Source organism: Paenibacillus sp. MABNR03, from assembly GCF_050455445.1.
In the GTDB taxonomy this organism is placed as follows: domain Bacteria; phylum Bacillota; class Bacilli; order Paenibacillales; family Paenibacillaceae; genus Paenibacillus; species Paenibacillus xylanilyticus.
Genome location: NZ_JBCIYR010000001.1, coordinates 115,343 through 230,685, shown reverse-complemented (window position 1 = coordinate 230,685; position 115,343 = coordinate 115,343). Strand labels below are relative to the sequence as shown.

Sequence of the window (115,343 nt, the reverse complement as noted above, 5' to 3'; positions counted from 1 at the left end):
ACCGATCTGTAGTATTGTCTTCTTCCAGGAGCTTTTCCATCTTTTCTTTTCGGTTAGGCATCTGCCGAAGTTTCGACTCGAACAGTTCGTGAAAAGAGGCTGTGTCCTCAATTTCCATTTCCCGTGGCGGTTCTTTCTTACGCAAGCGGGCTGCCAACTTGTTAATTATCGGTGAAAGGCTTCCCTGTTGTGAAGAAGCTTCTCTCTCAAATGAATCAACAATTCTTTGCGCCTCTTCCAGATCCGAGATTTTGTCCAGCAATTGTATATTCTCGCCTACGCCAACCAAATAGACATTGCCACCAATTTCTATGATCTGCAGAGACTTGTTGGGCCCCAGCCCCACACCACCCAAAATACGGACTGTGCCGCTTCGAAACCATTGTTGATTTCGTTTGTTCAAAAAACGGAGCAGGTAAACGATAAGGACCAGGATGACGGCCAGGACGACAATCACCCATACAAGCTGAAAATAATAGTTGGTCCCAACGTCAGCTTCTCCAGGAATTCCACCCTGCGCCATCATCATGTGTCTTAAACTCCCAGCGTTTTGCTGATTGCTTCGATGACCCGGTCAGACTGGAATGGCTTAACGATGAAATCTTTGGCACCAGCCTGAATTGCATCAATTACCATTGCTTGTTGTCCCATAGCTGAACACATAATGACTTTAGCGTTCGCATCGATTTTCTTGATTTCTTTCAGTGCTGCGATCCCATCCATCTCAGGCATGGTGATATCCATCGTGATCAGATCAGGACGAAGTTCCTTAAATTTCTCAATTGCTTGTGCTCCATCCTGAGCCTCGCCAACGACCTCGTATCCGTTTTTGGACAAAATGTCCCGGATCATCATTCTCATAAATGCAGCGTCGTCCACGACTAAAATTCGGTTTGCCATCTTGATTCAAGTCCTCCCTAAATTGTGCTTATTGTAATTTCTGAATTCGGTCCCATTGGCTTACGATATCTATAACACGAACACCAAAGTTTTCATCGATGACGACAACTTCTCCCTTGGCGATCAGTTTGTTATTGACCAAAATATCGACAGGTTCGCCGGCCAGTTTATCCAGTTCGACAATTGAACCTTGTGAGAGTTCCAATATATCCTTAATTTGCTTCTGGGTCCTTCCTAATTCTACGGTGACTTTAAGGGGAATGTCCATCAATAAATTCAAATTATTTTCGTCCACTTGACCGTAAGCCCCATTTTGTAAATTAGCAAACTGGACTGGTTGTACATTTACATTCCTGTTCGGCATTCCGCCGTAATGCTGTGGTGCACCGTATGGTTGCTGCGGAGGCATGCCATAAGGCTGTTGTGGCGGCATTCCTTGTGGCATGCCCATTGGTGCCTGTCCATATCCGTTATAGTCTGGAGCAGGCGGCTGAGTAGCCTGTGGAGGCACTTGTTGCTGAACTGGTGGCTCAGGTGCCACTGGTGGAGCTGCTGCTGCCGGTGTCGCCTGTGATGGTGTTGTTACTGGTGCATTAGCCGTTGATTCCTGTGCACCACCAATCAACATGTCCACCATATGTTTGGCGAAATCAACAGGCAAAAGCTGCATCAGATTGGAGTCAATCAGATCACCAATCAGGAGACGGAACGAAACTTGAATCAACGTCTCGTCATGCGGAAGACTGCTGACACCCTCGCCACTTTCCATGTTAAGAATATCAATGCCTGGTGGAGAGATATTTACAAATCGATTGAAGATCGTAGACATGGAGGTTGCAGATGAACCCATCATTTGATTCATGGCTTCCTGAACTGCACTAATATGGATTTCGTTCAGTTCTTCATCTGCAGGATTGCCTTCACCCCCGAGCATCAGATCAGCAATGACTTGGGCATCACGCTTTTTAATCACAAGTGAATTAATTCCTTCAAATCCATCCACATAATTCACATGTACCGCAACATGCGGCTTGGGAAAAGCTTCCTCAAATTGCGAACGGCTGATGATGGATACTTTCGGTGTAGTAATATCTACTTTCAATCCCAATAGCGTGGACAAAGCTGTCGCAGCGCTACCGAATGTAATATTACCAATCTCCCCCAATGCATCTTGTTCAAGCTCAGTCAAAAAGTCGTCAACCGTTTTTTCAACCGGTTCCGTGCTGCTCATCGATTCGGATTGCCTGAGCAAAGCATCGATTTCTTCTTGGGACAAATAATCCTTACTCGTCAAATTCTTCAACTCCTTCGGTGACAATCTTGTCTATTTGCACAGCCACACGGTCTTTAATCGTTCCCGGACTGCCCATATACTTCAACCTGTCGCCAACTTTGATGGATAATCCCTCTTCAACCGGTTTGTTTAACGTAATAACATCGCCAACCGATAGGCCTAGGAATTCCGAGATCGAAATCCTGGATTCTCCCAACTCAGCTACAATCGGCAATTTGGCTTTATTCACACGTTCTCTAAGAGCATCGTACTCTTCAGGAGCCCTCGTTTTTTTCTCTGAAACAAACCATTGATGTGTCGACAACCTTGACATAATGGGTTCAAGAACGACATGCGGGATACACAAATTGATCATGCCTGTGGTGTCACCGATTTTGGTGCTAAGCGAGATCAGTGCGATCGTTTCGTTAGGTGATACAATCTGCATAAACTGCGGATTGGTCTCCAGCGCTTCCATTCTAGGTGATATGTCCAGCACCGTCTTCCAGGCTTCCTGCAAACTTTCGAACGCGCGGCTGAAGATCCGCTCCATAATCGTCGTCTCAATTTCAGTCATTGAAGCTATTTTAGTCGGTGCACTTCCTGTACCTCCCAGCAATCGATCCAACATCGCATAACCAACATTGGGGTGGACTTCCAGTACCATTCGACCTTGTAATGGTTCTGCTTCAAATATGTTTAATATCGTCATTTTAGGAATTGAACGTATAAATTCATCATAGGGCAACTGTTCGACCTGAACGACGTTAATTTGAACGAAAGTCCGCAATTGGGCTGAAAAATAAGTGGTGAGAAAGCGTGCAAAGTTTTCGTGAATTCGAGTCAAACTTCGAATATGATCTTTGGAAAAGCGTACCGCCCGTTTAAAATCATACGATCTAATTTTTTTCTGAGTTTCTTCCTTTTTCAGTTCCTCGGCATCCATCTCACCTGAGGAAAGTGCTGCTAATAGGGCATCAATCTCATTTTGTGATAATACATCCACCATGTTCTCACCCCCTTACCGTTTTACAGCGTGCTCTGTTCATTACATTGATGCCATCAAAAAATAAGTAAAGTTCGTGCTGCTCAGCTTCGGTTCAGGCAGTGCCTCATTGATCAGTTTTGTAAGTTTTTCATTAAACTGAGAACGCCCCTTGGCTGTTTTTAATTCTTCTGGCTGTGCATCCGCAAAAGTTTGAACAATAATTGGTTTTACAGTGATTTCTTTGATTTTCTCAAAATCTTCTTTTGCTGCGGCATCGGCCATTTTAAAAGCCAGGTTAACTTGTACGATGTGATTGGTATCTGCCAAATTTGTTTTGATGTCTGTAATTTCAGAAGTCACCTCAACAATTTCATCAGCAGTCATCTTTTTAACCTCTGCAGCCGAAGCTACATCTTTCTCCGCTTTGTTTCCTACCTGTCCCTGCATAAATACAAACACAACCACCACAATGAGTGTTATGGCCAGCAATATCGTTGCGAGCCAGGGCATCATCTTTTTCATCAGGATTCCTCCGTTTGCTGCACTTTGATAGTGGCTGCCTGAACCCCGATTTCACGGTTGTAATCTTTGATTTTGGAAATGACTTCATCGGCCTTTTCAAGGACAATCAGTCTCTTCCCAGTCACCAGAGTAATATACGTATCCGGCGTTTCTTCCACAATCTCTACCATCAGCGCATTTAACCACATGGGAGAACCGTTTAACCGCGTAACCGAAATCATGCTAAGCCCCCTCGATCAATGTGGAGGAGCAAGCCCCCCCACGCATTAAAATTTGCTAATTAGTTATTAACGTTTCAGGTTAACAACTTCCTGAAGCACTTCATCCGATGTTGTAATGATCCGCGAGTTCGCCTGGAAGCCACGTTGGGCCACGATCATCTCTGTGAATTCGCCTGTAAGGTCTACATTGGACATTTCCAGTTGACCTGCAATGATTGAACCAGTTCCGTTTTCAGCATCATTCGCTGTTAATGTATCAAGAGTGCCATCAGGATTAGCATTAGCCGTCATTCGGTAAAGGTTGCCGCCTATTTTTTCTAACCCTTCAGGGTTGACAACTTTTCCAATTCCCAGCTGAGTTTCACTTTCGATGGTTCCATCAGCCATAGTCTGGTTAATCATACCGTTTTGACCGATCGTAAAAGAAACAACATCATCTGCAATCGTGATCGGTGCACCTTCACTGTCTAATACGAAGAGGCCGTCTGATGTAACGAGATTACGAGCCGCATCTACATGAAAATCTCCAGCACGAGTTAAAAATGGAATTTCCTGATCCTCTCCCATGGAAACAAGGAAAAAGCCATCTCCGTTAATTCGCAAATCTGTGGGATTGTTTGTTGTCATTGGACTTCCTGCAAGATGTAATGTATCAATAGAACCTACAGACACACCTAAACCGATTTGTTTCGCATTCACACCACCGGTTGGAGTATCTGTCGGGGCTGTTACTCCCGCTGTGGTTTGACTCATAATATCCTTAAACATAACACGACTGCCTTTGAAGCCAACGGTGTTTACGTTTGCGATATTATTACCAATGACATCAAGTTTTGTTTGAAAACCCCGCATCCCGGAAACACCAGAGTACATCGATTTTAACATTTTAAAAAATCCTCCCAGCCATAATTTGGTTACCGCATCAGTCGGTCAGCGGTATTCCGGCTCCCGAGAAGGGCCAGCCGGTTAAGAAATGATTACAGCACTATCTATTTGTGTAAACACGTTATCCTTCATGCTTTCACTATCCATGGCGGTAACGACAGTGCGATTCTTGACATTGACGATAAAGGCCATGTCCTGCATCAGGATGAGAGACTCTTTTGCGCCTTTTGCAGCAGCCTTGTCCAGTGCAGTTCCAATCTGCCGCATCTGCTCACTTTTTAGCTCAATTCCACGCTGTTCCAATCTTTTGGCTGCATGATTGCTAAGCTTAAGAAGATTATCCTCAAGCACCTGGGCAAAAGGTCTTTCTGGAGTGAGAGTTGTCTCGCTCTGTTTGACACGATTAAGCAGGTTAGGCGTTACTGGCCCTGTATATAGTTGTCCTACCGTTATTCGATCACTCATAATGTGTTCCCACTATCTTGAACCGACTTTTCAGCTTCCTCACTTTCACTCACTGGTGCTGAAACATCTGCAATACTTTGACTCTGGGATTCTTCTTCACTTTGAGTGGGATTTGCAACCTGAATAATTTCATTCAGTTCAATCTCGTCTTCGCCCACTTTAGCGTACTGTACACCATCCCGTACGATGATTGAATCCACAATCCCCTGACGAAGCGTTCCGTTGTCCTCTTTATTAGAAGAAAGCCAGCTGATTTCTCGCCCGATCATGCTTGAAACTGCACCAAGAGACTGATTCAGCGCTTTAAGTTGGGATGAGATATTAACTAGTTGTTCAACCGAACTGAACTGAGCCATCTGAGCAATAAATTCCTTATCCTCCATAGGCTGCATCGGATCCTGATTCTGAAGTTGGGTGATTAGAATTTTAAGGAACTGATCCTTCCCTAGCTCCTTTGTAGCTGCACTAGTTGTTGCCTTGTTTGCGGCCGAATAGTTAGGCCAAGTATTATTGGTAGAAACAATTTCAGTAGCCATATTTTCACCTCATTTCCGATTAAGCTTTAGCAGTAAACGATCCTCCCTGGAAGTCGTTCCCTTCCTCACTTTCACTGCGCCAATTGCGCAGTTCCTCCTGAAGATTTGCCGTAGTTATTGCATCATCCGATTGCTCTTCCCGTTCTCGTGACCGGCGCTGATCCTGCGAGTTATTTCCTTGTTGACGTCCCCCATCATGATACATTTCAGATCCTAGGGAGCTGCTCTGAGTGACCTCAATTCGTTCCACTTGGATCCCTTGGGATTGAAGCGAGGCACGAAGCTGTGTCATTTGCTGTTCAAGCATATCCTTCGCCATCGTATGTTCTGTCATGAAGCGTGCAACCAACTGTCCGTTTTGCAAAGTAATCTGTACATCCAGCTTACCCAGATGTTCTGGGCGAAGTGAGATTGTAGCTTCGGAAAACCCCTTTTGCTGAACGATATCCAGCTTATTCACCACAAATTGCGTCATTTCTTTTGCAAACTGCGATGCTTGCATTACGGGTTCAGCTGGCTTAGCTACCGTTGTGCCTGACGTTCGCATGGATAACTCCCCGGCTGTAATGACTTTTGAATGATCTACTTCTCCACCATCATTGACAGTAACCGAGGTGTTCGTATCTTCTTCACCTGCCACTTTAATTCTGGTATTCGGAGCAGACATAGCAGTCAAGTCTTTTTCCGAGGACGGGGTAACTTTTGTTGGAACAACCTGATCTTTTAATGTGTCTATTGAGTCAATGACAGTTTTAAGATCTGTCCACCCTTTGTTGTTGCTCAGATCAACTCCAGCCTCCTGTAACTGATTCTGGAGAGTTTGAAGCAATTGTTTGAACTCAGTTGTATTTTTGGCAATCGGACTATTCGGTTCAGACATGCTTGCAACCATCTGAGTCAGGACATCCTGCAACACAAAGCGAACGGCTGATGGATGCTCGGTAAGATCCATTACTGGTGCAGCTTTAACGGCTTCCAGTACATTTACAGTCTCATCAGAATTCTCTGTTTCTGCCGAACCACCATTTAGTTGTACATACATCTGTTGAATCAGATTCTGTAAATCCGCCAGTAATATTGGATCATTTTCCAAAGCTTCATCGAGCGAATCCAAGCCAGCAAACAGTGAATCTAAAATATCTGCAAGAGAAGTTTGTTCCCCTTCTTCACCGGATGCAAATGCTATAGCTAGCGGATTTACAGATAACCCCCCAGCAGCTGCCGAGTTATTTTCTTCAGAAGTACTTGCATTCAGTGTCTGTGCCAGTGTTTGCAAGAATTCACCGTTGCTCCCTGTAACTGTACCTTTGGATTGCGTTCCAGACGAGGTTTGCACTGCACTTGCTGCCTTGGATGAAGATGCAGAAGTCATTTGATATACGATCGACATTTGTTTCACCTCCTTCCGGTAATAACCGCATCCCACCTTACTTATTGCCCATCAAGCGGTTTAAGATCTTGGCCGTTTCAGCAGAATTCTCTGTGGACATGTTCTCCAGCAACTGTGAGCGTGTAGCATCGTCTACCGAGTTCAAAATGGTTAGCGTTTTATCCGGGCTGAGTTTGTATGTCTCTAAAAGCAACTTGGCACCGCTGGAAGCTGACATTGACGAGAATGTTTGACTAAGCTGTGTTTTGTCCAGGTTTTTCGAGTTACTCGTTGACGTCGTTGTGGTTGCGGCCGTTTCTTTCTTCAATCTGGATTGCAATGCATCCAATGCCAAATCACCGGATGGTTTGGCGTCCTTCATCATCATGGTGACATCTGCAGCCGTTTTCGGATCCATTTTCTCTAAAACTTTTGTACGCGCAGTTGACTGCATTGAACTCAGAAGCAAAACCATCTCTTCATTGGTCATGTTCTGTAATATAGGAGCTGCTTTGCTCGGACTCATGTCCGCGTACATCTTGGCCAAATCCTTAATCTGTTTCTGATAATCCGACTCCGTCTCAGAGTTACTCGCTGCCGCAGCTTCTGCTGCTTTTTCCGCTTCATCCAATTTTGCTTGCAGATCGCTTGCTTTTTTTGCTTCTGTCGTCGTAGCCTCTTTCGCTGCCTGAAGTTCTGTTTCTTTTGCCGCTACCTGAGACTTCAGTTTTTCGATTGTTGCTTCAGCACTTTCAACTTGTTTCTCGCTTTCGTCCAGCTTTTCTTTTTCCGGATCCAATACAGGATCAGGTACCCAATCCTTAACGACCGGAATTTTGTTAGCTACCTCAAGCATGTTGTTGCGAATATCCACATTAAATAAGGTGAGCAGCACACCGAGCAGCACTACGGTGAAGACAATTGGAATCGAGATCATTAGAAATTTTTCCCAACCGCCGCCTGACTCTTTTTCGATATCTGTATCTTTAACAGCCATTGTTCATTCCTCCTTCACGAGACAACTTCGCTTCCGAAGCACATCAAATTGCGCGTCCGGCCTTGGCAGCGAAGCGTACAGTAGCCATCTCGTCCAGATCGTTCTGTTCCCGGAGGAGCATCTCCTGCTGAAATTTGATTTTGGCCTTGTCCCTCGCTTCAAGCCACACTTTTTCATCAACCATTTTACCGTTCAAGAACGTCTGATTCTGCTGTACATTGACCTGTGCGTGTTTAACATCCGAATTCTTTTTGGAAATGCACTCATCCAGGTGATAAACGTATCGCTGCATTTCTTGCAGACTGGATACTGAAGCTCTGCTCTCCGTTGCGGATTGAATGACGCTAATCAGATTATTTTTATCATTCATCAGTTGTAAAAGGTGTTCTTCTTCCGTTTGAAGTTTGCCGATCGCTGTGGATAACATCCACTCCGCTTGTGTTTTTTCATTGCTTTTCAGGTCAACAACCTTTTGGAAATGATATCGAAATTTCATCGTTTAACCTTTCATCTCCTTGCAAATTCAAGAATCAAACGTTCCTGCACTTCACTCAGTGTTACTTTTTCATCCACTTTTTGCTTGGTAAAGTTCCATATACTTTCGATCTGATCCATTGCTTCATCAATCGCTGCGTTCGAGCCTCTCTGATACGCACCAATGTTGATCAAATCCTCGGATTCTTTGTATACAGCCATTAATCGCTTCATATTATTAACAGCTTCGAGCTGTTCTTCAGGTGCTATGTCTTTCATGACACGACTAATGCTGGCAAGCACATCAATCGCTGGAAAATGACCTTTGTTAGCAATGGAGCGATTCAGTACAATATGGCCATCCAGAATACCCCTGACAGCATCCGCAATCGGTTCATTCATATCGTCACCATCCACGAGCACCGTATAAAATGCTGTAATGGAGCCGGTTGGTCCTGTCCCCGCACGCTCGAGCAATTTAGGCAAACTTGCAAATACAGAAGGTGTATAACCTCTCATCGCTGGAGGCTCACCCACAGCAAGTCCGACTTCCCTTTGAGCCATGGCATAACGAGTAACGGAATCCATCATTAACATGACATTCATGCCTCTGTCCCTGAAGTATTCCGCAATCGTGGTTGCAATGACTGCTCCCTTAATTCGAATTAACGCGGGTTGGTCTGAAGTTGCAACAATGACGACTGAACGTTCCAATCCTTCTGGTCCCAGATCACGTTCGATAAAGTCACGCACCTCACGTCCCCGTTCACCTACGAGTGCAATGACATTCACATCAGCTGCTGTATTGCGAGCAATCATGCCCATCAAGGTACTTTTACCAACACCGGAGCCGGCAAAAATACCAACCCGCTGACCCTTACCAACAGTCAACAGACCGTCAATGGCTCTAACACCTACACCCATCGTCTCCAGTACCCGCGGCCGTTCCATCGGATTTACAGGTTTGTTTGATGTCGAAAACATCGGCATTCTTGAAGGAAGCAAGGAACCATCCAGCGGCTGCCCAAGTCCATCAAGCACTTTGCCCAGCAGTTCTGAACCAACCTGGACTCCAAGTGGCTTCCCGGTACCTACGACATCGCATCCGGGACCAATCGACTGTAATTCACCCAAAGGCATCAGTAGTACTTTGTTATCCCGAAAACCAACGACTTCGGCCTGAATCGGTTTTTCCGATTTCCCCGGGTAGATGTAGCATACATCACCGATGCTCGCATCTGGCCCTTCCGATTCCACCATGAGACCGATAACCTGGGTGACCTTACCATTAATCCGGACAGGATCAAATTGGCGTAAATGCTCCATATAACGCTGTGAACTAAGAACCTTCATGTTGATTTTTTCGCCCCTCATCCTCAAGTGCTATGCGGACCAGTTCTTTTTTAATTTCGGACAGTTGTGTATCGATACGGGCGTCCACGCTTCCGAAAGACGAACGAATCACGCAGCCTTTGTCTTTCACCGTTGCATCCGGCAAAATCTGGAGTTCGGCCTGTGAGTCGATCGACAAGGACAACTCTTCACGCGCAGCTTGTACAAAAGCAAATTGCTCTGGAGCAACACATAGGGCAATCATTCCTTGTTCACGTTTGCGTGCCAAATTCTGACGAATCAATTCAAGGGTATGATCCGGTTCAACTGTGAGTTGTTTATCAATGACCTTTTCAGCAATACCACATGCCAGTTCAACAAGAAATGGCTCAGCTTCCTGAATAATTTGATCTTTTGCTACGTAAGCCTCTTGGAGTACTTCCTGAGCTTCTTTCATCATCTGTTCGATCTGCACCTGGAGATCCAGTTCAGCTTGTACTTTGCCTTCATCAAAACCCTGCTGAAAACCTTGTGAGCGCAGCGCCTCAGTCAAATGCTCATCCTGCTCACGCTGCTCCTGCCACCAGATATCGATCTGCTCACGGGCTTCTTTAAGCATGCGCTCCGCTTCCTCGGAGGCTTCACGTACCTGCTTTTCTGCAAACTCCTTCGCATCTTCCAGCATCTCCGCAGTCAGACGTTTCGTCTCTTCGTCTACACGTGCCTGCAACGCCGCAGCCTCTGATCCTTCTGATTCACTATCAAATTCCGCTGTTTCAGATCCACCATAGTTATGATGGTTTTCAAGGCGTTTGCGGTCATCAACGGGTACATACTGGAAAGATTTAATCAAATTAGACAATGATATCATCTCCTCCGCCGCGAGCAATAATGATCTCACCAGCTTCTTCCAGTCTGCGGATCGTTCCTACGATACGAGTCTGGGCTTCTTCCACATCACGCAACCGAACAGGTCCCATGAATTCCATTTCTTCCTTGAATGTTTCGGACATCCGTTTTGACATATTGCGGAACACCGCATCCCGTACTTCTTCGCTGGCCACTTTGAGTGCAAGCTGCAAGTCTGCGTTGTCGATATCGCGGATAATGCGTTGAATCGAACGGTCGTCCACATTGACAATATCTTCGAATACAAACATGCGTTTTTTGATTTCCTCGGCGAGTTCCGGATCCTGAATCTCCAGAGAGTCCAGAATGGTACGCTCCGTACCCCGGTCGACTCCGTTCAGAATCTGTACGATCGACTCGATACCGCCTGCATTTGTGTAATCCTGAGTAACCGTTGAAGATAACTTTTGTTCCAATACACGCTCCACCTGAGAGATAACTTCAGGGGATGTACTGTCCATGACAGCGACTCTTCGAGCTACATCGGCCTGCTTTTCCTGAGGCAACGATGATAGAATTGCTGCTGCCTGCTCAAATTGCAGATAGGATAGCACCAAAGCGATCGTCTGCGGACTTTCATTCTGGATAAAGTTTAAAATTTGGTTTGGATCAGCTTTGCGTGCAAAGTCGAATGGTCTAACCTGCAGCGTAGCTGTCAAACGATTAATAACTTCAAGCGCTTTTTGCGATCCGAGCGCTTTCTCCAGAATTTCTCTCGCGTAAGTAATACCACCTTGAGAAATGTATTCCTGAGCAAGACAGATCTGGTGAAACTCAGCCATAATCATATCTTTTTCTGAAGCATCGACTTTGCGAACATTGGCAATTTCCAATGTTAATTGTTCAATCTCCTCATCACGCAGATGTTTGAAGATTTGCGCTGACACTTCCGGACCTAATGTAATCAACAAAATTGCTGCTTTTTGTCTTCCAGTCAAACCCTGACTGCTTGCCTTTGCCAATGCGTTCACCTCTATTCGTCAGCCAGCCACGTACGCAGCAGATTGACGAATTCGTCCGGCTTTTTCTTCGCCAAACTCTCCAATTGTTTGCGCACTTGACTTTCGTTCGTTACACTGTCCAACGTAATGGACGGGAACTCTGTTGCTACTGGGAGAGGAATCTCTTCTTCTTCCTCTTCGTTTTGTTTGCGTCGACGACGTACGAGCAGGATAACGACTGCTGCGATTAACGCTGCCACCAGCGCTCCTATACCCCACATCATGCCTGTCGAAAGCTGGAATCCTGTCTCTGCAGCTGCTGCAGTTTGGAAGCCTTGGGAGATAACCGAGACTTTCTTGGTCAGATCTGCGTCTGTTATTGCATCACCTGAATCTGCAAGTGAAGCTCGAACGATATTCACCAAAATGTTTTCAATGGCATCCTGAACAGGTTGTTGTAATTCTGTTTGTCCTTCAGGTGGTTCAACCGCCACGTTAATGGTTAAATCTTTTACAGTGTAAGGACTGGAAATGATATCTTTGGCAATTCGATTCACTTCATAGTTGACAGTGCTTGATGATTCCTCAGAGGTAGAATTCCCCGTTGCATCCGTTGAAGGATACCCCGGAACTTCTTCTTGCCCAGTTCCTGCGACACCGCCTGTTGGCGTGCTAGCACCTGTATAACTCTTTTGAATCTCCTGCACACTGATCTCGATGCCCTTCATGTTTTCTTCATCGACAGGTGTAACCAGATTTTCTTTGCTTGTCACTTTATCGAAGTTAAGCTTGGAAGCTACCAGTACATTTACTTTGTCTTCGCCTACGATTTGTGAAAGAAATTGTTTTACATTATTACGAACGTCATTTTCGAACTTCTTCTGCAAAGCCATGTTTTCTTGGACTTCAGAAGATAATCCGCCGCTGCCACCACGAGCCGTTGGAATTAACTCGGCTTCATCCGTGTTAGTGATCGTAATATTTTCGATCGGCAGGTTGGGAATAGCCGTCTTTACCAAATTAAAGTATCCGTCAACTGCTGCCTGATTCGGGTGATATCCCGGTTTAAACTGCAATGCTACGGAAGCTGATGCTTTGTCCTGCTCTTCAAGGCCGGCAAAGATGTTATCCTTGGGCATGTTGACCAAAACTTTGGCGTCTTGTATGCCTTGCATGCGCTGAAGTAATTGTTCCACTTCTCCGTTTATCGCATTGTTATACTTTACATCGAATTCTTTGTCCGTCATCCCGATTGGTGATGAGGATTCCTCGAATGATTTGTAACCCAATGAACCATTTTGAATAATCCCCTGTGATCCGATGTTCACTTTTGCAAGTGCAACATCCGTGCTCGGTACCGATATGGTTTTCCCGTCTGCACTTAACTTGTAGGGGATACTTGATGAATCCAGGTAATTAATAACTCCTGCGGAGTCACTAGCATTCAAATCGGTAAATGCAACTTCATATTCTGTTTTGGACAATTGCATCGTTAATACAACAGCCGCCAGAATTAAGAATAAAAAGGTGGAAACCAGTAATACTTTCTGTTTTTTGCTGAAGCTATTCCAATACTGGGTTGCTTTATCCCTGTACTGGGCAATTCTCTCATTCACTCTGTCACCCCATCCGAAACTTTGCTTAGTCTGTCCTGAGTAATTTACAGTACTCCTATTAGTAAGCACTTAATTAAGATTCAGGAGCAGCATCGCAGCTGCTTGTTGTAATGATCAGCGCTGTTATCGAAGCGCAAGCATGCTCTTTTTACATTTGCGTACGCATAATCTCCTGATACGCTTCGACTACTTTGTTTCGGACTTGAGTCGTGAGTTGCAGACTCAACAGGGCCTGTTCTGAAGAAATCATTACTTGATCCACGTTCACATTCCCCAATAAAAATTGATTAGACATTTCATGCGCTTGGGACTCCTGTGCAGCCACAGACCCTAATGCCTCTTGTAAGTATGTACCGAAGCTTTGGATGGTTTCGGCTGGTGTCGATGGTTTGCTAACCGAAGCATTTTGCATCTGTAATGGTTGAACCACCTGTGTGTTAAACATGTTGTTCTGAATCATTAATGTCCCTCCCCTTATCCTCTTATTAAATGAAAAAACGCTCATTGCCCTTGTTGCAATCTATCTTCCTATCTCCAAAGCTTTTGTTATCATCGCTTTAGTTGAGTTCAATGCTGTTACGTTTGCCTCATAAGAACGAGATGCCGAGATCATGTCAACCATCTCTTTTGCAATATCCACATTCGGCATGTACACATAACCTTCAGCGTTGGCATCCGGGTGGGAAGGATCATATACAGGTTTCAGAGGAGACTGATCTTCACGAATCTCTGATACTCTAACTCCTTCACCAGAAGCCTTATTGCCCATCTGATTCTGTAAGATGCTGCTAAACGAAGTTTTGTTTGGTTCAAGCACAACCATTTTCCTTTTGTAAGGAACTGCTTCACCATTGGCTACACTGGCGCGAGTCGTCTCTGCATTAGCGATGTTTGAAGATATTACGTCCATCCTCAAGCGTTGGGCTGTCAAGGCTGAGGAACTAATGCTAAAACTGTTGCTGATATTCACCTAATCTATCTCCCTTCCACTCCAACACGCATCATTTTAATCTGTTCATTCACTTGTTGAATATAAGCGTTGTAACGCAACTGGTTCTCGGCCAGAAGACTCATTTCTTTGTCGATATCGACATTATTCTGGTTGTTATTCATGGATGTCGACTGATCCATTGTAACTACGGGTGTAGGAACGGAAGAGGAAGGTCCTATGACAAAATGCCTTGAGTCCGTCACTTTTCCTTTAAGAACTGGCATATCTCCGTTCGTTTGTTGCTGTAAAATTTCTTCGAAAGAAACGTCAGAACGCTTGTAATACGGGGTGTCAGCATTCGCAATGTTGTCTGCAATCGTTTGTTGTCTGGTGTTGGACGCATCGAGTGCACCTTGCAATCTTTTAAAGCTAATATCATTCAAAAGATTCATGTTTTCCCTCCTCTCCTTAGAAATTATGGAAAAAGATTGAATCCTTTCCCCGTAAAATCGCTTATGTTTTTCGACAAAAACATTCGCCATTTCGCATTTTTCTAGGACTTAAGTAGAATTAACTCTGATGTTGTCGTATAACATAAGTTTCTTCGAGATTGGCATTTATTACAATAAGAAAAAAGCCCTATCTTTTCTGAAAGACAGGGCTTTTTGTGTATTTTCTGTAAATTATGAATTTTTTCGCAAATGTTGAGGCCCAAAACAAAATCAAGTTCACATCTACAAAACACACGCTTAAACATTTTTAAAATTTATAAAGGATTCTTCCATCTTCTCCATATGGCTATATCACCTGTCGTACATACATTTGGGAAAATCTCTCTGAATTGTGTTAGCAATTTTTGCCGTTATAATAAGCTTTTTATTCACTTGAATTCTATAATGATTCATTCTATGTACTAAATAATTGACAACTTGAACAATGTGTTCCACTTGTTTACCTTGTTATTACACAACACTTTTTTAACAATTAAAGATTCCTGTAAACCTGGAAGTCAACGAAAATATTTCACTACATCTGAATATCGTCGTTCTCGACTTTTTGCGTATTTGCGCAAATTTTCTCGTCATTGTAATTAAACCGATGACCAGACTTGGATAAAACAAACAACCTTTAATTGGAAATAGATCCATTCAAACACATGGACAGTTTTGTATTTATTCATTTTCCACCACTAACAACTGCGGCACAAGTCCTACTTTTTCCCGGCTTCAATTGCAACTCCACTCTATTATCGGCATATTTGTAGAAATCCATTAGACTAGAATAAAAATAGGCGATATCCACCTGGTGTAAAGATAAGACACCCACCAACAGATCAGGAAATCCATCCTTGAATCCGAATAGTCGTCTCATTCTTACGAACACAGTGAATACCACCATTACACTAATCTTTTGTTTAAATTATGCTTATTTCAGAGATAAATCTGTTACAGAATATACTGACTCAGATCACGATCCAGTGCAATATCATTCAATTTCTCACGCACATACTCCGGAGTGATGACCATTCGCTCCAGAGTAAGTTCAGGAGCCTCATAGGACAAATCCTCAAGAAGTTTCTCCAGAATCGTATGCAGTCGACGTGCACCTATGTTCTCCGTATTTTGGTTCACCGACTCGGCCAGCTTGGCAATCTCACGGATTGCCTCATCCGAAAACTCAATTTCGATATTTTCAGTACGCAGCAAATCGACATACTGTTTGGTTAATGCATTTTGAGGTTCAGTCAGGATAGACACAAATTCTTCCAAGGATAGACTGTTCAACTCCACACGAATTGGGAATCGTCCCTGAAGCTCCGGAATAAGGTCCGAGGGTTTAGCTACATGAAATGCGCCAGCCGCCATAAACAGAATATAATCCGTTTTGACAGGTCCGTACTTGGTCATGACCGTGGAACCTTCCACGATAGGCAAAATGTCCCGCTGTACCCCTTCACGGGATACATCTGGACCGCTTCCACGTCCCTGGCTGGCTACCTTATCAATCTCATCAATGAATATAATACCCGTTTGTTCTGCTCGGCGAATGGACTCTTGTGTGACATCATCCATATCGATCAGTTTCCCTGCTTCTTCCTGAGTCAGAACTTTACGAGCTTCCTTAATGGGCAGCTTGCGTTTTTTCGTACGACGTGGCAAAAGGCTGCCAAACATCTCCTGCATATTCATGCCCATCTGGTCATTCCCCTGACCTGCAAACATATCCATCATATTCGGCGCAGTGTCTTCAACATCGATTTCAATGATGTCTTCCTCCAGCTTGCCGGATAACAGATCAAATTTGATCTTGCGACGTCGCTCAGCGACATTGGTGTCCGGCTCGGGCTCTTCCTGTTCAGGTGAATTGTTTCCGTTATTCCCAAATATCATTTCAAACGGATTACGTTGATTTTTGGACTTGGATTGGGAAGGAGCCAGAATATGTACGATCCGCTCATTGGCAGCTTCTTCGGCCTTATCTTTCACCTTTTCAGTCCGTTCCTGTTTGACCATCCGCATGGACGTTTCGATCAGGTCACGAATCATGGATTCAACATCCCGACCAACATAACCCACTTCCGTGAATTTCGTCGCTTCCACCTTTACAAACGGGGCTCCCACCAGTTTAGCCAACCGGCGGGCAATTTCGGTTTTACCTACACCTGTGGGTCCAATCATCAGTATATTCTTAGGTACAATATCATCCTGGGTATGCTCTGGCAAAAGGCTTCGGCGATATCGATTACGAAGGGCAACAGCCACCGATTTTTTGGCCTGTTTCTGACCTACAATATATTTATCAAGCTCTGCAACGATTTGTCTGGGTGTTAATGCCTGTGTTAGCATTTTCGCTTCCCTCCTACCAGTCTACTTAAATTCCTGCTTGAAAATATGTTATCAAAATTAGGGATAACCCCGCAAATTGATAGGAATAGCCCTGAAGGCCATAGTCCATGTTACATTTTGCGGGGTTATTTTACAGCTCTTCTACAATAATATTATTGTTGGTATACACACATAACTCAGCTGCGATCTGCAGTGACTCACGGGCAATGTCTTTTGCCTCCAGGTCCGTCGCATGACGTTTTAAAGCACGCGCAGCGGACAGGGCGAAGTTGCCTCCTGAACCAATCGCGATCACGTCGTCATCTGGCTCAATAATTTCGCCTCCACCAGAGATCAGCAGCATTCCTGTCTTATCCATCACGATAAGCAACGCTTCGAGTTTGCGCAAAATCCGATCTTGGCGCCAGTCCTTGGCAAGTTCTACCGCAGCACGCTGCAAATTACCGTGATGCTCCTCCAGCTTGCCCTCAAACTTCTCGAACAGGGTAATAGCATCCGCTACGGAACCAGCAAAACCGGCCACTACCTGTCCGCGATACAAACGTCTTACCTTCTTGGCCGTATTTTTCATGACAACACTTTGCCCCATGGTCACTTGACCATCTCCGGCAATCGCTGCCTTGCCATTATGACGAACTGCGCAGATCGTTGTAGCGTGAAATGACATATCCACGATTTCAGCCTCCTCCCACGAATATAATTTATACGCGTTCCGGAACAGTTAGACCTTCTGCAGCAGCAAAACGGGCAATACCATCCAGCGCGCGCTGTGCAAGAGCTTCATTTTTTTCTTTTTTGTTACGAATCTTCGTCTCCAATTTTGGCAGCAATCCAAAGTTGGCATTCATCGGTTGGAAGTGTTTGAAATCAGCCGTTGTAATATACTGGGCCATACTTCCCAGAGTCGTCTCTACAGGCAACACAACAAGTTCCTGCCCGAGTGCCGCTTTGGCCGCATTCATACCTGCAATCAGTCCCGATGCAGCAGATTCAACATATCCTTCCACACCTGTCATCTGGCCTGCAAAGAACAGGTTTGGACGGTCTTTGAATTGATACGTTGGACGAAGCAGTTTGGGAGAATTGATAAACGTATTGCGGTGCATCACACCATAACGCACAAACTCAGCATTCTCCAGACCGGGAATCAGAGAAAATACCCGTTTCTGTTCTCCCCATTTCAGATGCGTCTGGAATCCGACCAGGTTGTACAGCGTACCTGCCGCATTGTCCTGTCTGAGCTGAACAACCGCATGAGGTAATTCTCCTGTATGCGGGTTTACCAAACCTACTGGTTTCATCGGTCCAAACAGAGCAGTTTGTTTCCCGCGTTTCATCATGACTTCGATTGGCATGCAGCCTTCAAAGTAGATTTCCTTTTCAAATTCCTTCAATTGGGCAACCTCTGCCGTAATCAGAGCATCATAAAATACATCAAACTCTTCTTCTGTCATCGGGCAGTTTAAGTAAGCCGCCTCACCTTTGTCATAACGGGAAGCGAGGTAAACTTTGTTCATATCAATGGAATCTTTTTCAATAATCGGTGCAGCCGCATCGTAGAAATAGAAGTACTCCTCACCCATCAGCGACTTGATTTGTTCAGATAATGCAGGTGAAGTCAATGGACCTGTGGCAACGACAACAATGCCATCCTCCGGCAATGAGGTCAGTTCTTCATTTACTACTTCAATGAGTGGATGTTGATGAAGCGTTGAAGTAATCTCTCCCGAGAATCCATCGCGGTCCACAGCAAGTGCTCCTCCGGCAGGAACCGCATTGCGATCCGCTGCACCCAGCACCAGGGAATTCAGCATTCTCATTTCTTCTTTCAGTACGCCGACTGCATTCGTTAAACCATTGGCACGCAGCGAATTACTGCACACCAGTTCTGCAAATTTATCTGTATGATGAGCCGGCGTTTTTACAACCGGTCTCATCTCGTATAGCTTCACACGTACGCCGCGACTTGCAATTTGCCAAGCTGCTTCAGTACCGGCCAGCCCGGCCCCAATTACAGTTACTACTTGTTCATTCGTCAAAATCATTTACCCCCATATATGCTAATCCGCTGTTTCTTCTTCCGGTTCTTCAACCGGCTCCTGATGGTCACAGGAAGTACATTGCAAACGCGTTCCCTGTTTGTTACGTTTCTCAATCATGAGAGAACCGCAACTTGGGCAAGGTTTGGCTGACGGTTTATCCCAAGATACAAAATCACACTCAGGATACTTGTCACAACCATAGAAAATGCGTCCTTTTTTACTGCGACGCTCCACAACATGCCCTTCCTTACATTTCGGACAAGTTACGCCGATATCCTTGATAATCGGTTTGGTATTCCGGCAATCCGGGAATCCGGAGCACGCAAGAAACTTGCCGAATCGGCCCAGTTTGTACACAAGCGGCTTGCCGCATTTTTCACAGATTTCATCCGAGACTTCATCTTCAATCTCAATTTCTTTCATTTCTTCTTCTGCGAACTCGAGCCGTTTTTCGAATGATTCGTAAAATTCAGCAAGTACTTTGACCCAGTCTTCCGAACCTTCTTCCACGTGGTCAAGATCACCTTCCATATTGGCTGTGAACTCTACATTCAGAATTTCGGGAAAAAACTCTTCCATCTGTTCGATGACCAGCTCTCCCAGCTCGGTCGGCATGAATTTTTTCTCTTCGATTGCAACATATCCACGCTTTTGAATGGTTTCCAGGGTTGGCGCATATGTACTTGGACGCCCTATGCCCAGCTCTTCCAGCGTACGAACGAGTCTCGCTTCCGTATAACGTGGCGGTGGTTGTGTGAAGTGCTGCTTCGGCTCTATCTCCTGTTTCTCCAGCAGATCCCCACTTTTCAATGGAGGCAGCAAACGATCTTCTTCAGTAGTACCATCGTCGTTTCCTTCCACATAAACCTTCATGAAGCCCTGAAAGCGGACTTTGGAGCCTGCTGCACGGAAAATAGTATCTCCGGCTGCGATATCCACAGAGAGTGTGTCCAGAATAGCGGAAGACATCTGGCTGGCCACGAAGCGCTCCCATACCAGTTTATATAGTCTGAATTGATCACGGCTCATAAAGGACTTGATGGAGTCAGGATCACGCAGAATGGATGTTGGACGAATAGCTTCGTGAGCATCCTGTGCATTTGCTGCTTTTTTGGAATAATTTCTTGGCGTCTCAGGCGCAAAAGCTTCCCCATACTTGCCGATAATGTATTCCTTGGCTTCTTCCTGGGCTGATGCCGCAATCCGGGTGGAGTCTGTACGCATATACGTAATGAGACCCACTGTGCCTTCTTTTCCGAGGTCTACACCTTCATAGAGCTGTTGAGCCACGGACATCGTTTTGGAAGCCCTGAAATTCAATTTCCGTGCAGCTTCCTGCTGCAAGGAACTTGTGGTAAACGGAGCGGAAGGGTTCCGGCTGCGTTCTTTCTCTTTCACTTCCTTGACGGTAAAATCCGCATTCTCAATCTGTTTTAAAATGGCTTGGACTTCAGCTTCGCTTCCCAGTTCGGTTTTTGCACCGTTCAACTGATGAAACTTGGCTTCAAACGGATTGCCATCTGCGGTGAGTTTCGCCGTAATGCTCCAGTACTCTTCTGGAACAAAGTCGTCTATTTCATTTTCACGATCCAAAATGATTTTGACAGCCACCGACTGAACGCGTCCTGCAGATAATCCTTTTTTGACTTTCTTCCATAATAGTGGACTAATTTTATATCCAACAAGCCGATCCAAAATACGTCTCGCCTGCTGCGCATTCACCAGATCCATATTGATCTTGCGCGGTGTTTTGAACGCATCTTTGACCGCCTGTTTCGTAATTTCATTAAAGACAACCCGGCAATCTTCCGTGTCATCCAGTTCAAGTGCATGAGCCAAATGCCATGCAATAGCCTCGCCTTCGCGATCCGGGTCAGCTGCGAGATACACTTTTTTCACTTTCTTTCGTGCATCCTTCAGTTCTTTCAAAATCGAACCTTTGCCGCGGATCGTAATATATTTCGGATTAAAATCATTTTCCACCTCAACGCCGATCTGACTTTTCGGCAAATCGCGCACATGTCCCATCGAAGCTTTCACGATGAACTTGCTGCCTAAATACTTGCCGATTGTCTTCGCCTTTGAGGGCGACTCCACGATTACGAGTGAATCCGCCATAGGTTCATCCTCCTCTCAGTCATGAAACTGCTTAAATCTTGTCATGCTTATCAGCAATTCAATAACTTCCGTTAATAATCTATTTTCACATGCCGCTTGGTCACAGCATTGTCATACCCTTGCATATTTTGTTCCAGGTAATTGGCTAATCTGCTTTTTTATGATTAAAGATAACAGAACTGAATGCAAATGTCCAAAATCCCAACCGAGCTGCTCTACGAGTTGATCCAAAGATCTTTCGTCCTGCTCTAGGATTGAGATGATCCGCTTCTCATCCGATGAGAGACTTACCTCAGGGAACAAACCCGGTTTGTGATCATCTCCGTTTTCAGGGGAACGTCCTCTATTGTAAGGAAGTTGTTCGGGATTTGGCAAGTCCATTCGATACTCTTCAAGCAGATCGTCTGCACAAGTGACCAATTTTGCCCCCTGACGAATGAGGTTATGAGCGCCACGACTCTTAGGAGATGTGATTGGACCAGGAACTGCAAAAACATCCCTGCCCGCCTCCAACGCTGCATCTGCAGTAATCAATGAACCACTGCGTATATCTGCTTCTACGACCAGTGTGCCAAGTGTCAAGCCCGCAATAATTCGATTACGTTCCGGAAATAATCCCTGATGAGCACGTGTCCCTGGTGGATATTCCGACAATAGCAGACCTGTTTCGGCAATCCGCTCAGCTAACACCTTATTCTCGGGTGGATAGATTCTATCAATACCTGTGCCAAAGACTGCAATCGTTCTACCACCTGCTCGGAGAGCTGCCTCATGACACACGCTATCAATTCCTCTGGCCAGTCCACTTACAATGGTTAACCCTGCACCGCAAAATTCTGCCGTCAGCTTTTCCCCTACTTTGCGCCCATAGACTGTAGGCATTCGGGTGCCTACCATCGCAATAGCCTTTGTATGCAGCAAATCCATGTCACCACGACCGTATATAACCCAGGGTGGCTGAACGGTTTCCTTCATTAATATGGGGTAATCTTCATCCAGATAGGTAATAACCTGAATTCCTTGTTTATAAACCAATTCCCGTCTTTGCTCAATCCAATCCATATGAAAACTTTTGGCGAGTCTGCTGGCTTGGTCTTTGCGCAAACCTGCTTGCAGCCAGTCTCCTTCTTCATAATTTAGGAGATCCGTAAGGATATGCTGCCCTGACATTAATTTCGAGATTGTTCTCTTCCCAACACCATCCATCTCATGCAAACCGAACAAAATCCAACTTTCTTCCATAATATAGACCTCCCGGTCGGGAAGAACACTTCCCTCATATTGTGTAGGTTGTGACCACAGAATGCAAGCGTTTACTTTGACAGGAGCTGTTCACCACCCTCATTTGGCAAGCAACACAACGCAAAAAAGCAACCCTTCGCCCTGATTAGGGACAAAAGGTTGCTTACCTTTTCCGTATCACAATAGTCGGTTATCAGAGTAAACAGCATCTCTGAACCGTTTCTACTATTATAACGGAAAAGAATTAATGTGTCGTGCACAAATTCAGAATACCGCGTTCTTCAAGCACGCTTACCAGTGTGGAACCCATCTCAGCTGGTGTAGGCGCAACTTTAATACCACAGGATTCAAGCTTTGCAATTTTTTCCTTGGCTGTGCCTTTACCTCCTGAGATAATGGCACCTGCATGACCCATCCGTTTGCCTGGAGGCGCTGTAACGCCCCCGATAAAGCCAACCACCGGTTTCGTCATATTGTCTCGTACCCACTCTGCAGCATCTTCCTCAGCTGTACCACCGATCTCACCAATCATAATGACCGCATGGGTCTGTGGATCTTCATTGAAACGTTTCAGGATATCAATGAATTCGGAGCCTTTTACAGGGTCTCCCCCGATTCCCACAGCTGAAGACTGCCCAATACCGCGCGTAGTCAATTGATGAACGGCTTCATACGTGAGCGTTCCACTACGGGAAACGACACCAACATGTCCCGCCATATGGATGTATCCAGGCATAATTCCGATTTTACATTCACCCGGTGTAATCACGCCAGGACAGTTTGGTCCAATCAGAACTGTTTTTTTGCCATCCATGAAACGGTCTACCTTGACCATGTCAAGGACAGGAATACCTTCTGTAATACAGATTACGAGATCAAGCTCGGCATCAACAGCTTCCATGATGGAATCTGCAGCAAACGCCGGTGGAACATAAATAACGCTCGCTGTTGCACCTGTTGCTTCCTTCGCTTCTTGTACCGTATTAAATACCGGAAGACTAACCACTTGGCCATTTTCCAGTGTGATATCAACATTGGTTCCGCCTTTACCTGGCGTCACACCGCCTACCATCTGGGTTCCGTAATCCAATGCGCCCTTCGTGTGGAACATTCCCGTTGAACCCGTAATGCCTTGCGTAATGACTTTTGTATTTTTATCAATCAAAATACTCACGTTGCTTCACATCCTTACGGTTATTTTTCAAGTTCCGGATCGTTCCGGAACTAAGGAAGCAATTTATATCATTCGATTCCATCGCTAGCGGGGACATGAATTAGACGGACTGAAGCATTCCGATCCAATTCATGAAGATTGCGAACCGCTCTTTGGATTGATATAAATGGCCCAGGAATGAACTTATTTTACGAGGGCAACAATTTTTTGTGCACCGTCAGCCATGGAATCAGCAGGAACAATATTCAGGCCGGATTCACCCAAAATCTGTTTGCCAAGCTCCACATTCGTTCCTTCAAGACGAACAACCAGCGGTTTCGTGAGACCAAGCTGCTTCGCCGCTTCAACGACACCGTTCGCAATGACATCACAGCGCATAATGCCGCCGAAAATGTTAACGAAGATACCCGCCACTTTGGCATCAGACAGAATGATTTTAAATGCCTCTGTCACTTTCTCCGTTGTTGCACCGCCCCCAACATCAAGGAAGTTGGCCGGGTCACCACCGTAGTATTTGATGATATCCATCGTAGCCATCGCAAGTCCCGCACCGTTAACCATACAGCCGATGTTGCCATCAAGTGCTATGTAGCTGAGGTCGTATTTGGAAGCCTCGATTTCTTTTTCGTCTTCTTCATCCAGGTCGCGCAGCTCCAGAATGTCCTTGTGACGGAACAAGGCGTTGGAATCAAAGTTCAATTTAGCATCCAGCGCGATAACGTTTCCATCTCCAGTTACAACAAGAGGATTAATCTCGGCGATGGAGCAATCTTTTTCAACAAAGGCAGTGTACAATGCAAGCATAAATTTAACTGCTTTGTTCACCAGCTCGTTCGGAATGCGAATGCTGTAAGCCAATTTACGCGCTTGGAATACTTGCAATCCAATTGCAGGGTCGATAACTTCTTTGAAAATTTTCTCAGGAGTAGCTTCAGCCACTTCCTCGATCTCGGTACCGCCTTCTTCGGAAGCCATCATAACAACTCGGCCCGTTGCACGGTCAACCACAACACCCACGTAATACTCTTTGCGGATATCGCAGCCTTCTTCGATCAAAAGACGCTTCACTTCTTTGCCTTCCGGTCCAGTTTGGTGTGTTACCAATACTTTCCCCAGAATTTCGGAAGCATAAGCACGAACTTCCTCTGCGCTCTTCGCTACTTTTACGCCACCGGCTTTTCCCCGGCCACCTGCGTGAATTTGCGCTTTGACTACAGTCACCGGACTGCCCAGTGCCTCTGCGGCCGCAACCGCTTCATCGACTGTATAAGCAACCTTCCCATTAGGAACGGCAACTCCATACTGTTTCAGTACTTCTTTTCCTTGATATTCATGGATATTCATTCTCGAATCCTCCTATCAACATGACTGCAACAAGGCGGGTTGGTTGACTACCAAAAGACAATTGTTGACTATTTTCACTTAAACCCAATTCATTGTAACACGTTTTTAAAACGCTTTCCTTAAAAAAGTAATGATTAATAGACAGCTTTTTGATATGGATATCATCCCATATTGTGAATGCTTGGATATAACTGGAAAAACCCCGGACTAATATGTCCGAGGTTACTTCCTTTCACTGTGCCTTAGTTTATTTTTTAGCTGCTTTGGTATTCGTTTCATGAACCTTCTGAAGAAGCCCCTTAAACTGACCAAGCAAAGATTCAAACTCAGAACTGCTCAGACAAGCATCTCCCTGAATGGAATTCGGAATGGATAGCGCCTTGTTGCGCAGCTCCTTGCCCGAATCGGTAAGCGTGATAAGCACTTTACGCTCATCCTGTGCTGAACGTTCACGATGAATGAGTCCGGCTGACTGCAGACGTTTCAACAGAGGAGTCAATGTACCCGAATCCAAATACAGTGCCTCTCCGATTTCTTTTACCGTGCATTCCTCTCGCTCCCACAAGACCATTAAGACCAAATACTGCGAGTAGGTTACGCCCAGTACTTCAAGATACGGCTGGTACATCTTCGTGATTTCACGTGAACAAGCATATATGGCAAAGCATAATTGGTTATCCAACTTCAAAGCATCCGTTTGCATAATATTGATCTCACCTGCCTAATGTGCATTGAATTCCTAATGACAGCAATGATTATAGCGCATATTAGAAACTCTCTATATATCTTATCACAAATTAGAAAAAAAACAGAATAATTGAGCACAAGGAATTTTACTTTTCTATTTTATTGTGTTAAATTAAATTGTGTAAAATATTATGCAATTAATTGAAATTTCAATAATACATCCAATCCAAACTATGAATTTCTAATCCTTTTACGAAGGGAATGCCAAAAATTCAGGAGTCAGGGTTCGAAATGCAGCAATGATGAAGACAGGTTGACGCCCTGATTTCTTTTATATACAATGCTTAATAGAAGCTGAGGAAGCACCTTAATTCGTAGACTGGCCCGTATTATTCGAGCCAAAAACGGAGTGAGGTGTTTCTTTAATTATGTACGGAAAATTGTATAGTGCCTGTTTATATGGGATTGACGGGGTATTAATTGAAGTGGAAACCGATTTGTCCAACGGACTGCCCCAGACTTCCATTATTGGCTTGCCGGATTCGGCTATTCGTGAAGCGGTAGAGCGTGTTCGTGCAGCCGTCAAAAATTGTGGTTATCAGTACCCTTTGCAGCGGATTACGATTAATTTGGCCCCTGCTGATCTGCGTAAAGAAGGATCTTCTTTCGATCTAGCCATTGCCGTGGCATTGCTAATGACAAGCGGGCAGCTCGTACTGCCACCTCAGGAGCGAACACTCATGTTAGGTGAACTCGCGTTGGACGGCTCGGTCAGATCAGTACCGGGTGTACTCGCCATGGTGGATTTGGCCAAACGTCAGGGCTTTACCTCTGTCCTTCTCCCGGCTGACAATCTGGCAGAAGCTTCTTTGATCAGCGGTATAAACGTATACGGAGTTCGTCATCTGCAAGACATCACACCAGACACGACTGATTTCAAAACCAAAGAAGGCGGCCTGTCTACAGCGGGGCCCGTTGTTTTGGGTAGCTTTGCTCATCTCATCAAACCTGGATATGAACAAAGTTCTTCCACCAACAGTCATGCGAGGACTCAGAAACCTGTGTCATTCACGGAAGACTATAGCGACGTTCTCGGCCAACACCATGTGAAGCGTGCACTGATGATTGCCGCAGCCGGGATGCATAATATTCTGCTTGTGGGCCCACCCGGGACAGGGAAAACAATGCTGATCAAACGTCTGCCCACCATTCTTCCTCCGCTGTCGGAGGAAGAAGCGCTGGAAGTAACCAAAGTGTTAAGTGCTGCAGGAAAACTGAAAGAAACCTCAAGCGGTTTGGTCACAGAACGTCCCTTTCGTTCCCCCCATCACACGATATCCACTTCCGGCCTGATCGGCGGCAGTGGTATTCCCAAACCCGGTGAAGTCAGCCTGGCACATCGCGGCATTCTTTTCCTTGATGAACTTCCCGAGTTCCATCGTCAAGTGCTTGAAGTATTGCGGCAACCGCTGGAGGATCATACTGTCACGATAAGCCGGGCAAGGGCTGCTTTCACGTTTCCGGCCCAGTTTATGCTCGCATGCTCCATGAATCCCTGCCCCTGCGGGTACTTGTCCGCTCAATCAGAGGATCAGCGCTGTATATGCAGCCCTTCACGCGTTGCTGCTTATCGGGCAAAAATCTCGGGACCTTTGCTGGATCGGATAGATCTTCAGGTCGAGGTTCCTCCACCTGGCGAATGGCGTAACGCGGCACCTTCCCCTACTTCAGCCGAGATGCAAGCCAAGGTTGTTCATGCTCACCACATTCAGGCCAAACGATACGCTAACAGCTCAGTCCGTTGGAATAGTCAGTTATCCGGAAGATTGCTGCGTCGTACCGCCCGCCTTCCCGCGGAAGCCGATCATTTGCTCCAGCACACCCTACAGGCACTTAACTTGAGCATGCGTGCTCATGATCGGATTATCAAAATGGCACAAACGATTGCAGATTTGGACCATGATGGTGAAATTTTGACTTCCCATGTAGCTGAGGCGATTCAGTATCGGCAGCTGGATCTGAATCTGTTTTGAATGAACATTTAATACATGAGCATTTTGCATAAATCCAATAATCGACTTCCAACCTTCAATATATAGATCAAAATGGTCCTATTGGTCTATATATTTTACCCCGGAGCGAGTGGAATCGAATGATGCAAAATGCTGACATACATGACAATGAACAATTACGTCGAAGATACAAGATACTCATTTGAAAAAAACCGTCCAAGTATGCTCCTTCATTGGAAAGAGTCTTGAACGGTTTTTTCATAAAATTATGGACAGGAATCCGTCTTAATTAGTCAAAAAGGGTCAATTTGTCTTTGGCTGGCGTGCGTTCTTTTGCAGAAGGAATGACGTCCGGATAGCCCATGTACACCATGCCGATGATCTTTTCACCCGCTTGAATACCCAGTGGTTTGCGGAATTTCGGGGCGTACAGGAACGGTTTGGTTACCCAGAAGGTACCAATGTCTTCGCTCCATGCAGCCAGCATAAAATTCTGTACGAGCGCGCTGACTGCCGCAAAATCTTCGTCCCATATATTTTGTCTTGGATCTTCTTCCAAAACCACAAGCATGATCGATGGAACTTGCATGATATTGGCTGAGAATTTGTTGTCTTCGCCCATTTCTGCTTCAATCGCATCAGCAAGCTTCTTCCGTCCATCTCCGGTAAACAATAAAAATCTCCATGGCTCACGCAATTTATGGTTAGGTGCCCAGACTGCGGTATCCAACAACTCAATAATTTGTTCTGTTGGAACAGCATCTTTTTTGAATTTCTTGACGGTGCGCCGGTTTTGAATGGCACTTCTGACTTCATTGATCGTATTGGTTTTTGTCGATTTGGTCACGAACTTACCTCCCTATTGATATTTCTCCATGTAGCAAATCGAATTGCTAACTTAACGGATTTTTATGATAAACAAAAATGCAATAAGCTTGGTTACATCCTTGATTATACAACGAACTGTTCGTCAGATTCAAAGAAGGCCAATTCAATCAGGTTTGGCTGCTTGGGATAATAATAAAAGGTGTCTCTAAAATATATTTGAATCCACTAGGGATACATCTATTTCAGAAACACCATGGTCAAACTATTTAATTTCAATAAATTAAAACGCATTTACAATATGATCCATCGTTACGATCCGACCTGTTGTATCCAGCATCACTGCAATCATATCAAACCGAATTTGAAGTTCCTTCTCTCTGGATTGTTGAAGGTATATAGCTGCCGTTGAACGAACCTGCTGCATTTTACGGACATCCACTGATTCCTGTGGTGTGCCATAATGTCCCGCTCCACTGCGGCTGCGCACTTCTACAAAGACAAGCAATTCGCCATATGAAGCAATAATATCAATCTCTCCACGGCGACAACGCCAGTTTTGTTCGATAATTCGATAATCATGCTCACGCAGCCATCTGCAGGCTGCTTCTTCACCCAGCTTACCTTTTTGCTGACGCGTAAGTTTTGGGGATAGATGTCCCCCAGGTCCAGGTCCTGGCAAGTGGCTCACCATGTATCCTCTCCCTCTCGTCCGGAAGCCAGCCGATCCGCGCGATAAATATAGGTCAATACTTCAGCTACCAGCTGATACAGTTCGGCCGGAATCTGCTCGTCCAGATCCAGTTTGGACAAGACTTCCACTAATGCAGCATCTTCCTGAACAGGGACCCCGTTTTCCTTTGCTTTATCCAGGATCGCTTCCGCAACTTTGCCGCGACCTTTGGCCACGACGACTGGAGCTTCGCTTTCTCCCGGTACGTATTTTAAGGCAACAGCCTTTTTGGAAAGAAGATCTGGCTGCGGCTCATCTTTCATACTCGCATATCCACCCCTTTGTACCGATCAGGGCTGAAATCAGACGCACTGATTTTCCGCTCAGCGCCCGGCTCCTGGCCAACAGGCCAAGGCTCCGTTTTGAAGGTCAATAATTGGTATCCCAGCTTATCCAGCGCCTCCTGGATAACTTCCCGTCCACTATCCAAAAGCGGACCCATGCCTTCCCGATCGTTGAGCACCCGCAGGCTAACAATATTGTTGACGACATGCACATCTACCAGTGTAGGACCCAGACTCCTCATGTCCAGATCGAACCACAAACGGCAGTTGGATGCATCCAGTTCCCCGCGCTGACCCCGACGAGATTGTATCTGAACAGAAGCCGTTTCTTCCCCATTGGGTCCAGTAATCGGAATGAACCAGTGCATTTGGGCAAAAGTTGAGCCCCGGTCCGTTGTCAGCAACAACTGCTGACCCGTCAGATACTGCACAGCCTGCCCGGCGGCTTCCTTGAGGGCCGCCGGGGCGCTGTCGCTGCTGGCAAGCTGCAGCAGCAAGCCCTTCAGCGAGTCCGCGGTGCCTGGACTCGCCGCCTCACCCACGCGCGCCTGCGCAGCCGCGCCGTGCACGGCCTGCTGCTCGTGCTCCGCACCGAGCAGCTTCAGCACGCGCCCCACCCACGGGTCCCCTTCGTGGGTGACAGGTGCGTGCAATGCGGCAGCGCCCGCAGGTGCTGCCGCACTTCCCCCAGCCGGCGGCGCATCAGCGCCGGCTGGCAAGGGCTGCGGCACGCCTCCGGCAGCCGCAGCCGCCTGGCCGCCCTGCGATGCAGGGGCGGCCTGTGCTGCCGCACCAGGCTGTACCGGTGCGGCAGTGGACGCGCTGCGCAGCGCGTCCAGCAGGGCCAGCAGCTTCGGCGCCAGCTGTGCTGCCGTTGGTGCTGCTGGCCCTGTTTGCGCCGCTGCGGGCGAGGCACCCGCAGCAGCAGGCGCTTCAGCGCGGCCATCAGTTCGCCCGGCCGCGCCACCTTCTTGCTGGCCCACAAGCCCTCGGCCAGCTCCAGGATCAACCGTTGCCCCTAGTGTACCGGGGCGACCCGCTTCAGCAGCGCGCGGGCTCTCTCCAGGAATCCCGGTCCCGGCCTGAATGCCTGACCCTGACTTTCCAGCCGTTTCCGCTTGGCTGGACCCCGGCTTTATTCCCGCTTCGGCATTCTCTGTCCCCGGGCTGGTCGGTACCGCGCTTCGCATACCTGCGCCTGCCTCCGCTGTACCGCTGTTCGACAATGGAACAGCTCCTGCGGGTACTGCTGGTGAACCTTGGGTCAATGGCGCAGACAGGCCGGGGGTTCCCGCTTGACGTCCCCCAGTTGGCAACATTGCCGCATCATCCATCTGCTGCCCTCCAGCTGACATAACAGGCAGACCACCCGACACAGGTAACTTCGGTGCACCTGCCTGCTCTCCCGCCAGAGCTGTTTTGCCCGCATTTTGAGTAAGGTACGTTTCCAACTGCTCAGTTAACCCATTCAACAGCTGATGGAGAGGGGGACCAAAGACGGTCTGATGCAGACCTTTTACCGTCTCCGCCGTGATTGGAAGACCACGCTGAAAAGCAATACCTGTCGCCTGCACCCATTCCTCCACAGGCACCTGCATTGGTTTGGCGGACATCATATTTTGAACCATGGCCACATTGTCCTTCGTTAGCGGCAATCCACTCCGCTGCATGGCGAGCAGTAGTTCGCGATTCCCCTTGGTATCCGGCAGGCCTACCTCTTGAAGCAGATTGTTCAACGAGGCTTGCGGCAATTCAGACAGCGTACCTGCCAGCGGCTTCATGACTGTCACGCCATTCTCTCCAGGTGGCTGTACCTGCAGCAGCGTGGTTTCCCCTGGACGAAGTGGTGTTTCAAGCTTGGCACGTACCTGTACCCCCTGAATTTGCAGGACTGCGTCTCCACCATCCTCCGAAACACTAACGACAGATCCCCGTACAACCTGTCCTTCCTTTAATTCCAGCGGCTTGGCATTTCCAGGTTTGCTGTCACCCAAAAGACCACGAATCATTGAGCCGATATTCACCATTCTCTCCCTCCTTTCTTTCCGTCTTGGTTAAAATAATGTGTGCTGCTCACCGAGCAGATTACCCAAAAAACTCCGCCGGTGCATAGGCGTAGCTCCCAGAGCCATAATCTGTTCGCGATGAAACTTAGTAGCATATCCCTTATGTATCGACAGACCATATTCCGGATATAACGTCTCCCATTCCTCCTTACACAGCCGATCGCGGGTTACCTTGGCAATTATGGATGCTGCCGCAATGGACTGGCTGTTGGCATCCCCTTTGATAATGGAGACCTGCGGTACGTTCACGTCCACTTTTTCGGCATCGACCAACAGATAGTCCGGCACACCGTCCAACGCCTCCACTGCACGTTTCATTGCCAGTCGGGTGGCCTGTTTGATATTGAGACGATCAATCGTTTCTGCATCCGCAAAGCCAATACCTACTGACACAGCTTTTTCCATAATGATGTCATATAACACATCACGCTTCTTCTCTGTCAGCTTTTTGGAATCATTCACACCTTCCAGAATCAGATCGCGAGGCAATATAACAGCAGCAGCCACTACATCACCGAATAAACAGCCCCTGCCCACTTCATCAATGCCTGCAATTCGCTCAAACCCACTCTCCCAATACTCACGCTCATGAATTAGCAGATCACGAGGTTCACTCTCTGCTTTTTTCTTCTTCGATTCGGCAGGAGTATCCTGTTGTATCAGTTCGTTCATTACATTCATTTCATTATGTTCAGTCAATGCTTTCATCTCCTCTGCCCACACTCATTCAAGACGTTTCTCTATTTAGCCATCTATAGTACTTCAATTCAGCATGAAGCCACTTTCACCAAAGAGCATTCTTAACAAACGACTGTTACTGTTGTACATTGGAGCATCTAGGAAACAAGGCAAACCCTTTTATGGCAAACTCATAAATTTTGTTCACTTTGCACCCTACAAAACTCAGCCCTCTAGTTTATAGACGCAGTTCTTGCCCTTTTGTTTTAGGAATCTGCTTAAATCAAAGTAAATAGATTAGTAGCTTCATATGCATATAATAATAAGATACTGGTATCTTAATTTATCGGTATTTGAAGATTTAAATTGTAGATATTCTGCTATAGACCGGACAAATGGCTTAACTATCATCATAGCATGATTTTCTTTCCTCAGATATACAGACAGGACAATCCCATACATTCCTATCTGTTGAACCTTTCTTTGCCCGCTGCTACGACTACGAGTCTTAAAAAAGCTTACTATCTTTGCTGTGAACAAAACAAAAGCGGCCGTTCCCGGTTATCCGGTAACGGCCGCTTCTTGCAGCTCTTATTCATCATATGAAATCAGCTCTAATATGGAGCTTCCATGGAGAAACGCCCCATCTTGCCAGCACGCAATTCACGCAGAAAAGCTCGTGATGCCTTTTCCAAATCCACACGTCCGCCGCTTACAATACAACCCCGTTTACGACCAACCTGTTCCATGATGGCAATAACGCTGTCCGAATCGTCTGCATCCTTGGAGAATTCCTGAAGTTCGTAACGTTCCTCAAGAGCATCCCAGTAGTAGCGCATCAGGTAACTGATGGCAAAGAAGGCGATATCCTCGGCATTGAGAATCTCTTCCTTGATGGCTCCTGTAACCGCAAGCCGATAACCTACGTTCTGATCCTCAAATTTAGGCCACAAAATACCCGGAGTATCAAGCAGTTCCATTTCTTTGCCGACTTTAATCCATTGTTGACCCTTCGTTACGCCAGGGCGGTCTCCTGTTGCGGCGATGTTGCGTCCAGCAAGCCGGTTAATCAATGTCGATTTCCCTACGTTGGGAATACCTACAATGAGTGCACGAACCGCACGCGGGTTAATCCCCTTCGCCAGTTGACGGTCGATCTTCTCTTTGAGCAGCAACCGGGCCTGCGCTGGAATGTCTTTTACATTGGTACCTGTGGATGCATCCACAGGAAATGCAGTAATACCCTCATTTTTAAAATGGGCAATCCATTCCTGAGTCACCTTGGCATCAGCCAAGTCAGATTTGTTTAACAGAATCATCCGGGGTTTCCCCTGTAAAATCTCGTCAATCATCGGATTTCGGCTGGAGACAGGCAGACGGGCATCCAGCAGTTCGATGACCACGTCAATCAGCTTTAACTTATCCTGAATCTGGCGTCTGGCCCGGGTCATGTGACCTGGAAACCATTGTATCGTCACCTTGTCTTCACCTCATTATTTAATGATATATAAGCTAAACCTACGATTCCACTCCTCACGTTCATTGGCAAAACATTTTCCGGTCAGTGATATCCCCATCCTTATTTTGCCCTCTCTGTTATCGAGTAAACAATATATTTAGCTTATACATCCTGAACTTGATTAGTGGTTAATCCACTTGATATCACCGATCGGCCAGAAAATAACATCTGCACGTCCTACGATATCTTCCAGAGACACATACCCAATCATTCGGCTATCCGTACTGTTTGGACGATTATCGCCCATTACAAACACATGGCCTTCTGGTACCTTGCCATCCGGGAATTGCTCATTAGGGAAGTCCTTCACATTATAGGTTCCACCATTCGCTTCGGCTGCATCAATTGCTCCCTGAATGTAAGTCTCATTCACTTTCTCTCCGTTTACCATAACCGTATCGCCACTCACCTGAACGGTATCACCCGCTACGGCAATGACACGTTTAATGAAATCACGTCCTTCCGAAGGGACATGGAATACGATAACCTCTCCACGCTGGGGTTCTCGGATATCGTACAGGATTTCATTCACAATGACACGTTCACCTGTATGAAAATTCGGCTGCATGGAAGGCCCGTCCACGACAAACGGTTTGAATAATAACCATCGAATTAAAATAACGAGCACTAATGCGATCACGATCGCTTTGAGCCATTCGACAATCTCATTTTTGGCCTTTTTGGATCGACTGCCTTTCTCTTCGGCAGATTTGTCCTGGTGTTGAACTTCCTGTTCCATTATTGATCTTCCTCTCTTCACGGTACATGTTATAGCAGTTTACACATCCAGCATTTCACATCATTCAATTCATTAAATCATGCAAAATTCTCAAATCAGTTATGTACTCCTACACGAGCAATTCGTTTCATTACAAATCATCCATAATTCGTATGCCCTTCTATAACTGATTACACAAGCCTCCCGGACTCTCACGCGTGTGCCGCCATACCATTTTACTCGGAAGTGTACCTCCGGTTCAACTTTTCCCGGACAAAAACGAAAAGGGCTTGTCTCCAAGCCCTCTCCGGTATCCGTTATATTAACGAATTTCTTTAATTCTCGCTGCTTTACCGCGCAGTTCACGAAGATAATAAAGCTTCGCACGACGCACTTTACCACGGCGAGCCACTTCGATTCTATCGATTTTAGGGGAATGAAGCGGGAAAGCTCTTTCCACACCTACACCGTAAGAAATTTTACGAACTGTAAAAGTCTCACTGATTCCACCACCACGGCGTTTAATCACAACACCTTCGAACAATTGGATACGCTCACGAGTTCCCTCGATTACCTTAACGTGCACTTTCAAAGTGTCACCAGGACGAAAACTCGGAATATCTTTACGAAGTTGTTCTTGTGTAATCGCTTGAACGATATTCATCTATGACTCCCTCCTTCCGTACAGGCGTTCATACTTCTTCCAGAGATCACCTTGTCTCCTTCATTATCCATAGAGGACCGCCGTATTCCACATAACAGAATTATTGTACCATGCCATATATCAAAACACAAGGAGAAATAAACTTATTGTCATAGTGTCATCTTCAATCTGAAGTCAACCACATTACGGAAAAAATAATGTAACTTTCTGTCAGGTCTGTTCGTCTATGATATAACTTGTTGGCATACTGAAGAATGCCTTCCTAGTATTTCCCTAAGAAACGAATTTGTATAAGGAGAAACAAACGAACGATGAAATATTGGAAAAGATTCACCCTTGCGGCCCTCGCCGTGATCACTTGCATCATTACGCTGTACGCATACGCTGTTAATCATCCGACAAATGCACTCTCACACAAAGCATGCACATCCTGGGACATGGTCAAACGCAAAGCGTTCCAGATGTCGCACGCGGATTACTCGAGCAAAACCGGACTGAATATGGCTAGTTTTCAGATTACTCCTGGTACGGCTACAGAAGTTCCTGTACTCATGTATCATTACATACAGCCCAAAGTGAATAATCATGAAACAGGGAACAAATCCATTATTAATCTTGAGGACTTCGAAGACAATATGAAGTATTTGCATGATGAAGGATACAAGACGATTACATTGGAGCAGCTTGAAAACTATCTGAATGGCCTAATCTCGCTGCCGAAAAAGTCTATCGTCATTACATTTGATGACGGTTACCAGAACAATTATACACTTGCCTATCCTGTGCTCAAAAAGTATAACTTCCACGCTTCCCTTTTTGTCATTGGCAGCAAAATTCAGGATCAGCCCGCTGATTTTGATCCCGCCAAAAAAACGTTTATCTCCGAACCGGAGATGCAGGCTGCAGCAGACGTATTTGAGTTTAACAGTCACACCTACAACTTGCATCACAAAGGGTTTATGCGCTGCGGTGAGAGCGTGCCTGTAGGACTTGACACAAGCCTGCTGAACGACGATATCAAGCTGATGAGAGAAAAGGGAATCGACACACCGTATCTGGCATATCCTTTCGGTTATACCAGTACACAGATGATTTATCAACTTCAGCAGAATGGATATCGCATGGCCTTTTCGGTACGTCCCGGGTTTGTTCGTCCGGGCGATAATCCGATGAAGCTCCCAAGACTAACGGTTACGACAGGAACCGATTTGGCAAAACTGCTTAATCCCGAAGCGGATCACTCGGATGCTCTCCCTGTAGTCGATATCAGTCAATAGAAATGTAGATTTACACTTCCCCGCCAGGATAAAGAGTCGAGCTGTACAGTCGTTTGGACTGTGGCTTGGCTCTTTGTTGTATCACTGTTTTTAGCTCTGTGAAAGAGCTCGAATAAATGACAGCTTCATTCGCGTCGTAAATGATGATCTGCTCCTTACCGGTTTGACACAAATCCGCATGTACGGCATATCCTTCTTTTTCGAATTCAGCAACCGTTTGCATCTGACCATTTATCAAAGAAGGCAGCACACCTCCGCCCCTGCGGTAAGCCAATATATAATCCAGACCGCTGTCATCCCAGCCACGCACAGGTTCGATGATGGTTAACCATCCAAGTGTGGTACGATTTTCCTTCCACAGTTCCTTTCCCTCGCAATCAAGCAAAAACATGCCGTCTTTTCCATGCTCATCACCGCGGATAATGCGGTCAAGTCCAGCAATCTGCAAACCGGTTAATCCGTCGCAAAACTTTCCTAAAGCGATATGTTGTGATTCGATCGAATCGGCGTAACGCCATCTCTCATTGCCATAACGATCCATCATTACCGTTACACTGCCGCCAATAACAATCTCATTCTCTCCGTCACCGTCCACATCCCCAAACCAGATGCAATCGGCATGATCCTCCAGATTCGTACAAGACCACAGCAAGGTTCCATCGTGGTCCAGCATGTCGTACCCTGCCATAACCTCATCCTTGCCATCTGCGTCGATGTCGTATACCCATGGAAAATGTCCAACATTGCCTTCATGCTTCCATAAAAGATTGAATTCGTGATCTAGTGCCCATAAGGTTTTATAACGATCTTTAAGAATGACATCCATCTTCTGTTTATTTCCGGTCAAGTTCGCAAGAATAATACAGTCATGTGCCTCATCGCTCGGCAAATCGTGTGTACATTTAACTTCTCCGGTTCTCCCATCCAAAACTAGAAATTGTTTATTCATGATACAGACGACTTCATTGTGCCCGTCTTCATCCCAATCTGCGATTTGAGCAGGATAATCTGACCCAGGACCACCAGCATCCGGATCAGGTGTTCCCACTTGCCAGATCAACTCTCCATCCAGGTCAAATGCGGTCAGGCAGCATACCTGATGCGGAACATAACGGTCATCAATACCACCATCGGCTTGTACCAGCAGCATTTCTAAACGACCATCTCCATTCAAATCTCCCAAAAGCATTTTGCAGCGTTCCCCTGATTTGCGAATATCCACTCTACCGATCTCGTAAGGCTGATGATGCATAATCTTCCTCCTCCGTTTTATCGTGATACATATCTCTATCTTAATGTAACATAAAGATATCATTCATTTTTTACGACTCTTGTTCAGTAGTTATGAAAAAATAAACATCCGGACTATTTATGCAGCACACTCTTTAGAGATCATGATTTAAACCATTCCATAAATTCAAGTCGATTACCAAAAGGATCATTTACATAAAAACGGTATACCCCTTCATCGTCCCTCACATGGTCATCAATGACTCGAATTTGATTGTCTTTTAGGCGTTGTTTTAATGCTTCTAGGTCTTGAACGTGAAATGCCGGATGGGCCTTTGTAGCGGGCACAAAATCATGTTGAACCCCGATATGTACTTGGTGAGTGCCGCACTGGAACCAAACTCCACCGCGCTTTTTTAGAATTTCAGGTTTTGGGATTTCCGTCCACCCTAAAATGTTTTGGAAGAAATTACGTGCTTCAACTTCGCAATTCTCCGGTGCTGCTAGTTGAATATGATCAATTCCATAAAAGGTGTAAGACATTTAATACCGCCTCCCTGTTTCATTTAGTAAAACTTAGTTTCACAAAATGATTGTACACTGGTTTGGTTTTCCGATCCACCTTTTTACATTTATTATTATAGAACTCCATTTAAAATAGACACTTACGTTGTGACAATCTCTACATCCCAGTATTCATAAAAAAAAAAAGACCAACCTTTGTCTACTTAAGGATGGTCTTTCTCACTTGTGATCCAGCTATATGATTGCGCACAATATCCTAAATACTCACGCTTACTCGGAATTACGTTTGGTCTCAAAACGAAGCTTGTCTAGCCATATCCGCTCTTTATCCGTCAATTCCGCGGCCTCCAGCATATCCGGTCTGCGCTCCAGCGTACGAATGAGGGATTGCTCTCTGCGCCACGCATCGATATTCAGATGATGTCCTGATAACAGCACATCGGGTACTTTCATGCCTCTGAATTCAGGTGGCCTTGTATAATGCGGATATTCAAGCAGCCCGGTGCTGAACGAATCCGTCACTGCACTCGTTTCGTTTCCGAGGACACCTGGGATCAGACGAACTACACTGTCAATGGCAACCATGGCAGGCAGTTCACCGCCAGTTAACACGTAATCCCCAATGGATAACTCGTCGGTTACCAGAAACTCGCGAATACGCTCATCATAGCCTTCATAATGTCCACAGATAAAGATCAGATGATCTTCCTGTACCAGTTCTTCCGCTTTTTTCTGCGTAAACGTCTCACCCTGCGGACACATTAGAATGATGCGTGGAGCTTTGGTCGGTACCGTTGTCGTCTCTTCGTTTCGCTTTTCAAGTACGTCTTCCACAGCAGCAAAAATCGGATCAGGCTTTAATACCATGCCCCCGCCGCCGCCATACGGAGTATCATCAACGGTATTGTGTTTATTCGTGGCAAAGTTCCGGAAGTTCACTGCATTCAGTGACACAAGGCCCTTCGTCTGAGCTTTACCAAGAATACTTGTCCCGAATACACCATCGAACATCTCTGGAAATAACGTTAATACGTCCACTCTCATGTTAGAGCAATCCTTCCATCAGATGAACCTTGACCAGTTTCTGATTAACATCGACATCTAGCACAACATCATCAATAACCGGAAGCAGAATTTCTTTGCCAGCAGGTGTTTTAACCACCCAAACGTCGTTTGCGCCAGGCGTCAAGATTTCGGAGATCGTCCCCAGGTCTTCGCCTTCTTCTGTAATGACAGAACAGCCAACGATTTGGTGGAAGTAATACTCGTTCTCTTCCAGCTCAGCCAAATTCTCTTTGGATACTTTGGCTATGCCGCCCTTAAACTTTTCCACTTCATTGATATTTCCGTACTCTTTCAACCTAACGATGTACATATTTTTATGCAATCGTGCCGATTCCACATGAACCAGCACAGGATGGTTATCTGCTGTAAACAGATACAACTCCGCATTTTTCGCAAAACGTACTTCCGGGAAATCGGTTAAAGGCATAATTCTCAACTCGCCACGGATCCCGTGCGTATTGACGATTTTACCTACATTCATAAACTCTGCCATACGTTCCTCCTGCATTTGATTCTATAGAATTCAATCCTTTATTACACTGCACACCTACGCAGTCAGAACAATCTTCCGATCACTGTTACCCCCAGATTTCTTTGATCCCTTATCAAAGGACAGAAATCCGCAGGTAAAGGTGAGTTAATGCTTACGAAGTAGCTTACTTCCAGAAAGCTTTTAGCTACGTTTCTTCAGATTTGTTCTGCTCTCTCCGTTATCGTGTAATACTAAAATCAATTTATATAATGGGTTTATTGATAAGTTCAGCATGCACGAAAAGGGGCTAGGACATGCATCCTAACCCCCTTTCGTATATCTTTAAGATATGATATCGACGGTAACCCGTTTATCCATCTTAACTGCTGCTGATGTGACGACCGTACGAAGAGATTTTGCGATTCGCCCTTGTTTACCAATAACCTTCCCGACATCGTCAGGATGAACAGTTAACTCGTAAACGACAAGCCGGTCTTTCTCAACCGTCCGAACCGCCACATCTTCCGGATGATCGACCAAAGCCTTAGCAATTATGCTTACTAATTCTTCCATAGATGACCCTCCGAATCAGCACCTTATTTTGCTTGTTTGGACTCGTGGAACTTCTTCATCACGCCCGCTTTGCTCAGCAAGTTGCGGACAGTGTCAGATGCTTGCGCACCGTTTTGAAGCCATTGCAATGCTTTATCTTCATCGATCTTAACAACAGCCGGTTGTTCAACCGGGTTGTAGTAACCGATCTCCTCGATAAAACGACCGTCACGTGGGGAACGGGAATCCGATACCACTACGCGGTAGAAAGGAGCTTTGTGAGCACCCATACGTTTCAGACGAATACGAACTGCCATTTGAAAATTCACCTCCTTCAATGAAATCTGTATATTCATTAGCAAGCCTTGAAATCAACGGAAAGGAAACTTCATTCCTTTGCCCAGACCTTTCAGCTGCTTCATTGCCTTGTTCTTGCCGCCTTTAGGTCCCATCATATCCGAGAACTGCTTCATCATGCGGCGCATTTCATCAAACTGTTTGATTAGGCGGTTAACCTCAGCAAGGGACGTACCGCTACCTGTAGCAATCCGTTTCCGGCGGCTATGGTTGATCATGTCCGGGTTGCGTTTCTCCTCTGTAGTCATGGAGTACACAATTGCTTCGATCCGCCCCATTTGCTTGTCATCCACTTTCAGGTCCTTGGCTTGCTTCATCTTGCCCATGCCGGGAATCATATCCATAATTTGATCAATGGGTCCCAGCTTCTTCACCTGATCCATTTGCTCCAGGAAATCCTCGAACGTAAACTCTGCGTTCCGCATTTTACGTTCCATTTCCTTGGCCTTTTCGGTATCAATGTTGGATTGGGCTTTCTCAATCAGGGAAAGCATATCCCCCATGCCAAGAATCCGTGAAGCCATCCGTTCCGGATGGAAAGGCTCAAGAGCATCCAATTTCTCACCGAGTGACGCAAACTTGATTGGGCAACCGGTAACTGCTTTTACTGAAAGTGCAGCACCACCACGTGTATCCCCATCGAGTTTAGTCAAAACGACCCCGGTCAAGTCAAGCTGCTGGTTAAAGTGTTCCGCCACATTAACGGCATCCTGACCGGTCATGCTGTCGACTACAAGCAGGACTTCATCCGGATTCACTACGCTGTGAATCTGGCGTAATTCTTCCATCAGTTCCTCATCTACATGCAAACGTCCCGCGGTATCGATAATGACATAGTCATTGCCGTTATCCTTGGCGTGCTGCAGACCCTGACGTGCGATCTCCACAGGGCTTGTCTGATCTCCCAATGTAAATACTGGTGCCTTGATCTGCTCACCCAGCACTTGCAATTGCTTGATCGCTGCCGGACGATAAATATCTCCCGCGACCAGCAATGGTCGGCTGTTTTGCTTCTGCAGCATTTTGGCCAATTTACCGGATGTCGTCGTTTTACCAGCACCCTGCAAACCAACCATCATCAACACCGTAGGCGGTTTGTTCGCTTTGGCCAGTTTCGACTGGCTTCCGCCCATCAAATCCGTCAGTTCCTTGTTTACGATGTCGATAATAACCATGCCTGGCGTGAAGCTTTCCATTACCTCTTTGCCGACAGCTTTCTCTTTCACCTTGGCGATGAATTCCTTGACCACTTTGAAGTTTACATCCGCTTCGAGCAATGCCAGACGTACCTCGCGCATAGCTTCGGCAACATCTTCATCCGATACCTTGCCTTTGCCGCGCAGCTTGCTGAACACATTCTGCAATCGGGTCGTTAATCCTTCAAATGCCATGATCCCACCTCCTTAAGCTGTAATACTGTTTTTAGAACCGATACGTTCCGTTCAATTCCTATTCCCGGAGCTGATGAACGATATCGTTTATTTGTTTGTTGTTATCAATGGAGACACCTGCGCGCTCCAGTGCATTTTGCAAATCTTCAAGATTGCGGCTGCGTCGTTCATGCTTCTCCAGCAAGCCAAGCTTGCTTTCGTAATTTTCCAGCACTTGTTCAGCACGCTTGATATGCTCGTATACCGCCTGGCGGCTGATCTCAAACTCGGCTGCAATCTCACCAAGGGAGAAATCATCATGAAAGTAATATTTCAGAAATGTTTGCTGTTTCTCGGTAAGCAAACGTTCGTAGAAAGCAAACAGCAAGTTAATCCGGTTTGTCTTCTCAAGCCGGTTTTCTTGACTCATATCGGGGCACTCCCTTCGTCAAGGAAAAACACTTTACACTCTTGCAACGTTCCTAATAATACCGAAAACAATTCAGGTTGTCAAGCAAAAATACTTGTCACAATAAAAACCTTCATTTTGCACTCATTTTTCGTACCTATATGATTAATCTTAGCCATTCCTATACAGCAGAATACGACCTGCTGCATCCTTTATATAGAACAAAAAAACGAATGGGTCTCCACAGATGGAGCCGATTCGTTTTACACTATCTATCGTGTTCTAGCGAAGTGGTGTCAGGTACAGCAGTACCATAAAGAAATGAAGAATACTGCCTGCCAACACAAAGAGATGCCAAATCGCATGGTGATACGGAAATCCACGCCACACATAAAAAAGCGTACCCAGTGTATACATCAGACCTCCAGCAACCAGCAGCACGATTCCGCCTGTAGGAATGGCAGCCATAAGCGGTTGCCAGGCAATAACGATGAGCCAGCCCATCGCAATATAGAAAATCGTTGACATGAATAGAAACCTTTTCGTAAAAAACGCCTTAAAGATCACGCCGAATAATGCGATTCCCCAGATTACCCCGAACAGGGTCCAACCAAGTGTGCCGCGAACAGCAATAAACAGAAGCGGAGTGTACGATCCCGCAATAAACAAATAAATGGAAGAATGGTCGAAAATCTCAAATAAATCTTTCATTTTCCCATCTTTCCATGCATGCACGAGTGTAGAGCTCGTATAGAGCAGCAACATGGTGATCCCGTAGATCGTGAAACTGACCACATGCCAAGCCGTGCCTTTCATACTCGAGAATACAATCAACAGCACCAGTGCAGCTACACTGAGCGCGGCGCCGATTCCATGAGTCACCGCATTGGCGACTTCCTCACGACGGGAATAGGTATAGGTATTGGCCATATCAACCGTCCTTTCTAGCCCTTTAGCCTTGCCTTCTTTATTCCCATTATACACGTATTGCCAGTGACATTACACGTGACACTTATCACGTATATCACTGGCAATACCGTTAACGCTATTAAATCATCCTATTTATTAATGGTTCTAAGAACTTGCTTCCTCATCTTCTGCGTCCTGATCCGGTTGCTCTTGGATCAGTCCAGCAAACAACGCATGCACGAATTGCTCTGAGTCGAATGGCTGCAGATCATCAATTTTCTCACCAAGACCTACCATCTTCACTGGCAGATCCAGTTCCTGACGAATGGCAACGACAATACCGCCTTTCGCCGTACCATCCAGCTTCGTCAGTACGAGGCCAGTCACGCCGCTTTTCTCCCCAAACAGTTTGGCCTGATTCAATGCATTCTGTCCAGTTGTCGCGTCGAGAACCATCAACACTTCATGCGGAGCTTCCGGGATTTCACGCTGAATGACACGATAGATCTTGTTAAGCTCCTCCATGAGATTGGATTTGTTCTGCAGACGGCCTGCCGTATCACAGAGCAAGACATCTGCACCCCGCTGTTTGGCTGCCTGCACGGCATCGTACATGACCGCAGCCGGATCTGAACCCGCCTGCTGCTTGATGACTTCAACACCGGCACGTTGACCCCATACCTCAAGCTGTTCAATCGCACCGGCACGGAACGTATCGCCAGCAGCCATAATGACTTTTTTGCCCTGCTGTTTGAAGCGATGTGCCAGCTTACCAATCGTTGTCGTTTTACCTACGCCGTTAACACCAACAAACAAAATGACGGTAATGCCATCCGGGTTCATCTTCAGTTCGTTATTCTGTTCGCCGCGCAGCAGGTCGGTCAATTTTTCGGACAATACAGGCTGCAACTCAGCCGCATCTTCGATCTTGCGCTTTTTGACCTCAACGCGAAGGTCTTCGATCAGATTCATAACCGTATTTACCCCAACATCCGCTCCGATCAGGATTTCTTCCAGTTCCTCATAGAACTCCTCATCGATTTTTTTGCGGCGGATGACAAGATCGGACACTTTCTCCACAAGCCCTTTACGCGTCTTTTCGAGTCCATCCTTGAACTGTTTTGTCACGGACTCCGTTTTGCTTGCAATGCTGTCTCTTAGCTTTTTAAAGAAACTCATAAAGCCCCTCCATCGTGTACGTAATCTTAGTGCGGTTTATTTTTTTATTAACAAGTTCCTCGTTCATATCCATTCTATTTAAGCACTAGCAATTTCGGCTTCCTCATCTTCCAGTCTAACCGAAACCAGCTTCGATACTCCGCCCTCTTCCATCGTGACACCATATAGAACATCGGCTTCTTCCATCGTGCCTTTCCGGTGAGTAACGACAATAAACTGTGTTTGTTCAGAGAATTCGCGCAAATACTGGGCGAAACGCACCACATTGGCTTCATCCAGCGCTGCCTCAACTTCATCCAGCACACAGAATGGTACCGGCTTAACGTGCAGGATAGCGAACAACAGTGCCATCGCCGTCAATGCCCGTTCTCCACCCGACAGCAGCTGCAGGTTTTGCAGCTTTTTGCCTGGTGGCTGGGCCACGATATCAATTCCGGTTTCCAGCAGCCGTTCCGGGTCCATGAGAACCAGGTCCGCACGTCCGCCGCCAAAGAGCTTGGTAAATACGGTACCGAATTCACGGCGGATTGCATCGAACGTTGTCTTGAAACGTTTGGCCATCTCATCTTCCATTTCGCGGATGACTTGATATAACGTCGTTTTGGCTTCCACCAGATCATTTTTCTGTTCACTAAGGAACTCATAGCGTTCATTGACCCGCTCGAATTCCTCAATAGCGCCAAGATTGACATCACCCAGAGCCGAGATGCTGCGCTTCAGCTTCTGTACCTCTGCCTGAGTGCTCTCCACATCTTCCGGTACGGGGTATCGTTCTTTTGCAAGTTCATAACCGAGTTCATAATCATCCATCAGCTTGCGCAGTATATTTTCGAGTTCAACGTCAAGCCTGTTGACGGAAATTTCCGTCTGGCGCAGCTGCTCCTCTACTGCTTTTAACTGTGTACGCTGTTCCTTTGTTTCACTCTCCGCGAGTTCCAGCTTCTTCGACAGTTCGCTTCGTGCGGCACGTTTGAAGTCCAGCTGCTCGGAAGCTTCCGCTTTCTTCAGCTTGAACTGGTTGAGATCTTCAATCTGTTTGACGCTCTCCACCTGTGTTTTCTTCAGGTCTGCTTCCATGGATGCCAGCAGCGTCCGGTTCTGACGCAAATCTTTGACCAGAGATTCGACTTCCCGCTCCAGCCGGCGCAGCTGCTCCTCATTCGAGAAACGCTCCTGATCCAGCTTACCTTCTCTGACTTTCAGTTCAGTCAACTGGCTTTGCAGCTCTTCCTTCGCAGACTCATTTGCTTTGCGGGCGAACTCTGCAGCATGAATGGCACGGTGAGTCGCCTTCTCTTCCTCTTCAAGCTGCTCCAGCTTCTGCACAGCTGCTGCGCGTGCGGTATCCATCTCTTTGATCTCTTCGGTGAAGCCGCTCTTCTCCTGACCGGCAACAGCCACCTGTTCCAGCACGTGACGGAGCTCGTGCTCGACCTGTTTCATTTCCATGGATGCCTGCTGTTCAGCATTTCGTGTATCGTCACCCGACTGACGCAGCTCGTCCAGCTTGTCCTGACATTGCTCCAATTGGGTTTTCACATCATCCACACTGCGATGCAGCTTCACAATTTGGTTTTCGGTATCCAGAATATCCTGATCCAGTTGATCCAGCTGCCGTTTCCGGCTGAGCAGACTCACATTCTTTTTATGCTGGCTCCCCCCTGTCATGGAACCACCGGCATTAACCACATCCCCTTCAAGGGTCACGACGCGGAATCGGTACTGACAGCGGGCAGCAATTTTATTGGCGTATTCCAGTGTTTCGGCAATAATAACATTTCCGAGCAGGCTTCCAATGATATTGGCATAACGGGAATCATATTGTACGAGATCAGCACCAATGCCTACAAAACCATCCATGCCTTCAATCATCGAACGCTCACCGGAACCTACCGTACGTGGACGAATAACATCCAACGGCAGGAATGTGGCTCTACCCAGCTGACGCTGCTTGAGAAAAGCAATGGCTTGTCTTGAAACCGACTCGTTTTCCATAACAACGTGCTGCAAAGCAGCACCCATTGCGGTTTCTACAGCCAGTTCAATTTTTTCCGGTACTTTGACCAGTTCAGCCACAGCTCCATGTACACCACTAAGAGTGCCTTTACGCGAAGCTTTGAGGACTTCTTTGACCCCCAACATAAAGCCGTCAAAATCATCCTGCATCTCTTTCATCGTATCCCGGCGAGACACCTGGGCTTCCCGTTTCTGTTCCCACTTGCGAACCGTGCTGCGACTCTCTTCCAGCAGCTTCTGCAAGGATTGCAGACGTTCACTTTCGGTAATATATCCGCCGCGCAAATCGCTGATTTCCTTACCTAAACGGACAACTTTTTTCTCGATATCCGCTTTTCGGGCTTCCAGCGTTCCCTTCTGCTCTTCCCACTTGCCGGATTCCTCGGTTGCCCGGTTCATTCGACGCTCGAGCGATTCTTTCTGCTGATCTGCATATCGAATCTCATTGCGCGTTTGAGCCATCTGGTTCATCAGTTCCAGCAAATTACCCTTGAGGCTTTCCTCCTGCTGCTGACTGATTCCTCCAGTAACCCCTATGAGTTTCGCTTCCTCTTCAGAAAGGCGATTTCTCACTTCATCAAGCTCCTGTTCCAGCTTGCCAAACTTCTCGCGTAATGCAAGCAGCTCAGTCTCACGCTCCCGGTGTCTTTCCTCACTTGCAGCCAGCGTAACCGTTAACTGCTCATGATTGGTTTGTAAATGGCGTGAACGCTCCTTGAGCAATTCTCCATGCCCTTCACTTTTCTCCGTTGCTTCACTGAATTGCAGCAAAGCGGATTGCAGCTGTTCCGTCTCCGTTTCCAGAATTCGCAGTGCATTCCGGTCGCTTTCCAGCTTGGCATCATGGGTGGAGACAATTGCAGCCAGGCCGACCTCTTCTTCTTTTAACGACTGTAACCGCTCGTTCGCCTTGCTCCAGGATGCATGAATCTGCTCGATCTGGTACACGTACATGGAGATTTCCTTCGATTTGAGCTGTCCACGCAATTCCTTGTAGTGAATCGCTTTTTCCGATTGTTCTCGGAGCGGGCCAATCTGGTCCTCCAGTTCTGTAACCAAATCATGAATACGCAGCAGGTTTTGCTCCGTCTCGTCCAGTTTGCGTGTAGCGTCACGTTTACGCGATTTATATTTCACAATACCGGATGCCTCTTCAAAAATACCTCTGCGATCCTCGGAACGGGTACTCAAAATCTCCTCGATACGTCCCTGTCCGATAATCGAGTAAGCTTCCTTTCCGATCCCGGTATCCATAAACAATTCCGTTATATCCTTCAAACGACAGGACTGCTTGTTGATAAAATATTCGCTGTCCCCGCTGCGATGTACACGACGAGTCACCGTCACTTCACCAAAATCAAGGGCAAGTGCGTGATCCTCGTTATCCAGCGTCAGGGACACTTCACCATAATTGACGGCTTTCCTTGCATCACTGCCAGCAAAAATGATGTCTTCCATCTTGCCACCCCGCAGCGATTTGGCACTTTGTTCTCCAAGTACCCAGCGAATGCCGTCTGAAATATTACTCTTGCCACTTCCGTTCGGACCTACAACTGCAGTAATACCACGAACGAATTCCATTTCTGTTTTGTCGGCGAATGACTTGAATCCACCCAGTTCAATCCGTTTCAGAAACATAGGGTATCCCGTCACCTCCTCTTGCTTATTTCAAGTGTTCCTCCAGCGCTAATCATGGATCAGGGATGAATAAAGCTCCCGAACCCTCTCTTTACAAAAAAAAGAGCAAAAAGCAGTCCGGCCGATAATCTCCGCCGGGGCGGACCCGAGGGGCTGCTCTTTGCTCTTCGTTTGTCTATGCGCTACCCGGTAAAACTCAGGCTTCCGGAAGCTTTAATCGATCAAGCGCTGCGGATGCAGCCTGCTGCTCGGCTTCCTTTTTGGAACGTCCTGTACCTCGGCCAAGCCGTTCTTGGCCCATATGGACCTCCGAGACAAACTCACGTTCATGGGCAGGGCCCCGTTCTTCGACGATCCGATACTCCAGAGCTCCCATATTGTGATGCTGAGTGAGTTCCTGCAGTTCCGTCTTGTAATCGCTCATCTGGAGCTTACCGCCCAGAACGATTAACGGAAAAACATGCTGGTCCAGAAACGTTCTGACTGGCTCCAGTCCCTGATCCAGATACAATGCACCGATGAAAGATTCAAACACATCAGCCAGCAAAGCCGGCCGTGTTCGTCCTCCCGTCAGTTCCTCACCTTTACCAAGAAGTACATACTGCCCAAAACCAAGTGCTTCTGCAAATTTGACGAGGGAAGGTTCGCAGACAATGGATGCCCGCAGCTTCGTTAATTCACCTTCCGGACGGTTAGGATACAAATGATACAAGTATTCCGATACAGTCAACTCAAGCACCGCATCGCCCAGAAATTCCAGACGTTCGTTATCCTGGTGCTGACTGAACCGGTGTTCGTTTACATAAGAAGCATGGGTAAACGCTTGTTTTAAAAGCTGCCTGTTGTCAAATTTGATTTGAAGTTTGTGTTGTAACTGCTTCAGATCTTCACTCAAACGAACTAGCCCCTTATGCTTCAAATTTTTTGAGAATAATGGTGGCATTGTGACCGCCGAATCCAAATGAGTTGGACATGGCAACATTCACTTTGGTTTCACGCGGAACATTTGGCACATAATCCAGATCACATTCCGGATCCTGATTTTCCAAATTGATCGTAGGTGCGAGTGTCTGATGAGTCAGCGACAGTCCGCAAATTACAGCTTCCACGCCACCGGCTGCACCCAGCATGTGACCTGTCATTGATTTGGTAGAACTTACTGCGAGCTTGTACGCATGATCACCAAACGCCTTCTTGATTGCAAGCGTTTCGGATCTGTCACCCACCGGAGTTGAGGTACCATGTGCATTGATGTAGTCCACTTCTTCCGGTTCAATTCCCGCATTGCGAAGTGCCATCTTCATGCAGCGTGCCGCTCCATCCGGATCCGGTTCAGTCATGTGATGCGCATCGCCCGTAAGGCCGTAACCAATGACCTCACCATAAATACGTGCACCGCGTTTCTGAGCATGTTCCAGCGATTCCAGAACCAGGATACCTGCTCCTTCACCCATAACGAAGCCATCACGACCTGTATCGAAAGGACGGCTTGCCTTAGCCGGCTCGTCATTGCGGGTCGACATTGCACGCATTGCACAGAAACCAGCCAGACCCGTTGGTCTGATTGTTGCCTCGGCACCACCACAGATCATTGCATCTGCATCTCCATTAGCAATCAATTTGAAGGAGTCTCCAATGGAGTGTGTTCCTGTCGCACAGGCTGTGACTACGTTGATGTTCGGACCTTTTGCTCCAAGAGAAATCGACATTTGGCCAGAAGCCATGTTGGAGATCATCATGGGGATGAAGAATGGGCTTACCCGTTTTGGACCTTTTTGCAGCAATGCATTATGCTGGTCCTCCCAGGTTCCCAGTCCGCCAATACCCGATCCGATGGATACACCAAACCGCTCTGCATCAATGTTCTCATCGATCTTCAAACCGCTGTCTTCCACAGCTTTGAATCCGGCTGCAACGGCAAACTGAACAAAACGGTCCATTTTGCGGGCATCCTTACGATCCATATATTCATCCGGGTTGAAATCCTTAATTTCGGCAGCAATTTGTGTCGTGTATTCACTCACATCAAAGGCCTCAATCTGAGAGATCCCGGACTTACCTGCCATTAAACTTCCCCAGAACGTTTCCAAATCTTTTCCGAGCGATGTCATTACGCCCATTCCGGTAATTACTACTCTTTGTTTCAAACCGACTCACCTCTATATCGACTGCTTTACGCAATTATTTTGTGGGAATATCCGCAAGCGGATGTTGACCAATCAGGATCCGAAAACCTCGTTTGGCCAGCATCGCTGCGGAATGAGAAAAACCAATGAATGATGAGAAGTCCCGCCTGTTCGAAAACAGGTGCGGGACTGAATGACTTTAGGTATGAGATTGTATGTAGTTTACAACTTCACCTACGGTCGTGATTTTTTCTGCATCTTCATCAGAGATTTCCAAATCGAATTCATCTTCCAATTCCATGACCAATTCCACTACATCCAAAGAATCAGCACCCAAATCTTCTTTGAAAGATGCTTCAAGTGTAACTTCAGCTTCGTCTGCGCCCAAGCGGTCGACGACGATGCGTTTTACACGCTCCAATACATCGGACATCCGGTTCACCTCCTCCTTGGTATTATACGAGAATCGCAGGCAAAATGCCATAGAAGACATATGCGGCTCCCGGCCGGGGAATCCGGCCTTTTTCCGGCATTTCGGATCGTCCAGCGCCTGTTCCCCGACTGTTGTTCAAGTCCGGGAAGAATTACATGTACATGCCGCCATCGACATGCAATGTCTGCCCTGTCATATACGATGAAGCTTCCGAAGCCAGGAACGTAACAACTCCGGCGATTTCATCCGGCTGTCCCAGTCGGGACAGCGGAATGCCACTCAGCATACCATCCACCAGCTCCTGTGACAATTCCTTGGTCATATCCGTCTCTATAAACCCTGGTGCAACACAGTTAACCGTGATGCCCCGGGAAGCCAGTTCACGAGCGGATGCCTTGGTCAAACCGATTACCCCCGCCTTGGCAGCAACATAGTTTGCTTGTCCGGCATTACCCAGAACACCCACAACAGAGGATATATTGATGATTCTGCCAGAGCGTTGTTTCATCATAGGACGAGTTACAGCCTTAAGACAGTTAAATACACCTTTGAGATTGGTCTCAATAACCTGGTCAAACTCTTCCTCTTTCATGCGCATGATCAGATTGTCACGTGTAATCCCTGCGTTATTAATCAGAATGTCGACGTTGCCCCATGCTTCAAGTGTAGCCTTTACCATTTGTTCAGCTTCATCCATTAAACCAACATTGGCCTGGATGGTCATGGCCTGAACTCCTTTGGCGCGAATGGCTTCCGCCACTTCTTCGGCTGCAGCCTGACTGCCTGCATAGTTTACCGCAACATTGGCGCCGGCTTCAGCCAAAGCGAGTGCAATGCTGCGTCCGATTCCACGGGATGCACCAGTAACCAGCGCGTTTTTACCTTCTAACGGTTTAGACAACATAATTCCTCCTTTCCCCAAATAACCTGTGATTCAATCACTTCAATGCAGCTGCGGTAGCTTCAAGCGTTTCAAGACTGTTTACATTGTACAATTTTACGGATTTATCTGTTTTTTTAATCAACCCGGTCAGTACACTTCCGGAACCAATCTCAATGAAGGTGTCTACACCCTGCTCAATCAACCATGTCACACTGTCTTCCCATAAAACCGGAGAATAGACCTGTTCTGTCAACAATTGTTGAAACTGTCCATTTTCAGCAGGTCTTGCCGTCACGTTTGCGACTACAGGAACCTTGGCTGGAGAGAATGTTACGGTTTGCAGCTTGTCTGCAAGTTTCTCAGCAGCCTCCTTCATCAGAGAGGAATGAAAAGGACCGCTCACTTCCAGTGCAATGGCACGCTTGCCGCCAGCTTCCTTCACCCGTTCCGCTACGGCAGCTACACCTTCTTTGACACCGGAAATAACAATTTGACCCGGACAATTCATGTTGGCAAGTTCAACCGTATGACCGCTTTCGGATACGTCCCGGCAAAGCACCCCCAGCGCTTCCCGATCCGCTCCCAGTACTGCAGCCATCGCCCCTTGTCCGCCTGGTACAGCCTGCTCCATATACTGGCCACGTGCCCGGACAATACCCACAGCATCCGCAAACGATAGAACGTCCGCTGCAACGAGAGCACTGTATTCACCCAGACTGTGTCCAGCCGTATAGTCAGGCTGAATCCCTTTTTCTCTAAAAGCTTCAAGCAAAGCGATGCTTGCTGTCAACAGAGCCGGTTGAGTATTTGATGTCTGTTTCAACTCGGCCTCCGGACCTTCAAACACGAGATTACTCAGCGAGAAGCCTAGTGTTTCGTCTGCTGTACGAAAAATTTCAGTTGCCGCAGGCACGGACTCATACGCGTCCTTCGCCATGCCTACCGCCTGTGATCCCTGTCCGGGAAATACAAATGCTATTTTACCCATCAGATTCATCTCTCCCAGCTGTCTAGTTTACCATACGAGTACAGATGCACCCCAAGTCAGTCCGCCTCCGAACCCAACCATTAGTATGGTGTCTCCGGCTTTCATGCGGCCTTCCTCAGCAGCTTCCACCAGAGCAAGCGGGATTGACGCTGCTGAAGTATTTGCGTATTTGTCTACGTTAACAACCACTTTTTCTTCAGGAAGCTCAAGACGCTGCATGGCGGATTGAATGATTCGAATATTCGCCTGGTGAGGAACAAAAAGATCCACATCCGTACGGCCCAAACCTGCTTTGCGAAGAACTTCATCTGTTGCAGTTCCCATAACACGCACGGCAAATTTGAATACTTCACGGCCATTCATGTAAATGTAATGTTTTTTGTTTTCGACTGTCTCTGCGGAAGCAGGCAAACGGGAACCGCCGCCTTCCAATTGAAGCAGGCCGCCGCCTGCACCTTCTGCCCCAAGGTCAAATGACTTGAATCCGCGGCCTTCCGGCACTTCTCCAACGACTACCGCGCCTGCTCCATCTCCAAACAACACGCAGGTGTTGCGGTCTGTATAATCCGTGATTCGGGACAGACAATCCGCGCCAATAACGAGTGCATTGTTATACATGCCACTCTGGATAAAGCTGGTTGCAGTTGCAAGTCCATATACGAAACCTGAGCATGCAGCAGACAGATCAAATGCCGCTGCCCCTTTGGCACCAAGCTTGTCCTGCAAAATGCAGGCTGTAGAAGGAAAGGCGGAATCCGGCGTGATGGTTGCAACAATGATCAAATCCAGATCACTGCCTGTCATTCCTGCGGATTCAAGTGCCTTAATGGCTGCCTCGTACGCCAAATCCGAAGTCGCCTGATCAGGAGCAGCGATATGACGTTCCTTGATTCCCGTGCGGCTGACGATCCACTCATCATTCGTATCAACCATCTTTTCCAGGTCACTGTTTGTCAAAATTTTCTCAGGTACATATTTCCCTGTACCGATAACCCCTACCGGGCGCAAATTATTCATGTCGTCACTCACTTCCCGCTAATTTCCTTAGATATGCTCTCCACCAGTTGGTTCTGAACTGCGATTCTTGCTTGGCGAACTGCGTTTTTGATGGCATTGCCATCCGCTGATCCATGACTTTTCACAACGAGTCTGCTCAAGCCGAGAAGCGGCGCACCGCCATGCTCGGTATAATCCAGTTTCCGTTTCAGACCGCGCAGCTCAGGCATGAGCACGGCAGCGGCCAGTTTGCTTTTGAGCGACGATGAGAACTGCTCCTTAAGCAGCGCGAAGATGGCACCGGCTGTGCCTTCCAGCGATTTCAACAATATGTTACCGGCAAACCCGTCACACACAAGCACATCACATGCACCTGTCAGTACATCACGAGCTTCCACGTTACCAACGAATTGAATCGGAAGCTGCTCCAGCAGCGGATAAGCATGCTTCGTAAGCTCATTCCCCTTGCCCGGCTCTGTTCCAACATTGAGCAAACCCACTCTAGGAGAGTTTACGCCTTGTACCTTCTGCCGATACAGGCTGCCCATAAGTCCATACTGTGCTAAGTGCTCGGGCTTCGCATCCATGTTCGCTCCCAGATCAAGTGCAAGCACGCCCACATCATCTATGGTTGGAATCATCGGTGCAAGCGCCGGACGTTCAATGCCTTCCATACGACCTACCACGAGCAGCCCTGTTGTCATTAGCGCTCCGGTATTGCCTGCAGAGATCATGGCATCTGCTTCGCCTTCCTTCAGCATGCGGCCCGCGACCACCATAGAGGCATCCTTCTTGCGACGAACCGCCTTCACAGGTTCATCATCAGAACCAATCACCTCTGAAGCGTGACGCACAGACAGGTTGGCTGGCTTGACGGCTGACTGATTCAAAATCGGCTCCAGCTTAGCTTCATCGCCAACAAGCACGATCTGTGTATCCGCCCATTCCGTAGCGGCAGCAATTGCACCTTCTACCGTTGCCTTGGGTGCATGATCGCCTCCCATAGCATCAATGACGATTTTCATTCCAGATGACCTCCCTCTAGGCTGTCTTCTCCACCAGAACGGTAGATGACAAAGTTGCCTTGAAACACCATTTCCTCACCTACATAGGTGAACACTTCAACTTTCGCTTTTCCCTTTTGACCCGAGATCGATCTGACATAAGCTTTCGCAATACATTTTTCAGCCAGATGAACCGAACGGACAAATCGAATATCGGCCGAAGCCGTTAATGCAATCTCATCATTAATGACAGCAACCGCCAGGGAGTTGGCCTGGGCAAATACATAGTGACCACGAGCAATTCCCGTTCTCGAAAATACATGCTCTTCCTTGATCTCAAACAAGGATATCCCACTTTTGTCCAGCTGCAAATCCACAATATCACCAATAATCTCATGCAGAGGCAGAGAGCGCACCTGATCATACGAACGTTCCGCCATCAGTTTCATTCGTTCCCGAAGCTCTGGAATCCCAAGCTCCAGTCGGTCGAGGCGAATCGTTTGAATACTCACCTTCAACTGCCGTGTAAGCTCCTGATCCGTCACAAATGGATTGTCTTCGATCATTTTGGTCAATTGCTGCTGCCTCTGTCTCTTCGGTACACGTTCGATGTCTGACACCCCCGCTGTATCGTTTAAGAAAGCGTCCCATGCCGGTCCGTTCTATCGTCTTATATTAATCTCTATAATTACACCCCTGATCGCCAGAGGTTTCATCACACGAATTATGGTCCTTGTCTATGTAACCCCAAATCTTAGAACCTGGTACTAAAGTACAGTATATCTCATCCTGTGTCAAAAAGAAAGGCTGGCGGGCAAAAACCATTCTGCCCGGGATCGCCAGATCCCTGCTTTCTATCAAACTTTCTTTTACATAAAGAGCATCCTTCGCCTTTGAATCTGCGGATACTAACAGCATCATATTTGAACATTCAAAAAAAGTAGTACCTCATCGAAATGAAGTACTACTTGATGTCTAGCTATTATTGAGAGATGATCTCTCTTGCTTTGTACGTTCCGCACACTTTGCACACGTGGTGAGCAAGCTTCAATTCGCCGCATTGTTCACATTTCACCATGCCCGGTACAGCCAATTTAAAGTGAGTGCGACGTTTGTCGCGACGCGTCTTGGACGTTCTCCGTTGAGGTACTGCCATTATTCCCACCTCCTTATCAAAATCAACCTTTACAGGTAGTTGTTACACTAGATTTTCATTTATGCTCATTTAAAAAAATCCTTGAGCCCTGCAAGCCGCGGGTCGATAACTTCGTTATCACAACCGCAGTCACCCTCGTTCAGCTCATGGCCACACTTAGGGCACAGCCCTTTGCATGTATCGCTGCATAGCGGTATAAACGGCAGGTGCAGCAGAAAAGCTTCCTCGGCATATAGCTTCAGATCAATGTCCTCTCCATCCACATAGACAGTGTCATCATCTTCAGGCAAGTCCTCCGGCTGTTCTCCCTGCTTGAATTGCTCATGAAAATCAATATGAAGATGTTCACTAATCGGCTTGAGACAACGTGAGCACAACATGTCCACTCCTGCTGTCAATTTGCCATGAACATCCACCACGCCCCCCGTTGCTTGTTCTGCAGATAAATCCGCAGTCAGCGGGGTAACGGCTGTGATATCTTGTCGGTTAGAAATCAGTTCTTGAATATCCCACTGTTCATTAAACTGCAGGGGCCGATCACTGATAGCCACTTTGCGAAATGGCAATAACATTTCCCATCACTCCAAACGAAACCAATTTCATAATTCATGTCAAATGCATTACGGCAGTTATACAGATCAAGTCTGATGGTTGTGCACTTCATATCTTGACTGTATGTATTCTGACGCTTCATCGTTAAAAGTATTATGAAATTGACTTAACAAACAAAAATCATTATACCGATTTTCCAAGACGTTTGTCAACACTTTTAACTTTACACCCTTTTTGAAAAGAAAGATACCCGGACGACAAAATCTCTCCTCCGCATTATAAACTTTCTTTCTTACATACGACAAGGTATTCGTTCCGAATGGTGTTTTCGGACACATTTCTTTAATGATTAGTGTGATGTAGATCACACGAACCCTTTTTCACTCTACCTATACTTGTCATATGCCGATACGGCAGAAGGACGGCGCAGGTTATCCAACTAGTCAATCCATTTATGGGAGGAAATATCCATGTTAAACGAAAATACAATTAAAGTAATCAAATCTACTGTACCTGCACTTGAAGTCCATGGTGAAGCCATTACAAGTCATTTCTATAAAACGATGTTTACAAATCACCCTGAACTGCTGAATATTTTTAATCACGCCAACCAGAAACAGGGACGCCAGCAGGCCGCCCTGGCCAATATGGTTTACGCTGCCGCCCTGCATATCGACAATCTTGCCGCAGTTCTGCCTGCCGTCCGACAGGTCGCTCACAAACATCGCAGTCTCGGCATTGCCCCTGAGCAATATCAGATCGTTGGCACGTATTTGCTGAAAGCCATCAAAGATGTGCTTGGTGATGCTGCAACCGACGAGATTATTGCAGCGTGGGCTGAAGCCTACGGTGTCATTGCGAGTGTTTTTATCGATATGGAGAAGGAATTATACGAATCGACCGAAAATCAAAGCGGTGGCTGGGAGGGTTTCCGTTCCTTCCGGGTTGCGAAAAAAATAAAGGAAAGCGAAATGATTACTTCCTTTTATTTGGTGCCAACGGACAGCAAACCTATAGCCGCATACCAACCCGGACAATATATTAGCCTCCGGATGAAACCTGAAGGGAGTACCTACACCCAGATTAGACAATACAGTCTCTCCGACGCTCCAGGCAAGCCTTATTACCGTATTTCGGTTAAACGTGAGGGTGCGCTGGCTGATCGGCCGGATGGCGTTATATCGACGTATCTGCATGATCATATTGCGGAAGGGGATGTGGTCGAGCTGTCTGCTCCTGCGGGCGACTTCACACTCGAAACGGAAGATTCACGCAATGTGGTGTTACTAAGTGGCGGCGTTGGACTCACGCCGATGATCAGCATATTGAATACCCTTGTCGCCAGCCATGCCCAACGTCAGATTACGTTTATCCATGCAGCCCTAAATGGTGAAACCCACGCTTTCCGTGACCATGTAAATACATTGACAGAACAACATGAGGATATACAGACATTTTATTGTTATACGCAGCCTACTCCTGATGATCGCGCAAAATCGCGTTTTCACAAAGAGGGTTACATTGATGCAGCCTGGCTGTCCCAGATTATCCGTCAACCGCTTGGCTCCAATTATTACCTGACCGGTCCCATCCCTTTCATGCAGGCTGCTTATGCGGCTCTATGTGAGATCGGCGTTGCACCTGAGTTTATTCATTATGAGTTCTTTAGTCCCAAAACAAACCTGATTCCTGTAGCGGAAGGCATTTAATTTTACTCGAAGCAAATGATGTAGGATCAATAGAAGTCCTCTCAAAGGCACTGTGCGTATTCATTGAATGCGACATGGTGCCTTTTTGGGCAGCTTCTTATCCCTACTCATTTGAATAAGGATGCCCTTATCCCCTATTATTGAACAAGACCCGCTGCTTGACGAAGCAGCAATGATGACAGCCATCTACCCGGTATACATACCAGGACGTATTGTAGATACTTCATTTTAAGCGAAAGGAGCACCTGCTGATGAAAGCCGTTGGTGTCATTGTTGAATATAACCCGCTGCATAACGGACATGTCTATCACTTGAGTGAGGCCAGGCGGCTTAGCGGAGCAGACGCCGTTGTGGCCGTAATGAGCGGCCCTTTTCTCCAACGCGGGGAACCCGCCATTGTGAGTAAAAGGGCTCGCACCGAGATGGCGCTGCATGCAGGCGCCGATCTGGTCATTGAGCTGCCGGTTGCTTATGCAGTACAACCGGCGGAATGGTTTGCCTTCGGTGCGGTCTCGCTGCTGCACCGAACCGGGGTCGTGGACTCGCTCTGCTTCGGCAGCGAGTCCGGCGACCTGGACAGCCTGCAGCGCATTGCGCGCGTGCTGGCTGTGGAGCCCGCAGGGCTGCGCGAGGACATCGCGCGCCGCCTGCGGGAGGGCGCCAGCTACCCCGCCGCGTACGCAGGCGCGGCGGCGGCGCTGGCGCCCGGCGGCGTCGATGCGGATGCCGCCGCTGCACTGCTGGGGCAGCCCAACAATTCGCTTGGGCTGCACTACCTGATCGCGCTGGAACGACTGGGCAGCGCGATCCAGCCCTTGACGACGGCACGCACAGGTGCCGCGTATCATGAGGCGACGCCCGGACCGGGGGCGATCGCCAGTGCAACCGCCGTCCGCCGCCTGCTGATGGCGGACGGGCCCCAAGCCGCCGCGCCGTACGTGCCGGCGGCAACCCTTGCCATTCTGCAGCGTGAATGGCAAGCGAGGCGCGCTCCCGTGCACTGGGAGCGCTTTGCTCAGCCGCTGCTGCACATTGCGGCGACCCGCCGTGCCTCCGAGCTGGCAAATATCGCCGAAGTCACGGAAGGACTTGAGCATCGGCTGATCCGCACTCTTGCTCAGCTCCCGGAACCATCAGTCGAAGCATTGCTGAACGCGCTTAAGACCAGGCGGTACACACGCACCAAGCTGCAGCGCATGTTGACCCATGTTCTGCTTCATCATGCCAAGGCAGAACTCTCAGCGGAGCAACTAGCCGAAGGCCCGGGCTATCTCCGTGTCCTTGGATTTAATGCACAAGGCCAAGGTCTGTTGAAACACATGAAAACTGTCTCATCCCTGCCTGTAGTGCTCAAACCGTCCAACTTCATACACAACCAGCTGGAACTTGATGTACAGGCACAGGCAGCCTATGCCCTTGCATATGAACAGAGGGACACACGAGCCATGTATAGTGACTATTATGAGCCGCCTGTCCGGTGCTAAGCTTTATATGAGTACCCTATCTATTATCGTTACACCAAAAATCCCCTATGTCGTGTCGTTTATTCAAACGACCGTCATAGGGGATTTCATTTTCTTTACTCGGACTTCGTATATCCAAATTATAAAACAACCTTTATGATTTGGCAGACAAGGTTTTCAGATATGCCAGGGCATCATCCACCGTACTCACAGGAACCAGCTTCATCTTGGTGCCAATCTGCTCCGCTTTGGCTTCCGCTTCCTTGTAATTCTGTTTTGGAACAAAGAAAATTTCTGCGTCTTTGCGGTCCGCAGCCACGATTTTGTGCACCACGCCACCAATCGCGCCGACCACACCTTCCTTGGTGATGGTACCCGTCCCGGCAATTCGGTGACCTTGAGTCAGATCTCCGGGAGTAAGCTGATTATAGATCTCCAGCGTAAACATTAATCCCGCCGAAGGGCCACCCACCTGCGTATCCGTGAAGGTAATCTGTTTATCCGGATCCTCAGGTTTCACTTTCTGAACGGCTCCGATCATCACACCCAAACCAGGTCTGGTTTCACCCGTTTTGCTATCTTTCACTTCGATCAGCTTCACTTCACGGCTAATGGTTTCGCCTCCGCGTTCCAATTGCATTTCTACCGTATCTCCCACTTTTTTATCCTTCAGCTGGGCAGATAATACAGTATTGTCCGGTGTAGCTGTTCCGTTCACACCCAAGATAATGTCGCCAGGGACGATGTCTCCCTGCGGTTTCGGATCCTCCGACAAGCCAAACACAAAAATATGTTCGGGAACAATGGAATACTTCACACCCGCCTGCTCATAAGCCGCTTCCATGGCGGAGGATTGGGAATCGCTCATAAACCACACCTGTTCGGCAGAATACTCCGCTTCGCTTTTCCCTTGCAGCCGATCTTCTTTTTTGTCAATTTGAGTATTCCGATTAAACAAGGATGTTCCAAGCAAAAACACATTGGCATACGTTGCCGACACCGTCGTCATCATGAATACACCATGTTCCTCCTGGTCCCCATCCTTTACCGTGACCATCGGTTTTACTTCATCAGCACTGCCAGGCATATAAATGATATACGGCGTTGGCATATAGACTGCAACATAGACAACCAGAGCCACCACGATCACAAAGATCGAAGCTCTGAATCCGCCAGATTTTCGAATCCGATTCATCGCATGAGCCCCCGTTCTTTGCGTTTATTCCATAATTATAAGTCTAACACCCTCATTCTCCAGCATACAATGGTACAGGCCGGATAGGCCTCATTATTCAGTCGCTTGTCCGGTCAAGGCCGAACCGTCCCCCGGACGTCATTCGGCCGTCCAGTTCGACTACGAAGCAGCCGAAAAAACGGCGCTATTCCATATGAGGTGAAACAATGTCAATGCAGACTGAGGTTACAGGCTCCAATCCGATGCGAACGGTACTGCTAAGTGCCGGCGCTTTATTACTGGTCGTCGCTGTCGTTGTATCTCCAAAGGATGCCTTCGATGCCTCAATTCAGGGATTGGACATCTGGTGGAAAATTATTTTCCCGGCGATGCTTCCGTTTTTAATGTTGTCGCAAATGCTGACTGCATTTGGTTTTACGGACGCTTTCGGCGTCTTGCTTGGACCGTTAATGCAGCGGTGGTTTCGCCTCCCCGGCCAAGCTGGACTGGCCATTGCTGTTGGCATGTGCGGCGGATTTCCTGCAGGGGCCGACACTGCAGCCCGTTTGGTACAGGATCGACAAATAACCGGCAAACAGGCAAGTGTTCTGGTCGCTGCAGCACATTTCGCCAATCCGATGATGATCATCCTGGTCTTGGGTGCCGCTTTTCTTCACCTGCCTGCTGCCGGATACTTCCTGCTTATGGTTCACTGGATCAGCGGCTGGATTGCCGCAATGATTGCCATCCGGCTCGTCCCCGGTCATCCGAAAGGGGGCGCCGAACTTCATCATCCAAAGACTAATCAGCGCCATGGGCTCTGGTTTCAAATGATGACCGCAGCCAGAGAAGCCCAGGCCCGTGATGGACGTGGATTCGGCAAATTGTTGGGTGACACTGTGTCCCATGCTGTACAAACTCTAATGATGACCGGGGGTTACATGATTGTTTTTGCGGTTTTTGTACGACTGTTAGGTCTATATATAACGCCCGGCACTTCAGTAGCCCTGTGGCCTGCTGTGCTCGAGCTGCATTTGGGCACATACCATTTAAGCCAAACCCCGTGGGCACCCGTGATCATCATCTCCCTGATTGCCGCCGTTCTTGGCTGGGGTGGATTGTGCTCGCATTTGCAGGTTTCTGCTGTTCTGAAATCGGCCGGGATTGCCTCCAAGACCATGATCTATTTTGCAGGTGTCCGGTTGATTCATGCATTGATTGCCTTTTCTCTAAGTGTTTTCCTTTGGGCACCCTTTAGTCGCTACGGCACAGAAGTGTTGAACACGTTCTGGCCCTTTAGGAACACGGATGTGATAACTCCAACCCTGCTGCCGATGCAATCCCAGCTTGATGGGAACCATGCTTCAGTGGAGACTCTGTGGAGCAGCTTCCCGGCAGTCTGCATCGGACTTGCCATGATTGTTGCCGTTATGATCAGCCTGTCCGGCCTGACCTTTTGGTTTAACCGCCGGTTTTCTCGCTGATTTTCCGGCGAAGTGCAGTTTCCACCTCAGGAGACACCAGATCGGTTACGTCTCCATGGTAATGGGCAATTTCCTTAACAATACTGGAACTCAAATACGAATATTTGGGATTGGTCATCATAAATATCGTTTCCGCATCCGGATTCAGCTTGCTGTTGGTGGAAGCGAGCTGCAGCTCATACTCAAAATCAGTCACGGAACGTATGCCGCGTACGATGACTTGAGCTTCCTTTTGCCGAACATAATTAGCCGTCAGATCACGGAAACTATCCACTTCCACATTAGGCAGATGACTTGTTACTTCCGTGATGAGAGCCTTTCTTTCCTCCACCGTAAACAGCGGATTTTTACTCATATTATTCAATACAGCCACGATGACGCGATCAAATTGCTTGGATGCTCTGGCGATAATGTCCAGATGGCCCATCGTTACGGGATCGAAACTTCCCGGGTATACGGCAATCCGTTCCTGCCTGTGTATCATTTCAGTCATGAGGAGCCTCCTCTTCTTCTATGCTGGTTTCTCCATCTTCAGTTGTACCGGGTACATATTCATAGATGGATACAGCCGTCTCCCCATACACAGCCTTGCGCGTTTGTTCAAACGGGCCAAATTGCTCAGGGTAACTATATTTGGATTCATATTCAAGCACGATCGTCGCTTCCGGTTCAAGCAGTTCCAGTTCATGCATGGTCAGCATCAACTCATCCCCGTTTTTCATCCGGTAAGGCGGATCTAGGAACACCAGATCAAATCTTGTGGTTCGCTTAGCAAGTGCCTTTAATGCACGACCTGCATCATTACGATATATGGCTGCCTGATCCTCCAGCTTGGTCGCTTTCAGATTGGCACGAATCACTTCAATACTTTTGGATTCCAAATCAACAAAAACAGCCTTGTCCATGCCGCGGCTCAGCGCCTCAATTCCGAGACCACCACTACCCGCAAACAAATCCAATGCTGTGCCGCCCTCAAAATAAGGGCCAATCATGCTAAACAGCGCTTCCTTCACCTTGTCGGTGGTCGGACGTGTTCCATTGCCAGGAACAGCCTTCAGCGGTCTGCCTTTCGCACTCCCAGATACCACTCTCACTGATGAGTCACCTTTTCTCTCTATGTAAGTTTATTGATACAGCTATCGTACCACACTCCAGTTCAGTTTGAAAAATAGTCCGTCTCCATCATTTCAAAAAATTGTTGACCGATTGTTTACGCATATGTATAAAAAGGAAACATTCCGGCCATTCTATAATTATCGACATCACAAGTGTCGTAGACAACCGCGGAGAAGACTTACGTTTCCCCATAAGCTCTTCGTCCGGTTTCTCCTCTCCCATGAAAAAGAAGCTCTCGAAAGAGGGCTTCTTTTTGTTTACTTTTAAATATGTATTAGAACCGATAACCCAGACTGTATACCTTCCTCAAAAAGGTGCAACAGCTTACTCCACCTCATCGTCTAAGTCGGGCTCCAACCAGCCTATTTTCTTCAGCCAATCTTCCATGTCACTCAGAAACTCTCCGGTTCCAGATGTGCTATCTTGTATTTTTTAAAATTCTCACTCAAAAAAGCAACCCAGCTTCAAAGTAATCCTCCTCCTTGGTCCTCCGGTTATCCATTGTTGTTCATCTCCCGGTATTTCCGATTGGAACGCCGCAAGTTAATCATTGAGACCAACAGAAGAACTACGGGTAGCAGCAGATGCCAAGTCTGCTTAACAATCATCACAATGCCGAAGAACACAATCGCCAGCCAAACCAGAATTTCAATAGTCTCAACTTTGGTTATCGTACGCCTAAACGCTTTTTTGGAGATGAGACGAATCAGGTAATACGCGAGCAAAGCATAAAACACGCCCATGCCAAGTATCGCAATCAGAGCGATCAGCATCTCCATGAACATTCTCCTCTCACCTCCAAATTCGTTCACATTTGGTTTCTTTATTTTACCTTATAAGAAAAAGAGTGTCTTATCTTGGACTCCAAGAAAAATTTTGCGTTTCCAAGTTATTTTTCTTCCGTAATAACCGTTGCGTTGTAAATCACAACACGTTTCCCATTCAGATCAAATAGAACCTTATTTCCATATTCTGTGTCCTGCACATCAATTTTCCCCTCATACGTCTGAATCATTTCCCCGGAATCGCTATACACCTTGACAACACGTTCGAGACCACCGGAGTTGTTGGATCTCATCGTTTTCAACGCCCGTTCACCTGAAGCCGTATTGAAATACCAGATGAAACATCCCACAATGATGCCCAGTACAGCCAGTATGCTGACCCATACACCCGTTTTAGCTTTTCTGCTCATTAAGAGGCCCCCTCTTTCATTTCATGTTCCGTACAATACGAAACAGGTTCGATAGCGGTTTCATGGAATTACTCTTGCGCGTCCATTTCTCCATAGCAAAACAGAGGTCATCCGATACACGGAGACCCCTGTTCTACATTTATTAGGATACGACTGTTACAATGAACGAATGACAAATTCGAATTCGAGTTCGCCGTCGGATGAGATGCGATATTCCGGATGAACCGGGGCACCCCAGCTATCGTCACCGCCAACACCCATCTGTTTGCCTGCTACCGTAACCACCGTGTAATGTACTGGTGGCAGCTCGTATGCATGCTGTGCGTTCTCCAGTTCAAATGCCGTATACGGAGATACATTCAGCTCCACCGGAGCTGCAGAAGCTTCGATTTTAAAGCCGCGTCCTGCATCATCCGTCAGTTTTGCCCAGCGTACTCCCGTACGGTTACCCGATTCCTGTGGCACCAGATATGGCGCAACGGTATCAGCCACTTTGCTGCCGTGGATCCCCAGACGTGCACCAAATGCACGATCCGCATAGTTTTCTTCAGGTCCCATCGCCAGCCATTCCACGTTCCCGAATTCCGGTGACGTCTTGAAGGACAGGGCATGAATCGGAAGATTTGGCAATCCAGCCGTTCCTCTGTAGGCGTTATGAACATGCACACTTCCGTCCGCACGTACGGTATAAGCCACTTTTACTTGCACATCTGACGAAATGTTGAGCTTGTACGTGAATTCGATTCGATATTGATCCGGTTTCTGTTCCGCCTTCCACTCCACACATCTTGGCAGCAGACTAGCCGCATACCATGCACCAAGCTCGAAGCCCATGGCTGTCCCTTTATCGTTATCCGTCGTTGCCCGCCAGAATAATGGTGCCGGAGGCTGAGCAATCGTCTCCAGGCCCGACAGCTTGAGTGATACCAACGTTCCGAAGGCTTTGGAGAATAGAACATGGGTATGGCCTACACGAACACCAATATTCACGTCTCCTTCAACCACTTGAATCTCATTCTTCAGATTCGGATCATCTCCAGCTGCTGCATTTGAATCAACCTGATCCTGGGTGAAAATATACTGGCCATACGCAACCTCGTCACCTTTATCTGCCCACAGCGTAGCCGCTTTTAGCACAAAAGCAGTATTGACTGCATATTCGCCGCCAGCCAGAGATGCTGTACCCAGTGGAAGTTTAACAACCTTCTCGCTTTGAGCAGGCACATTTACTTCCAACGTTCCGCGCAGTACTTCATGGCCCTCGCGTTCCAGGCTGTATACCAATTCCAATGCAGATGTATCTGCGAACAAGTTGCTGTTGACGATTTTTACCCCTTCACGATCCGGGAACAGCTTGATATTTTGATACAGGAATTTCACTTCCTGCATTTTGGCGGTTACCTTGCGATCTGCGTGCACGATGCCGTTTCCACAGAATGAATAGTCGGAAGGACGGTCTCCGAAATCTCCGCCATACGCAAGGAACTCCTTGCCATAACGATCTTTCTTGTAAATGGATTGATCGATGTAGTCCCAGATGAATCCGCCCTGATACATCGGGTACTTGTCTTCCAGTTCCGTATATTTGTGCATGCCACCGATGGAGTTTCCCATGGCGTGCATGTATTCGCAGCTAATATATGGTTTCTCCGGATCAGCATTCAGGAATTCCTCAATGTCAGCCGGCTTGGCATACATACGGGATTCCATATCACTCGTCTCGTTGAAGCGACGGTCATGGAATACCCCTTCATAGTGAACGAGTCGAGTAGGATCGTATGATTTGAAATACTGCGACACTTTATAGATCACTTCGCCACCATGAGATTCATTACCACAGGACCAAATTAGAATGGATGGATGGTTTTTATCCCGTTCCACCATGGATACCGCACGATCCATAACGATATCATGCCATTCCGGACGATCTCCCGGGATAACCCAAGAAGGTTCAACAGCACCCAGCTTCTGCCAGGAACCATGGGTTTCCAGGTTCATCTCGTCAATGACGTACAATCCATATTCGTCACACAATTCATACCACAGGCTTTGGTTTGGATAATGTGACGTACGAACCGCATTCATATTGTTTTGCTTAATGGTACGCACATCCCAGAGCATGTCCTCTTTCGTAATGGCACGACCCCGGCGCGGGTTGAACTCGTGACGATTGACTCCTTTGAACACAATGCGCTTTCCGTTAATATGCATCACTTTATCGATCATTTCAAACTTGCGGAAACCAACGGCCTGAGGCACCACTTCCAGCAATTCTCCTGCCGCGTTATATACACGGATATAGAGACGGTACAAATATGGAATCTCTGCACTCCACAGATGGACTTTGCCGATTTCCTCACTGATATTCACCAGATCATCGCTAACCTTTGATCCAAATGTTTTTACCGTTGTTCCTTCGGCATCCCGCAGCTCGGCTTCCACTCGTGCTCCGGCCGATGCTTTACCCTCCAATTTCAGATCCAGGTTCAGCGTACCGTTTGTATAGGACTTGTCCAGGTCCGTTACGACCCGTACGTCCCGGATATGCGCTGCGGGTACCGTATATAGATATACGTCTCTGAAAATGCCGGAGAAACGCCAGAAATCCTGATCTTCCAGCCAGCTGCCTGTGCTGCGTTGATATACTTCCACAGCCAGTTTATTCTCTCCATCCTGAAGAAACGGAGTCAGATCGAAGTCCGATGGCGTGAAGCTATCTTCCCCGTATCCGACAAACTGTCCATTAAGCCATACATAGAATGCCGACTCTACCCCCTGAAAGGAGATATATACCGGACTGTTCTGCCACCCTGAAGGCAGATGGAATGTACGAATGTAGCTACCTACTGCGTTCTTGTCCTGTGGCAGTGCCGGAGGACGCAGTTCATTCAGTCCATCCCAAGGGTATTGAGTATTTACATATTGGATCTGGCCGTAACCCTGAAGCTGGATGTGCCCGGGAACTTCAATGTCATCCCAGCCTTCACTGGAGAAATCTGCTGTGTAGAACAGTTCTGGTCTGCAATCGGGACGAACAGCATAATTGAATTTCCAGGTTCCGTTCAGGTCATAACGCATCTTCATGGTACCCGAAGCCTGCGCCTCCTCCATAGTATGGTAATAACGATGATCCGAGTAAGCGTTTAAACGATTAACCTCAAAAACGCTTACATCTCCCAACCAGTTGATATCTGCTTGTGTTGCTTTCATCGGCTCTCTCTCCCTCTGGTACGAATGTATAGTATGAATTATTCAAGATCCAATCCCCTATTTCCTCTTCCATAAACAAATAGAAAGACAGAGGTACACCATCGCTGGTGTCCTCCTCTCTCTTTCTGCATCAGTCTTTTCAGATGACATCCACTATTCCATTATTTCACAGAACCAACCATACCTGCGACAAAATGTTTCTGCATAATGAAGAACACTAGTGCGGTTGGCAGTGTAGCAATGACAATCGCTGTCATGATTACCCCATAATCCGGTGAGTAACTTGAACCCAGGTTGGAGATCAACAGCGGAATCGTCTGTTGATCCGGTGTCTGCAGCACAACGAGTGGCCACAGGTAGTTGTTCCAGCTGCTCATGAATGTAATGATTGCAGCTGCCGCATATGTTGTTTTCATTGTAGGCATGTAGATCTTCAGGAAAATGCCCAGTTCGCTCAGACCATCAATCCGGCCTGCTTCAAGCATCTCTTTCGGGAACATTTTGGTGTTCTGACGGAAGAAGAAGATCAGGAACGCAGTCGTAATGGTTGGCAGAATGACTGCAGCCATCGTGTTAATACCGATAAATGGTGCAAATCCGGAGATCGTCGCAAACATCCGATAAAGTGGAACCATCAATGCTGCGAACGGAATCATCATGGAAAGCAATAGAATGTTGAAGACGATATCACGGGATTTTGTACGATACACTTCAAATCCGTAACCTGCCATGGAACCAATCAACAGGGCAAGCACGGTAGAAATAATGGACACAATCGCCGAGTTCCCCAGTGCCTGTACCAGGTTCGTCGTATCCAGCAATTTGTTAAAGTTATCAAGGAATACCGAACCAGGAAGCAGTCTGCCTTTGGTTACGTCTACCGAAGCATTCGTCGAGCTCACCAGCATCCAGAAGAACGGGAAGATGGATATGAAGGCCACGATGGATAGGAACACATAGGTAAAGATCCGTTTTACTTTGTTCTTAGCCATTTTTCTCACCTGCCACTTTAAACTGGATGATGGACAATACGATAATCATCAGCACGATGGAATACGAAACGGTTGCCGCATATCCAAAGTCCGGTGAATACTTGAACGAAAGGTTATAGATGTATTGCGAGATAGACATCGTTGCATTACCTGGTCCACCCTTGGTGATGTTCATAATCTCATCGAATATTTGGAGTGTACCAATTGTCGATGTAATGGATGTGAACAAGATAATCGGTTTGAGCAATGGTACGGTAATTTTGAAAAATTGCGTAAATGCATTTGCACCATCAATTCGTGCTGCTTCATAGATGGATTGATCAATATTCTGCAGAGAAGACAGATAGAAGATCATGTTATATCCGGTCCAACGCCAAGTAACGGCGATTATGATCGTAATTTTAGCCCAGAACGGGTCGGTAATCCATTGAATCGGTTCGGCAATCACATGCAGATTCATCAGGAACTGATTGACCATTCCATCTGCAGAGAACAAGTACTTGAATACGACCGAGTATGCAACCAGCGAGGTTACACAAGGTAAAAAGATGGCAGTACGGAAAAAGCTGCGGAAGCGCAGTGTGCTGTCATTCAATAAAACGGAAATAAACAATCCGAGAATGATCATGACGGGTACTTGAATGATCAGATACAAAAATGTATTCGATACGGCCGTACGGAACGTTGTATCGATGAACAACCTTTTATAGTTATCGAGCCCCGTAAATTCAAGATTGGCACCCACGCCAGACTTGAAAGATAAGAGCAGTGCCTGCAGCATTGGATAGAAGTAAAATGCAACGATCCCAACGACAGCGAGCAGAATAAAAGCCCATCCAGTCAAATTATTTTTCTTTTGGAGACTGTCTCCTGTACTCATGGCTTTCACAGTATGGCTCCTCTCTCTCCATGCAACATGGATAGAACCCATGGAGCCTTCCACCGATGTCCGGTCGGCTGTTTGCTTCGCCAGACGGTGGAACGGCTCCGATGCTTCCTTGGGTTCTATAAGTTACCGTGGATCATCTTAGTTTAATTGAGCTTCAGCTTGTTTTTGTGCATCAGCCAGAACGTCGTCGATCGCTTTGCCGTTCAGGAAGTTTTGCATTTCAACAACCAGAATATCCTCGATTGCATATGTGTTGATACCGTAATTTACGCTTGGAATTTCTTCAGTCCATTTTGCAAAGTCTGCAAAGACTTTTTGTCCACCGAAGAACTCGTCAGCTTTGTCAAAAGCTTCGCCTTCAGTAGCCGGTTTGTATGTTCCGATTGCACCGATACTATTCAACAGATCTTGATACAGTTGTTTGTCAGAACCAAATGTTTTACCCAAGAAATCAGCTGCTTGTTCTGCACCAGGAACGTTGTTCATGACATAAAACGAGCTGCCACCCAAGTTGGATGCATGTACGGAATTGGCTTGCCCCGCCATTTTAGGAAGTGGAGCTACTGCCCATTGTCCGGACTGGGATGCTTCTTGACGAACCGATGGTGTAATCCAGTTTCCTGTTGGAATTGTAGATACGTCTCCGTTGTTAAACGCTGCCACGAATTGGCTCCAGTCAGAGTTCAGTTTAACCACGTTTGCATCCATCATTGCTTTGTATGTTACAAATGCTTCTTTCAGTGCTGCATTGCCAGCCAGGTCAGGTGTTTTACCATCTTCCTTGGAGTACCAAGAACCTGCGGATTGAATCATCATACGGATCAGACCCAGGTCATTGGGATCAAGCGTAATCAGATCTTTGCCTGTTTTGGCTTTTACGTCTTTACCGATTTGGATGTAATCATCCCAAGTGATATCTTGCAGATCTTCAGCTTTGTAACCTGCTTGCTCCAGCAGATCTGTTCTGTAGTAGAGACCTGTTACACCAGAGTCAAACGGAACACCATATTGTTTGCCATCAAAAGCCGTTGGCCCCAATTTGTAATCTGCAAAATCAGAAGCCGTAAAGTTGGAAGACAAATCTTTGAAAGCATCAGGATAAGCGTTAAGGAAGCTTTGTGAACGGTAATCTTCAATCAGTACGATGTTAGGAAGACCGTTGCTTGTTCCCGAGTTCAAACCTGTGTTGAGCTTTTGGATAATATCATTTTGCGCATATTCAACAATGTTGATTTTCAGATCAGGATGATCTTTTTGGTATGCTTCTTTTGCTGTATTCAATGCAGCAATGTTGAACGATGGGTCCCAAGCCCAGATCGTAATCTCATTGGATGCTTGCTCACCCTCGCTTGCCGTGTTGCCTCCCCCACCGGAAGAACATGCGGACAACAGCAGGACAGTAACGAGCATCAATACCCACATTTTTTTCAAATCATTCAACTCCCCTTCAACCTCTTTGTGTGTAATTTGTTTGCGTTTTCTGAAAGCGGTTGCTTTCGATGTAATCATCTTATCATTCCCAAATCGGCATTCGTTAGTAATAATTTTGTACGGATTTGTCATCTTATTGTCACAATGAAAACCTTTACAGAAACCGCTTGCATTAAATTTGGTTTTTTGTAATTCCTTTTGATTTTGAATTTTATTGAGCCAAATATTTTACCATTTAAGAAAAACTACGCTCTTTTCACAAAACAAAAAAGCCTTTCTGAAGGAGGGCAGCTCCACAGAAAGACTTGATCTATTGGTTAACGCTATGGATTTCCGTCATGATCTCCTGATCGGTTTCTCCTCAGCTTGTAATTAATGGGAGTGTAACGGTAACTCTGGTCCCTTCTCCCGGTGTACTCATGATTGTCACACCATAGGGCGCTCCGTACAACAGTTCAATCCGGTCATGCACATTGCGAATGCCAATGCCGCTGAACAGCTGCCGGTTGTTTTTCGGATTAGGCAGGGATTCTCCCATGGAAAACCCTTCAATTCCGTCCCCATTATCCATGATTTCGCAAATAAGCGATTCTCCTGCCCGTGAAACCAGAACATGAATCGTGCCTGTCTCTTTCCTGTTAAATGCGTGGAAGAAGGCATTCTCAATAAACGGTTGAATGACCAGTTTCGGGACATGGTAGTGATTACAATCGGGCGCGACATAGAAGGCAGCTTTAATACGTCCTCCGTAACGGACATGATTAATGAAAACATAGTTCTTCAGATTCTCCACTTCCTGCTCTACCATGACCGTTTCACTTACATCGCTGATTGTATTCTGCAGCAACGCAATTAGGGCGTTAATCGTCTCGGCTGCCCTGTCCTTGTTCCCTTGCTGTACCAGTACCTTCACCGAAGCCAGCGTATTATACAAGAAATGAGGATTGATCTGGCTTTGTAATGCTGCGAGCTCTGCATTGCGCTGTTCCCGCTGCGTTAATACAAGTTGGTCCACATAATCATGAAGTTCATCCAGCATGTAATTGTACGCATGACCAAGCTGCCGGCTCTCGTAACTTCCACTGACCGGAATGTAATTATCCAGATCACTTTTCGTAATATTGGACATTTGCTTCACGAGCCTGCGCAGCGATTTCGTAATCTGGTTGGTGATCAGGAAGACCAGCACAAGGGCACCTGCCACAATGGCTGCACAGATCAGAGCGATGGTTTTCATATCAAGCAACTGCCCCATTGCCAGATCCTTGTCCACAACATTAATAATATAGAACCGATAAAACGGCAAATACTCAGACAGAACTACGCTGTCCTGCTCCATCACCTTGGCGTTAATTCCATTGCTGCTTTTCATGCTCATTTGTCTCGCATAGGACAGCAGATCCAGCTGCTTCGTACCAATCCATTCCTCCCGGTTGGAGGAAACAATCTCGCCACCTTCATTCAGGATGACCACATCATTGCCCCTGCTTGTGAAGCTGCTGTAAAACTGACGAAACACATTCTCTCTCATGGTCACATAGAGCGTTCCGTAGATCCGGCTTTGGGTCCGGTCTGTCAGCGCTTTGGTAGCCGAGATCATCTGCTGGGTGCCCACGTCGGTATCGGTCCGGTAATCGTCAAAAATCAGTCGATTCGGTGTATCAACAGCTTCGATCGTAATCGGCAGTTCTTTCAATTCCTCTACCGACATCTTCAGATGGGATCGATCCGTAGAATAGGTGCGCCCGTTAATTCCACTAATCGTAATCCCTACCTCGTAGGATTCAGTAATGGATTGGATGCGATCCATTGATTCTCTCATATTGTAATAGGACTTCGCCATCGTGAGGGAATCTCCCTCTCCTTCAGACAGATAGCCGCGAATCGCCCCGCTTTGGCTTACATTGTTGGAAACCGCTGCAATCGCATCATTAAAGGATTCAAAATTGGTTTTAATCTGGCTGAGCACCTTGGAGTTCGTGATGCTGAATGTCTCGGTAAACAGATTCGTCGACATGTGAATGGTGGTCCATAGAATAAGTACGGAAACGAGAATGATACTAATCACCATGACGAGAAACAGTTTGGGAAACAACCCGAGACGCGATAATCCGTTCATCCATTTCTTCATGAGATTTTCCTTCTGACTTTATGCCCAGAACTTCCGCCGGTATCGGCTTGGTGACAGTCCGGTAAATTTTTTGAACACCTTGCAGAAATAGCTGTGGTCGGAATAACCCACCATACTGCTGATTTCGGAAATGGTAACATCATCCGATCGTAAGAGTTCCTCTGCCTTCTCAATGCGGATTTTATTCAAATATTCATTGAATCCTTCCTTTTTGTGGGATGAGAAGTAACTGGATAGATACGATGGATTGAAATGAAAATGCTTGGCGACTTCAGCAAGACCGAGCGGCTGGTCATAATGCTCATGCATATATTCAAGCAGCATCTTCATATTCGGATCACTGCGTTTTCCTCCATCTCCGGCCGTGCATTCCTGAACCTCAAGCATAAACTGGTCCAGCACATTCATGACTTCACCCAGACTGGCTGCCCCATCCACATTTTTGAAGTAGGTATACTTGCTCTCTTCCAGCGCCGAAGACTGTACATCCATATCAGCGAGCGTAATCGTTACGTTGAAGATCAGATTGCCCAGAAAGGATTTGATTTCAAACACATCCGCAATATAATCACGTCCGAGAGTGAGCGCATGCTCTCTCAGATAATCCCTCGCCGCTTCAGTGCGATTCCGTTTCACATGCTGCAAAAACATATTGACATTAAACTGATAGCCAGCTGTATGCAGCGGCGGAAGTTCACTATAGACAAGTATGGAGCGGTCCTCATAATAAAAGCGATATTCCATTAACTTAATCAAATGATTCCGGTACACGTCACCCATCTGGTTGAATGAATTAAAGCTATCACTTAGAACCCAGCTGGGTCCTGTAATGCCAGCCTCATTTTCCAATGCCATCTGCTTGATCCGCCCGACCATCCAGTCATCTTTGGCAGGGTCTACATTCAGGAGAAATATAGGCAATTCACTCTCAGCCGGTACCATAGCGCATTCCACGTCGGCAAGGTAGCTTCGCAGCCTTTTTTCCATCTCATCCTTGTCCGAAATCGATTGTGTTCCGCATACGAGGAGACGAAAGCAGTCATGTGGAAACGTGTCCCTGACCATAGCCATATCGTTTTCGTCTTCCAGCGCAAATCCGGATATCATCTTTTCCATGAACTGTCCGAGCTTCCAGCCTTCATGAGAAGGCTCGTATTGTAATTCGGGAATTTTCCCTGCCGTTCGCTGCAGCACCTGAAGCAGCTCGTTGGTATCCAGCTTTGGTTTCAAAATATAATCCGCGGCTCCGTGCTGGAGTGTAGAACGTACATATTCGAATTCACTGAAGCTGCTAAGTACAATGACTTCAATTTGTGGCTGACTGGCTTTTAGCGTACGCACAAATGCTTCACCGTCCATAATCGGCATCACGATATCGGTAATGACAATGTCAGGCTTCAATAACCGCACCTGTTCCAGCGCTTCTTCACCATTGGACGCTTCTCCGACAATCTGGAATCCTTCCGACTCCCAGTTCATATGATGCTTGATCCCCTGTCGTACCAGAAATTCATCGTCAACAATCAGCACCTTGCACAACCGGTTCATGATCGCGACCCCCTTGTCTCATCTTTCCTCTATGTCTCTACAGGTTATACCTTTTTTATATCGGATATAACGGGACCCCAGTGTTAGCGGTTACAACAATTTTAAAGTTTTGTACCTCTCTTTATATCCCATAATCATAGTTAAATCAATGGAAATTGAAAGCCAGCGTCTGCTCTAAATTAATCGACTCCCTCATTTTACACGATTACTCGACAAAAAAAGAAGCCATGGCCGCCCAGAATCATTCGGCGCACCAGGACTTCTCTTCTGATCTGACTTGTTATCCGGTCAAAGTTCAATTCTCTTCAAACGAATAAAGTCAATCTGCGAACTGCATGACAAATCATGCCCGTATTAATTCGTTTATGCCTGAGAGACCCTGCCATACGCATGGGTTTGCTGTCCCTTTACACCAGGTCTGATCACGAATACGGAGCCAGCGTTCGGGGTTTCTGCCAAACGTTCCTCACTGATGCCTGTTCGTGCTGTTGTAATAAAGAGATCCTCCAAATCAGGCCCGCCAAAACAGCAGGAGGTGACCTGATCCGCAGGCACTTCAATCTGTTGCAGCAGTTCCCCGCTATGCGGATTCCAGCGCGTCACTCTTCCACCGCCCCAATGGGCAACCCACAACATCCCTTCGCTGTCCACAGTCATTCCATCCGGAAAACCGAAATCCTCCGGTACTGAAATAACACTTGTCCGGTTCGAGATGTCCCCTGCTTCCAGGTCAAAATCAAATCGGTCAATAGAGCGTGTAGGCGTGTCAATATAGTACATGGATTGTTCATCGGGGCTCCAGCCTAATCCATTGGAGGTGGATACGTCCCGAAACATGGTACGGACAGGCTTGCCTTCCTCGAGGCAGTAGAATGAGCCAGCTTTACTTTCATTATTCATGCTCATTGTGCCTGCCCAGAACCGGCCAAGAGCATCACACTTTCCATCATTGAAGCGATTCGTGTCCTTATCACTTTCGGGATCTTCAATCGCTTTCATTTCTCCTGTGAGCAAATGGCAGGTATGAAACCCGCTGCGGAGTGCAACAACCACCTCATCACCGCGATAAGGTACAACGGCACCCACATGTTCACCTACATCGTAAGCCTGATCTCGTCCTGTTTCAGGATCATACACGTGAACCTTGTAGCTCTCAATATCCACCCACAACAGGCGATTGTGTTCAGCGTCCCAACTTGGACCTTCTCCCAGCAGGGCCGGGGTATGTACTGCAATGTTGAGATTGCTCATGCGATCACGTCCTTTTATGATTTGACGCCGCCTGACCATTCAAATCCGATGGCATCCAGGAATGCTTTGGACAGGATCATATGGCCAGTTGCATCTGGATGGACACGGTCATGAGTCAGAACAGACGTATAATAATGATCCCAGAACGGGGCAAAGGCAGCTTGGGTATCCACAAAGATGGCATCATACTCATTCGCTACTCTGCGAACGGCTTCTCCATAGATGTCCATCGTTGCCCGCATAGGGTCCTCGGCATTGGCTTCCAGGTAATATGGAGTCATTAGAACTAGCCCTTTCACATTTGGACGAACGGAAGCAACAAGCTCTCTCAGCGTTGTTTCGTACTCTTCCAGAAACACATGTGAATCCGCGGACAGCGGATGGTCGAACTGACGCCATACATCATTAATGCCGATCATTATCGATAACCAATCAGGCTTCAGATCAATCACGTCACGATCCCAGCGCTGCTTCAAATCGCGAACGGTATTTCCACTATTACCCACGTTTTGGATGCGCAGCATCAATTCCGGATAAATGGAACGTAAAAGTGCATATACTTGTGCAACGTAACCGTGTCCGAGTCCTGAGCTTCCTTCACCTACAGGGTGTTCACGACCGCAGTCTGTGATGGAATCACCGATAAAGAGCAGCTTGTCATTTTTTTGCAGTTTCATAGTCTTCTTCTCCTTCGCCCTATAGCACATTTAAAGTGGGTAAACGGTTACCATCCTTGATTTTTAAGCCAGGTCAGACACAGATCCGACCACGGTCGCACGGCATGATGATCTTCAGCAAGTCCCAGACCATGTGATCCTTTTTCAAACACGTGCAGGTCGTACGGAATTCCGTGCGCACCCAGTGCAAGCGCGTAACGCAAACTGTTTTCGACCGGTACTGCCTGATCGTCACTCGTATGCCAGATAAATGCCTCAGGTGCATCTGCCTTAACCTGCTGCTCTGCGCTGAATGCTCTAATCTGTTCAGGGGTGGCATCCGGTCCAAGCAGATTTTCGCGTGAACCTGCATGTCCATAAGACTCCATCGTTATGACCGGATAACAGAGAATCACCCGATCCGGGCGTGAGCTTTCACGTTCAATCGGATCCTCGTGATCCGGCTGCCCCGCATCATACAAGGTGCCAAGTGTTGCTGTAAGATGTCCACCTGCCGAGAAGCCGAGTACTGCAATTTTGGAAGGCTGAATGCCAAATTCCTTGGCATGAGCACGCACATATCGAATGGCACGCTGACCGTCAGTTAATGGCGCAGGATGCTGATGTGGTGCAACCCGGTATTTCAACACAAATGCACTGATTCCCGCACGGTTGAGCAGTTCCGCAATGGGAGCTCCTTCATGATCTGCAAGAAACCCGTAACCCCCGCCAGGACACACAATGACAGCGCTCTCGGAACCAGGCTGAATAAAAGGAATGAGGTGAGGCATTTCGTCCTCATGGCCTTGGGCCGCAAATGGTGCTGCATGATCCCATAATGGAATGGTTGTTGTCAATTTCAATCATCCTCTCTAAGTAGAACGGATACAATTTGCCCCGTTTGAGTTTTCCAATCTAAGGAATCGATATCATCATAACGGCAACTGCCCTCATGCATCAATACCTTCCTGGCATCACTTTTTGTTCAATTTGTCACAGATGTCAGCATGACAGAGCCGCAAACCTTGAACCAACGCAGCATTTAGCTACACTCTACTATAAGTATAACGTTCGAAATTGCTCAGGTGTTATACCTTCGATTCTCCGAAATGTAGCCACAAAATGACTCGCATCCCGAAAACCAACACGCGCCGCCGTTTCCCTCACCGTCATCTTGCTGTCCCCGGTCATCCATTCTTTTGATTTGCGAATGCGCAGGAGAATGAAATAGCTGTAGGCCGTCATGCCAAACGATTGTTTGAACAGGGTATTTAAATGTCTTGGTGTGATTCCTGGCACGGCCGCCATCTGTTCAAGACCAATGTCAGGATCCGCGTAATGCTGATCCATAAATGCGATTAGCGGTGCCAGCCGTTCCACGGCATGCGAGATGGATGAACGACTGCCGGTCATGCCATGCTTTTTGAGCAAGATCAAGAACCGGTACATATCTGCCGATGCCTCCAACCCGGACAAGTCCTGGTCGCTGCTGATTGAACCCAGCACCTCCCTGCCGTAATTCTCCAACGGGCTCCCTGCTTCCCATTGATGAAGCGCTGGTTCTCCCAGGCTCAGGGCCTCGGTAATCGCGGGACATTGTGACCCCCCAAACGTAATATAGAGCGTCTCCCACTCCCCTAGTGAAGGCACATATTCATGCGGTTCGTTCGGCGGCAGCAAAATCCCAGAACCTTCACTGAGGACTACGGTTGACCCGGCAAATCGAAATTCCCCCTCCCCCTTCACGGTCTGAAGCCAGTGATAACAGGGATATCCTGCAGGCCTGAACACATTCTCCTGATTGCCATTGTAACCAATGCTCTCGATGTATAGCGGAAGCGGCTCTTCACGCGGAGTCATGAAATATCGTCGGTGCTTCGGTGAGATTAACATGATGTTCTCCTCTCGGTGTATGACTTTTCAGCCATTGGACCACGTTTATCCATTTCCATATTCTTATATGGATCATTACTTTTCTTATATTTTAAAAGCTATATGAATCATATAATATACAATTATTCTTATACAAGAGGTGAATACATTGATTAGCAGCAAACTACCCAAAATGTTCTATGGCGGTGACTACAACCCTGAACAATGGGATCACGAAACCCATCTAGAAGACCTGCGCATGTTCAAACTGGCAGGTATTGATATAGCCACCATTAACGTTTTCTCCTGGGCTCTGATTCAGCCTGATGAAGTAACCTATAAATTTGAAGAACTGGATCAATTGATTGACAGCCTCTACGAAAACGGTGTTTATGTTTGTCTCGCTACAAGCACGGCTGCCCATCCAGCATGGATGGCCAAAAAGTATCCGGATGTACTTCGTGTGGATGCCGACGGACGCAAACGCAAATTCGGGGGACGCCATAATTCCTGTCCAAACAGCCCAACGTATCGCAAATATTCCGAGAAAATTGCCGACAAACTGGCGGAACGTTATAAAGACCACCCTGCTGTGCTGGTATGGCACATCTCCAACGAATATGGCGGGGACTGTTATTGCGACAATTGTGAGAAAGCGTTCCGTGTGTATCTGAAGGAGCGTTATCAAACCCTGGATCAGCTCAACAAAGCATGGAACACCAATTTCTGGGGCCATACGTTCTATGATTGGGACGAGATCGTTCTGCCAAGCAATCTGAGTGAGCACTGGGGCAACAACAATTCCACGTTCCAGGGCATCTCGCTTGATTACTCCCGTTTCAACTCCGACAGTATGCTTGATTGTTACCGTCTGGAGTATGATGCGATCAAAAAACATGTCCCGGATTCCGTCGTAACGACTAACCTGATGGGATTCTTCAAACAGCTTGACTATTTTAAATGGGCCAAATATATGGACATCATTTCCTGGGACAGCTATCCGGGTCTTGCCACGCCGTTCAGCTTCACCGCCATGGCACATGATCTGATGCGCGGACTGAAAGACGGCCAGCCATTCATGCTTATGGAACAGACACCAAGCCAGCAAAACTGGCAGCCATACAACTCCCTGAAGCGTCCAGGCGTTATGCGCCTGTGGAGTTATCAGACAATTGCGCACGGTGCGGACACGATCATGTTCTTCCAGCTTCGCCGCTCCATTGGCGCATGCGAGAAGTATCACGGTGCAGTCATTGAGCACGTTGGTCATGAGAATACACGTGTATTCCGTGAAGTTGCCCAGCTTGGCAAGGAATTGCAATTGCTTGGAGACAAAACACTCGATGCGACTGTTGAGTCCAAAGTGGCAATCGTGTTTGACTGGGACAACTGGTGGGCGATTGAGAAATCCAGCGGTCCTACCGTAGCCCTGAATTATGTGGATCAGATTCACAAGTACTATGCTGCCTTTTTCCGCCGGAATATTCAGGTGGACATTGTCAGTGTGGATACCGATATCAGCAAGTATGACATCGTCCTTGCTCCGGTACTCTATATGGTCAAACCAGGATTTGCTGCCAAGCTGGAGAAGTTTGTGGAAGCCGGCGGTACGTTCCTGACCACATTCTTCAGCGGCATTGTAAACGAGAGCGATCTCGTGACGACAGGTGGTTATCCAGGAGAGCTTCGCAAGCTGCTTGGCATCTGGGTGGAAGAAATCGATGCTCTGCTGCCTGAGCAAAAGAACAGCATTGTATTGAAAGAAGCCTATGGCGATCTTCAAGGTAAATACGAATGCGGCATGCTGTGTGACCTGCTGCACAGCGAAGGTGCTGAAGTCATTGCCGAGTACGGAGACGACTTCTATCAAGGCATGCCTGTCCTAACCCGCAACACGTTCGGTAAGGGCGAAGCATGGTATGTAGCATCAGATCCGGAAGATCGCTTCCTGGATGGCCTCCTTGGACAGCTTGCGGCAGCCAAAAACATCAATTCCTTGCTCGAAACACCTGATGGTGTGGAAGTAAGTGCACGTACGAAGGACGGCAAGTCATTCCTCTTCGTCATGAATCACAACTCCTCCACTCAGTCTTATGACTTGGGGAATGGCGTGGCACAAGATCTGCTCACAGATCGCGAGCTCTCTGGTCATGTGGAAATTGAGGGTCGTGGTGTCCATCTGCTTGAGATGAAATAAGCCTAACTGTGTTTGAAACATAATAGGGACGAACTGAAAGATAACCACTTGATACAAAGTGTTACGAAATGTCTGATAAACCAAGCTTTTCAGTTAAACGCTTCATTTTTTTCTAATGGAGTGATGTGAATGAGAGCTTTAAAAATGCAAACTGCTACTTACCGTATCCGTTTAACCGGATACGGTTTTTTTGCCATCATTTGTGGGAATTTGATGAGAAGGAAATACTGCTTCACAGAGCGAATTGGACGAGACACACATTTTATGGCGCATGCCGGAAAACGCTCTCTCCATTCGCCATTACACAGCATATCAAATAATCCATATAATATTGGTGACATCCAAGATGTCACTAATCGGCTGTTACAATGGCATTATCACTCCGGCATCCTTTCCGGCGGCGTAACTCTCGAAACGGAGTGGCTGACATGAATAAAATAAATCGGCTTGCCGCCATCGTCATGGCCTTACAACACGGACTCGAAACAGCACATTCACTGGCAGACAAGTTTGAAGTATCCCGCCGTACCATTTTGCGTGATATCCAGTCCCTATCCGAAATGAACGTGCCGATTATAGCTATTTCCGGGCCGGGCGGTGGCTTTAGGCTTATGGAAGGTTATGTGCTGCCTCCCTTGCAGCTGGATCCGGTAGAAGCAGCAACTCTCATTTTCGCTCTTGAGGGAATCAGTCATTATGCAGATACGCCTTTTCAAGAGAAACGCTGGACGGTTATGGACAAAATCAAAGGCATCATTCCGGATGACGTCATGGCACGAATCGATCCGATGCTCCAACAGCTGAATCACTGTATTCCCGAGCGCAATTATATTCTTCATCATCTGGAACCGCTCCTAACCTGTATCCCTGAACACGGCTGGTTGCGTATCCTGTATCGCTCGGCCGCACGTCAGCGCTGGATTCAGATTTGTCCGATTCGCATTTATGCTTCTGCAGGATTTTGGTATTGTGAAGCATATTCGGAGGAGCATGGAGAGCAGCGCTTGTTTCGAGTGGACCGGATTTTGGAGGCAGAGACCATCGACTCTTCTCAAACAGAACAATTGAAGATAGAGGCCGAGCGTGTGTTGAGTCAGACGAGCCCATCGGTGCAGTCTTCCGTTCGAATCAAAGCCCGTTTGAGTTATTGCGCCATGGTTGAAGCAGAGCAAGACAGGCATATTGGTGAGAAATTGACGGAGGTTGCTCCAGATGTCTGGGAGCTGTCCTTTCTCTGTCCAGCAGACCAATGGGAGTGGGCTGTCCGCTTCTTTTACCGTCTGGGCCGCGAGGCAGAAGTGATTGAACCCGAAGAACTCCGCAGCGAGATCAGGCAGCATGCCGAGGACGTGAGCCAAATGTACACGAACACTACCCCAAAACCTTGTACAACAACTTAAAAGGAGCTTACCTAACCATGATCACTGAGCCGATTGTAACTTATGAAGAAGCTGTCCAGCGCATACAGTCTCTGGGTTTGCTTCCGCTGGCACCGTTATTTCCCGACTTCCCCTCGCTCTCTTCGTTGACCCCCAGAGAGAATTGGCATACCGATACGGATCTGGATCCCTGGCTGTGGCGTTCACGTCTTGCTGAAGAAGGTGTTGCTGCATACGGCAAGTTTGTCAAAAAGAAAGCGATCCTGATCTCCCGCGAATATTTCCCCTGGGTGCACCGATTGTTGTCTGACAGCCGAACCATCCAGGAACAATACGATGCAGGCTTGCTCTCCCGTGACGCATTCAAGCTTTATGAGAAAATAGAGGAACAGGAAGGTATCGACGGGCGTGCTTTGCGTGCACAGGCTGGATTTGGTGCCAAGGAAGATAAAAAGGCATTCGATCAGGGGCTTCTGGATCTCCAGAGCAGTACAGCCATTGTCATCAGTGGGACCAAGGAAAAGGAAGGCCTCGCGGAAGGCAAGGTAGCCTGGAATAGCTCCTCCTATGAGACTGCTGGACACTGGATGAGCCGTCAGGGCATTGAACCATTTGAAGGCAGCATTCCAGAAGCTCGTGACCTTCTGCTGGACAAGCTCAAGGAAAACGCTACCGAAGCTGGATTGGTAAAAATCAAAAAAGCCTTGGGCATGGTGTAAACCATTAACGGAGGCTCAAATAATCTGCCAGAGTAGTCAATGGATTATCTTTGTTTACATCTGGTCACAACAAAAAGTCCCGGAAGCCACCGCACGATTGGCAACCGGGATTTTTAGTAACGGGTTTATATAAACATGATAAAAATTTGAAGGTATATCAATTATAGAATGACACCATCCTTGAATATGGCGATTTCCCTAAATCCATGCTGCTCACTGAGTGTCTGTGCACGTCCTGAAGCAATGTCGATCAACTGGCTGAACAGCTGAACTTTTACGTCATCCATCGTCCGGCCTTCAAGCAGTTGACCTGCATTGAAGTCAATCCAGTGCTTTTTTCGATTCGCCAGATCCGATTGTGTTGCAATCTTGACGGTAGGGACAGGACCTCCAAACGGTGTCCCCCTTCCTGTGGTAAACAGAACAATATGGGCACCTGCAGCTGACAATGCCGTGACGGACACCAGATCATTACCGGGGGCTTCAACAATATTCAATCCCGTTCTTGTTACACGTTTACCATAACGAAGCACATCGACGACGGAAGAACGACCGCCTTTTTGGGTACAACCCAGCGATTTCTCCTCCAATGTAGTGATTCCACCGGCTTTATTGCCGGGAGAGGGGTTCTCATAAATATTTTGGCCATGGTTTACGAAATACTGCTTGAAACCGTTAACCAAGTCCACCAGATCGTCAAACACCTGTTCATTCACAGCACGATTCATCAGAATGGTTTCCGCTCCGAACATTTCCGGCACTTCGGTCAGAATGGCGGTCCCTCCTGCGGCCACCAGCATGTCTGCCACTGAACCCACTAACGGGTTGGCTGTGATGCCGGATAAACCGTCTGAACCACCACACTTCAGGCCAATTTTGAGCTTGCTGAGCGGAAGCGGCTGACGCTGTTCCAGCTCGGCGATTTCCACCAGTTCCTCCATAAGGCGCAGTCCCTCTTCAAGCTCATCGTCTGCTTCCTGAGCCTTGAGAAACCGAACTTTTCCCTGATATTCAGGTGCAATGCATTCGCGGAACTGGTCGACCTGATTATTTTCACAGCCCAGACCAATGACCAGTACACCGCCTGCGTTCGGATGTTCGACGAGGGAAGCCAGCAATTGCTGGGTATATTTCAGATCATCGCCAAGCTGCGAGCAGCCAAAAGGGTGCGGAAAATGGTACACGCCATCCACTCTGCTGCCGAACTGGGACTGCCCCATACGAGCCAGTGCTTCACATACCTTGTTGATGCAGCCAACGGTATTGATAATCCAGATTTCATTGCGTATACCTGCTTCCCCATTAGGGCGCAAATAGCCTTCAAAAGTCCGTAAGTGTTCCGGAGGCATATCTGTCTGAACCGACGCACCAGGCTTATATTCGTATTCCAGCAAGCCATGCAGCCCTGTCTTCAGGTTATGGCTATGAATCCAGTTCCCCCGCTCAATCCGTTCTTTGGCAATGCCAATCGAGAAGCCATATTTCAAGACGTCATGGCCTGGTTCGATCCCATGCACAGCGATCTTATGCCCTTTGGGCACATCATCAAGCAGTGCAAAGGAAGCCCCGTCAGGCAGTGTGATGGTCTCCCCCTTGGTATAATCACGAAGGGCTATGATCACGTCATCCTGCGGTTGAATGGCAATCCAGCCATGAGCTGCACTTGTTGTATTCATTCCATCTCACCTTCCAGTAAAACCATTTCGTTAAGAAGCGCTTCACGCAGACCTTTTCGCTCGTCCAGATTCTCTCCCCATAGGGTTGAATCCGATAATACGGCAGTCAGCCTGTCGTTTAACTGTTCTCGATCTCTATTAATCGAATCATAATGGTCCCAATGCGCAGTTAATGCAGCAAGCACATCCGGATCATCCCTGAGCAAAACAGCTTCGCCGTCCAAGCGCTGCCCTTTGTACCCCTCCGATGTGTTCACCGGACGGTACAACCACAACAGCCCGGAAAATCCGCGCACCAGGCGTGTTGGCCAATTCCCCTCGCTTTGATCATAGGACAGTAATGTAGGCAGGACACGCACCTTGAATTTGCCAATCGTATTTAACGCGATGTCCTGCAGCTTGTGATCAATATACGGATTGAGGAACCGTTCGAACACCTCTTCAGCGTACTGGTCCAGATTATGGTCCGGCATATCAAGTGCAGGCACAATCTCCTCGTGCACCGCTTCTCTGATCCACGGTCCGAATTGCGAATCTTCCATCGTTTCTCGCACATGCTGCTTGCCGTGGAGAATGCCAAGAGAGGACATCAGGGTATGCGCACCATTCAAAATGCGAACCTTGCGCACCTGGTAGGGCTTCAAATCTTTGACCCAATGAACGTTAAGTCCGGCCTGTTTCAGAGGCAGTTTTTTGTCCAACCCCTCATCACCCTGAATGGCCCAAAAATGATAAGGCTCTGCTGTATTAATCAGTTGATCCTCATAACCCCAGCGTTTCGATAGCGCGTCTGCTTCTTCCTTGGTTGGCGCACCCGTAACGATCCGGTCCACCAGATTGTTCAGGAACAGATTATGGTCGGTAATCCATGTGCGAAATGCTTCGGAATAGCCAAAATCCTCACTGTGACGCAATATGCAGCTGCGCAGTACATCGCCATTTCCTTCGAGCAGTTCACATGGCAAATGAATCAATCCTCTGGATGGATCGCCTTCAAACCGGAGATAACGTTGATGAAGAAACACGGTCAGCTTGCCCGGAAAAGAAGCAACAGGTTCTCCCTCCACAACATCCGATTGAATATATTTTAATCCCGACTCCGTCGTATTGGAGATGACAAACTCCAGCGAAGGCAGCTCGGCCAGCTCCAGAAACGCCTGCCATTCTTCATAGGGATTCATGCAGCGGGAAAAAATCGAAATCATTTCCGTACGTTCCACAACTTTTCCTTGAGAGAGTCCTCTGGTAATCATTGTATACAGCCCATCCTGATCCTTGATCTGCTCCAGCTTCGCCTTACCGCCTGGACGAGGCTGAGTAACCACCACGCTGCCGTGAAATTTACCTTGTCTGGCGCTCTCATGGAGCATCCAGTCCACAAAACCCCGCAAAAAATTGCCTTCACCAATCTGCAGTACCTTCACGGGACGTTCAATAATTTCCTTGCACTTGCGCTGTCCGTCACTTCCCAACAGATTCAGCTTCAGTCTTGGTCGTTTGGTGCTCGCCGACATGAACACTCACCTCATTGTTTATTTGTCAACATCCGAGTGCATATTCTAAGCTGCCATTTCCCTCAATTGAAAACGCTTTAAATTCATTGTATCATCAATAAAAGGAAATTAAATTGCTTATATTGCGTTAAATATACTCTTTCATGACCAAGTAAGGTCTCCCTTGCATTGAATATGTTTAGAAAGGGGCCACCATGGTACACTCACCCGTTCGCACAACCATTCAGGCGGAATCAGGCATTCCTTTTCGACTGGTGTATGCAGACACGAAAGCTCCTCAGAACGAGCTGCCGGACCATCTGCATGATTGGCATGAAATCATATACGTATATCGCGGTCAAGGGACCATTTTTATAGATACTGGCCTTGAAGATATGCAGGCTGGGGACCTGTTCATTATTCCGGGCAGCACGGTACACCGGGCTTTACCAGATGAGGTTAATCCAGTCACCTCCTCGGCCCTGTTTTTCAGTCCCGGTCTGCTGGCATCCGCAGCGGGAGGAAGTGCTTCCTTCCTGCTGTCCCTGTTCGAACGCTGCCGCAGACGCAGAGTATACAAAAGGCAGCTGGCAGTGGATGAACAAGCCAAGGTGCGGACGTTCATCGACGAGATCCATGCCGAATTGGAGTTGGGGAACCCGTTAAGCGCCCATGCTGTCCTACTTCACCTACAGCTGCTGCTTATATTTCTCGAGCGTCTGGAGGATGCTGACCCTGCCAGCTCAGCGCACTCTTCTTCTGGACCGGGCTGGCTGTCAGCCATTTTGTCCAATATCGACGACAAACTGCGCGGCGGCCTTTCCTTGTCCGAACTCGCTGTGCAGGCAGCGGTATCTCCTGCTCATTTCAGTCGGGCGTTCAAAAAATATACAGGCATGACACTAACCGATTACGCCCTTGCCCGCCGGGTGATCATGGCGAAGGAACATCTGCTTCGGAACGATGACACGATGGCTTCGGTAGCTGATGCCTGCGGCTTCGAGAGTCTGCCCCATTTTTATCGGCAATTCAAAAAGATCACTGGCACCACGCCCGCGGCATACCGCAGAACAATGAATGCTTAATGAGTCAAAGTGTAACATATTCTTCCATACAGTCGTGTGGTATGATAGTACGGAATAACAATGTCAGAAACGATACGTTTCTTCGTTCAGAGGAGCTTTACATCCCATGCAAAACGAATTCAATCGCCGAAATATCGGTATCTTCGCTCACGTAGATGCAGGCAAAACAACCACAACAGAACATATGTTATTTCATGGCGGCATAGTACGCAGTCCCGGCCGGGTAGATGATGGCACCGCAGCCACGGATTCTCTGGATATTGAGAAAGAACGGGGAATATCGGTGCAGGCTGCCATGACCTCACTAACTTGGAAAAATACCGTAATTGACCTGGTCGATACCCCGGGACATATCGATTTCAGCTCTGAAGTGGAGCGTTCGCTGCGCGTGATGGATGGTGCCATTCTGATTTTATCAGCCGTGGAAGGCATTCAGTCCCAGAGCGAGACTATCTGGCATGCCCTGCGCTCCCTTCGTATTCCCACCATCATCTATATCAATAAAATGGATCGCATCGGTGCTTCTGCAGCAGCAATTATGGAACAGATTCGCTCCACATTTTCCCCCTCTGCATGTGCAGTACAATCCTGCTTGATGGAGGAAGACTTGTTTATTGGCGTTCGTTCCTTATGGCATGAAAACTCCCTTGTGGATCAGCAAACGCTCCCCGGGCTCGTTGAAATCATTGCAGAACTGGATGAAGACATTATGGAAGCCTATATTAATGAAGCACACCTTCCACCAGAGCAGATCGATTTGGCATTCCGTAAACTGGTGCATCAGGGCGAAATATTCCCGGTTTGTTTTGGGGCTTCGGGAAAAGGGATCGGGGTATCGGAACTTCTTGATACCGTCATCCGCTTTCTCCCGCCTCCTGCTCAGATAGAGGATCTCGCAGTATCCGGGGTTGTGTTCAAAATTGAGCGGAATAAAACAATGGGTCGTACAGCTTATGTACGCATGTATGGAGGCAGCATTCACAACCGGGACACGATCTACAACACCACCAGAGGACTGGAGGAAAAAGTGACGCAAATCCGCCAGATGGATGGGCGCAAATGGATGGATACCGGTTCAGTACACAGCGGTCAGATTGCAGCCCTTTACGGCCTGAGCGAAACGCATGTTGGAGACATTATCGGGAGCCCGGATGCAGTCCCCCCCATGCCGCAAATGGCTGTACCTTTGCTGACCGTACAAGTTCATGGCCAGGATCCGGCACGTTATCCCGACCTCGTCGCTGCATTACAGGAATTGACGGATGAGGATCCTTTGCTTGATCTGCAATGGCTGCCTGAAGACCGGGAATTGCATCTCAAAGTTATGGGAACCATTCAGCTTGAAATTCTGTCCAGCCTGTTAATGAGCCGGTTTGGACTAGATGTGGTTTTTGACCCCCCTTCCGTAATCTACAAAGAAACACTGAGCGCTCCAGGTGAAGGGTTCATCGCCTACACCATGCCTAAGCCTTGCTGGGCCATTCTTAGATTTAAAATGGAACCTTTGCCTCGGGGCAGCGGTCTGGTCTACGAATCTACAGTTCGAACAGACCAGCTGCTGCTTCGATATCAAAACGAAGTCCAGCGCCGGGTCCCAGAAGCACTCTCACAGGGCATGTACGGCTGGGAAGTAACCGACCTGCGGGTAACGCTCATTGAAGGAGAGCATCATGTCTGGCATACGCATCCACTGGACTTTGTCGTTGCCACACCCATGGGAATCATGGACGGCCTGGCTCGTATCGGTACCAAACTGTTGGAACCGCTGCTGCAGTTCCGGCTGACAGTACCGGAAGAATACGGCGGCAAGGCGCTCAGTGATCTCGTACATATGCGGGCAACGTTCGAAGCGCCTGTCATTGGCGGAGGAAGATGCATCGTGGAAGGGCAGCTTCCGCTAGCCACCTCCATGGATTATCCGGTAAAACTCCGCTCGGAAACGGGCGGACGCGGTGTACTTGTTACCTCTTTTGCCGGATATCAGGATTGTCCTCCAGACGCGAATCCAACGCGCAAACGCAGAGGTGTGAATCCACTGGACCAATCCAAGTATATTTTAAGCGTTCGTAACGCGATTACATCATAAACGGAGTTGAATCTTGTCGTGCTGATTAAATTTTTGATATTTGGCCTGTTATGGCGGATTGTTGGCAATCCGTTCGTAGCTGTCCTGATTTTCCTCATTATTTTGTATTTCCTGGATCGCCGCTATGTCGGAGTATTCCCCAGTTTCATGAAGCCGCTCAAGCGCATGCGCACGATCTCAAGGCTGCGCCAGCAGATTGCGCTGAGTCCCAATGAGGTTTCTTCCAAACTTGATCTGGCCAGACTTCTGATTGAACGCAAACGTTATAAGGAAGCCTATGAATTGCTGCTGGAGCTGGAACGCCCGTATGAGCAATCTGCTGAATACTGGGAGGCACTCGGGACGACAGAACTGCACCTCGGTAAAACCGAAGATGGCGAGCGTCATATCCTTCAGGCTCTGGATATTAATCCAAGGGTAAAGTATGGTCAGCCCTATTTAACGCTAGCCAATGCCTTTAAGGAAACACATCGGGACAAAGCATTGTTCTACGTCCAACAATTCCAGGACATCCACTCTTCATCGAGTGAGGCTTACTATTTGCTGGGCTCAGTCTACCGTTCGCTTGAACGCACTGCTGACGCCAAGCATGCCTATGAGCAATCCCTGAACGTCTATCGTTCTCTGCCAAAATACAAAAAACGCCAGGAACGCCGCTGGGCAGTCCGCAGTTGGTTCCGCAAACGCGGATTGTAAAGCGCACGCTGCAAGATCTGTTTTCCGATCGGGTATGTTCCCAAACGCAAAAGAACGCTGGTTTCTGTCCAAAACAGAAATCAGCGTTCTTTTGCAATCCAATGATAAGCTCAGAAACACGCTTAAACCCATAACAATTGTCGTAACCGTTCCTCATTGCTATTCATCCATTCAATCCGTTCTCTAAGTTTAATGATCTGGTTCACTGCAACTTCCGGTTCATCCGTACCTTCGAACATTCGGCTAATAAAATGCATGACCACATCAAGACTGCGCAGCAGAATAAGCTGCGGGATGGCCCGCAGTTCCTCCGTCTCCAGTCTCACCTGTTTCTGAAATCCGCGAATCAGTCCCTCCAGTGCCTGCCACATCCATTCATCACTCTTGTCCATCGTCAGCAGGTCCGACATGGGGACAGCAAGCTCCATCACCCGCAAATCCCATGTGGCAAACTCGAAATCCAGAATAGCACAGATGCGGCCATGGTCATCCGACAATACGTTTGATGCATTCACATCCCCGTGAACCAGTTGATGCGGCAGATCATCCATGCCATTTAGTGCCTCGAACAGAGCTGGAAGCACCGGCAGCAGTTCCTGCATTTCTTCAGCGCATTCCTTCAACTCATCAGGTGGTGACAGACACAACTGTATCAATTTGTCTGGTGGACAGAGCGGGTACGCCTGTTGAATCTGATAATAAGGCGGGTATACCGGTTCAAGAGATACTTCCAGTTTAGCCAAAGCCGAGGACAGCAGCCCCGCTGCCTTACCTAATTCAATGAGCTGATCCGGCGTATTCCAGACCGGATTCTTGCCCCTGCAATACGTGAACATCGATACAATTTTGTAATGTCCATTATGGGGATCATTGACGGAAAGAAACGTGGGTCCCTCACCCTTGTTCACCTGGACAGGAGATGGCACCTGAAGCTCGAATTCCGATTGATTCAATGCGGACAACACGTGATGTTCAAAAGCAATTTTCACGGTATCCGTATGTGTCTCATACAGTCTGAGCACGTATCTCTCGCCATCCAGTTTAAGCAGGTACGTCGTGTTGTTCATGCCGCCGTATCCTCGTTCTGCTTCCCAGCGTGACTGAGGTGAACATAGGGATATCACTTCCTGTATCAGCTGTCGTTCCGCATCCTCTTGAGGACGTAAATGAATGTTGTGCACCGATTATAGCTCCTTCATTTGCAGTATCTATATGGGTCGATCAGGAAAACATCTCATTCCTCTCATCTTAACGGAAGGCCGATCTCTGGTCCAGTCTGGATCAGCTATCCCATTGACTTGATATCCTATTGAGATTTCTTCAAACAAAAGGTTTGTACCCCGTACGGTTTAGTTGATCCGCAATGACACGATATCCTCTGGCATTGGGGTGAACACGATCCCAGAATAACAGTTCCCGTTCATGACCCTCAAACCGGTCATATACCTGAGCACAGGCATAGTTCCCCGAACCTGCACCATTTAGAAATGAATTATACTGCCTAACCCAATAGGCTGCCTCAGCCGCCTGGGGATACGGGTTGTACAATCCGATGGATCGGACCATGTATACACTATTTCCTTTTAGCTGCCGGATGTGCCTCATGATCTGGGACACATTACTGCGGGTGTCTCCCAGTACCTGTGTCATTTTACTGGCGCTTGGAATGCCGCCACTCGCTTTGAAAGTCCGAATCAGATCATTTCCGCCAATGGACATCGTGATGATATCGGCTTCTCGCAGGGATTGCCGTACTCTTGCATGAGAAGATACCATTTGCAACAATTCACCTGAGGTTAGTCCGTTGACCCCCATATTATCCATCGAAACAAATGTACGAACATTCGTTTCTGCCATTCTACGGTACAAAGGAACAAACCCGGTGCCCAGCAGTGCGCCTGTACCTACCGTCAACGAGTCCCCAATGGCCGTATATCGATATACCATCACCGTCGCCCCTCTCTGCTAACTTATGAATGACTGCTATATCTATATGAGAGAACCGGATACAAGGCGCGGGATGATGTCCGTAGGCGTAAACCTTTATTTTTCTGCTATCCGTGTATAGCTCAAAATGAAAAGAAAAGAACCCCTGCGGTATTATAAAATTCCACAGAGGCCCTCTACATCTTTCAATTACATGCTAATGGTACGATCTGAATCCGTTGACTCATTCTGTTCCTTGTTGGGGAAAGGCCACCAGTTGGCACGGCCGAACATCTTCACCATAACAGGCACGAAGAACGGCAGGAACAACAGCGAATACAGGACCAAACCACTAAGAACAACTGTAGCAATCTGCATCATTGAGAGAACGCCGGATGGATACATGGCAGCAAATGTTCCGCTGAGAATAACAGCTGCCGACAGAATGACCGTACCCATGTTCTTCATCGCGTACAGCATCGCATCCTGAACTCTCATACCTTTGTTTTCATTGAACCGATCCATCAGGAAGATACTGTAATCCACACCTAGTGCGATCAGCATCACGAATCCGAAGAACGGCGTAACCCAGCTGATGCCCGCAAATCCAAGGATATTGACGAAGATGGCTTCTGTCAACGCCATGGACGTGAAATACGCGAGTAACAGGGAAACGATCAGATACAGCGGCATGATCACTGATCTCAACAACAGGACAAGGATGATAAATGTACCTGCAAGCATGAGCATTACCGTGCGCGTATAGTCGTTGTTGGAGATCTCCTGCAAGTCTGCGAACGTACTTGTTACACCGCCAACGGCAATATCCGCTTTTTCCAAGGCACTTCCCTGTACGGCACGGTGAACGGCTGCTTCAATATCCGGCACACGATCAATGGCTTCAATACCATATGGATTCTCGGCAAAAATAACATCTACCGTCATCGTCTTCCGATCTTGAGACAGATATGTGTCAAATACCTGTGCGAAGTCTTTGTTGCTCAGTGCTTCTTCAGGTACATACCAGCCTGCCAGGTCGGAGTCCGGTGAATTTTGCAGCTGTGTCAAATAGTCTTGTGCTGAATCGAGACCCCCTGATACCTGCTCGATCCCATCCACACTTTGATTCAGACCATCGGTTAATTGTGTCAGTTGACCACTTAGATCCGAGAAGCCTTGACTAATCTTCTCCTGACCGCCCTGAAGCTGATCCAGACCATTCTGGATAGAAGGAATCTCGCTGATCACTTTACCTTGACCGTCAGCTGCCTGCTTGAGCCCTGTTTCGAGCTGGCCTATTCCCGTCACAATCTGACCCAGTCCCTCTGCGAGAGCCTTTTGTCCAGATGCAGCTGAAGCATACCCTTCATTCGCCTGATTGATTCCAGCAGCAGCTTCACCCAGCTTGCTTACAATCTGATCCAGTGCTTGAGCCAATTGGGCTGTGCCTGTTCCCGTTTCACCAAGTGTACCTTTAACCCGCTGATAATCCGCATCTTGCTGCAGTTCGGGGTACCGTTCTTCGAGAGCAGCAAACGATTCATTCAGACTGGTCAGTGCCATGGAGACACCTGTGAGCTGCTGCTGCAGTTCTCCGGCTCCCTCGCCCAGTGCAGCTACACCTGCTCCAGCCTGACGATATGCTTCAAGCAGCTGATTATTGGCCTGTGCAAGTTGGTCCGCACTTGTTCTCGCCTGCTGAAGACCAGCTTTCAGATCACCAGCTCCTGACGAGCCATCACGAATTCCTTTCTCAATCTGCTGAAGGCCTTCGGACAACTGGCTAATTCCCGATTGCAGCTGGGACGTGCCTTTGCTCAGTTCTCCTGCACCACTTGCTGCTTCTTTGATCTGGGGTTCGTTTTTGCTTAATTGATTGCTTGCCTCACTCAGCCCATCACGGATTTTATCCAGACCCGTCTTGCCTTCACCGAGTCCATCCGACAATGTCCCCACTTGCTGAGTCACTTCGAAATCCTTGATCTCGTCACCCGTCGGTCTTGTCATGCTGCGTACCCCGGAGATTCCCGGCACCTTCTCCACTTCGCGACTGATTTTCTCGGCAACCGCCATATATTTGGCATTGTCCATTGGTTCATCGTTCTGGATCACGATCTGACCCGGTAGGGATTCACCCGGACCAAAACTTTCGGAGATAATGTTGAACGCTTTTACCGAGTCATACTTCTCACCAATCTCATCCAGACTGTTAAACGAAAGTTTGCCATCGTAAGTGGCCAGCAGTGGCACACAGACGGCGGCAACGATGAGCAGCGCAGCCCATGGACGTTTTAGAGAGAAGCGACCGGCTGCTCCATAGATCTTGCTCTCCGCATGGTCCAGTGAACCTTTGGAAGGCCAGAACAGCTTTTTGCCCAGCACCGCCATGAAGAATGGAACAATCGTAACCAAAGCAAGCATCATTACAGCTATGCCGACAGCGACCGCCACTGCGGAACGATAGAGCATAAACTGGGCAAAACCGATTGCGATAAAACCGACCAGCACGGCAAGAGCAGAGAAGAATACCGTTTTACCTGCTGTACGATAAGTTGCAATAATTGCTTCCCAGGTCGTCTCATGATGTGCCAGCTCTTCCTTGAACCGGCTGATGAGCAGAATGCAGTAGTCGGTACCAATCCCGAACATGACTGCCACCATGAAGATCTGCGTAAAGGTTGAGATCGGGAAATCCACCCCGTCCACCAGGAACGCTACGATCTGCTGCGATACAATATAACTGATGCCCACGGTAAGCAGTGGGACAAACGGTGCTACAAACGAACGGAATACAAGGAACAAAATAAGCAAAATAAAGACAACCGTAATGTATTCCGATTTCTTGAGTCCCTCTTGGGAGCTCTCTACCGTATCTTCATCAATTAGCCCTTTACCGGTTATGTAGTGTTCCACATTGACCGATTCCAGTGTTTCGTTCAGATCTTCACGCATTTCCTTAACCGTACGATCCCCTTGGTCAACGGACAGAGACGTCAGAATCGTTTTGCCATCAGCAGAGATCATCTTTTCTGACAGTTCAGGTTGTGAGAAAGGCTCCAAAATGGATAAAATACCGAGCTCTTCTTTCTTCGCTTCCAGCTGTTTCACAGCCTTTTCCGCCTCTTGTTTGCCTGCTGTACCCAAGCCATCTGCATTGTAAAATACAAGGGCAAGCTGGCTGCCCTGCTGTTCGCCTTTCTGTGCAGCCGCTTCGTCCAGAATGGCCGCTGCCTGGGTTGATGAATACCCTTCCGGGACCGAAAACTGCCCCTTTTCCCGAATCAGTTCACTCATATTAGGAGCAGTGAACATTAATACGGCGGCTGCAACAACCCATAGCCCCATCAACCACCATCTTGCTTTCAGAATCGTTCTCATTCGTTCTCCTGTCCTCCCTCATTCGTTAGCAAGGTTGCCAGCTTCTCAAAGGATTCAATAAAATTTTGTACCTCTTCCGGCTTAAAGTGGACCAGGTAAGGCTCCAGAAGCTGCTGTATTTCCCGCTCAGTCTCGCGGTATTCCTGGCGCCCCGTATCTGTAAGTGTCAGATAAACCACTCTGCGGTCCCGCTCATCCCCGGCCCGATCGACCAAATCCCGATCAACCAGCTTGTTGACCAGTGCGGTGATGCTGCTTTTGCCGACACAGAGAAGTTCTGCCAGATCCGACGGTGTGCAAGAAGGCTTCTCTTCGATCAAACGAAGAGCACAGAACTGATCCATTGTCATGGTTTGCCCCACCCGTTCACGAATCCGTGTATCAAACTGTTTGGTTACCAGAAAAGAGGCATCCAAATAGCGGTTCACCAAGCTTTTGGCATCTGGCGTGTTCATGTTCATTCTCCTTTCCGCGAATATAGTTCACTTATCGAACTATTCTCCAATGAAACTATTCTATATGGAAACTATAATGCAATGCAATACTTTATTCCTGTTTTTTTATGTTTTCACGACAAAAAAACAGGACGTAAGGCTCAGCTGCCGCTAAGTCATACGCCCTGTTAAATGATATGCTTTCATCTTCACCTGTAGAAACTGTTTCATCCACTATTCTTCGATTGCATCCTCGTCTTTTTCGAGTACACAACGGAATCGCTCCACACCCGGATACAGCTCACCCAGACTGTACACGACAAAGCCGGTATTGCGGTAAAATTCTACAGCTTCCTGATCCGTCTCTGCGATCAGCCTGTCCGGGTTATACTTCTCCAGCAGCTGTGCAATCATGCCACGGCCGTAGTTCTTGAATCGGTTTTCAGGCAGCACTGCGATATGTTGGATGGTAATTTCACTGATTCCCGTTTGCTCATATCCAATCAAGCCGATTAACTGCCCTTCATCTTCGTATCCATCCAGCAGAAGCTCGTCCTTCTGTACATATTGTTGTAACGCACGACCCACTTGCTCCGGGTCCGGAAAGACCGAGTAGGACAGCAGTTCCTGCACTTCCGGCTCCTGTATGCGTGATTTTAGATTGATCAACACTCTTATTCCCCCTATATAGATCCGTTATCGTATTGTAGCCGTTAGCCTGTCTAAGTTCAAGTCGTATACCGTTTTAACTGCTCCTGAAGCAGAATAGCAGTACCTTCCTTCACGTGTATACCAGCCAGATGATAAGCATCCAGCAGCGCACCTCCAACGGCCGGCAGGTCACTGGTGATATATTGAAACGTCCTCCCTGTAGTTTGATTATTTTTGGCTAGCCTCTTCTGAACGGCAGCCACCATATAAGGTGAAGTTAGACAGCTTCCAGTCAGTGTGTAAGAAATCTGCCCAGATCGAAAACAGCCAGACAGCATAAGAATCCCCACAACCGCTGTGTCCGCTGCGGAGTCACATACTCTCATGGCAAGTGGGGTTTGCCGGATAGCAGCTTTCGTTACCAAAGGACCCATTTGGCTGAATTTGCGGTTCATTTCCTGCTTATTCTCAGCAAACCCTGCTGCTCCAAGAGCCGTCAACTCTTGTACGGAATGTACATTCCAATAAGCAAGAATTTGTTCGATAAATGGTTGATCCTGCTGCACATAACGGCCTGCAAGAACAGAATGCACGGCATCATAAGACAAAAAACGCGCTGCCGTCGGAGCATAATGTCCCAATTGGTCGTTTCGGATCCATGCTTCTAGCTCCGTCCTGGCAAGGATCAGAGACCCCGTGCCACCTATCGCCACTATTCCTGGCTCACCGTTAAAGGCAGCCGTATGGGCAATAAACGTGTCGTTTACGGCACTTTTTCTACCTGTGATGCCCGTTTTGGCGAGCACTCCCTTAGCCCATGCGAATTCTTCATCCCGATCGAGACCCGCCATACCGGCTTGGATGGCAGCCACCTGTTCTGGTCGAATGCCTGCCTGCTCCAGCGCTTCAGCAATGCCTCCGAGCACATGCTGCTCTGCATGGGAATCGTGATAACGATTACAACCTCCCTTTTGCACATAGGACAGCAGCTTTCCACAATCATCAGCTACAACCACCCGTGTGTGGCTTCCCCCACCATCGATACCTATTACATATGTACTCATCTTATCCCCCACTGTCAATAATGAACTGCTTCCACGTATACTCCCTGCCCTGTAAAGGAACGCTGTGCCGGGCTGTACTACTTCATACACCCGGCAGAACCATTCTATTGCTTCTGTACGGCAAAACGAAGCAGTTCGCAGCGGAACTGTGTCGGTTCATCATACTTTTCCTCCTCGATGGTCTGGGTTACATGTTCCTGAAGCAGTATATTCCAGCCAGCATATGCCTTCTCGAGCAATTTAATGGCTTTCGCTGTAGGCAGGTTGAGCTCAATTAAAGGCTCGATTCGCCGTCCAGTGCTGATTTCCTGCTCTTCCACACTCGTACTCATCGTGATGCAATGAATACCTCCTGCGCGTGTCCCGGCCTGAAGACGATCCAGTGCTTCAAGGAACGCACTCTCATTCGATACATGTTCCAGGCAGGAACATGCTGCAATGAAGTCATAGGTATTCGGTTTGATGGCGTAATGTTCTACATCCGCTTTTTCTGCCTTTACCAGATGATCTACCTGATACTTTTTCGCATATTTTCGAAGTCCTTCTACCGCTTCATCAAGCAGATCGACACCAATGACCTCACTGTTCGTATGCTGCAGTCGCTGTGCAATCGGAATGGTATGCCGCCCCACCCCGCATCCCAGGTCAAGAACCCGCAGTTCCGATTGGTGAGCAAGCAAACGTTCGAGCATCTCCATCACCATCGGCATAGGCCTCGCCATCCATGTACCGGATGCGAATAGTTCGTTATTCTGATAGAAATTGGAATGGTAACCTGCCTCCGCTTTGCGCGCAGCCTCGAATTGTTCATTTCCCATGAATGGCACCTCCATAAATGTTAAAAGCTGATTGACAGTGTCCCTGAGCCTGCGATGAATATGAAGACTAAGATGACCAGCATTACCAGGGCACCTGTCATAAGTAATTTCCCCGTATCCCTTTTGTACGGAGCATCATTAAACAACATTACCCCGCCAATGGCAATCGCTATCGGAGGAAGGATAATGGCTGTTAAAACCAGCAGACCGATGGAGTAGCGATCCAATGTCGCCTCTTCATATTCTTCTATCTGCGCACGCTCAACAGGGACTGTTTTCATCGCAACAAGATTGCCGCATGCTTTACATTTAAACTCGTCTTCACCCATCTCCTCTTGACAGTAAGAGCAAACTCTACGTGAACGTGGCAAATGCTGCACCTCCTTGGTATAGGCATCTACATCTAACTACCCAACATCCGTGTGCGGAATCAGGAAACGGGAATGTACATGCGTTATGAGTGCATCCCTACAATGAGATAACGCTTTCAATATATGCATTCCCTTAAAGGGAATGCAACATAAAACAGTACTCGCTAACCAGCACAACCAATTTTAATTCGCTTGCTTTATTGGCACCTTGTTTAGGAAGGATTCAAGGACCTCCACATATCGGGATCGATCCACTTGAAAAGCTGTGCCGTGCCCTGCACGCGGGATGATCAGTAGTTCTTTTTCAGTGGGACAGGCTTCATAGAGTCTGTAAACCATTTCTGTAGGGACGAAGGTATCTGCCTCCCCATGAATAAAAAGGACCGGCACCTGAACCTTGGCGAGCTGTTTCAGCGCCGATGCCTCCTTGAAGGAGTAACCCGCCTTCCATCTGGAAATCAGACTGGTCACAGGTATAAAAGGAAAGGCTGGCAGTTTGTATAATTGTTTAAGCTGGAACGTGAGCTCATCCTTCACTGAAGTATAGGCGCAGTCCGATACGATCGCTTTCACCTGAGCCGGAAGGGGCTCTCCACCTGTCATGAGGACTGTAGCACCGCCCATGGAGATCCCGTGCAGCACAATGTCTGTCTGTTTCCCCACCTTATCAATGACCCAATTGACCCAATCGACATAATCCTTCCGATCCAGCCAGCCAAAGCCAATCACATGACCTTCACTTTGACCATGAGCACGATCATCAGGCATCAGTACGCTGCAGCCTCTTTTCTCCACGTAGAACCTTGCAAAACCAGCCATCTCCCTGCCTTTTCCCGAATACCCGTGCGCGAGAATCACCGTTGGACGAGATTTATCCGCTGAAGCAAGCCATGTCCCCTGTAATTTCAATCCATCATGGGATAGGATACTTACCGTTTCACAATGCTGTTTGTCCAACCACTCCTGGTCCGATGCACTACTGATGAATTCATTATCCGGTTCTGGCATCAGGTTGGGATTATCCACTAAAAAGGACTTTGGTGCGCGCCTGATCGCCGTTTTGAAGAAGTACAGTCCTCCAATCCAGGTTGAAGCAAGAATGACCAAAATTAATGCAGCTGTTCCGTATAGCAACATATACGTTTCTCTCTCCTTCTCACGATCCTCTATCCATAACACAGCACAGATTAATGCAATTCAAAGTTCAGGCGAAAAAACAGGTTTGCCGCCCTAACCTCTTTCGTTAAGACAGCAAACCTTTTAAATGATGACTTTTTCCAAAGCCTGGCAGGCCTCTTGATATGCTGGCATCAAAGCATCGAGCAATGGCTCAGCCTTCATCACCTGACCTGTTTTGGCAAACTGTTCAATCCTTGCAAAAAGGGTTGAACAGTATTCAATTCCAAGGCTCAGACTTCCTGATTTCAAATCATGAGCACACTCCGCAGCAGCATTATGGTCTCCCGAGACGACATGCCTCCGCAGAACCTCAATTTTGCCAGGTGTTTCGGCACGATACATGTCGAGCAGCGTTTCTAGCAGCGTCTGATCACCATCGTTGTTCAGTTCGGCAATCTCACTCACAATGCTCATATTTAGTATTTCACTGGATTCCATAGGATGCTGCCATTTTTGGATTACACCTCTCAACGATTCCAATGTAAATGGCTTGCCAATAAAATCATTCATTCCGGCTTCAAGACATTTTTCCTTCTCTCCATCCATGACGTTGCCTGTCATTGCGATAATCGGAATGGCATGACGCATTTCATCCTGTTCCATAGCCCTGATTTTACGTGTAGCCTCAAGCCCATCCATAATTGGCATCATATTATCCATCAAAATCATCCCATATTTTTTACTGAGAAAAGCCGAAACCGCTTCTTCTCCATTGGACACGTAATCAACCTGTGTTATCCCTAGTTTCTTAAGCTGCATTAGCACGACCTGACGATTAATACCATTATCATCGGCCAATAAGATTGGCCAGGAATAGGGTTCTTCAAAGGGAGAGTCCATCATATCCGAAGGTTTTTCCACTGGAGAAACTTCAGTTTCTTCCGGTTCCGACTTGCGTCCAAGCGGCAGTTCGAACCAGAACGTAGAGCCTTCACCTTCCCGACTGATTACCCCGATTTGTCCACCCATTAACGTAACCAGCGATTTGCATATCGACAATCCAAGACCCGTTCCTTCATATTCCTTGGAACGACCCTGTTTCGTCTGTACGTAAGGCTGGAACAGCGTTTTTTGATCTTCTTCCGCAATGCCGATTCCCGTATCTTCTACCTCAAATCGGATCAATTGTGAGCTCTCGCTTTCCTTAACGAGGATAACCCGAATGCTTATCAAACCATGGTTTGTGAATTTATTGGCATTTTGGATCAGGTTAATCAGAACCTGAGTAATCCGCGTAGAGTCCCCTTCGAGAACAGGAGAAATTCGCGAATCACAGTCGACAGCCAACTGATTCCCATTTTGGATCACCTTGGGTTCAAGCAAACGAGCGATATATTTAAAAGTAGGTTCGAGCTCTACCTCACCAATCTCAAGACGCATCTGGCCTGCTTCCAATTTGGAAAAGTCAAGAAGATCCTGAATCAGCTTCAGCAGAAGTCTCGCTGCCTCTTGAATCACTTGAACCGAATTCTGCTGTTCCTCCGACAAGGAGGATAGCTGCAATAGTTCAGCCATGCCCAATATCCCATTCAATGGAGTGCGGAAGTCATGACTGATTACGGCAATAAAGGAGCTCTTCGATTCCCCTGCAGCCACTGCTTCTTTTCGTGCGGCATCCAGACTAGCGTTGTTCTTGGCCAGCAGACGCTGAAGTGTCACCAATTCATTATTCATTTCCGAGAATTCATTTAGAATTCGCTCTTCCTGCTCTTTGCTGCGAATGATCTGATCCGATAATTGCTCAATCGTTCTGCGCAGCTTTTCGATCTCACCATTATCATTAGACATTGCGTCATTCCTCTCTATTCGCGGATCATACCAACATTGCTGTTGGCAGATCGCTGGGCCAGCAGATTTTCTGCAACGGCAACAGCTTCATCCGCCCCGGGGGCGTAGCCGTCTGCCCCAATCGTCCTCCACAACTCTTGATCAATGTTAAATGGATAACCGCCTACCATGATTTTCACATGAGAGGTTGCCGGGTGATTCCGAATCATTTGTATAAGTTCTTTGGCAAGATGAAGATGATAGGTCATGGTCACTGAAATGGCAATCACATCTCCCTGATGGCGCTCAATCGCCTCAAGCAGACTGCTATTCGGAACATTGGCTCCCAAATAGTACGTATCCCAGCCCTCCATCTCGAACACATCAGCAAGCATGCGCAAACCAATCTCGTGCTGTTCACTGCCCACACATGCTGCCACCAGCCTTTTCTCCTGTGCCTCATGGATCAACCAACGAGGATAGAGTCGCGATATGATCGCCTGAGTGGCAGCCGTGCAGAAGTGCTCCTGTGCGACGCTAATCTGGCTTAACTGCCATAAACGGCCAATTTCATATTGAGTAGGTTGAAAGATGTAACGATAGATATCCCGAATGCTTGCTCCGCCTTCCAACTCGCGCTCAATAATATGGAATGCCTCTTGGCGTTTGCTGTCCAGCAAAGCCTGCAAATAGGACTTGGCTGCTTTGCCATATGGAAAAGTTTCATTGACGAAGCCCTGAATTGTCTCAGGATGCTGGGTTTGATAGATCCCCATCTCCAAATAATCAAGTACAAGTGTTTTGGATGCATCGTCCAACTCTTCTTCGAGCGTCTCTTTGATCAGCTGCAGATTGATGGCCAGATCTTCCGCCGATACGTGATAACCCGCCAAAAGTGTTTTTAGCCATGATATATAATGTGTAAAAAGGTTAGGGCTCTTCACGAGCACGCTCTCTGCCAGATAGTTCAAACTATAATGTGAATCCTGTTGGGTACGCATTCTCCCATTTTCGCCAAAACGTTCTATCAGATCCGGTTGTAACGTGTACTGCTTTTCCGTTATTTTATCAGCTAGCCCACCTGCCGCTTTTAGCAAGCGTTCCCCAGCTTCCTGATGAGTCATTTTGTTATCCCTCCTCTTGCTGTGCTGTGCATTCGTCTCAACCATCATGTAATCTCTACGCTGCGGTTCGATTCGATCTCAGTCAGCTAATGATCGGGATATACGTTTTAAAATACATCAACTCCAAGAGAACCATCCCATTCGAATCTTCCTATTACAACAATTTTCCTATATTATGAGCAATCCTGCAAGTCACCTAGCCAGTAATGTCCATGTCCACTATTTCCAAACAAAAAAACCGGCCTGCGTTATGAACGCAAGTCGGTCTTTCCTTCCGCAGCCAGCCCCAATTTCTTTAATAAACGAATGGCATCCGCTTTCTCGGATGGCTCCAGGCCTTCCATCGCATCAATGATAACCTGGTGATGCCCAGGGAATATTTGAGTGAACAAATTTCTCCCCTTCTCCGTCAGTTCCGCATAAATGACACGGCGATCTTCCTTGGATGCACGTCGAAGCAGCAAATCCTTATTTTGCAGCTTGTCCACTACATAAGTGATGTTCCCGCTGGACATTAAAACTTTCTCTCCAATTTTCTGCAAGGCCTGTGGGCCCTTATGATATAACAAATCCAGTACCCCGAATTCTGTCGTATTCAGTCCGTGACTCTGTATGTCACGATTGGACCTCGATGTAACGGAATTGTAAGCTCGGGCGAGAACCACGAATAATTGCAAAGACAGTTCCCGATTGTCCTCCGTGTTCGGCATTTCCATTATCCTCCATCAGTTGTTTGCAAATTCAGACTGTGCTTTTAAGGCAAGCATCTGTATCATCACTTACGAATATATCCTATTCAATGAATCCTACGGTTGAAACTAATGCGACTATGCATACATGTATTCGATCCGCTAACGAATTTAGGAACGATGACGCTCATCAATGCTGCCATCATCCTTGGCCAGAATCACGGTGTCCGCCATGTCAACAAACAAACCGTTATCCACCACACCTGGCAGCATGTTTAGTTTTACGTTAAGTTCAGCCGCGTTTTCTATCGCTTCCATTTGGCAATCCGCGATCAGGTTTCCGTTGTCCGTAAGATAGCGCTCATCGCCATTCATGCGCCATTTCGGTCTGCAGCCCAGGTTCTCCAATGCCTGAAAGGTCCATTCAGACGCAAAAGGAACCACTTCTACCGGCAAGGGAAACTGACCCAATTGCTGAACCGCTTTGCTGCCGTCTGCAACAATGATGAGTTTATCACTGTTCGCGGCCACAATTTTCTCACGTAAAAGAGCCCCGCCGCCACCCTTGATCAGGTTAAAATCTGGATCCACCTCATCTGCACCATCAATGGTAATATCCAGCCTTCCAATCTGGTCGAACGGAATAATCGGAATCCCCCACTCCCGGGCGAGCTTGTCCGAAGCTTCCGAGGTAGCCACCGCCTGGATTTGCAGTCCGTCACGTACACGTTCTCCCAATCTGCAAATCGCGAAGTATGCCGTTGAACCCGTACCGAGTCCAACCTTCATTCCATCCTTAATGTATTCTGCCGCCCGCTCTGCTGCAATTTTTTTCAGATTCATCTAAAATAAACCCCCGCCTGCTTATGATTTGAAAAATGCACACTGTCTTTATTATAGATAAAACCGCTTCCGATGTATATCCATGCCGAATGCCATGCAGCAGGAAATTTGATCTAACGACAAATCCCGGATTTCGCCAATTCCAAAATATTACACTACATTCAAACAATCAACTCTTTTAAGGTTCCATGGTGTTTTTTTGTACGTTCCTGTTATAGAATACAGATGGAGACTAAAAAATGGGAATTCCTCCAAATAAACAGTTCTAAATACCTATGTATCAAGTGACATGTCCGCAAATACGTAAATTATTAAAAAAGTTTTAACAAAACTATTCAATTTGACAACATTTCATACGACATATTAAGTATAGATGTGTTTTAATAATTAGACACCTATAGAATTTGAGGTGCAAAAGTCTCTACTTTACGACTGTGAAATTAAGACCATGGTCGCATACATAAGCTTTGGAGGAGGAACAACAAATGACTTGAATGGCTGCATTCATGCAAGCAAATAAAAGGTTTGTTAATTACAAGAAGATCAGGAGTGGAAATTAGTGAAATCATTCAGTTGGAAAAGTATGTCCTTTTTCTCAAAAAACTTATTACTTTCATTTACGAACATCATTATTATCGGGGTTGCACTTATTGCAAGCAGCTATTACTTCCAAAAAACGGTTCTCGTAGAGCAGCTGCATGGACAAGTAGAACAAATCACCAAAAAGTGGGCTGAAGGAATTAACGCTGCCGACGTAGAGGCTGCCATAGCAGAAGGTAGTTATGACGGAAAAGTACAAACTCAATTACGTGCTTATTTCGATGAAATGCAAGAATATTATCCTAACATCGCCCAGGCTTATATCTTTGGTGTAGAACTAGGCGGGGATACGAAAAGAGAAACCTCCCTCGTAGCCATGCCAACCAATCTGAGAGAAGCATTCCAAAGCGATAATGTTAATATTGGCGACATGTATGAGCAGCCTGTTGTTGTAGCCAATGCACTGAAAGAAATGCTTAACACGGACCGTCCAACCTTTACTACTTTCTATTCAGATGATTTTGGAACGTGGACAACCATTGCTTACCCGATCAAGGACAGCAACGGCAAAATCTTCTCTTACTTTGCGGTCGATGCAGATGCAACAGCAGTACCAACCGGATTGAAATCTCTCCTTAAAAACGGGATCATCATTTTGGTTGCATTCCTTCTGTTGTTCCTGATTATTCAATATCTGGTTGTTAAAAATACCCTATCCCCTATCCGTCACCTGATTAAAGGCATTGATGACGTTAGCCGGGGTAATTTGAATGTCAACATTCCGACAGGAAAAGATGACCTTGGACTTGTCAATGAGAAATTTAATACGATGGTTCGCAAAATCAATGACACGATCGTTAAAGTGCAAGTCACTTCTCAAGAGGTGAACCAATCTGCCAAAGAGTTGTATGAGGTATCTGAGAAAAACAGTGAAAACGCGGATTCCATTAACAGTAATGTTACACAAATCACCTCTAACATCCGTGGGCAGGAACAGGCAAGTATCGATAGTGCCCGCGCCATGGCTGAGATGGCAACTGTCATTCAAACGATTGCAAGCAGTTCCTCTAATGTAGCGGATGAAGCTTATGAGATGGAGCGTCGTTCCCAGCAGGGGAACACGGTTGTTCGCCAGGTGTCCCAGCAAATGACGCTGATTACCGAATCGGTAAAGAATACGGCTTCTGCAATCCAGGTTCTAGAGAGCCGTTCACAAGAAATTGGAGATATTCTGAATATCATCTCCGGGATCTCCAGCCAAACCAACCTGCTTGCACTGAACGCATCCATTGAGGCAGCACGTGTTGGTGAAGAAGGTCGAGGATTTGCCGTTGTCGCCGGTGAAGTTCGTAAGCTTGCCGAGCAATCCGAACAGTCCACAAGCCAGATTGCCGTATTGATTGATGAGATCCAAACCGAGATTAAACAAGCTGTCCGCGCAATGGAAAAAGGTACTGCAGAAGTCGATACCGGGCTTGACGTTGCCGATCAGACAGGCCAGTTGTTTGAAGAGATTCTGGAAGCTGCGAAGAAAGTATCGAACCAGATTCAGGAAGTTTCCAGTGCTACCGAAGAAATCTCTGCAAGTACAGAGGAAATGACCGCAACTGCGGATGATCTGTCCGCCAGCGTCAGCAAAACAGCAGACAGCAGTGAGCGGATTGCCGCTTCCGTGGACGAACAGAAGGCTTCCCTGACCACCCTTGTCGATTCCTCCACCCGTTTGAACAGCATGTCCGAGGAATTACAGGAATTGATTTCTCACTTTAATGTTAGCAAGTCATAAACAAAATACAAAAACGAACGTTTAAATCAAGGAGGAAAATAGACGTGATCGATAATCACTCTTCATCTTCCCAGACAGTGGAATCTGACCTGCCAGTTCTCCAGATTCCACTGGATTTTGGGCGCCGTCAACAAACCTTTTCTTATGAGTCAGCTCATATAGAGCTGCAGCCATCACAGAGCCGTGAACTTACACAGAAGTATGGCACAAAATCAATCTATACCGCGTTGTTGTCCGCATATGCTGCCCTGTTGTTCCGGCTTTCAGGAGAACAGGAATTAGCTGTAGGTACCCTTGCTCCCGATCAGGCTGCATCTGTTCTGCTCATGCAAGTCCATGGCAAAATGAGTTTCCGTGAGCTAAGTGATCAGATCTCTCTTCTGCAACAAAAAGGAGATGCTGCACAGCCAGGTGCTTATCCGGAAACCCTGTTTATGTTTAACAGTGTTCAGCTTCCTCAGGCTCCGCAGGTTTTAAACTGGAATATTCGTGAGGATCAGGGTGTACTCATCCTGGATTTGTTCTTTGATACATCCCTTCTGAATGAAGCGACAGTGATGAGATATGCAGAGTACTACCAGACCCTGCTTCTCTCCATGGTTCGCGATGAACACATGGCTATCGGCTCAGTAGATATCCTGTCTGCCTCCGATCGAACGTTGTACCGGGAGATGAATGATACCTGTGTGACTGAACCTGAACATCAGACTATACACGGCTGGTTCGAAGCTGCGGCAGCCGAGTACCCTGATTCACCTGCGATCACTTCCCCATATGGTCGGTACAGCTACAGAGAATTGAACGAACGTGCCAATCAGGTCGCACGTGTGCTGTTATCGAACGGATTGCAAAAGGGTGAATTTGTCAGCATCTTTATGGAGCGAAGCCTGGAAACCATCATTTCCTTGCTCGGCATTCTGAAAGCAGGCGGTGTATATGTTCCGATTGATCCTGAGCACCCGCAGGAACGCAACAGTTACATCGTGGAAGATACAGCTTCTTCTTTTGTCCTAACCAAAGAGTCCTCTTTCACTGAAGCTTCCCGGTTGTTCTCCGGTATTCCTACAGTTCGGCAAATTCTTGCCGTGGATGGACGCTTGGCCGGATTTGCAGCAAGTAATCCTAATATTGATATCCAACCGGACGACCTGGCTTATATCATCTATACATCCGGATCCACAGGCAAACCCAAAGGCGCGCTTGTGGCCCATCGCGGCGTTGTCAATCTCGGCAGCGTTGTACAGCGGGATTGTGATATCAAGCCTGGTGACGTGTTGACCCAGTTTGCTACATACAGCTTCGATGCTTCGGTATGGGATACCATTGGCGCATTGTTCTATGGAGCAGAGTTGTATCTGTTATCTGCCGAGGAACGTGTATCCGTAGAAGAGTTTGCCACAGCAATCGAACGTACAGGCACAACGATCATAACCATCTTGCCCACAATCTTTTTTAATCAGCTTGCATCCTATCTGTCAGACGAAGGGTTCCACAAGCTGGCCAAAGTCAGAATTATTACCGTTGCGGGCGAGGCTCTCTACGGAGAACAGGTTCGTGCCTTCCAGCGCAAGTTTGGTAACCAGATCGATATCGTTAATGTGTATGGACCTACCGAATGCACGGTAGCGACAACGACTCACCGAATCAGTGAACCCGTTCCTGACCATGTCGTTAACATTCCGATCGGTAAACCGATTCATAATTACAAAGTTTATATCGTCAATGAAGAACAGCAGCTCTGTCCGGTAGGTGTGCCTGGTGAAGTGTATATTGCTACTCCGGCGCTGGCCAAAGGATATTTGAACCAACCAGAACGTACAGAGCAGGCGTTTATTGATAACCCTTTTGCGATCGATGAGAAAATCTACAAATCCGGTGACATAGCCAAATTACTTGATACCGGGTTGCTGGAATACGTCGGACGCAGTGATTCTCAACTGAAGATCCGTGGTCATCGGATTGAGATTGGTGAGATTGAAGATCACTTCTCGCGTCTCGAAGGAATCCAGGATGTCGCAGTTATTCCGAAAAAAGAATCTGACGGTCAGAACATGCTTGTGGGATATTTCACGTCCAAAGATGGCAGCACCCTGTCCGTTGCGGATATCAAAGCCCAGTTGGCAGACAAGCTCCCTTCCTATTTTGTACCCAAATGGGTCTGTCAGCTCGATGAAATGCCGATCGCACCAACCGGTAAAATTCATCGCAAAGCAATGGTCTCTCTGCCAAACGAAGAACGACATGAGAATCGGCCAGACCGTGTAATGCCTGAGACGGAGACCGAGGCCATCATCTTCAATGCCTGGAAAGAGATTCTTGGACACAGCGACTTCGGTATCGAGGACAGCTTCTTCACCATCGGTGGTGATTCCTTGCGAGTGATCCATGTACTGGTTATTCTGAAGCCGCATTATCCGCAGCTGAAGATTGCCGACTTTTTTGCAGAGAAGACGATTCGCTCTCTGGCACTGCGGGTACAATCACTCGCGCAAATGACTCAGCAAACTGCACCATCCGCTGATCAAGCAGGTGTGATTACCCAGCTGGCCGAGCATCCAGTCGAACTGGCATCCCAACTGGGATATCCGGAGATTCGCAAACCGGAACACGTTCTGCTAACAGGAGCTACGGGTTACCTGGGATCACACGTGCTGCAGCAGCTCCTTCTTCATTCCGAAGCGACCATTCATGCGCTTGTTCGTCGTCCATCCGACGGCAGTACAGCCATGCAGCGTTTAAGTAAGGTCATGGCAGGCTATTTCGGTCCAGACCTGAGTCTGCTCCTTACGTCACGAGTGGAGATTATCGAGGGAGATCTGGAGCAGCCAAACCTTGGGCTATCTGCTGAACAAACCAAACATGTACAAGCTCGAATTGACCGTGTCATACACTGTGCCGCCGACGTTCGGCACTTCGGAGATGCGGAACAGTTTGCCAAAACCAATGTAGAGGGTACAGTTGCCTTGTTGAATCTGGTTCGCAGCAAACCTGGAGCATCCTTCCACCATGTGTCCACCATGGGCATACCGGAAGATCTTGCACTCAGCGGACAGTGGGAATCATCATTGCAGTATGATCGCTTCCCGGCAGACCTGCATGTAGAAAACCTATACTCGGACAGTAAACTTGAAGCAGAGAAAGTGCTTATGATTGCTGCTGAGGAAGGTGTACCTGTAAGCATCTATCGTGCCGGAAACCTGACGTGTCATTCAAAAACGGGACGCTTTCAGTCCAATATTGACAGCAATGCCTTCTACCGCATGATCAAAGCCATGCTGCTTCTCGGTAAGGCTCCAGCTGCTGATTGGATGGTCGATTTTACACCTATCGATTATGCAAGTCAGGCGATCGTGCATTTGGCTCTGCGTGATGATACTGCTGGACGGGTATTCCATATTTGTAATCCCGAGTCCATCAGTTACAATACGCTGATTGCATCAATAAATCGTGCCGGATATGCAGTCGAAACGTTACCTTTTGACGAATATACCAGCTGGTTATTTGATTCAGCCATCACCAAGGATCCAGAGGCACTGCAGCTCGCGATTGCCCAACTGGAAGGTGACGGTGCTAAGGATTCGGCATATGTATATGCCTGCCCGGTGACAACTGCGTATGTGGAGCCAGCAGGAATCCACTGCGCCAAAGCGGATGATCAATTCATTTCCAGCATGCTGCAATATGCAGTGAACATCGGTTATTTCCCTGCTGCGATCCAGCCGCAGTTCGGCGCTTCCACTTCTTCTACTTTGGAGTAGCCATACCATCTACAAAAACAAACAAGCCACCTAGCCGTCATTTATGACCGTAAGGTGGCTTGCTTGTTTTTATGTCCAGCGAATAATAGCGATTACGGCAAGATGAGCCGGATAGAAATAGCGCCAGATCCACCTTGGTCCTTTCAAACGAAACCCTGCGCCGTAGTACTGGGCGATGGCAATGCCTAATGTAGCGATTACGCTGTACATTTGTACCGAGCTGCTGTAGAGCTGGATATAGAGAGCAGTCAACAATACATGTCCCAGCACCAGTACAGGTCCCCGGAAGTATCGGAATAACATGACCAACAGCAGCCCGTACATTCCGTAATCCATGGCGGTCATCTCCATGATAATCCCTGCCCCAATAACAATAGGGATACCCAATAAGCGGTTTGGAAGTTTATCCAGTGCCAGCAGAACCAGCAAAGATGTCCATAACGTCCATACTACGTTTAATGACATATGATTAAATGCCGCCATAAACGGTACTTGGGAAATTACTGCAATCCAGAATAAACGCCAAATGTATTTTTGGACGTTCCGTGTATGCTTATAGCCGATATACACTGCAAATGCATATATGGGAAATGCAATACGGCCAATGATTCTGAGTTCCTCTATCTGCGGATAAAAGACTGCTCCAATATGATCGATCAGCATGGTGATCATGGCTATCCACTGCATCATTTTGCGTTAATCCCTCCCTCACCTATTTCTGTTTCAAAGATTAGCTTTTCATCAATTCTCACAGATTAAGTTCATAATACAGGAAGTGTGTATCTTTCGCATATCCCTCTGATTCATATAATGCCTGTGCCTGTTTGTTGCTTATTGCGGTTGATAAGGTGATTCGAATTGCCCCAGTCTCTCTTGCCCAGTTCTGGGCGGCCTGCAGCAGCTTGCGAGCTATGCCTTGCTGACGGTACTCCGTATGTACAAAAAGATCATTAAGGACGTATATCGGACTCATGGACACCGAACTAAAACTGGGATATAGCTGAACAAAGCCAGCCAGAGGAGTTTGAATGCTTGAATCTGTATTTCCATGGCCCCATTCGTTGTGATGCGTATCGTCTGCCATTTCTCCTTGTTCCATTCCCTTAAAAGCTTCCTTTTCCGCTATCCAAATGACCGATTCGTTTCGTTCCAACCGTTCGCGTATGTATCTGGCGGCACCTTCTACATCGCTTGTCTGTTGATAAAACATGCGGTATTGATCAAACAGCCTGCTGACATCCTCGATATCATCAAGGCGGGCACGTCTCATATTATATGTCATTCTGGCTATAGCTCCCTTCAGCTCATCTTCATTTCACATTTCTCCAATCATAAACGAACCCTTCCTGGATCCCCATACAACATCCGCATCAAAGTTTGCAATATATTCTACTCCTCGGAATTTTAGAATAATTCAGCCCACACGTCGCAGACTATAGACTTACTACCGGTCATATCCAAAGTTCGCAGATAAAGGAGTGCATCCCATGGATACGGAGACGATTCTCGAACAGCTCCAAACGCGTTTCATCGGCATTTCCGATATTGTCTATCAACCATTACAGCTAGGCCCTATGAATGGTGTGCTCATTTACATTCAATCCATCGTAGATACGGCCACTATACGGGAATCCATTATCAAACCACTGCTGGAGAAGGTATCCCAGAACGAAGTCGAACCTCTCTTTTTATCGCGCGTCATCAGCGGGGAGTTTTTCACGCTGGAATCGAAGCGATCCGATTCACTGGAACAGTTGGTAGACGATATTGTTTCCGGCAGCGCAGCACTATATCTGGAAGGCTTGTCCGGCATGCTTTTGTTTTCCGTTCAAAATTATCAGAAGCGCTCTGTCCCGGAATCGACCAATGAGGTTGTTGTTGTTGGACCTCAGGAAGCCTTTATTGAGGATATTCATGTGAACATGTCACTTTTGCGGCACAAGATCAAGCATCCTGACTTTAAAATGATCAAGTTCACGATCGGCAAATATACCAAGACTGAAGTTTTTGTAGTCTATATCCAGGGATTGTGCAAACCTGACATCCTGGAAAATGTGTTGAGCAGTCTTGGCGAAATCGATATGGATAGCAGTTTGGGTGTAAGCTATTTATCCGAGTTTTTGGAAGAACACCCATTGTCGCCTTTTCCCCAATACCAATATACCGAGAGACCAGATACCGTGGCCGCTGCCTTGGTAGAGGGACGTATCGGCGTCATGCAGAACGGGACACCCTTTTCGCTGCTGATTCCCGTAACTTTCTTTTCATTGATGCAATCTTCAGAGGACTATTACCAGCGGTTTCATTCTGCATCTTTTATCCGCATGATCCGGCTGCTATTTTCTTTTATTGCCCTTTTGCTGCCTTCCATTTACGTTGCGGTCACGACCTTCCACCCGGAAATCATTCCAACCAATCTGCTCATTACCATTGCGGCAGCAAGGGAGAACATTCCTTTTCCGGCATTAATCGAAGCGATTATCATGGAGATTACCTTTGAAGGATTACGCGAGGCAGGAATACGTATCCCCAAACCTTTGGGACAAACGGTATCCATAATCGGAGGAATTGTCATTGGGCAAGCAGCAGTGCAGGCTGGTATCGTATCCGCTCCACTCGTCATCGTGGTGTCCATTACAGGTATTGCCGCTTTTATTATCCCGCATTTTGAACTGGGCCTGGCTTTTCGGCTGCTGCGTTTTCCGATTCTGTTGATGGGAGGAACGTTAGGATTGTTCGGCGTGGTGATCTCCATCTATCTGATTTACTGGTATATGGTAAACCTTCGTTCCTTTGGTGTTCCTTACATGCAGCCATTCGCTCCACTGGTGCTTCGTGACTTCAAGGACACGTTTATTCGGGTGCCATGGTTTCGGATGAAGAAAAGAACCAAAGCTTATGCTGCGGATAATGAAACGAGGCAAGACACGCCATGAAGCTCTTCAATCTGTTACAAAAAGGTGGACTCATATTGATCAGCTTACTCCTGTGCAGTGGATGCTGGTCCAAGGTGGAGATCAATGAGCGGACTTTTATTACAGCCATGTACATTGACAAAGCGGATACACCGGGAGAAATCGAGTTAACACTCAGCATGCCTCTCCCCAATCGGCTTGCTCCTGAGGGTGGTGGATCGGGCAAGGACCCTTATGCCGTCGTCTCTGCCACCGCACCAACGATAGCTGATGCATTGGAGAAAATTCAAACCGATCTTACACGTAAAATCTCTTGGGGACATACACGAGTTGTTGTCTTTGGAGACGCATACGCAAGAGAAGGAATTCAGGATACGCTGGCATGGATCGCGCGGGAACCTTTGTTTCACCTCAGCAGCTACATCATGGTTGCCAACGGCAAGGCCAAAAATGTCTCTGATCTTACGCCGGTATTCGAAGAAACACCGAGTGACGTGCTCCGTGAATTTTCCACAGAAGAGAATCTGCTGAAGACCCAGGTGCTCAATATCTTTGCCGCTGATAAGATGAATCAGGGTTTTGCCTCATCCATGCTGACAGCCCAAGAACGCCACATGGTTAGCGAGGATGGGGAATTAAAAAAGTGGGTCAGCCAAACCGGCGCCGCCTTATTCAAACAAATGAAAATGGTTGGCACGCTTACTGACGAGGAGGCCCGGGCCGTTGCCTGGGCAGAACGCAGTCTGGATTCCATGACCATATCCGTTCGAACCAAAAAAGAAAAAGCAAGCATGACGCTCTATGATATGCAGTCGGATATACGTGTTCGCATGGAACGAGGGGAGCCGGTCTTTGACATTAAGCTGATCGGAAAAGCGGAGTTGAATTCGGTCATCCCCGTACTCAAAGCGAAGGATATCGTGGCCGTCAGGGAGATCGAACAGGCAGCCAGTGAAAAGGTGAGCACCCACCTAACGAGTGCAATCAGGACAGGCCAACACAAAGGTGCAGATATCTTGAGACTCGGCTATCGACTGGAATGGAGGTATCCAAAAACCTGGAAAAAGCTTCGTCCTCAGTGGATAAACTATGTGAAGAACGACTTGCAATTCCATGTTAACACGGATATCAACATTCAATTCGTGGGGTCTGAATCCAGCTTTTAATGGATTCCAAAGTTTGTTTGCCAACCAACCACACAGGAGGAATCGCATGATAGCCGTACTGTTGTTTGCGGGACTGTACTTAATGGACTGGTCCTCTATTCGCTCCAGCAAAAAAACGATCAAGCGGGTTTACTTTGTCTTACTGCTCTTCTATCTTGTATGGAATACACTTGCGGTGAGCTGGTCTGGATGGCCTGATCCCAATGATATGATCCAATTCGTCTTCGGCTGGGCTGATCGGATCACCCAATAAGGAAAGGGGATAACCATGAACCACCTGACTGCCGGACAAGCATATCGTTTCATGTTTGTGTACTTGTACTCGGAACCTGTTGCCTTTCTATTACAGCGATTATTCAAAATGAGCGGGTATCAAGGCTGGCTGTCCACCATCGGTGGATTTATGATAAGCCTGCTCTTTCTTCTTTTCACATACAAACTCGGCTCATTGCACCCGGACAAACCTTGGCTTTCCTATGGGGAAAAGATCGTTGGCAAATATGTGCATCGATTTTACATCGGAATGATTGTCCTGCTGTGTATCTATCTGTTGTCGATCGATGTAGAAAATTTCATCATTTTTCTGCAGTCTATGTATCTTCCCGAAACCCCCATATGGTTAACAGCAGCGATAACCATATTGTGCATCTGTCTGTCTGCTCGGTCAGGATTAATCACCATTGTGTTTATGTCTGAAGGTATTTTTGTGGTACAACTGATCACTTCTACCCTTCTTGTACCCACTGTAGGTGGCGGAGGCAATCCGGGAATCCTGACTTCCATGCTGACCCATCATAATCTGTCCGAACTCGTATTCGGCTCACTTTCGACCATGCCCTGGTTCTCGGAGTGGATGATGTTTCTATTCCTTGCTCCTGCTGTTGTTTTCAGGCGTCCTATGCTGAAGAGTATGGTTCTAGCCGGAGGTACAGTTGTTGTGTTCATTCTTATGTTTTGGATATTTACGATCATGAACTTTGGCCCTTATGTGGCGGCAAGTTTGCGTTATCCCTTGCTTGAGATGATACGTTTCG

At 47.3% G+C, this 115,343-nt stretch carries 106 protein-coding genes (2 of these 106 running past the window's edge); 18 read left to right on the top strand and 88 right to left on the bottom strand.

All coding sequences use genetic code 11. The annotated features are described in order from the left end of the window. From AAIH57_RS00940 to AAIH57_RS00810, 27 genes are all read right to left on the bottom strand, one after another. Nucleotides 1-523, bottom strand: the 5' portion of a protein-coding gene (locus AAIH57_RS00940) for a flagellar biosynthetic protein FliO (RefSeq protein WP_413035212.1). 14 nt of this gene lie to the left of the window's left edge; the window shows 523 of its 537 coding nt (coding positions 1-523); its start codon is at nt 521-523; its stop codon lies off the left edge, out of view. 11 nt (nt 524-534) lie between these two features. After that, nucleotides 535-900 carry a response regulator gene (locus AAIH57_RS00935; protein ID WP_095287820.1) on the bottom strand — a complete coding sequence of 122 codons (366 nt, stop codon included), beginning with the start codon at nt 898-900 and terminating at the stop codon, nt 535-537. A 28-nt stretch (nt 901-928) separates the two neighbouring features. Continuing rightward, nucleotides 929-2,194, bottom strand: coding sequence for a flagellar motor switch phosphatase FliY (fliY, locus tag AAIH57_RS00930; RefSeq protein ID WP_430020256.1), 1,266 nt, complete (start codon nt 2,192-2,194; stop codon nt 929-931). Further along, nucleotides 2,184-3,182 (bottom strand): flagellar motor switch protein FliM, encoded by a 999-nt coding sequence (gene fliM, locus AAIH57_RS00925; RefSeq protein ID WP_175396062.1) that lies wholly within the window; start codon nt 3,180-3,182, stop codon nt 2,184-2,186. Before fliM ends, fliY begins: the two co-directional genes overlap by 11 nt. Before the next feature lie 39 nt (nt 3,183-3,221). Continuing rightward, nucleotides 3,222-3,683 (bottom strand): flagellar basal body-associated FliL family protein, encoded by a 462-nt coding sequence (locus AAIH57_RS00920; RefSeq protein ID WP_175396063.1) that lies wholly within the window; start codon nt 3,681-3,683, stop codon nt 3,222-3,224. Continuing rightward, nucleotides 3,683-3,904, bottom strand: coding sequence for a flagellar FlbD family protein (locus AAIH57_RS00915; protein ID WP_024630220.1), 222 nt, complete (start codon nt 3,902-3,904; stop codon nt 3,683-3,685). Before AAIH57_RS00915 ends, AAIH57_RS00920 begins: the two co-directional genes overlap by 1 nt. Before the next feature lie 66 nt (nt 3,905-3,970). After that, entirely contained in the window at nt 3,971-4,789 is an 819-nt protein-coding gene (flgG, locus tag AAIH57_RS00910) for a flagellar basal body rod protein FlgG (protein WP_175396064.1), read from the bottom strand. Nucleotides 4,790-4,870: 81 nt separating this feature from the next. After that, nucleotides 4,871-5,254 carry a TIGR02530 family flagellar biosynthesis protein gene (locus AAIH57_RS00905; protein ID WP_430020255.1) on the bottom strand — a complete coding sequence of 128 codons (384 nt, stop codon included), beginning with the start codon at nt 5,252-5,254 and terminating at the stop codon, nt 4,871-4,873. Then, nucleotides 5,251-5,790, bottom strand: coding sequence for a flagellar hook capping FlgD N-terminal domain-containing protein (locus tag AAIH57_RS00900; protein ID WP_175396066.1), 540 nt, complete (start codon nt 5,788-5,790; stop codon nt 5,251-5,253). Before AAIH57_RS00900 ends, AAIH57_RS00905 begins: the two co-directional genes overlap by 4 nt. A gap of 19 nt (nt 5,791-5,809) precedes the next feature. Beyond that, on the bottom strand, nt 5,810-7,180 hold the full coding sequence (locus tag AAIH57_RS00895; RefSeq protein WP_430020254.1) for a flagellar hook-length control protein FliK: 1,371 nt from the start codon (nt 7,178-7,180) through the stop codon (nt 5,810-5,812). A 37-nt stretch (nt 7,181-7,217) separates the two neighbouring features. After that, complete coding sequence (locus AAIH57_RS00890) at nt 7,218-8,156, bottom strand: MotE family protein (protein WP_430020253.1); 939 nt, start codon at nt 8,154-8,156, stop codon at nt 7,218-7,220. Nucleotides 8,157-8,199: 43 nt separating this feature from the next. Then, on the bottom strand, nt 8,200-8,652 hold the full coding sequence (fliJ, locus tag AAIH57_RS00885) for a flagellar export protein FliJ (RefSeq protein WP_175396069.1): 453 nt from the start codon (nt 8,650-8,652) through the stop codon (nt 8,200-8,202). 11 nt (nt 8,653-8,663) lie between these two features. Further along, the gene (gene fliI, locus AAIH57_RS00880) at nt 8,664-9,983 is read right to left on the bottom strand and encodes a flagellar protein export ATPase FliI (RefSeq protein ID WP_095358626.1); all 1,320 of its coding nucleotides are present in this window, start codon (nt 9,981-9,983) and stop codon (nt 8,664-8,666) included. Continuing rightward, nucleotides 9,970-10,824: a FliH/SctL family protein gene (locus AAIH57_RS00875; RefSeq protein WP_175396070.1), complete on the bottom strand. Its 855-nt coding sequence runs from the start codon at nt 10,822-10,824 to the stop codon at nt 9,970-9,972. Before AAIH57_RS00875 ends, fliI begins: the two co-directional genes overlap by 14 nt. Next, entirely contained in the window at nt 10,817-11,833 is a 1,017-nt protein-coding gene (gene fliG, locus AAIH57_RS00870) for a flagellar motor switch protein FliG (protein ID WP_095287832.1), read from the bottom strand. The genes AAIH57_RS00875 and fliG overlap by 8 nt, the downstream gene beginning before the upstream one ends. Before the next feature lie 11 nt (nt 11,834-11,844). Further along, the gene (gene fliF / locus AAIH57_RS00865; RefSeq protein WP_175396071.1) at nt 11,845-13,428 is read right to left on the bottom strand and encodes a flagellar basal-body MS-ring/collar protein FliF; all 1,584 of its coding nucleotides are present in this window, start codon (nt 13,426-13,428) and stop codon (nt 11,845-11,847) included. Between the two features lie 148 nt (nt 13,429-13,576). Further along, on the bottom strand, nt 13,577-13,888 hold the full coding sequence (gene fliE / locus AAIH57_RS00860; RefSeq protein ID WP_175396072.1) for a flagellar hook-basal body complex protein FliE: 312 nt from the start codon (nt 13,886-13,888) through the stop codon (nt 13,577-13,579). A 60-nt stretch (nt 13,889-13,948) separates the two neighbouring features. Continuing rightward, nucleotides 13,949-14,398: a flagellar basal body rod protein FlgC gene (flgC, locus tag AAIH57_RS00855; protein WP_175396073.1), complete on the bottom strand. Its 450-nt coding sequence runs from the start codon at nt 14,396-14,398 to the stop codon at nt 13,949-13,951. Between the two features lie 5 nt (nt 14,399-14,403). Continuing rightward, nucleotides 14,404-14,811: a flagellar basal body rod protein FlgB gene (gene flgB, locus AAIH57_RS00850; protein ID WP_175396074.1), complete on the bottom strand. Its 408-nt coding sequence runs from the start codon at nt 14,809-14,811 to the stop codon at nt 14,404-14,406. A 993-nt stretch (nt 14,812-15,804) separates the two neighbouring features. Next, on the bottom strand, nt 15,805-17,205 hold the full coding sequence (gene hslU, locus AAIH57_RS00845) for an ATP-dependent protease ATPase subunit HslU (RefSeq protein ID WP_175396075.1): 1,401 nt from the start codon (nt 17,203-17,205) through the stop codon (nt 15,805-15,807). Between the two features lie 130 nt (nt 17,206-17,335). After that, nucleotides 17,336-17,878, bottom strand: a complete 543-nt coding sequence (gene hslV, locus AAIH57_RS00840) for an ATP-dependent protease subunit HslV (protein WP_312884293.1) — start codon at nt 17,876-17,878, stop codon at nt 17,336-17,338. Nucleotides 17,879-17,906: 28 nt separating this feature from the next. Continuing rightward, a complete protein-coding gene (trmFO, locus tag AAIH57_RS00835; protein ID WP_376768958.1) occupies nt 17,907-19,250 on the bottom strand; it encodes an FADH(2)-oxidizing methylenetetrahydrofolate--tRNA-(uracil(54)-C(5))-methyltransferase TrmFO in 1,344 nt (447 codons plus the stop codon). Between the two features lie 15 nt (nt 19,251-19,265). Next, nucleotides 19,266-21,365: a type I DNA topoisomerase gene (gene topA, locus AAIH57_RS00830; protein ID WP_413033967.1), complete on the bottom strand. Its 2,100-nt coding sequence runs from the start codon at nt 21,363-21,365 to the stop codon at nt 19,266-19,268. Nucleotides 21,366-21,476: 111 nt separating this feature from the next. Further along, nucleotides 21,477-22,607, bottom strand: a complete 1,131-nt coding sequence (gene dprA, locus AAIH57_RS00825) for a DNA-processing protein DprA (RefSeq protein WP_430020252.1) — start codon at nt 22,605-22,607, stop codon at nt 21,477-21,479. Nucleotides 22,608-22,851: 244 nt separating this feature from the next. Continuing rightward, nucleotides 22,852-23,781 carry a succinate--CoA ligase subunit alpha gene (gene sucD, locus AAIH57_RS00820; protein WP_175396079.1) on the bottom strand — a complete coding sequence of 310 codons (930 nt, stop codon included), beginning with the start codon at nt 23,779-23,781 and terminating at the stop codon, nt 22,852-22,854. Between the two features lie 183 nt (nt 23,782-23,964). Continuing rightward, nucleotides 23,965-25,125 (bottom strand): ADP-forming succinate--CoA ligase subunit beta, encoded by a 1,161-nt coding sequence (sucC, locus tag AAIH57_RS00815; protein WP_175396080.1) that lies wholly within the window; start codon nt 25,123-25,125, stop codon nt 23,965-23,967. 247 nt (nt 25,126-25,372) lie between these two features. Next, on the bottom strand, nt 25,373-25,828 hold the full coding sequence (locus AAIH57_RS00810; protein WP_175396081.1) for a MarR family winged helix-turn-helix transcriptional regulator: 456 nt from the start codon (nt 25,826-25,828) through the stop codon (nt 25,373-25,375). Between the two features lie 412 nt (nt 25,829-26,240). Between AAIH57_RS00810 and AAIH57_RS00805 the strand changes: the two genes are divergently transcribed. After that, entirely contained in the window at nt 26,241-27,845 is a 1,605-nt protein-coding gene (locus tag AAIH57_RS00805; RefSeq protein ID WP_430020251.1) for a YifB family Mg chelatase-like AAA ATPase, read from the top strand. 268 nt (nt 27,846-28,113) lie between these two features. Here AAIH57_RS00805 and AAIH57_RS00800 read toward each other — a convergent pair whose 3' ends face one another. The 8 genes from AAIH57_RS00800 to rplS form a co-directional block, all read right to left on the bottom strand. After that, nucleotides 28,114-28,671: a nitroreductase family protein gene (locus tag AAIH57_RS00800; protein WP_175396083.1), complete on the bottom strand. Its 558-nt coding sequence runs from the start codon at nt 28,669-28,671 to the stop codon at nt 28,114-28,116. A 261-nt stretch (nt 28,672-28,932) separates the two neighbouring features. Next, on the bottom strand, nt 28,933-29,343 hold the full coding sequence (locus AAIH57_RS00795) for a YraN family protein (protein WP_430020250.1): 411 nt from the start codon (nt 29,341-29,343) through the stop codon (nt 28,933-28,935). After that, entirely contained in the window at nt 29,337-29,645 is a 309-nt protein-coding gene (locus tag AAIH57_RS00790; protein WP_110822623.1) for an EscU/YscU/HrcU family type III secretion system export apparatus switch protein, read from the bottom strand. The genes AAIH57_RS00795 and AAIH57_RS00790 overlap by 7 nt, the downstream gene beginning before the upstream one ends. Next, nucleotides 29,642-31,693: a DNA ligase gene (locus tag AAIH57_RS00785; RefSeq protein ID WP_430020249.1), complete on the bottom strand. Its 2,052-nt coding sequence runs from the start codon at nt 31,691-31,693 to the stop codon at nt 29,642-29,644. The genes AAIH57_RS00790 and AAIH57_RS00785 overlap by 4 nt, the downstream gene beginning before the upstream one ends. 27 nt (nt 31,694-31,720) lie before the next feature. Then, nucleotides 31,721-32,431 carry a ribonuclease HII gene (locus AAIH57_RS00780; protein WP_430020248.1) on the bottom strand — a complete coding sequence of 237 codons (711 nt, stop codon included), beginning with the start codon at nt 32,429-32,431 and terminating at the stop codon, nt 31,721-31,723. A gap of 593 nt (nt 32,432-33,024) precedes the next feature. Next, complete coding sequence (gene ylqF / locus AAIH57_RS00775; protein ID WP_095287850.1) at nt 33,025-33,888, bottom strand: ribosome biogenesis GTPase YlqF; 864 nt, start codon at nt 33,886-33,888, stop codon at nt 33,025-33,027. Nucleotides 33,889-34,050: 162 nt separating this feature from the next. Then, complete coding sequence (lepB, locus tag AAIH57_RS00770; RefSeq protein WP_175396085.1) at nt 34,051-34,668, bottom strand: signal peptidase I; 618 nt, start codon at nt 34,666-34,668, stop codon at nt 34,051-34,053. 301 nt (nt 34,669-34,969) lie between these two features. Then, on the bottom strand, nt 34,970-35,311 hold the full coding sequence (gene rplS, locus AAIH57_RS00765; protein ID WP_024630190.1) for a 50S ribosomal protein L19: 342 nt from the start codon (nt 35,309-35,311) through the stop codon (nt 34,970-34,972). A gap of 311 nt (nt 35,312-35,622) precedes the next feature. Between rplS and AAIH57_RS00760 the strand changes: the two genes are divergently transcribed. Further along, nucleotides 35,623-36,588, top strand: coding sequence for a polysaccharide deacetylase family protein (locus AAIH57_RS00760; protein ID WP_430020247.1), 966 nt, complete (start codon nt 35,623-35,625; stop codon nt 36,586-36,588). 10 nt (nt 36,589-36,598) lie between these two features. Here AAIH57_RS00760 and AAIH57_RS00755 read toward each other — a convergent pair whose 3' ends face one another. From AAIH57_RS00755 to AAIH57_RS00655, 21 genes are all read right to left on the bottom strand, one after another. Then, entirely contained in the window at nt 36,599-37,840 is a 1,242-nt protein-coding gene (locus AAIH57_RS00755) for a hypothetical protein (RefSeq protein WP_430020246.1), read from the bottom strand. A gap of 140 nt (nt 37,841-37,980) precedes the next feature. Next, nucleotides 37,981-38,361, bottom strand: a complete 381-nt coding sequence (locus tag AAIH57_RS00750; protein ID WP_430020245.1) for a VOC family protein — start codon at nt 38,359-38,361, stop codon at nt 37,981-37,983. Nucleotides 38,362-38,613: 252 nt separating this feature from the next. After that, complete coding sequence (gene trmD / locus AAIH57_RS00745; RefSeq protein WP_430020244.1) at nt 38,614-39,387, bottom strand: tRNA (guanosine(37)-N1)-methyltransferase TrmD; 774 nt, start codon at nt 39,385-39,387, stop codon at nt 38,614-38,616. A gap of 1 nt (nt 39,388) precedes the next feature. Beyond that, on the bottom strand, nt 39,389-39,901 hold the full coding sequence (gene rimM, locus AAIH57_RS00740; protein ID WP_430020243.1) for a ribosome maturation factor RimM: 513 nt from the start codon (nt 39,899-39,901) through the stop codon (nt 39,389-39,391). A gap of 321 nt (nt 39,902-40,222) precedes the next feature. Continuing rightward, a complete protein-coding gene (locus AAIH57_RS00735; protein WP_024630185.1) occupies nt 40,223-40,453 on the bottom strand; it encodes a KH domain-containing protein in 231 nt (76 codons plus the stop codon). A 23-nt stretch (nt 40,454-40,476) separates the two neighbouring features. Continuing rightward, nucleotides 40,477-40,749 carry a 30S ribosomal protein S16 gene (gene rpsP / locus AAIH57_RS00730; RefSeq protein WP_175396091.1) on the bottom strand — a complete coding sequence of 91 codons (273 nt, stop codon included), beginning with the start codon at nt 40,747-40,749 and terminating at the stop codon, nt 40,477-40,479. Between the two features lie 54 nt (nt 40,750-40,803). Further along, nucleotides 40,804-42,180, bottom strand: a complete 1,377-nt coding sequence (gene ffh, locus AAIH57_RS00725; protein WP_024630183.1) for a signal recognition particle protein — start codon at nt 42,178-42,180, stop codon at nt 40,804-40,806. A 58-nt stretch (nt 42,181-42,238) separates the two neighbouring features. Next, the gene (locus tag AAIH57_RS00720; RefSeq protein WP_095287857.1) at nt 42,239-42,589 is read right to left on the bottom strand and encodes a putative DNA-binding protein; all 351 of its coding nucleotides are present in this window, start codon (nt 42,587-42,589) and stop codon (nt 42,239-42,241) included. 261 nt (nt 42,590-42,850) lie between these two features. Beyond that, nucleotides 42,851-43,498 (bottom strand): PAQR family membrane homeostasis protein TrhA, encoded by a 648-nt coding sequence (gene trhA, locus AAIH57_RS00715; protein WP_064639088.1) that lies wholly within the window; start codon nt 43,496-43,498, stop codon nt 42,851-42,853. Nucleotides 43,499-43,642: 144 nt separating this feature from the next. Further along, complete coding sequence (gene ftsY, locus AAIH57_RS00710) at nt 43,643-44,656, bottom strand: signal recognition particle-docking protein FtsY (protein ID WP_095287858.1); 1,014 nt, start codon at nt 44,654-44,656, stop codon at nt 43,643-43,645. A gap of 78 nt (nt 44,657-44,734) precedes the next feature. After that, a complete protein-coding gene (smc, locus tag AAIH57_RS00705) occupies nt 44,735-48,310 on the bottom strand; it encodes a chromosome segregation protein SMC (protein WP_430020242.1) in 3,576 nt (1,191 codons plus the stop codon). A gap of 196 nt (nt 48,311-48,506) precedes the next feature. Beyond that, nucleotides 48,507-49,205 (bottom strand): ribonuclease III, encoded by a 699-nt coding sequence (gene rnc / locus AAIH57_RS00700; protein WP_095287860.1) that lies wholly within the window; start codon nt 49,203-49,205, stop codon nt 48,507-48,509. A gap of 13 nt (nt 49,206-49,218) precedes the next feature. Beyond that, a complete protein-coding gene (fabF, locus tag AAIH57_RS00695) occupies nt 49,219-50,457 on the bottom strand; it encodes a beta-ketoacyl-ACP synthase II (RefSeq protein ID WP_413033984.1) in 1,239 nt (412 codons plus the stop codon). Between the two features lie 178 nt (nt 50,458-50,635). Then, on the bottom strand, nt 50,636-50,869 hold the full coding sequence (gene acpP / locus AAIH57_RS00690; RefSeq protein ID WP_024630176.1) for an acyl carrier protein: 234 nt from the start codon (nt 50,867-50,869) through the stop codon (nt 50,636-50,638). 151 nt (nt 50,870-51,020) lie between these two features. Then, on the bottom strand, nt 51,021-51,770 hold the full coding sequence (fabG, locus tag AAIH57_RS00685; RefSeq protein ID WP_430020241.1) for a 3-oxoacyl-[acyl-carrier-protein] reductase: 750 nt from the start codon (nt 51,768-51,770) through the stop codon (nt 51,021-51,023). Nucleotides 51,771-51,807: 37 nt separating this feature from the next. Beyond that, on the bottom strand, nt 51,808-52,740 hold the full coding sequence (gene fabD / locus AAIH57_RS00680) for an ACP S-malonyltransferase (protein WP_430020240.1): 933 nt from the start codon (nt 52,738-52,740) through the stop codon (nt 51,808-51,810). A 27-nt stretch (nt 52,741-52,767) separates the two neighbouring features. Further along, nucleotides 52,768-53,757 carry a beta-ketoacyl-ACP synthase III gene (locus tag AAIH57_RS00675; RefSeq protein WP_430020239.1) on the bottom strand — a complete coding sequence of 330 codons (990 nt, stop codon included), beginning with the start codon at nt 53,755-53,757 and terminating at the stop codon, nt 52,768-52,770. A gap of 8 nt (nt 53,758-53,765) precedes the next feature. Further along, nucleotides 53,766-54,761, bottom strand: a complete 996-nt coding sequence (gene plsX, locus AAIH57_RS00670) for a phosphate acyltransferase PlsX (protein ID WP_175396099.1) — start codon at nt 54,759-54,761, stop codon at nt 53,766-53,768. Continuing rightward, nucleotides 54,758-55,306 (bottom strand): transcription factor FapR, encoded by a 549-nt coding sequence (gene fapR / locus AAIH57_RS00665; RefSeq protein WP_239299296.1) that lies wholly within the window; start codon nt 55,304-55,306, stop codon nt 54,758-54,760. The genes plsX and fapR overlap by 4 nt, the downstream gene beginning before the upstream one ends. A gap of 416 nt (nt 55,307-55,722) precedes the next feature. After that, nucleotides 55,723-55,896: a 50S ribosomal protein L32 gene (rpmF, locus tag AAIH57_RS00660; protein ID WP_090923906.1), complete on the bottom strand. Its 174-nt coding sequence runs from the start codon at nt 55,894-55,896 to the stop codon at nt 55,723-55,725. Nucleotides 55,897-55,961: 65 nt separating this feature from the next. Beyond that, nucleotides 55,962-56,468, bottom strand: coding sequence for a YceD family protein (locus AAIH57_RS00655; protein ID WP_175396100.1), 507 nt, complete (start codon nt 56,466-56,468; stop codon nt 55,962-55,964). Between the two features lie 450 nt (nt 56,469-56,918). On the opposite strand from AAIH57_RS00655, the gene hmpA reads away from it, so the two are divergent. Together hmpA and AAIH57_RS00645 are read left to right on the top strand one after the other, a co-directional pair. After that, nucleotides 56,919-58,157 carry an NO-inducible flavohemoprotein gene (gene hmpA, locus AAIH57_RS00650; RefSeq protein WP_430020238.1) on the top strand — a complete coding sequence of 413 codons (1,239 nt, stop codon included), beginning with the start codon at nt 56,919-56,921 and terminating at the stop codon, nt 58,155-58,157. A gap of 251 nt (nt 58,158-58,408) precedes the next feature. Continuing rightward, nucleotides 58,409-59,641 carry a nucleotidyltransferase gene (locus AAIH57_RS00645; protein ID WP_430020237.1) on the top strand — a complete coding sequence of 411 codons (1,233 nt, stop codon included), beginning with the start codon at nt 58,409-58,411 and terminating at the stop codon, nt 59,639-59,641. Between the two features lie 133 nt (nt 59,642-59,774). Here AAIH57_RS00645 and AAIH57_RS00640 read toward each other — a convergent pair whose 3' ends face one another. After that, nucleotides 59,775-60,815 carry a SepM family pheromone-processing serine protease gene (locus AAIH57_RS00640; protein ID WP_175396103.1) on the bottom strand — a complete coding sequence of 347 codons (1,041 nt, stop codon included), beginning with the start codon at nt 60,813-60,815 and terminating at the stop codon, nt 59,775-59,777. Between the two features lie 206 nt (nt 60,816-61,021). On the opposite strand from AAIH57_RS00640, the gene AAIH57_RS00635 reads away from it, so the two are divergent. Beyond that, nucleotides 61,022-62,278 carry a nucleoside recognition domain-containing protein gene (locus tag AAIH57_RS00635; RefSeq protein WP_175396104.1) on the top strand — a complete coding sequence of 419 codons (1,257 nt, stop codon included), beginning with the start codon at nt 61,022-61,024 and terminating at the stop codon, nt 62,276-62,278. Here the strand turns inward: AAIH57_RS00635 and coaD are convergent. The 14 genes from coaD to AAIH57_RS00565 form a co-directional block, all read right to left on the bottom strand. Beyond that, nucleotides 62,256-62,762, bottom strand: coding sequence for a pantetheine-phosphate adenylyltransferase (gene coaD, locus AAIH57_RS00630; RefSeq protein ID WP_175396157.1), 507 nt, complete (start codon nt 62,760-62,762; stop codon nt 62,256-62,258). The genes AAIH57_RS00635 and coaD overlap by 23 nt on opposite strands. 1 nt (nt 62,763) lies before the next feature. Next, entirely contained in the window at nt 62,764-63,372 is a 609-nt protein-coding gene (rsmD, locus tag AAIH57_RS00625; protein WP_430020236.1) for a 16S rRNA (guanine(966)-N(2))-methyltransferase RsmD, read from the bottom strand. 516 nt (nt 63,373-63,888) lie between these two features. After that, entirely contained in the window at nt 63,889-64,173 is a 285-nt protein-coding gene (locus AAIH57_RS00620) for a hypothetical protein (RefSeq protein WP_175396106.1), read from the bottom strand. Nucleotides 64,174-64,283: 110 nt separating this feature from the next. Beyond that, nucleotides 64,284-64,589 (bottom strand): hypothetical protein, encoded by a 306-nt coding sequence (locus AAIH57_RS00615; RefSeq protein ID WP_175396107.1) that lies wholly within the window; start codon nt 64,587-64,589, stop codon nt 64,284-64,286. Nucleotides 64,590-64,745: 156 nt separating this feature from the next. After that, nucleotides 64,746-67,799, bottom strand: coding sequence for a glycoside hydrolase family 2 TIM barrel-domain containing protein (locus AAIH57_RS00610; protein WP_430020235.1), 3,054 nt, complete (start codon nt 67,797-67,799; stop codon nt 64,746-64,748). A gap of 161 nt (nt 67,800-67,960) precedes the next feature. Further along, entirely contained in the window at nt 67,961-68,791 is an 831-nt protein-coding gene (locus tag AAIH57_RS00605; RefSeq protein WP_175396109.1) for a carbohydrate ABC transporter permease, read from the bottom strand. Continuing rightward, nucleotides 68,784-69,671, bottom strand: a complete 888-nt coding sequence (locus AAIH57_RS00600; protein ID WP_175396158.1) for a carbohydrate ABC transporter permease — start codon at nt 69,669-69,671, stop codon at nt 68,784-68,786. The genes AAIH57_RS00605 and AAIH57_RS00600 overlap by 8 nt, the downstream gene beginning before the upstream one ends. Before the next feature lie 147 nt (nt 69,672-69,818). Beyond that, on the bottom strand, nt 69,819-71,111 hold the full coding sequence (locus tag AAIH57_RS00595; RefSeq protein WP_175396159.1) for an ABC transporter substrate-binding protein: 1,293 nt from the start codon (nt 71,109-71,111) through the stop codon (nt 69,819-69,821). Between the two features lie 361 nt (nt 71,112-71,472). Then, on the bottom strand, nt 71,473-73,242 hold the full coding sequence (locus AAIH57_RS00590) for a cache domain-containing sensor histidine kinase (protein ID WP_175396110.1): 1,770 nt from the start codon (nt 73,240-73,242) through the stop codon (nt 71,473-71,475). An 18-nt stretch (nt 73,243-73,260) separates the two neighbouring features. Further along, a complete protein-coding gene (locus tag AAIH57_RS00585; RefSeq protein ID WP_175396111.1) occupies nt 73,261-74,790 on the bottom strand; it encodes a response regulator transcription factor in 1,530 nt (509 codons plus the stop codon). A 363-nt stretch (nt 74,791-75,153) separates the two neighbouring features. Next, nucleotides 75,154-76,041: an SMP-30/gluconolactonase/LRE family protein gene (locus tag AAIH57_RS00580; protein WP_175396112.1), complete on the bottom strand. Its 888-nt coding sequence runs from the start codon at nt 76,039-76,041 to the stop codon at nt 75,154-75,156. Between the two features lie 14 nt (nt 76,042-76,055). Next, nucleotides 76,056-76,718: an SGNH/GDSL hydrolase family protein gene (locus AAIH57_RS00575; protein WP_430020234.1), complete on the bottom strand. Its 663-nt coding sequence runs from the start codon at nt 76,716-76,718 to the stop codon at nt 76,056-76,058. A gap of 47 nt (nt 76,719-76,765) precedes the next feature. Further along, nucleotides 76,766-77,554: an alpha/beta hydrolase gene (locus tag AAIH57_RS00570; RefSeq protein WP_175396114.1), complete on the bottom strand. Its 789-nt coding sequence runs from the start codon at nt 77,552-77,554 to the stop codon at nt 76,766-76,768. A 199-nt stretch (nt 77,555-77,753) separates the two neighbouring features. Next, on the bottom strand, nt 77,754-78,590 hold the full coding sequence (locus AAIH57_RS00565) for an AraC family transcriptional regulator (RefSeq protein ID WP_175396115.1): 837 nt from the start codon (nt 78,588-78,590) through the stop codon (nt 77,754-77,756). Nucleotides 78,591-78,738: 148 nt separating this feature from the next. On the opposite strand from AAIH57_RS00565, the gene AAIH57_RS00560 reads away from it, so the two are divergent. From AAIH57_RS00560 to AAIH57_RS00545, 4 genes are all read left to right on the top strand, one after another. After that, nucleotides 78,739-80,766, top strand: coding sequence for a beta-galactosidase (locus AAIH57_RS00560; protein ID WP_430020233.1), 2,028 nt, complete (start codon nt 78,739-78,741; stop codon nt 80,764-80,766). 129 nt (nt 80,767-80,895) lie between these two features. Beyond that, nucleotides 80,896-81,198: a hypothetical protein gene (locus AAIH57_RS00555; protein WP_175396117.1), complete on the top strand. Its 303-nt coding sequence runs from the start codon at nt 80,896-80,898 to the stop codon at nt 81,196-81,198. After that, a complete protein-coding gene (locus tag AAIH57_RS00550; protein WP_175396118.1) occupies nt 81,195-82,166 on the top strand; it encodes a helix-turn-helix transcriptional regulator in 972 nt (323 codons plus the stop codon). The genes AAIH57_RS00555 and AAIH57_RS00550 overlap by 4 nt, the downstream gene beginning before the upstream one ends. Before the next feature lie 17 nt (nt 82,167-82,183). After that, nucleotides 82,184-82,864: an AlkZ-related protein gene (locus AAIH57_RS00545; protein WP_175396119.1), complete on the top strand. Its 681-nt coding sequence runs from the start codon at nt 82,184-82,186 to the stop codon at nt 82,862-82,864. 161 nt (nt 82,865-83,025) lie between these two features. Here AAIH57_RS00545 and AAIH57_RS00540 read toward each other — a convergent pair whose 3' ends face one another. Together AAIH57_RS00540 and AAIH57_RS00535 are read right to left on the bottom strand one after the other, a co-directional pair. Continuing rightward, nucleotides 83,026-84,540 (bottom strand): UxaA family hydrolase, encoded by a 1,515-nt coding sequence (locus AAIH57_RS00540; RefSeq protein WP_430020232.1) that lies wholly within the window; start codon nt 84,538-84,540, stop codon nt 83,026-83,028. After that, entirely contained in the window at nt 84,537-86,054 is a 1,518-nt protein-coding gene (locus AAIH57_RS00535) for a tagaturonate reductase (protein ID WP_175396121.1), read from the bottom strand. Before AAIH57_RS00535 ends, AAIH57_RS00540 begins: the two co-directional genes overlap by 4 nt. 194 nt (nt 86,055-86,248) lie before the next feature. Between AAIH57_RS00535 and AAIH57_RS00530 the strand changes: the two genes are divergently transcribed. The 3 genes from AAIH57_RS00530 to AAIH57_RS00520 all read left to right on the top strand — a co-directional run bounded on the left by AAIH57_RS00530 (nt 86,249) and on the right by AAIH57_RS00520 (nt 89,900). Beyond that, nucleotides 86,249-87,118: an AraC family transcriptional regulator gene (locus AAIH57_RS00530; protein ID WP_175396122.1), complete on the top strand. Its 870-nt coding sequence runs from the start codon at nt 86,249-86,251 to the stop codon at nt 87,116-87,118. Between the two features lie 106 nt (nt 87,119-87,224). Then, a complete protein-coding gene (locus AAIH57_RS00525) occupies nt 87,225-89,204 on the top strand; it encodes an elongation factor G (protein ID WP_175396123.1) in 1,980 nt (659 codons plus the stop codon). Nucleotides 89,205-89,222: 18 nt separating this feature from the next. Then, nucleotides 89,223-89,900, top strand: coding sequence for a tetratricopeptide repeat protein (locus tag AAIH57_RS00520; RefSeq protein WP_175396124.1), 678 nt, complete (start codon nt 89,223-89,225; stop codon nt 89,898-89,900). Nucleotides 89,901-90,022: 122 nt separating this feature from the next. Here AAIH57_RS00520 and AAIH57_RS00515 read toward each other — a convergent pair whose 3' ends face one another. The 13 genes from AAIH57_RS00515 to rpiA form a co-directional block, all read right to left on the bottom strand. Continuing rightward, a complete protein-coding gene (locus tag AAIH57_RS00515) occupies nt 90,023-91,081 on the bottom strand; it encodes a phosphotransferase (RefSeq protein WP_175396125.1) in 1,059 nt (352 codons plus the stop codon). A gap of 139 nt (nt 91,082-91,220) precedes the next feature. Beyond that, on the bottom strand, nt 91,221-91,847 hold the full coding sequence (locus tag AAIH57_RS00510; RefSeq protein ID WP_175396160.1) for a GDSL-type esterase/lipase family protein: 627 nt from the start codon (nt 91,845-91,847) through the stop codon (nt 91,221-91,223). Nucleotides 91,848-92,036: 189 nt separating this feature from the next. Beyond that, nucleotides 92,037-95,204: an MMPL family transporter gene (locus tag AAIH57_RS00505; protein ID WP_175396126.1), complete on the bottom strand. Its 3,168-nt coding sequence runs from the start codon at nt 95,202-95,204 to the stop codon at nt 92,037-92,039. Beyond that, the gene (locus tag AAIH57_RS00500; protein WP_175396127.1) at nt 95,201-95,659 is read right to left on the bottom strand and encodes a MarR family winged helix-turn-helix transcriptional regulator; all 459 of its coding nucleotides are present in this window, start codon (nt 95,657-95,659) and stop codon (nt 95,201-95,203) included. The genes AAIH57_RS00505 and AAIH57_RS00500 overlap by 4 nt, the downstream gene beginning before the upstream one ends. A 213-nt stretch (nt 95,660-95,872) precedes the next feature. Continuing rightward, on the bottom strand, nt 95,873-96,310 hold the full coding sequence (locus AAIH57_RS00495) for a GNAT family N-acetyltransferase (protein WP_430020231.1): 438 nt from the start codon (nt 96,308-96,310) through the stop codon (nt 95,873-95,875). Between the two features lie 56 nt (nt 96,311-96,366). Continuing rightward, nucleotides 96,367-97,353, bottom strand: a complete 987-nt coding sequence (locus AAIH57_RS00490) for an N-acetylglucosamine kinase (protein ID WP_175396129.1) — start codon at nt 97,351-97,353, stop codon at nt 96,367-96,369. Nucleotides 97,354-97,457: 104 nt separating this feature from the next. Beyond that, on the bottom strand, nt 97,458-98,171 hold the full coding sequence (locus tag AAIH57_RS00485) for a class I SAM-dependent methyltransferase (protein WP_175396130.1): 714 nt from the start codon (nt 98,169-98,171) through the stop codon (nt 97,458-97,460). A gap of 20 nt (nt 98,172-98,191) precedes the next feature. Further along, nucleotides 98,192-98,542, bottom strand: coding sequence for a hypothetical protein (locus AAIH57_RS00480; protein WP_175396131.1), 351 nt, complete (start codon nt 98,540-98,542; stop codon nt 98,192-98,194). A 183-nt stretch (nt 98,543-98,725) separates the two neighbouring features. Then, a complete protein-coding gene (locus tag AAIH57_RS00475; protein WP_175396132.1) occupies nt 98,726-99,679 on the bottom strand; it encodes an alpha/beta hydrolase in 954 nt (317 codons plus the stop codon). Between the two features lie 123 nt (nt 99,680-99,802). Further along, nucleotides 99,803-101,509, bottom strand: coding sequence for a hybrid sensor histidine kinase/response regulator (locus AAIH57_RS00470; protein ID WP_175396133.1), 1,707 nt, complete (start codon nt 101,507-101,509; stop codon nt 99,803-99,805). A 14-nt stretch (nt 101,510-101,523) separates the two neighbouring features. Continuing rightward, nucleotides 101,524-102,612: a cobalamin B12-binding domain-containing protein gene (locus AAIH57_RS00465; protein WP_175396134.1), complete on the bottom strand. Its 1,089-nt coding sequence runs from the start codon at nt 102,610-102,612 to the stop codon at nt 101,524-101,526. 248 nt (nt 102,613-102,860) lie between these two features. Beyond that, nucleotides 102,861-103,322, bottom strand: a complete 462-nt coding sequence (locus AAIH57_RS00460) for a MarR family winged helix-turn-helix transcriptional regulator (protein WP_175396135.1) — start codon at nt 103,320-103,322, stop codon at nt 102,861-102,863. A 150-nt stretch (nt 103,323-103,472) separates the two neighbouring features. Continuing rightward, complete coding sequence (rpiA, locus tag AAIH57_RS00455) at nt 103,473-104,144, bottom strand: ribose-5-phosphate isomerase RpiA (protein ID WP_175396136.1); 672 nt, start codon at nt 104,142-104,144, stop codon at nt 103,473-103,475. A gap of 583 nt (nt 104,145-104,727) precedes the next feature. Here rpiA and AAIH57_RS00450 point away from each other — a divergent pair. Both AAIH57_RS00450 and AAIH57_RS00445 read left to right on the top strand, forming a co-directional pair. Beyond that, nucleotides 104,728-106,470: a methyl-accepting chemotaxis protein gene (locus tag AAIH57_RS00450; RefSeq protein WP_175396161.1), complete on the top strand. Its 1,743-nt coding sequence runs from the start codon at nt 104,728-104,730 to the stop codon at nt 106,468-106,470. A 44-nt stretch (nt 106,471-106,514) separates the two neighbouring features. After that, nucleotides 106,515-110,228, top strand: a complete 3,714-nt coding sequence (locus AAIH57_RS00445) for an amino acid adenylation domain-containing protein (protein WP_175396137.1) — start codon at nt 106,515-106,517, stop codon at nt 110,226-110,228. Nucleotides 110,229-110,297: 69 nt separating this feature from the next. Here AAIH57_RS00445 and AAIH57_RS00440 read toward each other — a convergent pair whose 3' ends face one another. Next, entirely contained in the window at nt 110,298-110,918 is a 621-nt protein-coding gene (locus tag AAIH57_RS00440; RefSeq protein WP_246310882.1) for a TraX family protein, read from the bottom strand. A 58-nt stretch (nt 110,919-110,976) separates the two neighbouring features. Beyond that, on the bottom strand, nt 110,977-111,510 hold the full coding sequence (locus tag AAIH57_RS00435; protein WP_430020230.1) for a GNAT family N-acetyltransferase: 534 nt from the start codon (nt 111,508-111,510) through the stop codon (nt 110,977-110,979). A 205-nt stretch (nt 111,511-111,715) separates the two neighbouring features. On the opposite strand from AAIH57_RS00435, the gene AAIH57_RS00430 reads away from it, so the two are divergent. The 4 genes in view from AAIH57_RS00430 to AAIH57_RS00415 are tightly spaced (at most 46 nt apart) and all read left to right on the top strand, a layout consistent with a single transcriptional unit that may run on beyond the window. Next, nucleotides 111,716-113,164: a spore germination protein gene (locus AAIH57_RS00430; protein WP_175396139.1), complete on the top strand. Its 1,449-nt coding sequence runs from the start codon at nt 111,716-111,718 to the stop codon at nt 113,162-113,164. 35 nt (nt 113,165-113,199) lie between these two features. Further along, nucleotides 113,200-114,309: a Ger(x)C family spore germination protein gene (locus AAIH57_RS00425; protein ID WP_175396140.1), complete on the top strand. Its 1,110-nt coding sequence runs from the start codon at nt 113,200-113,202 to the stop codon at nt 114,307-114,309. A 46-nt stretch (nt 114,310-114,355) separates the two neighbouring features. Continuing rightward, the gene (locus AAIH57_RS00420; RefSeq protein WP_175396141.1) at nt 114,356-114,562 is read left to right on the top strand and encodes a hypothetical protein; all 207 of its coding nucleotides are present in this window, start codon (nt 114,356-114,358) and stop codon (nt 114,560-114,562) included. Between the two features lie 15 nt (nt 114,563-114,577). After that, nucleotides 114,578-115,343, top strand: partial view of a GerAB/ArcD/ProY family transporter gene (locus AAIH57_RS00415; protein WP_430020229.1) — the 5' portion only. Its footprint extends 353 nt past the window's final position; 766 of the gene's 1,119 nt are visible here — the first part of the coding sequence; it begins with the start codon at nt 114,578-114,580; its stop codon lies off the right edge, out of view.

Excerpts from the sequence above, each read along its gene's own strand:
- AAIH57_RS00920 (WP_175396063.1), bottom strand. The coding sequence starts at position 3,683 with ATGAAAAAGATGATGCCCTGGCTCGCAACGATATTGCTGGCCATAACA.
- AAIH57_RS00435 (WP_430020230.1), bottom strand. The coding sequence starts at position 111,510 with ATGACATATAATATGAGACGTGCCCGCCTTGATGATATCGAGGATGTC.
- coaD (WP_175396157.1), bottom strand. The coding sequence starts at position 62,762 with ATGATACACAGGCAGGAACGGATTGCCGTATACCCGGGAAGTTTCGAT.
- AAIH57_RS00420 (WP_175396141.1), top strand. The coding sequence starts at position 114,356 with ATGATAGCCGTACTGTTGTTTGCGGGACTGTACTTAATGGACTGGTCC.
- AAIH57_RS00490 (WP_175396129.1), bottom strand. The coding sequence starts at position 97,353 with ATGAGTACATATGTAATAGGTATCGATGGTGGGGGAAGCCACACACGG.
- rpsP (WP_175396091.1), bottom strand. The coding sequence starts at position 40,749 with ATGGCAGTTCGTATTCGTCTGAAACGTATGGGTGCTCACAAAGCTCCT.
- acpP (WP_024630176.1), bottom strand. The coding sequence starts at position 50,869 with ATGTCCGATGTATTGGAGCGTGTAAAACGCATCGTCGTCGACCGCTTG.
- AAIH57_RS00510 (WP_175396160.1), bottom strand. The coding sequence starts at position 91,847 with ATGGTATATCGATATACGGCCATTGGGGACTCGTTGACGGTAGGTACA.
- AAIH57_RS00500 (WP_175396127.1), bottom strand. The coding sequence starts at position 95,659 with ATGAACACGCCAGATGCCAAAAGCTTGGTGAACCGCTATTTGGATGCC.
- AAIH57_RS00430 (WP_175396139.1), top strand. The coding sequence starts at position 111,716 with ATGGATACGGAGACGATTCTCGAACAGCTCCAAACGCGTTTCATCGGC.
- lepB (WP_175396085.1), bottom strand. The coding sequence starts at position 34,668 with ATGGAACAGGAAGTTCAACACCAGGACAAATCTGCCGAAGAGAAAGGC.
- fliJ (WP_175396069.1), bottom strand. The coding sequence starts at position 8,652 with ATGAAATTTCGATATCATTTCCAAAAGGTTGTTGACCTGAAAAGCAAT.
- AAIH57_RS00640 (WP_175396103.1), bottom strand. The coding sequence starts at position 60,815 with ATGAATCGGATTCGAAAATCTGGCGGATTCAGAGCTTCGATCTTTGTG.
- AAIH57_RS00585 (WP_175396111.1), bottom strand. The coding sequence starts at position 74,790 with ATGAACCGGTTGTGCAAGGTGCTGATTGTTGACGATGAATTTCTGGTA.
- AAIH57_RS00450 (WP_175396161.1), top strand. The coding sequence starts at position 104,728 with ATGTCCTTTTTCTCAAAAAACTTATTACTTTCATTTACGAACATCATT.
- AAIH57_RS00550 (WP_175396118.1), top strand. The coding sequence starts at position 81,195 with ATGAATAAAATAAATCGGCTTGCCGCCATCGTCATGGCCTTACAACAC.
- AAIH57_RS00575 (WP_430020234.1), bottom strand. The coding sequence starts at position 76,718 with ATGAAACTGCAAAAAAATGACAAGCTGCTCTTTATCGGTGATTCCATC.
- AAIH57_RS00675 (WP_430020239.1), bottom strand. The coding sequence starts at position 53,757 with ATGAATAATTTGCGCCCGGTAGGGGTTATCGGTACAGGGAAATATGTA.
- AAIH57_RS00785 (WP_430020249.1), bottom strand. The coding sequence starts at position 31,693 with ATGGTGAATATCGGCTCAATGATTCGTGGTCTTTTGGGTGACAGCAAA.
- AAIH57_RS00475 (WP_175396132.1), bottom strand. The coding sequence starts at position 99,679 with ATGTTGCTATACGGAACAGCTGCATTAATTTTGGTCATTCTTGCTTCA.
- rimM (WP_430020243.1), bottom strand. The coding sequence starts at position 39,901 with ATGGCAGAGTTTATGAATGTAGGTAAAATCGTCAATACGCACGGGATC.
- AAIH57_RS00645 (WP_430020237.1), top strand. The coding sequence starts at position 58,409 with ATGAAAGCCGTTGGTGTCATTGTTGAATATAACCCGCTGCATAACGGA.
- AAIH57_RS00620 (WP_175396106.1), bottom strand. The coding sequence starts at position 64,173 with ATGGAGATGCTGATCGCTCTGATTGCGATACTTGGCATGGGCGTGTTT.
- rpmF (WP_090923906.1), bottom strand. The coding sequence starts at position 55,896 with ATGGCAGTACCTCAACGGAGAACGTCCAAGACGCGTCGCGACAAACGT.
- AAIH57_RS00750 (WP_430020245.1), bottom strand. The coding sequence starts at position 38,361 with ATGTCTTACACCTTTTATGGAATTGATCATATTCAACTAGCAGCACCG.
- AAIH57_RS00755 (WP_430020246.1), bottom strand. The coding sequence starts at position 37,840 with ATGCATCATCAGCCTTACGAGATCGGTAGAGTGGATATTCGCAAATCA.
- AAIH57_RS00460 (WP_175396135.1), bottom strand. The coding sequence starts at position 103,322 with ATGCCGAACACGGAGGACAATCGGGAACTGTCTTTGCAATTATTCGTG.
- AAIH57_RS00605 (WP_175396109.1), bottom strand. The coding sequence starts at position 68,791 with ATGGCTAAGAACAAAGTAAAACGGATCTTTACCTATGTGTTCCTATCC.
- AAIH57_RS00890 (WP_430020253.1), bottom strand. The coding sequence starts at position 8,156 with ATGGCTGTTAAAGATACAGATATCGAAAAAGAGTCAGGCGGCGGTTGG.
- flgB (WP_175396074.1), bottom strand. The coding sequence starts at position 14,811 with ATGAATCTTTTGAATGATATTAGCTTTAAAAGATTGCAAGGTGCACTC.
- AAIH57_RS00525 (WP_175396123.1), top strand. The coding sequence starts at position 87,225 with ATGCAAAACGAATTCAATCGCCGAAATATCGGTATCTTCGCTCACGTA.
- AAIH57_RS00465 (WP_175396134.1), bottom strand. The coding sequence starts at position 102,612 with ATGACTCATCAGGAAGCTGGGGAACGCTTGCTAAAAGCGGCAGGTGGG.
- fapR (WP_239299296.1), bottom strand. The coding sequence starts at position 55,306 with ATGATCGAAGACAATCCATTTGTGACGGATCAGGAGCTTACACGGCAG.
- AAIH57_RS00590 (WP_175396110.1), bottom strand. The coding sequence starts at position 73,242 with ATGAAGAAATGGATGAACGGATTATCGCGTCTCGGGTTGTTTCCCAAA.
- AAIH57_RS00470 (WP_175396133.1), bottom strand. The coding sequence starts at position 101,509 with ATGTCTAATGATAATGGTGAGATCGAAAAGCTGCGCAGAACGATTGAG.
- AAIH57_RS00615 (WP_175396107.1), bottom strand. The coding sequence starts at position 64,589 with ATGAGCAGAAAAGCTAAAACGGGTGTATGGGTCAGCATACTGGCTGTA.
- AAIH57_RS00535 (WP_175396121.1), bottom strand. The coding sequence starts at position 86,054 with ATGTCGGCGAGCACCAAACGACCAAGACTGAAGCTGAATCTGTTGGGA.
- AAIH57_RS00600 (WP_175396158.1), bottom strand. The coding sequence starts at position 69,671 with ATGAGTACAGGAGACAGTCTCCAAAAGAAAAATAATTTGACTGGATGG.
- AAIH57_RS00790 (WP_110822623.1), bottom strand. The coding sequence starts at position 29,645 with ATGAAAGATGAGCCGCAGCCAGATCTTCTTTCCAAAAAGGCTGTTGCC.
- trhA (WP_064639088.1), bottom strand. The coding sequence starts at position 43,498 with ATGGCCAATACCTATACCTATTCCCGTCGTGAGGAAGTCGCCAATGCG.
- fliE (WP_175396072.1), bottom strand. The coding sequence starts at position 13,888 with ATGATTCAGAACAACATGTTTAACACACAGGTGGTTCAACCATTACAG.
- AAIH57_RS00555 (WP_175396117.1), top strand. The coding sequence starts at position 80,896 with ATGAGAGCTTTAAAAATGCAAACTGCTACTTACCGTATCCGTTTAACC.
- trmFO (WP_376768958.1), bottom strand. The coding sequence starts at position 19,250 with ATGATTTTGACGAATGAACAAGTAGTAACTGTAATTGGGGCCGGGCTG.
- ftsY (WP_095287858.1), bottom strand. The coding sequence starts at position 44,656 with ATGAGTTTCTTTAAAAAGCTAAGAGACAGCATTGCAAGCAAAACGGAG.
- topA (WP_413033967.1), bottom strand. The coding sequence starts at position 21,365 with ATGGCGGATTCACTCGTAATCGTGGAGTCGCCCTCAAAGGCGAAGACA.
- AAIH57_RS00720 (WP_095287857.1), bottom strand. The coding sequence starts at position 42,589 with ATGAGTCAAGAAAACCGGCTTGAGAAGACAAACCGGATTAACTTGCTG.
- fabD (WP_430020240.1), bottom strand. The coding sequence starts at position 52,740 with ATGGGTAAAATAGCATTTGTATTTCCCGGACAGGGATCACAGGCGGTA.
- AAIH57_RS00810 (WP_175396081.1), bottom strand. The coding sequence starts at position 25,828 with ATGCAAACGGATGCTTTGAAGTTGGATAACCAATTATGCTTTGCCATA.
- AAIH57_RS00540 (WP_430020232.1), bottom strand. The coding sequence starts at position 84,540 with ATGAATACAACAAGTGCAGCTCATGGCTGGATTGCCATTCAACCGCAG.
- smc (WP_430020242.1), bottom strand. The coding sequence starts at position 48,310 with ATGTTTCTGAAACGGATTGAACTGGGTGGATTCAAGTCATTCGCCGAC.
- AAIH57_RS00505 (WP_175396126.1), bottom strand. The coding sequence starts at position 95,204 with ATGAGAACGATTCTGAAAGCAAGATGGTGGTTGATGGGGCTATGGGTT.
- AAIH57_RS00635 (WP_175396104.1), top strand. The coding sequence starts at position 61,022 with ATGTCAATGCAGACTGAGGTTACAGGCTCCAATCCGATGCGAACGGTA.
- AAIH57_RS00485 (WP_175396130.1), bottom strand. The coding sequence starts at position 98,171 with ATGGGAAATGAACAATTCGAGGCTGCGCGCAAAGCGGAGGCAGGTTAC.
- AAIH57_RS00545 (WP_175396119.1), top strand. The coding sequence starts at position 82,184 with ATGATCACTGAGCCGATTGTAACTTATGAAGAAGCTGTCCAGCGCATA.
- AAIH57_RS00900 (WP_175396066.1), bottom strand. The coding sequence starts at position 5,790 with ATGGCTACTGAAATTGTTTCTACCAATAATACTTGGCCTAACTATTCG.
- fliM (WP_175396062.1), bottom strand. The coding sequence starts at position 3,182 with ATGGTGGATGTATTATCACAAAATGAGATTGATGCCCTATTAGCAGCA.
- AAIH57_RS00655 (WP_175396100.1), bottom strand. The coding sequence starts at position 56,468 with ATGTTATTGCCATTTCGCAAAGTGGCTATCAGTGATCGGCCCCTGCAG.
- AAIH57_RS00760 (WP_430020247.1), top strand. The coding sequence starts at position 35,623 with ATGAAATATTGGAAAAGATTCACCCTTGCGGCCCTCGCCGTGATCACT.
- hslU (WP_175396075.1), bottom strand. The coding sequence starts at position 17,205 with ATGCTAACACAGGCATTAACACCCAGACAAATCGTTGCAGAGCTTGAT.
- AAIH57_RS00610 (WP_430020235.1), bottom strand. The coding sequence starts at position 67,799 with ATGAAAGCAACACAAGCAGATATCAACTGGTTGGGAGATGTAAGCGTT.
- AAIH57_RS00735 (WP_024630185.1), bottom strand. The coding sequence starts at position 40,453 with ATGGAAGAATTAGTAAGCATAATTGCTAAGGCTTTGGTCGATCATCCG.
- dprA (WP_430020252.1), bottom strand. The coding sequence starts at position 22,607 with ATGGAAGAAAGTTGGATTTTGTTCGGTTTGCATGAGATGGATGGTGTT.
- trmD (WP_430020244.1), bottom strand. The coding sequence starts at position 39,387 with ATGAGAGTGGACGTATTAACGTTATTTCCAGAGATGTTCGATGGTGTA.
- AAIH57_RS00565 (WP_175396115.1), bottom strand. The coding sequence starts at position 78,590 with ATGTTAATCTCACCGAAGCACCGACGATATTTCATGACTCCGCGTGAA.
- AAIH57_RS00935 (WP_095287820.1), bottom strand. The coding sequence starts at position 900 with ATGGCAAACCGAATTTTAGTCGTGGACGACGCTGCATTTATGAGAATG.
- AAIH57_RS00895 (WP_430020254.1), bottom strand. The coding sequence starts at position 7,180 with ATGTCGATCGTATATCAAATGACTTCTGCATCTTCATCCAAGGCAGCA.
- AAIH57_RS00580 (WP_175396112.1), bottom strand. The coding sequence starts at position 76,041 with ATGAGCAATCTCAACATTGCAGTACATACCCCGGCCCTGCTGGGAGAA.
- AAIH57_RS00905 (WP_430020255.1), bottom strand. The coding sequence starts at position 5,254 with ATGAGTGATCGAATAACGGTAGGACAACTATATACAGGGCCAGTAACG.
- AAIH57_RS00805 (WP_430020251.1), top strand. The coding sequence starts at position 26,241 with ATGTACGGAAAATTGTATAGTGCCTGTTTATATGGGATTGACGGGGTA.
- plsX (WP_175396099.1), bottom strand. The coding sequence starts at position 54,761 with ATGAAAATCGTCATTGATGCTATGGGAGGCGATCATGCACCCAAGGCA.
- ffh (WP_024630183.1), bottom strand. The coding sequence starts at position 42,180 with ATGGCATTTGAAGGATTAACGACCCGATTGCAGAATGTGTTCAGCAAG.
- rplS (WP_024630190.1), bottom strand. The coding sequence starts at position 35,311 with ATGAATATCGTTCAAGCGATTACACAAGAACAACTTCGTAAAGATATT.
- AAIH57_RS00915 (WP_024630220.1), bottom strand. The coding sequence starts at position 3,904 with ATGATTTCGGTTACGCGGTTAAACGGTTCTCCCATGTGGTTAAATGCG.
- AAIH57_RS00440 (WP_246310882.1), bottom strand. The coding sequence starts at position 110,918 with ATGATGCAGTGGATAGCCATGATCACCATGCTGATCGATCATATTGGA.
- fliI (WP_095358626.1), bottom strand. The coding sequence starts at position 9,983 with ATGAAGGTTCTTAGTTCACAGCGTTATATGGAGCATTTACGCCAATTT.
- flgG (WP_175396064.1), bottom strand. The coding sequence starts at position 4,789 with ATGTTAAAATCGATGTACTCTGGTGTTTCCGGGATGCGGGGTTTTCAA.
- AAIH57_RS00795 (WP_430020250.1), bottom strand. The coding sequence starts at position 29,343 with ATGGTGAGCCACTTGCCAGGACCTGGACCTGGGGGACATCTATCCCCA.
- AAIH57_RS00530 (WP_175396122.1), top strand. The coding sequence starts at position 86,249 with ATGGTACACTCACCCGTTCGCACAACCATTCAGGCGGAATCAGGCATT.
- rpiA (WP_175396136.1), bottom strand. The coding sequence starts at position 104,144 with ATGAATCTGAAAAAAATTGCAGCAGAGCGGGCGGCAGAATACATTAAG.
- hmpA (WP_430020238.1), top strand. The coding sequence starts at position 56,919 with ATGTTAAACGAAAATACAATTAAAGTAATCAAATCTACTGTACCTGCA.
- sucC (WP_175396080.1), bottom strand. The coding sequence starts at position 25,125 with ATGAATATCCATGAATATCAAGGAAAAGAAGTACTGAAACAGTATGGA.